This is a genomic window from Granulicella tundricola MP5ACTX9 (assembly GCF_000178975.2).
In the GTDB taxonomy this organism is placed as follows: Bacteria; Acidobacteriota; Terriglobia; order Terriglobales; family Acidobacteriaceae; genus Edaphobacter; species Edaphobacter tundricola.
The window spans coordinates 1-114099 of the sequence record NC_015060.1 but is presented as its reverse complement, the minus strand read 5'-3'; the positions used below and the strand labels follow the sequence as shown (position 1 = coordinate 114099).

The following is a 114099-nucleotide window of genomic DNA, read 5'->3' as shown; positions in this document are numbered from 1 at the left end:
ATCGTTTGCATAAGAATCTCGCGCCTCTCTTCCTGCATTCCATGCAAAATTTCATTTCAGGGGATGAGATGAAGGCCGATCTCGCGCGGCTGAATGCTCGCTACTCTGCTCTTCCCAAAGAGACCAAGCTGAAAGGCATGATGAATTTTGCCAGTGAGCCACCGGACGACGAGAGCTTTCTGACAACACGGATGTGGGACAAGTAGCATCCCAAATGGAGGACGCTCCGCCATCAAAAGAACCCTCATCTATCCGAAGAAGACAACAGAGCGCTTGTAGACGAGGTGAACTCGTGGGCGGACAAGGGCGAACCGATCGAGGGAGATGCCTATATAACCACTGACCAGTGTGAAGTCGTCACGGTTTCACGCAAGATCCTTCTTCGAAAGGGTAGCTGGAGACGAGTTTCTCCTGAAGTCGAGGCATCCGCGATCGCTGGCAAGTAGCAAAGTTGCTTGTTGTTGATTTTTGTATGTATAATAAAACAAAAGACTTAAGTCCGATAACCGCAATTATGTATAGTCAATCGCGGCTTAATGTCATTATCGGACGCAAGGCCCTCAGGAACTTAGAAAGTTGATCCTCCGCTGATGCGAAGGATCGACTAATCCAACCACTGTCGATCTCACTTTACGGGTGCGATCATGTCCTTGGCTGCCTTGGCAACGCGGAATTTGACGGCGGTCTTGGCCTTGATCTTGATCGATTCCCCCGTTTGGGGATTACGGCCGATGCGTGCGGCGCGCTGAGCTTTCACCAGCTTACCGAGTCCCGGAATGGTGAACTCGCCATTCTTCTTCGTCTCTTGAATCGCGGTTGACGCGAGGAGATCAAAGAATGCTGCGGATTGCTTCAAGGACAACTCCATCTTCTCTGCAACCAGCTTGACCAACTCTGACTTCGTCATCTTCTTCGTGGTGGAGGTTTTTTTCGCAGGAGCTGCGCTGGTCTTTGCTGCTACTGGTGCGACGATCTTCTTCGCCGGTGCTTTATTCGTTGCCATGGGGTCCTCGATGTTGAGCGGTTTATTTGATTACGAGCGCTTTGCCGGAGTTTTCTTGGCGGCGATCGTCTTTGCTGGCGTCTTCTTCGCCGCAGCAGGTGAAACTTCTTTCGGAGGTGATACATGAGCCATGACTGACGCGCCAAGCTCCCTGGTTTCTGCGGTAGACATCATGCTGGGCGACTTCATCGCCTTCTGCGCGAGCTTCTTGATCTTTGGAGACGTGATTGCTGCTGGTGCTTTAGGCATTTCACAATTCTACGTCCTAGAGCCATCGGAGTTCCAGAAGAGATGCGCAAACGAGATCAGAGCCAGCCTTTAGCACGTGCTAGTCGTGCAGCCTCTGTTCGATTATGTGCACCTAGCTTTGAGATGGCCTCGGATAGATAGTTTCTGATCGTTCCCTCTGTAAGGCGGAGTGTCCGAGCCAGTTCAGCCGTGCTCTCGCCTTCCCCCGCACGTCGCAAGACTTCGCGCTCTCTTTCTGTAAGTGGTCCAGCATCGGCGGACCATGACTCGGCGGCTAGACCAGGATCGATGACTCGTTCACCATGCGCCACACGTCTGACGGCCTCCGCCATCTCTGTAGACGGGCAGTCCTTCAACAGATACCCAACAGCGCCCGCATCCAGCGCACGTCGAAGGTAGCCAGGCCGAGCGAATGTCGTCAAGATCAGAACGCGGGTTGATGGGTAGAGCTCCTTCACCCTGATAGCTAGATCGAGCCCCGTTACTTGTGGCATTTCGATGTCTGTGACCAATACCGCAGGCAGATGAAGACCTACCGCTCTTAGTGCTTCTGCGCCGTTGCTGACAGAAGCCACTACTTTGATATCCGGTTCGATGCCCAACATGATCGTCAAGGAACTTCGCAGAATGCCCTGATCCTCTGCGAGTACAACCGTGATCGGCTTCTCAGAAGGGCTCACAAACGACCGCCAGTCTCAAAGTCTCTAGTGCGGCTCTCTAAGGATGCAGGCAGCTCCGCAAGCAAACGCATCCCGCCTAACGGAGAACCATCGATGACCAAGCTGCCACGCGCATGTCGAAGGCGTTCTCTCATCCCGTCAATACCGTTCCCATCGGCACCCTGCTTTCCCAAGCCGTCATCCTCAATTGTGAGCCTTATAAGAGAATCTTTGGAAACTTCTACTCTGCATTCTGTGGCATAGGCATGACGAAGGATGTTTGTCGTGGCCTCCCGGAGCACGAAACAAAGCAGGTCGCTCTCCAACGGCGAGAGATCCACGAAGTCCATTTTTGTATAGAGCTGGACTCCGGCACTTCCAAGCGCATTCCTGGTCTTGCTCACTTCAGCCTCTACGCCCTCCGCGCGGTACCCAGTCACCGCAGACCGTACCTCGTGGAGCGCCTCTCGCGCTGTAGCCTCCACTTCGGCAATCTCACGATGAGCAACATCAGGTTGGAGAGAAAAGAGACGGTTTGCTACATCGCTTTTGACTGCAATTACGGTGAGGGTGTGGCCGAGCAGGTCATGCAGGTCTCGTGCGATGCGTTCGCGTTCCGCTTGTTGCGTGAGATATTCGATCTCCTCATTGGCCTTTCGCAACTGTCCGCTGACGAAAACCTGGCGGGCAAAGGAGAAGTTGCTCAGACCAATGACCACCATAAAGAACACAACAGATTGAGCAACGGACCAAGGCAAATGCAACCACCAGGTCTCCAGAAACAATCCTGCTGCTTGAGCAGCAAGGATGACGGCGAACCTGCGAAAGGCAGAAGAAATAGTTCCTTGTCGGAGGAAGAAGCTGCTTACGACTACGGCAAAGACGAATTCGCCTCCAGCATTCGGATTGAAAGGATAGTAAAGATATCCCAGCAGGAAGAGGACGGTGAGCCAAAACCGCTGTTCTCTCCTACTGCCGCGCAAAACCCGGAGGTATCCGGTCAAAAAGATACCGTAGAACACCAAGAAGACTGTCCAGACCGCAAAGGAGCGGCGGTGGATCGGTTCTGCGAACCAAAATACGGAATACAGCAAAGAACCCCAGCGGAGCAGCCGCGTTTCATCGCGGAGCATACCAATCACGTTCACACCGCCATGTGTTCGGTTCCGATCCATGGGTTTCGAGTCTCCTGACCCTACTATCTTCGCGCAAGCTGGCCCTTCCCGAAATCGCTCACCGTCATGGCTGAGAGATGACATCTGTCACCTCTCAAGGTTGATACCTTCCAATGGTGCTCACCAACGTAAAGCGCGATGATCTCGTTATCAACCAAGGAGACCGCGCCATGCACACCGACCCACTCTGGATGAAAGTCTTTCTCACTGTTCACGTGTCCGCCGGTATGGTGTCGTTCATCCTTGCGCCCGTAGCTTTGGCGACTGCAAAGGGCGGCACGCAGCATCGGCGCTGGGGTATGGTTTACCTCTGGTCCATGGGAGTGGTGTCGTGTACAGCTCTGCCGATGGCCCTGTTTCGCCCCGTGCTCTTCCTCGCACTGGTCTCGGTGGTTAGCGCGTATCTCGCCTTCTCCGGATATCGTGTTCTGAAGTTGAAGGATCTAGCCAGCGGCGGTTCAGCACGACCGATCGATTGGGTGGCCGCCTGTGTTGCTCTTGCGGGATCGGTTTCACTGGTTGCCTTGGGATGGCTACGTCCAGCAGCGGTGCAGCATATGCAAGTGGTCGCGATACTGCTCGGTAGTCTAGGCACGCGTGGGATCATCGCCGACCTCTGGCGTTTTGTTCGAAGACCAACCGACAAGATGTTCTGGTGGTACTCGCATCTGACGAAGTTCATCGCCAGCTACATTGCGGCCTGGACCGCTTTCTCCACCGCCACCCTTAGCCACTTCTTCCGGCATGCCGGAATCATCCTATGGCTATGGCCCGCAGCAATAGGAGTTCCAGCTATCGTTCTCACTACGGCCTACTACAAACGAAAGTTTGCCGCTCGTAAGCCACCCACTCTTGCTACCGGCCTTGCTGCCGCTTAAATCATCTGAGCGATTCTTCGTGGATCGGCAAAGCTCTGCAGGGGAAACATATTGATTACAAGTCGTTTACGTCTGAAAAGCCTACTTATGTATAGTCAAACTATTAGCGCCCGATAGAAAGGTTATCTCGTCGTTCAAAATGGACCGTTGGGCGAAAATGCCAGTCAGACTCCGGGTCACATGACAGGGTGGGATGTGGGGATGCCGCTCAAATCCGGACGAGGATGGCTGCTATACGCGAGTGGATGGGTCCCTTATGCGGCCAGCTACTTCCTCATTTTTCGGCTCCAGCCATACTCCCCTCATTCCTCTTATGGCCAGGCGCTCCTGGATGCCGTGGTAAACGTCCTACCGGTAGCGTTACTCGGGGTCGCTGTGTTCTGGTTAGCCAGCCGGCTCCGCTGGCCCAGCCGACATCCAATCCGATTTGCAGTCGCACACCTTTTTGGAGCCGTCAGCTTTGCGCTGCTGTGGTGGGCGTCGGTTCAGACGCTCATGTCCCTTCAAACTCTGATCGTTACGCACCGCTGGCGCTACAATCCATGGGGAATCTATGCAGCGCAGTGGCAGGCCTTCAGCGGGTTAATGGTCTACGGAACCCTGATTGGCTTCTCCTACATGGTGCAAGCACAAGAGCGGGCACGCCTGGAGGAGAGACTTCGCATGGAGGCTGAAGCTCTGCGAATCCGCTCCGATCTTAGCGCGCTCCGGTCACAGCTAAACCCTCACTTCCTCTTCAATACGCTCAACTCAGTCATCGCTCTCGTAGGAACTGATTCACTGAAAGCCGAACAGGCCCTTCTGAGTCTGTCGTCAATGCTCCGGTATGCATTGTCCTCGCACAGTGAGATTGAAGAAGCGGAGGTGACCTTTGAAGAGGAATTACGTTTCACCGAAGCCTATCTCTCATTGGAGAAGCTGCGGCTTGGTGACCGGCTTCGAATCGAGCGTTCCATCGACCCCGCGACGCTGCTTCTGGAGTTGCCTTCACTCACCTTGCAGCCTCTCGTAGAGAATGCGATCAAGCACAGCATTTCCAAACGTCCGACAGGAGGAACGCTTGCCATCCGAGCCAGTGCTCGGCATGGGGATCTAAACATCGAAGTTTGGGACGATGGCGAGGGGGTATCTTCTGAGAACATTGCGAAAAGCAGCGGCCTTGGGCTAAAAACCGTGAGGCGGCGAGTCGAGCTTTATTACGAGAGTCTCGGAAGTATGACGGTCAGCTCAACCCCTGAAGCTGGCACGACGGTCTCGTTACGCCTGCCTCAGGATGAATCTCTACCTCTTACGTCATGACGATTCGAGCATTGATCGTTGAAGATGAACCGTTGGCTATTGACCGTCTCCGGAGCTGTCTGGCGTATGCAAGCGAACTCGACCTTGTAGGTGAAGCCAGAAACGGAGCGGCGGCGGTAGAAATGATCGACAGATTCAAGCCGGATCTCGTGTTTCTCGACATCCAACTGCCGATCCTATCTGGGTTCGAGGTGCTCCGCTCTGTCGAATACCGGCCTGCCGTTATTTTCACGACTGCGCACGATGAATACGCTGTGCCAGCATTCGAGTGGGGTGCATTCGATTACCTGCTTAAACCCTTCGACAAGGAACGTGTCGCTCTTGCTCTTAGCCGCTTCCAGGAGCGTAGTGGTCTTTCCGATGGAGGAGTAGCCCTTGTGGAAAGGCTTGACACGATGGAGAGCAAAGGGGCACTACAACGCTTCTTCGTGAAGCAGCGCGGCGTCACCATTCCCGTCGATTCAGAGCATATCGTGGCTATCCTTGCCGAAGGCGATTACTGCAGAGTGCATCTGGAAAATGAGAACCATCTCGTACACCTTCCTTTGCGTGAATTCGAAAACCGCTTAAGTTCCGTCCTATTTCGGCGAGTCCATCGCTCCGCTTTGATCAACATTGCAAAGGTCGTCCGTATCGAAGCTTCAGGCCGTGGAGCAAACGTCTCCATGCAGGGCGGAGTGACCGCCCCAGCGAGCAGGTCAGGTCTAGCGCAGCTAAAGAGCTTGCGTCTTTAGGCTTCGACGACCGGTTTGGCTCGCTCGCAGAAAAGTCCAGAGCGAAGGCATGAGGTCCCTTAGCTTCGGTGCAGGTCCGCTATGCGCTGCTTCCTCTCATATCTCTCTCTTGTGTGTCTCTCCGTTCCAGCCCTTCGAGCGCAGAGCTGTCCTGATACAGGAACTCTCTCGGGCGTCGTCTTCGATGCTACGAATGCTGTTGTTCGAGGTGCCAGCGTTGAGGCAGTGGGGTTAGATGGGAGCGTTCGAATCACATCATCGGGACCCGATGGTCGCTGGACCCTATTGTGCGTTGCGCCAAGTGTCTACCGGGTTGAGGTAGGCTCTCAAGGATTTCAGAGTAGAGAGACTGTCGCCTTACGTGTTCAGATCAACAGGGTCACCACGCTCTCGACACAACTTCAGATTGCCTCCGTAACAGAAAGCCTGAACGTCGATGGCGAAGATAACGCAGCCAAGTCGGGAGGGTCAAACGTCCTCACCGCGTCGCAGCTTGACGGGCTTGCTGAAGATCCCGATGATTTGCAGCGGCAACTTCAAGCTCTAGCGGCCGCGTCAGGCGGCTTGCCAGGTTCGGCGCTCATCACTGTAGATGGATTTCAGAGTCCGTCAACTCTGCCGCCGAAATCGGCCATTCAGGAAGTTCGCATCAGCCCCGACATGTTCTCAGCAGAATACGAATATCCGCCTTATGCCGGTGGACGAATCGAAGTCTTCACCAAACCGGGCCAGGACAGAATTCATGGCGCTATCTTCGGTGTTCTCGGATCGCATGTATGGAATGCAAGCGATCCATTCAGCACGACGGGAACCCCGGCTGACAAACAAAGAGAAGGTTTTGAGTTCAGTGGCCCCCTACTGAGTCGCAAACGAGCTGACTTTGCTTTGGACCTCGACCACCGCAGCATCGATGAGAATGCTGTAGTGAATGCCACTGTACTTTCAACGACCGGCACACCAACTCTTTTCAATCAGACGGTCGCTACCCCGCAGCGTTTGTGGCTGGCGAATGCTCGCACCGGCTGGCAGATAGGCTCCAAAGACACACTGGCGATCTCCTTCGGAGCGAACAACAACAGCACCGAAAATAAGGGCGTCGGCGGTCTCACTCTCCAAGAAAACGGGGCCTTCGGGCGCGTCTCAGAATACGATTTGCGAGCCGTAAACACGACCTTTATCGCAAAAGACCTCCTACATTCCACAAGGGTTGGTTTCAGTTGGAAGACCACGGAGCAAACGCCAAATTCAACCGGCCCACAGCTTTCGATCGCGGGAGCATTCACCGGAGGCGGATCGAGCATTGGATCACTCCATAATCAGGAACGCGATCTTGAGTTTGACGATGAGATCTACCTTTCTCTGAAACGGCATACGGTCAAATGGGGCGTGCAGCTCCTTGGTGCCTTCATCAACGATGCAAACCCCGATACGTTCAACGGTGCGTACCTGTTCGGTGGAGGCTCAGCCCCAGCTCTAGATGGGTCTGGGGCAACCCTGAATATCACAGGTTTAGAACAGTACCGGCGGGCTCTCGCAGGACTTCCCGGTGGCCGTCCAACAACCTACTCGCAGACCTCCGGCATAGCCGAAGTCCCTTTGGAACAATGGACGATTGCCGCCTACATTCAAGATGACTGGAAGCTCATCACACGATTATCTCTATCTGCTGGCTTGCGTTATTTCAGCCAAACGGCACCGAATGTGAGCGACGGCATAGCTCCCCGCGTAGGTGCCGCTTACGCTTTCGGCAAGAAGAAAACCTGGATTCTTCACGCTCGCACCGGGCTTTTCTATGCACCGGTTGGTTCACCCATAAGCCTTGAGACCGTGCGTTTAGACGGTCAGCGGCAACGAAGCCTCACAGTTTATTCGCCTCAGTACAACGACCCGTTTGGAACGCCGGCAAGCACGCCACCCATCGAACGCCAGCGTAGGTTTGAAGATGGAATCGGCATCACGCCTTCTTCGCAATCTCAGCTAAGCGTAGAGCAAACTTTCTTCAAAAGTTGGGCCGTGAATGCCAACGTCTACTACACCGCATCTTGGGGAGTGCTTCGATCATTCAATGCTAACGCCCCTCTAATCTTCAGTGCTTCGAATGATCCAGCAGCCGCACCGCGCCCCTTGGCCGCAAACCTCAACCTCTTCGAATACGGCAGGACCGGAAGGTTTGCGGGTCCGTTCGCCTTTCTGGGCGTGAGCCACTTCGCGCAACGCTTCAGTCTTATTTCAGGCTGTTTATACAACGGCTTTCGAACGAATGCGGACAATCCCAATCTTTTTCCTCAAAGCACCTATGAGAAGAGCCGTGATTGGGCACGTCCGACGGGATCTCCTACGCACAGCCTCTTTGCAGTCATCATTTACTCTCTTCCCTTCAAGATCGGCAGCACTACGAACCTATCCGTCTCAAGCGGTGCGCCGTATGACGTGACCACAGGTTTTGACAACAACGGGGACGGGGTATTCAACGACCGCCCTTCCTCAGTCACAGCCACCGGGACCGGCGTCTACGCGACCCCCTTTGGGCTGCTCTCCACAAACGGGGTGAACGGAGATCTGCAGAGGAATATTGGAACCATGCCGGCCACCATTCATCTTGATCTTTCCTTAAATCGCTCCTTCACGTTCAAGGAAAAGCATGGTTCGGTCCTCCACCAGCAAACGCTGCGCTTCGATGCTCGAGCTGCCAATCTCCTTAATCACGCCAACTACACAGCGGCTGACGGGATCGTCGGTACTCCGCAATTTGGGCGGGCCGTTGCTGCCGACTATGGTAGACGCCTTGAGTTCGGGGTTCGGCTCAGCTTCTAAACATATACAGGTGAATCTATGAACTTGCAGTTTGTTTGTGCCGTACTTATCTCTTGTTCCTTGCCCGCGCTCGCCCAAGGCACTACAGCCCCTTCCGTAAATCTCGCAGATGGAAAACCTACTGGTCTTTCGTTCGCGCTTGTCGTCCGCTCCAAAGTGCTCACGACCGAGGGCGACTGGAAACAAGGCGACCGTCTACGCGGCTTCGCAACCACTCACCCTGGAAGCTACATCGTCTTTGTTAAAGAGGATTCCCTTCAGTTGCTCCAAAACTCTGCTGCCGTGTCAGAAGCGGCACAGCTTTACGGTGTGCTGGAAACGCTGGGTCAGCAGCAAGCTGTTCTCGGGGCCAAGCAGACGCCTCTCATTCAGCGACAGAACGACCTGGACAAACAGATGAAGCTCGCGTCTTCCCCTGAGGAGATGCATCGCATCGGTGCTGAAGAAGGCCGGATTGGGGCTCAGCAGGGCGCAATCGGCCGTGAGCAAGGAGAAGTCGGCAGGAAACAATGCATAGCTGGAAGAGCCTTCTACGACAAAGTTCAAAACATACTCACCCTGTGCCTCAGCGAACAATCCTGTAAGCCTGCTACCCATGATTGAAGAGAGCTAGCTGCCCAGACGACGGCACCGTGACTAAGGATGCACCGAGAATGCGACATCGCGACACCTGTCTGCTGCCCAATGAGAGTACGAAAATCTAATGGTCGTATAAGGGCCTAAAACCGATAGCCTTTCAACATGCGAAATGCCGAGTACGTCCCAAAAAGCAGACCATCGTTGCAATCAGTCTGCTCTCGCTCGCCTTCGCGACGGCAGTTGGTGAGAACACCGGCAAGCCCGCCGATATTAAGCAGATTCAGCAATTGCAGAAGCGCTACGTCGCATCGATCGACGGGGCCGATCTCGCCTTGGTCGATCAGGTCTGGTCACACTCCCCTGACGTGATCTTTGTGGAACCGCTTGGAACGGAGCGCGGGCTGCTCCAGGTAGAGGGTTTTGTGCGGAACACTTTCGGCAAAATGTTTTCCAAGCGTAACCTGCAGCTGGAAAATCCGTCTATTCACGTCTACGGCGACACGGCATGGTCCGAAATGACTTGGACCTTTGACGCGACCCTCCGTGACGGTGAAAAGCCTTTGGTCACCAAGGGCCGCGAGACGCGGGTTTTACGAAAAGAAAACGGAGCATGGCACATCATTGCCATTCACTACTCCGGCCTACCTGTGAACGGCAAGCTGCAGGGATTCTAGGGTCAAAGGCACCGGAGCCTCATCTTCACGCCAGTTGAACAAGCCCGAGTCGCTTCCCAGGCGTCGTCTTGCCTCGTCAACTTTCGCTATTGCGACTTGTCATTACTTACGGGAGATCGTATTCGAAGCTGTAAAAATGGTTTCCTTGAGCGCCCTTCTGGATGACAAGGGTTCCAGTGATCCCCGTCAGCGCACCTGTCCCTGAGCCTGGAACGACAACGATGTGGAGAGAGTCAGCTTCAGGTTCTCCCTTCCGGGTAGTCGCATTGTGCATCAAAACAAATGTCCCACTGCTTCCATGGAGAGAGGCGGTCACGGTCTCCAAGGCGACGTAAGCCATGGCACCGCTGCTGCTGGTGGAACTGGTGAGCATCAGGCCCTTGCTCGTGCCCACCATGTTTCCCGAGAGCACCTTAGTGAAGCTCATCTCTCCAAACTCTTCGCTTCCGCTTGGCGTGTGCCCGGAAGGAACAACCTTCACCTCGAATGGGCCGGTCGCATGATTCATAAGGCGTTTCCCTTCTGTGGATTGACCATAAACAAAGCCCGCGCCTGCGAGGAGGACGACGGACGAGACGAACCACTTTTTCAATGTCTGCTTCATACTCATACCTTGATGAGACTAGTGTCACGCCACACAGAATGATTGAACAAATGCGACACTCGGGAGAGGGCTTTCATGCAGGAATCGGGCTACGCTGTTTCTCCGCCAAGAGGTGTCATGAAAAGAGCGCAAGCCGGCGTAAGCGGAGCCTTTACGCATCGTCGTGTGAAGCCGCCTCCACGCCTCTCACATTGCCTAGAGCACTTCTGGATGGTGCAGTGGGACATTCGCTCCGGAAGTCCGCAAGTGCAGGAGACGCTTCCCCATCCAAACGTCCATCTCGCGTTTACACGGAGCTTCGATGAACGAGTTTCATCAAGCACCGTTGCAGAAGTACACGGCGTGAAATCCTCAAAATTCTCGAGATACCTTGAAGGACAGGCATGGGTTTTCGGGGTCAAGTTCAGGCCAGGTGGATTCCGCTGCTTTTCCGATCAGTCCGCCTCGGTTCTGACGGAGCGTGTCGTTCCAGCCGCGCGGGTCTTCGGAGCCGGATTGCAGTGCATAGCTGAGAGGCTTAGCCCTTCTAACGCCGTAGATCAGATATCCAGTTTTCTAGAAGAGTTCGCAATCACTCGTGACCCACAAGCCGAGTTCGCCGGTCAACTCACAGACCTGATTGCGGCAGACTCTACCCTGACGAAAGTGTCCGCTTTTGCAAAGAGAGCCGGTACGAGCGTTCGGTCCCTCGAACGTCTATTCGACCGATAGCATTTGGATCTTCGGTGCCCTCCACCATGCCCTTCGAGACTGTGTCTACCTCCAAGAAAATGTGTCTGAGCGCGGGATTTACGCATTATATACGGGCGATTGAGGAGCGACAGCAGGAAGACCGCAGCGTTGGGAAGGCTATGGACATCAACCTTCGCCTTGTGGTGGGCAAACTGCTTATCCTGGCAGCGTTGCCGTTCTATCTACATCCTAGACATAACCACGATCTCCGACCATTGAGAGTGACGCATGATCTTCATGCTGAATAAAGCATTATCGCTTGGCTGGATCAGTTACCAAGAGCCACGGAGTGCGTAGTGCGCCCTGCAACCTCGAAAGATGTTCCTTACATCTCCGCGATCTACAGCCCCTATATCGAGACGAGCACTGCGACCTTTGAGATTCTGCTCCAAGTGAAGCAGAGATGCTAAAGCGGTTGCAAGCAGGAACTTGTAACTGCTTGGTGAAGAGAAATTCAAGAAGGGCTATAGGCCGAAGTGCTACTGGTGGCGGAAAGGATCTTCGGAACGTGCACAATCGTGAGCGTGACTCAAAGGTTCAGAACGGTAGTTCACACGGCGTTGGGCGGAAGTCTGGGAGGGATGCGGAGAAAATCTTAGTCCGCAGAGCCCCTTGTTGTGTTGCTTACGTGCTTGCTTCTCCGAGGATGGTGTAGTTCCGCAATTCCCTCTCTGTTTTAAACCCATCGTGCGGGCTCGATGCCCCGGTAATGAGACCGCGGACTATTATTGAGGCGGCGGAGGGTTGCCAGTTCCACTGGATGACCACCACATTCCTCATGCCTTCTTGATGCACCGTCGATGATAATTCACTGAGAGGCATATATGACTCGGGTGTGGTGGGAATCACTGTATAGGAGCCGAGCGGAGGGATTTGTTGACGTTCCTCCGTCAGCTAAAGAATTGAGATCAGGTGACGCAAAGACCGAACACGAGGGCCCTTCCCTGTGCCTGCTTGGAGCCATCATATGCTTCGCTGTGGCATTCGTCTGCGGAGTGGCACTCTACGAGATGCGCTAGCCCGTCGCTGTATCCCGACAGGAACTCGAAAGGCTTGTTTAATTGTCAGCGCACACCTGAGTTCTTCCGCTGACCATGATGAACGAACGCAATCGCGACACGCTTGATCCTGGCGGCAAGGACGTCTCTTACCAGATTGGCGGCCTCACGAGCTTGCGTCGCCAGCTGCTGCACTCCTAAACATGCGGCCGCATTTTGTCCAGGCAGTCGGGATTGCCAATCCCGAAGAGTGACAGGGAGGGATCAGTCTCACCCGACTACGTCAATAGGGTCTAGAGGCTGTTATGAAGTTGTAGCTGCTATGTAGACGAGCCTTGCGGTCATGAGGATGGCGAAGGCGACGAAGTGAAGTCCTTTGAGGGTGCTATCGAGCCTTTCGTAGTCTCGGGCAAGCCTGCGGAAGCGTGCCGCCCAGGCGAAGCTTCGTTCCACGACCCAGCGTTTGGGCAGCAGCACAAAGCCTCGTTTCGCCATGGGGTGCTTGACGACTTCCAACCGGATGCTATGCGCGCTGGCGGCCTGGGCGGCGTTTGGCACGGTATACCCCTGGTCAACATACGCCAGTTCCACCGTGTTCCCGGTCACCTCCTGCACCTGTTCGGCCAGTGCCGCGACCTGGCTCCGATCGCCTTCATCGGCGGCCGTCACGGTCAGCGCGAGCAGATGACCGAGGGCGTCGACCGCGATATGCACCTTCGAACCCTTGCGCCGTTTGGCCCCGTCGTAGCCCGCCCTCGCGCCGCTCTCTGGTGTCGACTGCAGGGTACGGCTGTCCAGGCAAACCGCCGGGGGCTGGCCTTGTCGGCCCTTCCACTCTCGCAGCACCGACTGCACATCGGCCACCAGAGCCTCAAAACAGCCCCGCCGCCATTCAGCGCCTGGTCTGCTGATACACCGCCGCCCAGGGCGGCAGATCGTGCGGCATCCAACGCCACTGACAACCTGTCTTCGCAATGTAGCGAAGTCCGTTGAACACCTCGCGAAGATCGTGTTCCCGATGCCTGCTGTCTTCTAGGCACAACAACAAGTACGGCAGCACAAACGCCCATTTCTCATCCGTCACATCGCACGGATACCCCACACGAACCTTGCCCATCCTCATGCTCAAGACAAAACAAGCAACAGCAAAGAATCTAGCTCGGTTCACACTTCATAAAGCCTCTCAGACGTCCACGATTGGTCCCCAAGCATCCCGGTCGAGTTTTGAACGCATCCAGCATAGATTCATTATTGAGGAGATCCAGTGGCGACGAAGAAAGCAGTAGCGAAGAAAACAGCGGTTCCCGCGAAGAAGGCCGTAGGAAAGAAGGCAGTGTCCACCAAGGTTGCGGTCGGTTCGAAGGGAGCCGTGCAGAAAATGAGCAAGATCCAGGTTATCCGGTACATGGCTGAAAAAACGGAGCTTCCAGTCGGTCAGTGTGCAGCATTCCTTGCGGGACTGGTTGAACTGGCTCTCATGCAGACCAAAAAGAATGGTGAGTTCACAATTCCAGGTCTAGGCAAGCTCGTAAAGTCTCAGCGTGCAGCCCGCATAGGCCGCAACCCGGCCACCGGCGAGTCGATCAGGATTGCGGCCAAGACGACCGTAAAGTTGCGGATCTCGAAAGCTGCTAAGGATGTTGTCGTCCCACCCAAGAAGTAGCGGATCAAAACACGAGAGCGCCGGGGGAACACCCCCGGCATTTTGCTCATTGTGTGCGGCTCGCTTGTGCTATCTTATGTGTAACAAAAAAAAGGCTTTACGTCTGATAATGCTCATTACGTCTCCTCGTTGTGTAGCGGCTCGTTAGAAATGTCATGGTCTACCCCGTTAGAACTGTCAGGTTCTAAGAATGGGATGGATATCGATGAGCGAGCGCGATCTGAGGCGGATCGAAGTGTTGAGTGACGTGCGGGCTGGGCGTCGGACAGTGGTGGCGGCGGCAGCCGTGCTCGCGATTAGCGAGCGGCAAGCGTTTCGGCTGCTGGCCCGGTACGAAGCCGACGGCGGCGGCGGGCTGATCCACAAGGCACGTGGAAGAACATCGAACCGGAGTCACAACGAAGGCATCCGGAAGTACGCGGTCGAGCTGGTCAAGACCAGGTACGCGGACTTCGGGCCGACGCTGGCGACCGAGGTCTTGCTGGACAAGCATCAGCTCAGGATCGGTAAGGAGACGCTGCGGCGATGGATGATGGCCGAAGGTCTCTGGCTGTCGCGAACGCAACGAAGAACCTTCCACCAACCGCGGCTCAGGCGTGAGAGCTATGGCGAACTGATCCAGATCGATGGCAGCGACCACCGCTGGTTCGAGCAGCGTGGTGAGCCTTGCACGTTGCTGGTCTTCATCGACGATGCCACGAGCAAGCTGATGCAGCTTCGGTTCGTGCCGAGCGAGAGTACGGACTCTTACTTCGAGGCGCTGAACGGATATCTCACAACGCATGGCTGCCCTACCGCCTTTTACTCCGACAAGCACACCGTCTTCCGGGTAAACCGGCCGGATGCCAAGGGCGGTTCGGGGATGACGCAGTTCGGGCGAGCACTCGCAGAACTCAACATCGAGATCCTCTGCGCGAACTCAAGCCAGGCAAAAGGCCGCGTGGAGCGGGCGAACCGCACGCTGCAGGATCGTCTGGTGAAGGAACTGCGCATGGCTGGCATCTGTGACATGACCGCCGGCAACTCGTTCCTGCCGCAGTTCGCCGAGGAGTTCAACAACAAGTTCTCAATACCCGCAGTAAGGACTGAGAACATGCATCGCCGGTTGAACGTACAGGCATCCCGGCTTGCGGACATCCTGTGCCATCGCGAACAGCGGCACGTGAGCCAACAGCTTAGTCTGGCCTACGACCGCAGGCAGATCATCCTGGAACGCAGTGAGATGGCAGACAAGCTGACAGGCCAGTACGTCGAGGTCTATGACTTTAGCGATCGACCGCTCGAGGTCCGATGGAAAGGCCACTCGCTTCCCTATCGCGTCTTCAGCAAGGACCAGCGTGTGAGTCACACGGCCATCGTTGAGAACAAGCGGCTCAGCCACGCACTCGCCGTCGTGAAGGCGCAGCAAGATATAAAGCATCAACCGAAGATCCAAACAAATAGCGACAAGGGCGGATATAAGAAGCGGCCACGCCAAGTGTACGGACCAGACTACAAGGAAATCGCGACGGCGCCCGCGGTGGAAATGACGGCCTGATGGAAAGCATGGAAGACCGACCATGAAGCTGTCGGTCTCCCACCCTTCCCCACAGTCCTTGGAAATCGACACAGTACGTCGATTCCCACATTACGCACCGCACGACGACTGGTATGGATTGTTAGACAAATACATCAACAAGTTGACTTATACTGACACTTCTAATGGGCTAGCCACCCTGTCATTTCTAATGAGCTACAACACGTTGTGTAGCGGCTCATTAGAAATGGTTCTGGCGCACATTTGGTGATGAGCTGATGTGTATTTGCGTGGTGTTCGAGTAACCAATTTCAGCCCTGCTGGAGCACGCGCAAGCGTAGCAACTCGAAGCCGGCTCTGCCGTACATCTGGCGTTTGATGAGCTTGAGCCGATGCACCTGGCCCTCGACATGACCCTGGCTCCATGGCAGTCTAAGAGCTTCGCGTACGGCGTCGAAGTCTCTTTCCAGACCAGCAGCGAAGGCTGCCAGGGCGGTACCGTGTGCGGCTTCAAGCCATGGCGTCAGCGCTGCCAGGTCGCGTTCGCGGAAGATGCGGAAGAAGCTCGTGGCAAGCTGAGCGAGCTGGCTGATCTCGGGTGACGTTTGATACACCTCTTCCAGCATATCCTTTGCGAAAGGCGCGGCCTTGAGGATGAGCCACACGACCTGTCGTGGCGAGGCACGCAGAGCCGGTCGTTGTGGTGGGCTTGCAGCTCGGGTCCGGTAACTACGGCGCTGCCGAAGCCAATAGCGCACGCTGTTCACCTGTCCTTGGAAGCCCAGCTTTCGTAGCTCACGCCAGAGTATTGTTGAACTGCGACAACCTTCTCTCAGCCGCCGATCGAGATAGCTTGCATGGTCGTCGACTATGGACTCACGAACCCGGGGCTTCGCTTCCGGATACACTTCAGCGATTCTGAACTTCTTCACTGTTCGATGATCGATGCCAAGCTGCCGTGCGAGTTCCTGATCCGGAGCGCCTGTCTTCAGGAAGAGTTCCCGCACCTGCTGCCACCGCTCATATCGTCTCTGCCGGTTGGCTTGTTGAACCAGCAGTTCGCGCTGGCTCCATGGAGCGACAGAAGGTGGAGCGGGTGCGAGATCCTCAAGGCGGCTGGCTCTTGCTGCTTGCGAGAAGAGGCGGTGATGCGGAGCAATCGCGCGGCACAGCGCTTCACTGAGGTTGCGCAACAGGTGCCAGCGGTCCGCTACCTGCATAGCTTGAGGGGCCGCCCTGCGAGCGGCCTCGGCGTAGATACCGCCGCGGTCGCGGCTGATGATCTCTGTCCCAGGATGCCGGCGAAGCCATGCGGCCACCGTGTTGGCGTCGCGGTCGGGAAGCAGGTCGACCACCTTGCGCGTCTCAAGATCGCATAGGATCGTGCCGTAGCGATGGCCCTTGCGCCATGCCCAGTCGTCGATGCCCAGCACGCGCGGAGCCTGGACCACGGCCGCAGGTCTGCGGTGATGAAGCTCACGCAGCAGCGTTGACCGGCTCGCCAGCAGACCCAAACGCTCCGCCAGTCTCGCTCCCGCTCGTCCGCCCAGCGAAAGCGTCATCCAGCGCAAAGCCTCGCTTGACCGGCAACTCCTTCGTCCATAGCGCGACACCGTACCCGGCAGAGGTTCCGTAAAGACCTTGCGCCGGCAACCCGGCTCAAGGCAGAAGAACCTTCGCGTCTGCAAATGAATCACGACCGGAACGCCGTGCCATGGCAGGTCCGCCAGGCGCCGGCCGTACCGGCTATGCACCTTCCGACAGGAAGTTCCACAAGCCGGACACGTGGCAGAGACACGGCACGTCTTCAACCGCATCTCGATCGCCCCGGCGACGCGGCCAAGACTGATCAACTCGACTTCTGCAATATCAGGGATCAGCGTTCCTTCACGCATAGGCGGGGAACGGAGATCACCAGAGCTGCTTCTGTCTTACGCCTCAGAACAGCCGCTGGGAAGAATCACCAAATGTGCGCCAGAACCATTCCTATCGGGCGCCAACACGAGGCCGGTCCAATCAAACCTGCGGAATTCCAAGGAGACTGCTTTGCCTGGGGAGTTGTCTGCGCCTCTGTGCCTTCACCCCATGGCCCCAGAATTAGGCCCAAACCCAACATTCGTGACGTGCTGCCGCGCCTGAAATGTCGCGTCTGCCGACTGGCTCCTCATGGTATTTACCTGGTTGCCGGATTTCATCGAAACTTCGGTGCGGGCGGTCCCGATCCTGATTGGTGTATTCCGATCCGCTGCCGGTGAAGCTATTACCAGCTAAAGCGGATTCGATGTGATTGCTTGCTGCGCTTGCGAGAGTCGGTCATTGCGAAATATATCCAGCGCAGATGATGCAGCAGCTGTGAAGTTCCATCGAATCGCAGGTGGTGAGGGGAAAGGTTCAAAAGAAACTGCAAACATGCAAAGGAAAATCTACCGGCCACGAGATTGCCGCCCTCAGTCAGTGGAGTGAAAGAAAGGCCTTGGCGTAAATCGCCCGTGTAGCCGACGTGTGCCGAAACGAGCAGACCTTCGTTCGGGCTAAAGCCACGCAGCCCAAATGCAATTTCGATCAATTCAATCGAAGGCTTACCGAGTTCGCGCTCCCCAGTTCCGATGATCCAGGTTTTATCTAAGGTGATATTGATAAGGGTCTTTAGAAACCATCGTTCTAGCAACTTGCCGTCAATATCGAAGGTGCGAAGCGTCCAGTTTATTTTCGGGCTGTACTGCTGGCGAAAATCGCGGAGCTTGATAGCGGAGTCGAAGCTGTCAAAGGTTTGCAGAGCAACGGCATCCAAGGGGCTTAGATCGGAGTTGTGGCCCTCGCACAGAATGTTACGAGTAAGGCCTTGGATGCCAATGGTCTTCGCCTCGCCCGCGCACCAATCAAGGCCCTTTACGGTGATGCTTCCACTGGAAAACAAACACTGCGAAACGACATGTTCGCGGCTAATCCCGCCACGACAGTTTCCGAGAGAGGCCGCCCAACACTCGCGCATAGCCCTAACCGATAAAGCCAATGTGGATGCTCTGACTATGCAATAAGCCCCATTGTTCTTGCGTGATCGTGTCTAGCTCCTCGGGAACGCCAGTCTTCCCGACCCTAAAAGGAAGGTCAATCACGGTGCCGTCATCCTCGAACTTGGGAAACGTCACCCGGCATATCTGCACGGAGCTTTCCCCGGTATGTTCGCCGCCGCGCACTCTGTAATAGGTCCAGTCATTGATAAGCACCTCCATAGGCTGGCCTTCGAGCATGACCGTCTCGACACTTTCGGGCCGGTCCTCGTGTTTGTTTAGGTAGATCGCATCCAAGTGTGTTGGCATGGCTGAATTGTACTGAAGGTTTGCTCCCGCCACCGGGCAAGTTCCGTAGATGATGTAGCCTCTAGTGCATGTTCACTATCGCCGCTGGTATCGTTCTCGGGTTTGTCGGGATAGTGGCGCTTGTCGTGGTCGTCCGCTTCTTTCAAACAGTGCCAGTATTCAAGGGCATCGCCGAAGGCTGGCGAGGCTTCAAGGAAGGAATGAAGGGGATTGCAGACCCCCCTTCGGACAAGCGTAAATGATAGATAGCGTTCCGCCGCTCTGCCCCATTGGGCTGAAGCTCATAGAAGATTTCGCTAATCGGTATCCTATGGCCGGTCCTTACATCGCCCACATGGTGCAAACGGGCGTCCCGATCCCGATGTATGCCGATAACCGGGTATGGGAGAAGCTTTCAGACCACCGCAAAACTTGTGCGATATGCAATCAGAGGGCTTAGATTATGGCGAAAACAAAGAAGGAAACAGACGAACACCGGCACAGAACGATGCTCATAAACAACAGCCTTGGTGAGGAATACACGGCTTGGTACGGGTGGCCTGAACATTCGCCCTATGGCCGTTACCTTGCCTTGGGAGAGTACATTGTGGAGCTATGCGAAGAGCCTAGGCATGATGAATGGTTCGATGCTGCAAAGGAAGCCTACCTGAAGTGGAAGAAGGAACGGGGATATGACAACACACCACCTGGCCGTCACTAACTACGCATGAGAACATGGCGACATGCTTCTACCTTTAGCGCTACTTGCTGGTCTTTACTCGCAAAATACCGACCCTACGCCCATGGCTCAAACGTCAGGTCTGGGCCTATATCAAAGCTGCCAGCTGACAACGAAACCTGAAAACTCACTCTCCGAAAACGACCATCTGCGATACGTCACCTGTGTGGTCTTCGTAACAGCCATCACTATGGGCTATGAGATGGGAACGAAAACCCGCTGTGTAGCAGCTGGAACGACCAACACTCAACTTGGGATAATCGTTTACAAATACCTGGACGATCATCCCGAGATGTTGAATCTAGACCCTGGCACTCTGACGATAAGAGCCGTGCGGCAAGCGTTTCCTTGCCCTGTCAAGCATTAGTCCCGCGCTGTTTTCGTGACCGTTGGCGGTCAAGGGGGCCGAGAGTAAACTTCCGCTATGAACCTTCTGGAAGAAGCCGCCGCGGAACTTAAGGCAAAATACCCTGCCGACTATCACACGCTCATCAACCGGAACCTGGCCTGGGTTTCTTCTGAAATGGACCCACCCGGCAGCGTGGCAATTCAGGAAGGGATTATTGCCCTACGTCGAGGTCTCCCCGCCCTTCCGCTGAAACCGAGAAAACCTTACAGGTCCGGTAAAAGTTCAGGAAAACGATAGCTTTCAGGCACACCCTATATGCCGGGTCTGGTGTTCGATGATTTCCCCTAAGATGGCCTGGCCGCGCTGCTCCAGCGCGGGATCGAGCGTGCCCGTCTTCATTGCAAGTTTGGTCTGCTCGTCCCGAACCTCGATCAGTCAGATGGGCTCAGATGCCCAAATGCTTCTTGGCCTCCGCCGTAGCCAGTGTCTTAGCAATTTCTAGGATGGCCGAACCCACTACGGGGCCAGCCTTCGCAACAGCTTTTTGCAATAGCCTTACTGCTAGAGGTACGGATGGGGAGTCTTTGGTCAAAACCTTGAAATTTTCGTTTAGCTTTTCCTTCTCGTCCGAGGTGAACTCGTCTAGGTCATCGGTGTAAGCGCGAGCGGCCGCCAAGGCGTTTTCAGTCCAGGGAAGCACTTTCCCGCAACTTCCACAATATTTTGCATTTAGCTCGATCCGAGCTTCACAGTGAGGGCATTGACTCACGGTCGCCTCTCCACATTCCTTGCAGAACGGAGAGAAAAATGGGATGCCTGTTGCGTGACGCTCAGCGAGCCTCCGCAAGTCGCTCCCTGTTCTAGGGCTTTGAACAATCCCTACCAGATGGCCGTTCTTACAATATGCCGCAAATCCCATGCCTGATCCTATAAGCCACAGTAGGAGATGATCGAGGATGTTTATCGTGCCTCAACGTCACCGTTAGCAGCAGGCAGCCCAGTTTGGCTTCTATTTGAGCCCAAGTTCAAGGCCGTAATTCTGTAGTGTTGAAAACTTATAATTCCGCAGCACATTTTCATCGTTCTTCTGAACGGCCGTGACGTACTTCTCTACATATTTGGCGAATTGGCCATTGATGTGATGGGTTCGGTCTTTTATTTTCACGTACTCATCAGGCGGGATCATGAATGGAGTCGTCGAAATGTACTCGTCCTTCGTAAGCAAAACAGCTTTCGAATAGTCAAGTCCCTTGGTGCCGTCGGTCAGGAAACGCGCCTGGTGTTTAATGTGGGAGCGCAGCGGAATACCGAACCGAAGGTTGTTATAGGAGATGACCAAGATTCCATAACCACGGGACTTTTCTGCGGTCCAAATCCCGTTGCTTTTGTCCAAAACTTCGACGAGATGTGTGTTTTCTTTGAAGAAGAGCGGTTCGAGCTTTTGAATGAGCATTTTACCTAGGCACTAAAAAAGGCCCTTTCGGGCCCTTTTTAGAGGGGGTACTTCTGTTTTTTACGTGGGGAATACCCTTCCACCACATCAGTCTTCTTGGGCACTTCTTTATTTTACGTGGGGATTACCCTTCCACCACATCATTCCAATACTTTATCGGCTCCAAGGCTAAATGTCAATAGTGCCCCATCACCCTTTGAACCTGGGCCGCAGACCATTCCCCGGGCCTCCGGGGTGTCGGGATCTCGCGAGCATTCAGTTCTGCAGCGATCGCACAGAGCGAGCTCGCGCCGGCGGCTTGAATGGCTGTGATCGTCGGAATGAGCTCCGCGCGGACCTGACTCGCTCTTTGGCTGCGCTTCTAGCGCGCTGCAGCTCCGATTCCTGCAAAGCGCTCAGCCGAGACGCGGCGGCCGCCAAGCTTCGTTCGCCGCGCTTTTGCGGCGGCGAGGGCTGCTTTGGTCCTCTTTTAGGTGGCCTCAGCCTCCTGTTCAGCAACTGCGGCCAGGATGTGCACCACGAACCGATTCGCCTGCGGCATATCGACAGCCACGAACTCGACGCCAGACTCCATTAGGTTCGAGATGAAGGCCACGTTGCGGGCGAGGCGATCCAGCTTAGCGATCACGAGGGTAGCGCGATGCTTGCGGCAGAGCTTGAGGGCGGTAGCGAGGGCGGGCCGATCATTGCTCTTTCCGCTCTCGACCTCTAGGACCTCCTGCACCAGGATCCAGTCTCCCCCGTTTAGGAATACGGCGACGGCGGCGCGTTGCGCTTCCAGGCCAAGGCCGCTAGTTCCCTGCCGTACCGTTGAGACCCTGAGATAGCTCACAAACTTGCAGTTTTCCACTGCTTCGAGCCTCTGTTACATTTCTTCAACGTCCTTGAAGCGGCGTTGTTACCAACTTTGAACCGCCAGCTGGGTCGAATTGTCGATCTTTGACCCGAGAGCCTGAACTTAGCGAAAACAACGACTTTGCGGAAGGCGTGATCTTCTCGGACTCGAACTACTCTGCCGTCGCTTCGGATTCGCTAAAGTAGTTGTCGACTGTGAACTCAACTCCAAAGTCGGAGAGCTGGCCCAGGACAGCCGCCGACAGAGTGTATCCACCATCGAAGCTGGACTGGAAGTGTCCACACCACCAAACAAGATGTGCGCTAGTCCGGTACGCGAGAATCCGCTCTTTTAGGGGATGTAGCAAGTCGAGAACGAACCTAAGAGCTTCCTCAAGTGAGCCGCTGAATGCCTCCGATGGATCGCCGTCGAAGGCCCAGAGACCCTCCAACAGCCTCCCGTCGGCCCTCCTGGTTCCGGGGTTCACTGTCCGGCAGGGCTCTAAGCCAAGATCGGCGGTGACAGCAGCCGGGTCGAGACTCTTGCCGTAGATTCTGAACTCCACCGTGTACTTGTGTGACATCCCGACCTCTTGGGATAAGTCTACTTCTCCATAAACGGTGTTGTCGGCAACTTCGGGGGCGAGACTTCCGAAAACACGACTTCTTGGGAACTATAATTCGCCAATGCGTAGCAAGGTAATCCTGCCGCTGTCTTGTCTGCTCTTTGCGGCGGCGACGTGTTTGGCACACGCTCAAACCTCCGTGCCGTACATCGGATGTTCCGGCGACGGCCAAACCGGCCCCTACCTCGCAAAAACAGGCTCACCGAAGCCGGTCAACCTTCCGCCTGCGGTAGCTGCCCAACTAGCTTGGTACGAGTACAGCGGTGATGCCGGCCATTTCGGTACCCTGGGCCCACGGGGCTGGAACTGCTTCGCTACCATCGGGTCCGACGGCTGGACTCTCTATGTCGCTCCTGAGGTACTAGACGGCCCCAAGCTCTTAGAACACAAAAAATGGAAAGGCTTTACGGGTCCGGCCATTCAATTCTCCGGCTCCGACGGTGAGACATCAGGCCGCTTTGAGGTGGCAAAGGTAGTAGCCCGCGTCTTCCCGGCACATCGCGGCTACGCTCGCAAGATCATCGCGGAAGGCTTCGGTTCCCCATCAGATTATCCCTTCGGCGCTTTCCTATCTGACCAACTCAACTACAAGAGCAAGGAACTCGTCGAGTTCACCACTCCTGCTCATCGACGTGGGCTCGGCACGATGTCCTGGCTCCTGCCGTCTGACCAACCCATCACCGGATTTGCCCTGCTCAGCATCGGATCTGACGTCGACACGGAACTTATGCAGCTGAGTTTCCGACTCCCACCATCGCTTTCCTTCCTCGCTTCAACCCTCATCAAGCAAGGAGAATCAGGTAGCTGACGCTAACGGAGGGAGCTTGCTTTGTACTCTGCCCCCCCCAAGGATTGGCGTTTTGAGCAACTTTGACCCAGAAGCCGGGCGTGATTACCGAAAACACCGACTTTGCAGGCGCAACCTCAAAAGATTCCGAAACGCTTATGCATGGCTGACGTCCACGTCCTCGATAGCCATTGTTCCCAGGTCCGCGAATGCCTCCAAAAGAGCAGCACTGAGGTCAGGCAGAGAACGCCGGTAGGGCGCGTCCCAATCGATCTCACCGTTGATCTGGAAAATCGCAGACAAGTCTGCGTTCGGAGGTAAGTGTTCCCAGATCACGATCTCGAGATGGCTGGCTGTCGCCCATGCATTTCGCCAACCAGCTATAACTTCACGGGCGAGTTGCCGCGAAACTATCAGTTTGGCCTCCTGCTGTCCAAGTGAGGGAGGGATTCCAAGTTCTCTAAACATGCGACTCACGAGAGGCTCTGCATCCGCTGAGTTGTTGACCTGCGTCTCACCTGCCAGTCGCCTCACGGCTGGAGTATCGAATCCTGCTTCGAGAAGGTCGGCGGCGATCCCCGGCATTTCCTCCCCATAGAGATCGTGGCTTACCCACCGTGCTGCTAGGAGACTTGGTGCTAGAGCAACGTCAGGCGCAGGCACACCGGGAAACTTGGTTGCAGAGGAAGTTGGAGGCTTCGTGTACAGTCCTGTGAAGTCCTCAGCCGCCGCAGGAGCGCGCACAGCCTTAGGCTTCGAGATCGATGCATCAGTGTCCACTGTGAACGACCGTCGAAGCTGCGTGAGGAGCGACGCAAGGCCCATTGTTGAATTTTATCGCGGCTGGGTTGCACGTTCGCGAAAATGTATGGTCCGCCGCACGACTGCAAGGGAAAAGCGAAGGGCGACATCGACAGGTCTGCGCAAATGTATTCGGCCTTTGGGTGGAGGGTCTAGTCTCCTGGCCATGATGAGTTGCGCTGCGTGCTCTACCTGATAAACGGCACGGTCATGGAAGACCATTTTCGGGAGCAGGTTTTGAGCACGCCGTTGGGAACTGTTCGGTCGTCTTAGCTGTCCAGTGCAGACCTTGGTGGGAACTCTAAATCGTCGTCGTGGTGCGGTAAAGTGGGAGCGCGATTCTGCGCTTCCAAGCCGAAGGCGTCTTTTCCGCGCCTGCTCAGGCCGGCATCGGAGCCGTTGCTGGGCGGTAGTCATTGCCGCTTGAGAGCACCGCCCAGGCCATACGAGCAAGCTTGTTGGCTGCGGCTGTAATGACGACCTTCACCGGTGCTCGTTGTTCCAGACCATCAAGCCAAGGCCCAAACGGGGAACGCGTCTCGCTTGACGATGAGAACTGCTGATCGGGCGCCATGGACGAGCAGCTTTCTCAGGTAGCGGTTACCTCGCTTGCTGATGCCGAAGAGTCTCGCCTTGCCGCCGGTCGAGTGCTGTCGGGGTACAAGTCCAAGCCATGCGGAGAACTCTCGGCCCTTATGGAAGGCTGCTCCGTTGCCGATCGCAGCGACGATTGCGGTTGCGACCAAGGGGCCGATGCCGGGGATTTGTCTCAGCCGTTGGCATGCGGGGTCGGAAGAAGCGATCTGCTCGACCTCTTCGTTCATCGCAACGATCTGCTGCTGAAGATCCTTCCACTCGCTCCAGAGCAGGCTGACAAGGTTGCGCATGCGTGGCGTCAGGTTCGACTCCGCGTTCTCGAGTATCTCTGGCATCGCTTGTCTCAACTTGATGGGAGTCTTGGCGAAAACCATGCCGCGCTCCAGCAGAAAGGCTCGCAGCTGGTTGATCACGGACGTCCGGCGAGCGACAAGCCTGTCACGCACACGATGCATGGCTTGCAGGTCGAGCTGATCGTCGGTCTTGATCGGAACGAAGCGCATGTTCTGTCGGTCGACGGCTTCAGCGATCGCCTCAGCATCCAGGAAGTCGTTCTTATTCGACTTCACGAACGGCTTTACAAACTGCGCTGGAATCAGCTTCACGTCGTGGCCTTGCGCTCGCAAAGCCCGGCCCAGGAAGTGCGCTCCTGAACATGCCTCCATCCCGATCAAGGAGGTCTGCATGTTCGCGGTGAAGGTGATCAGTTGCTTCTGAGTGAACTTCTTGCGCAACAGCACCTTGCCAGCTGCGCTCAGGGCTACGAGGTGAAAGGTCGTCTTACCCAGATCTATGCCAACCGAATGAATCTGCATGTCGATGATCCTCCTTGTACCTGCCAACACAATCGCCTACCTTCCGGGTGGAGATCAAGCGGCGGACCATCTCATTAACGGCGTTTTGGGAAGTGTGGAGGAGAACGGTCGTTTGCTTCCGCAAACGATGCCCACCCTAACCGACGATAGAACCGTCGGTGAGGATGGGGCACACGGAGGTTGTGGTTTGTTCCTATAAACGGAGTTGTCGGCAACTTCCACCTGTTTGGCCGTTGAAAACGTCGCCATTGCCGAAAACAACGACTTTTGGGGCAGTAGACTTGTCTTGGGCCTATTGTGCTGAGAAGATGGTCACATGAGCACCGTGGGAATGAAGTCGGAGAGCTTCGCCGCAATCATCATTTTCGTGTTTCTCATGCCGCCGCTTTGGAGTTCTCTGTGGCATGAGCACCCGTGGTTGACGGTTGCTTGGCTCCTCTGTTGGTTAGGTGTTTTCATCGGCTACATTGCCCATGTAAGACGAGGGCGCAGGACCTTGAGCTAAATGTACGACCTTGCCGATGACGCGACCGTGCCGGAGTTCAGGTCTTAAATCGTTGAGCCGTCTTCGCCACGATCTTGGGCGAACTTATGCTGCATATCAGACCAGTCGATTTCGGCGCCAACAAACGCAGGAATGACTGCTGAGAAAACATGTCGGCCCATGAGCTAATTCCTGGAGTAGTAAGCCATCCAGCCTTGAAGCATGTCACGTGAACCAAACGGACAAACGCATAGCAACCGAACCAGTGAGCAGATATAAGACAAGGTTCCAAAGGCGGCCTCGTTTTTGCATCTTTGCCCAACGTTCGGGAGTGCGCCGGTCCTGAAACCATCTCCATGTCATGACTGGAGAATACAAGATTCGCAATCTCGCGAAAACGGCGATTGTCGGCAGCTTCTACCCGCTTGGACGGGGTAGGAACCATCGACGTTTCCGAAAACCTCGACTTTCAGTAAATGGGGACTTCTCCGTTGGGTCGGTCGAAGGGGGATTACAACCTGAATCACTCGGAGGAGCTAACATTGTCGACATGGCAGGTCACCGTAAAACAGGCGCTCTCCTCGTTGCACTCCTGTCCCTATTCCTTACGAATTCACGGGCGCAAGTCCGATTTGGATACAGCGGAGGTCTCGCAGGTGAAGCTAGCGCCGACATCGATCAGGAACTAAAGCTCGGCTCACCTGATCAGCGCGAGGGTTTGCTAAAACTCCTAGGCGTAGACGGAGCGATAGCTCATGATGCCGCAGCCGCCGTTCCGAACAGCAACATCCACATAGAGCCGATTGTCGGTTCCGAGGGCCGGCTTTTGTTCTTTCCATGTACCGGCCCTGGCAGCCCCTCTTCTCACTTGTACCTACTACGAACGACAAAGGAACACCGTTGGCACGTCGTGGCCGGTGAGAGATTTGATTGTTGGTGGAAGCCTACGTCATATGAGTTGATTAAGACTGAAGGCAAGGTTGATCAAAGTGTCCTTATACATCATGTAAACCGTGGGCATGGCTCAGGCATTGTGGAGGATCACATGCTGCTTTTTGAGGTGAGAGGCAATCTCTTGGCGAACGTGTTGGAGACAAAGGAGTACACGTCTGAGGACCGCATGGCTGAAGGGCCGATCGTTCAGCATTCAAGTACACTACTCCCTCTTCCAGACGGAAGCATCGAGGAAACACGGATAACGACCACTGTTGGATCCTCGACTAAGGGCGGGAAGTCTGAAACCGCTCCGGTGATGCAGAGCCATATAGCTCTAGCGGAGCGGCGACGGTGGCGATGGTCTGCAGGCGATAAGCATTATGTAGATGGAAGCTTTGCACCTGTTCCTTAGATGGCTAGGAGCATCGGCCACTCGCTAAACGCCATCCGCACGGCAGCTTCGCTCTCTCGGGAGCTTCATAATTGCCGAAAACCCGACTTTGCGGAGATGACGTTGAAGCTCTTCAGAAGGCGAAGCTAGCTTTCTCTGGTGTCAGGCCGTAATGTCTCCGAGATCGGGAACGGAGGCAATCCATGATTCATAGAATTGATCCACCACGAAGTTGGAATGGATCACAATCTTCGGGAAGCGTCTTGCCTTCGGGATAAGGACAGTTTGCGGTCCCTGCTTTCCCCAGCGGATCCGTTTTCCTATCACTTCGTTTCGATCCAGCTCTCGGAAGCCGAAGGTAAATTCAGTCCCGATCTTGGTGTCTGACAGGATGAGGACTCGACGCCAATAGCTTCGAGCCTGACTCGCGCCTATGATTGCGAGCCCGAGACCTGCGAGGGGGCCAAGATAAGCATTGAGCCAAGCAGTCATGCTGGGTCGAACGGGAAGCAAGGCATGTTCCACCGTCAGCAGAAAGAGACACGTCCCGACAAGCACATAAAACGAGCCTGCAACGAGGAAGAATCGTCTCAGTCTCTGCGATGGTCGATAGATGTGCGCGTTCGTGTCTTGTCTGAGATCCATACGCCGTCCAGGCAGATAGGTTACCGTCGATTGCGTGAGATGACCATGACGCATACGTGGGAGTTCCAACTGCGTTCCTTACAAACGGTGTTTGCGGAAGTCTCCTGGCGATGTTGCCGCAAACAACGACTTTGCGGGAGGTTTGACTACCTAGAGGGGCAGCCTCTCTTGTTGAAAGGTCGAGCGCCTTTATCCCTTGCCTCTTTCTCGGTGAGGTACTCCCCTGTCTTTGACTTGCCATACTGGCGTTCATAAGAGCAACGATAGTGGTTTCTTGCAGTGTCAAGCCAAACCCGAGATGCTCCGCTAGGCACAATCGGAAGATCGACGATATCCGGCTGTTTAGCCTGCACTGATTTATCTGAGACTATGCTCTGTTCTGTGACGGCGTTACGTGAGGGCTTGTTGCCAAAGAAGGAGGCAGCTAAGAATAACGTCATTAAAGCAACCATGGTGATCTCCGATTCGATCGTTACGAAGAGCATTATCACCGTTTACCTGCAGGTTTGGCTCGGATTGTCGTAAAACGGCGTTGTCGGAAACGTGCGCGTATCGGCCCTGATAAACGCATTCACACCAGCAGCGACCAAAAGCCTAACCGCTCGACTCCTTTTCGTCTCTGAAGAGTGGAATCAGTTTCGCCGCCGGCTTTCTTGAACTGAAGTCGAGCTGCTTCTGTTCATGACCTTTGGGATGCTGCTCACGCCATAGTTCCAAGAGCAGCGGCGGCATGGCCGAAAGCACTGCTTTTGTGCGGTGAACCTTCGCATGGCAGCCAGGGCACAGCGAAAGCATCAGCTTCAGGACCGATCTACCGGGTATCCGGTGGTGGACGATGATGGACCACTTGTCACGACCGGAAGCATCACAAACGCGGCAACGGTAGCCATCACGCTCCAGAACCGCTTCGCGCAGGCCACCGAAGTACTCCTCATCCTGCCGCTTCAAGGTGTAGCAGGTCGAGCACAAGCCCAATGCCAGGACCTTTGCTTTTCCGCATGGGCAGTGCATCACCCTTTGAGCGAGACGTGTCACTTCCCCGCCCCTTCCGGTTGAGCCTTAGCTCGTCCGATGTAGCGATAGACCGTCGTCCGATCCAATTGGAACTCACGCGCTAAGGCAGCTTTGCTTTCGCCCAAACCAAGCCGACGGGTCAACTCAGCGGCCCGATCCGGCGTCAACAGGCGCTTGCGACCTTTATAGACACCATCCCGCTTCGCCAGCTCAATCCCCTCCCGCTGGCGTTCCCGGCTCCACGCCACTTCGAACTCCGCGAACGAGCCCATCATATTAAGAAGCAACGTCGCCATCGGCGAGTCGTCGCCGGTCAGAGTTAGATTTTCTTTGATGAAACGGACCCCAATCTTCCGCGAAGTCAGTTCCCCGACTGTCTTCCGCAGGTCTACCAAATTCCGGCCCAGGCGATCCATCGAGTGACATACAACCGTGTCGCCTTCCCGGACGAACTTCATCAGAGCTTCGAGTTGGGGGCGTTGGATGTTCTTGCCCGAAGCTTTATCGAGGAATACGCGATCCACCTCCATCCCTTCGAGCTGGCGGTTCTCGTTCTGTTCAAAGCTGCTCACCCGCGCGTACCCGACAGTCTGTCCCTTCGGCGGGTGGTGTGTAGCATTAGGCTTTACTACTTTCGGCATTGCCTGTAGCATAAACCAGAAATTGTGATCTTCGGAGCTGTTTGGCGGGCATCCTTTAGGACTAAATGGCGGGGTGCGGTCCAGATCTGGAGGTTCCAGCTCAGTTTCCTTGCTTCAAGAACCATCCGCTCTCAGGCTTGTACGGACCAACCGTTGTCCGGGAGCCAAGAGACGCCGGCATCTGAAGGGCTTGGGTTTGGTCCTTTCTTTGGTCGTCGATTTCAACTGCAAACATAGGCATTGCGGTTGCCGCTTCAGACGCCGATAGAAACGACTTGCCGGCGAGAGTTGCTGCGAGTTTCCGAAAGGGTTCTTTCCGGCGATCAACCAAACTGGAGAGAGAAGCGACGAAGCTCGCTTGGCCAGGGTAACGGAGAGTGTCGTACTGGAGGGTTCCAGTTCTTCTATCCTCGGGCAAGAAACCAGCTTCCTGTTCTGCCAGCAGGAGCTTTTGCACGCTTGTGAACCCTGGGAGAGTAGAGCAAGAACTGTTGCTAAGTGCTCGACGCGTGGTGATAGAAGGCTCGCCAGGAACGAGGACTCCGTCTGCTGATCCCTGGTTATTCCAGTGCTGCTCGACTACATAAGTATAGGGTTGAGGCCAGCCTTGGGCCGGTTTAAGGCCGAAAGAGTCGCCGCACACTCCCCCTGAAAATGTGTCCTCGCGCTTCTGTTCGTCGTCAGTCACGCTTACTTTCAAGACGACGGTAGTCTCGTTCAGGAGAGTCGCAGTGAAGCCTGGCGGAGGTTGCAGGGCGAGGATGGCAGCGGCCATATGGATCATTTGCTGCTGTGCAAGGTGGTGCCAGTCGTAAGGTTGATCCGCTTTGTCCCGAGTTGCATACAAGACATCAGCGCGTTGGGAGCGCTCGGGCTCGGGCATGCCCGCGAAGAGGGTAAGGGCCTGAGCCGGAAAGTCCTGTAAGGCCGAAGTGATTGCCTCGTAAGGAACCCTTCCATGGAGTTGAATAACGGAATCAAGAACAACTTCCATGGAATCCAGACGCTGTTTTTGTTCAGGAGTTCTCGGGATGTAGTTCCCCCGCGCGTCATACTCCTGGGGCGGAATAGATTGATAGTTCTCGGCAAGGCTTGCGAGAAGAGGCAACGCGTCCCTATCGCCACACTTTGCGGCGAAGGCCGCACCCCAGGCGACCATACGAGGCTCGCCACTGCGCAGCCAGTGGTCGATCTTATCGTTTGAGGCTTGGGTTAGAGCAGTTTGAGCATAAGCGGCAAAAGACAGGGACGACAAGATGGCCAGCGCGAAAAGATGGGTCTTCCGATTGACGCTCATAATCTCTATACCTCTGCAGAAGATCTGATCGTGGTTCTGAAAGATGGACGACTGACGAGTAGAACTGGTATCGCCCAACGCCCGCGTTGATTATTCGAAGTCGCCTTTGAACGGCTTCTGGTATCAGTTCCTCTTACCCGGTGCTACGCAGCAGCGTGCGGTAGACCGTCGGTCGAGAAATGGAGAACAGTTCTGCCAGATCGCTGATCGTGTACTGACCTGTTCCATGCATGCGGCCGAGTTCCTTCTGCTGCTTGTCTGACAACTTTGGCTGTTTGCCACGCAGCCTACCTTTAGCGCGGGCTATCTTCATGCCCTCGCGCGTGCGCAGGCGAATCAGGTCGGCTTCGAACTCCGCGAAAGTCGCCAGGATATTGAAGAACATCTTGCCCATCGGATCGGCTGGATCGTAGCGGCTTTGGCCGAGAGCCAGTGTCACGCCCCGTGCTGCTAACTCATCTGCGATCGAGCGCGCATCAGGGACCGAGCGGGCGAGACGATCCAATTTCGGCACAACTAGCGTGTCCCCCTTGCGGACAGCGGCAAGCGCTTGGTTGAGCCCTGGCCTGGCCCGGTTCGTTCCGGTCAATCCGTGATCAACGTAGATCCGGTCCGCAGCCACACCTAAATCAGTGAGTGCTTCCCGTTGAGCGGTGAGGTCTTGCTTGTCCGTGGAGCATCGTGCGTAACCGATGAGAGTTTTTGGCATAAATTCGTAACGTTTAGCGGGCCTCATGTGAGAGTATCACCGTACCAGGTATATGAGACACCGTTTGCTGTGTTTCGAGTGGTGAATTGATCTTAGCCGAACGTCCGTTGAGGGATCGTCTTACGGACACCAGCGCAGATTGTGTTGACGGGTATCTTTCACTCCAAGAGCCTTTCGAGTTCGATTAGCATTATCGAGAAAGTCTGACGACCGCTAACGCCGTGGCTTGAAATGATTCAAACCATTCAAAGCCCCACGTCCGCTAATTCGGTTTATGTCCGGTCGATACAATTAGGCCATGATTGATCAGGGACAACTGCAAAGACTCGTCACCAAGTGGACCGCCGATAGCGACGGATACAGAGCTGAGGCGCAACGCTTGGAGTTGAACGACCGAAGCCGTCATGCAACGTCCATCGCGATGCTTGAAGCTTCTGCCCAGGCGATCGACCGCTGCATCCTCGAAATCAGGACTCTAGGCCGGTTCTAAATACCAGACTGCGGTGGAGGTAGTTCCCTCTGTCGGCGTTCTTGCTCAAAACGCCGTTTCTGAGGAGAGCCCAGCCTTCCTTCGTCTGCTAACACTACTGAGCCATTTGACTCGGAGGTCGGCTAGCGTAGGCTGACTCACGGTGGAGGCAGCGTGATATTGATAGCGGAGGGCAGGTCAGTCAGATATCTCCAGGCTTTGATGATGGTATCCCTCCTGCAAATTGTTGGGTGCAAGCAGGCCGCAATTCACCCCACGTTTATGGTCAGTAGTGTTGATCGGCAAATTACGGGAACGAGTGTTTTCCCGGTAGCAGTCGATCCAAACCTAGTAGGAACCTATCCTGTTGAGCCTGCTTCTGGCGGAGGATATTTTTATGATGACGTCCTCGAATATAGAGTGTGGCTGAATCCGAATAATGGGGCCGAACCGCTGAATGGCAGGAACGACTATTTCGTTGCCTTCGCCCAGTATGAAGCGGCGGCGGCTTTCTCTCGAAAAGCTTCAGGCGCATCCCCGCCGTTCGCGCTGGTTCGTCAGCTCGAATGGATAGAGGAACCGAACCATGGCGAATTCGTGCCGCAGAAGACGGAAAGAATTACCGAGTGGCAACTCGACTGGTTGAAAACCCAGAAGCGGACAGCAAAAAGCATCGATCAGTTCATGAAACATCCGTTTGAAGCCGGTCCATAGCAGACGCTCGCAAGCAAACCTGCGGCTCAATTCCCCAGGAGTCGCATTGTCGACAATGACGCCGTTCTTGGCGGTCGGGGCGCGCCGAACCTGCCCATAACGCCGTTTTCCTTGAATCATGGTTCCAGATACCGAAGGGCACCATTGCTCTCCGCCCGTGTTTAGACTTGTGCGATGAGGCGAAGAGGTTATCTGTTCATCGAGGCGATCCTAAGACTGTCAGCGGCAGCCGGGGGGCTATGGCTATTGGTCCTTGCAGCCGCAACCGCAGCTTGGGCAACGTCCCATATGGTTTGGTGGTGGATCTGGACCGTGACGGATGCGTCGGCTACAGTCGCTCTGCTTGTGGGGGTAGCGGCGGTAGGTTCGTCTCGTCGGGGCATCACCGCTTCTACGTTCTGTGGCGCGTGCACCGTAGCGGTTTTGGGGCTGGTTTCAATGCTGTCCCAAGGGAACCACTCAAGTGCGTCATTGCTGTTCGCTTTGATTCTGTTCGCACTCACAGTTTCGATGCCACTTTTTGTAGCCGCTTTCTGTGTGTATGACTTCCGTCGAGCCTGATGTCAGCGGTCCCCGCTCCTCGAAAGTCGTTGTTTTCGGAAACGTCGATGGTTCCTACCCCGTCCAAGCGGGTAGAAGCTGCCGACAATCGCCGTTTTCGCGAGATTGCGAATCTTGTATTCTCCAGTCATGACATGGAGATGGTTTCAGGACCGGCGCACTCCCGAACGTTGGGCAAAGATGCAAAAACGAGGCCGCCTTTGGAACCTTGTCTTGAATCTGCTCATTTGGTTCGGTTGCTATGCGTTTGTCCGTTTGGTTCACGTGACATGCTTCAAGGCTGGATGGCTTGCTACTCCAGGAATTAGCTCATGGGCCGACATGTTTTTCTCAGCGGTCATTCCTGCGTTTGTTGGCGCCGAAATCGACTGGTCTGATATGCAGCATAAGTTCGCCCAAGATCGTGGCGAAGACGGCTCAACGATTTAAGACCTGAACTCCGGCACGGTCGCGTCATCGGCAAGGTCGAACATTTAGCTCAAGGTCCTGCGCCCTCGTCTTACATGGGCAATGTAGCCGATGAAAACACCTAACCAACAGAGGAGCCAAGCAACCGTCAACCACGGGTGCTCATGCCACAGAGAACTCCAAAGCGGCGGCATGAGAAACACGAAAATGATGATTGCGGCGAAGCTCTCCGACTTCATTCCCACGGTGCTCATGTGACCATCTTCTCAGCACAATAGGCCCAAGACAAGTCTACTGCCCCAAAAGTCGGTGTTTCGGCAGTCTCACACGCTTTGGCATCCAGGGATATACTGCCGCAATGCCGAAGACTAGTGGGCTCAAGCTCGAGCAAGTTCGATGGATTGGGTTCGTTCGGGGGTGCGGACGAAAAGTTGGACTTGTTTATGCTGCAAGTCCTAGTTTCTCCCGATATTCGAGAGGGCTGAGTGAGCCAAGTGAGATCTTGATCCGCTTTTCGTTATACCAGCGGATGTAAGCATCAACTTCCTTGATGAATTGCTCGATGCTCGTAGTCTTCCAGTTCCGAGAGTAGAAGAACTCCGTTTTTAGTCGCCCGAAGAAGCCTTCGCAGGCTGCGTTATCGGGGGTACAGCCTTTACGCGACATCGAGCGGACGAGACCTGCATCGCTTATCCGTGTCAGCCACCCAGGCCAGCGATAATGAGCACCGCGATCGGAGTGGATCACAGGTCGGCTGTCACGCTTGGCCATCGTCTCGATGGCAGCATCCAGCATGGTGTTCACGAACTCGGCGTCTGGACGCATGCCGATCGACCAGCTGATCACCAACCCATCAAAGCAGTCGATGATCGGCGATAGATATACCTTGCCGGCTGAGATCTGGAACTCGGTGATGTCGGTGAGCCACTTCTCATTCGGGGCTGCGGCCCGAAAGTCGCGGTTGATGAGGTTCTCTGGAGCAGGGCTGATTTCTCCCAGGTAAGATCCGTAGCGACGGCGTCTCGCAGTGGAAACTGCCAGACCTTCCTGTTTCATCAGACGCCGCAAGACTTTCTCTGAGAGAGAAATATTCCGTCTAACCAGGGCCGCTCGCATCCGGCGATAGCCGTAACAGGAGTGATTCCCTTTGAATATCTCGGTAATGACATCACGCAGGCCGGCATACTTCTCAGCGACTTGTAGTCGTGCCCGGTGATAAAAGTAGGAACTGCGGGCGAGTCCCAGGGCACCGAAGAGTTGCGACAGCGGGTAAGTTTGTCTCAGGGCATCAACCAACAACGTCTTTTCCCGGTTGGTCAGCAGATGCAGGTCGATGCCCAGATCTTTTTTTAGTAATTCATTGGCTTTCTTCAAGAGGTCGTATTCCAGCTGCAACTGCTGGATATCGCGCTGGAGAGATTCGACTTGCCCTTCCAGGGCTGTCCGCTCAGAAGCAAGCGGTGGGTCGTTGTGGCGTTTCATGGTTGTGGGAACCTCACGACCGAGCAGCTCATTCTTCCAGTTGTACAACGTGGGCCTGCTCACGCCTACCCTTTGAGCAATGACGCGTGCACTCTCCTGTCGCATGCACAGCTCGATGACTGCAGCCTCTTTCGTCTCTCGAGGCTGAGGGAGAGCTCCGACTTTTCCAACAATGCGTTTTCTGGCTTCGGGCCGCTGCTCATCGACCCACCTTGCCAGCGTCCCGCGCCCGGGATATGCGAGAGATTTCGAGGTCCAGGCCAGACACTGACCATGATTCAGATAGTGATCCACGGCCGCTTGCTTCTCCTCAGCCGAATACTTCGGCCTCAAACGCACATAGCCCGCGGGTAAATCATGACCTCGTTGGTATTGCTTATGCCATCTGTTCAAAGCCCTAATTGTCGGGTAACCCAGCTGACGGACGGTAGCTGCGCCGCGTTTGCCGAGCTCTACATAGAGACGAACCGCCCGAATGCGATCTTCGTAGGAATACATGGACTACCTCCAAAGAGTCCAACTTTTCGTCCGCACCCCCTTCTTGCCGGATCAATCAGTCTCTATGTCTCCATCTTCGGCACGATCTTTATGGATTCTGTCCCGGAATCGAGTGCTGGCCGCACACCTTTGCATGGACGCTTCTTACGCCGTGCTTACTCCTCGCCATCTGGTCGATGCGTGCTGCCGCAATCGCGGACGTACTTCTTCTTCTCGCGCACGTCTTAACTGAAGTCCATGTCTACCAGGCAGGACTCAGCGCAAATACCCTTTGGGGAACAGATGCGGCGCTGGATAAGTGCTTATGGATCGCAGTCTCTATTCTTGTCGTTTCGGCCTTCACGCCGAATCGTTCGCCACAGAAGGACCATGTATCGAGCTAAGCTCCCGGGAAGTCGTGTTGTCGGCAATCTCGGCCGACCAAGGTCGGCTCGGCGGGGCCGAAGTTTCCCAGAACGCCGTTTGGAAGGAACGCAGTTGGAACTCCCACGTATGCGTCATGGTCATCTCACGCAATCGACGGTAACCTATCTGCCTGGACGGCGTATGGATCTCAGACAAGACACGAACGCGCACATCTATCGACCATCGCAGAGACTGAGACGATTCTTCCTCGTTGCGGGCTCGTTTTATGTGCTTGTCGGGACGTGTCTCTTTCTGCTGACGGTGGAACATGCCTTGCTTCCCGTTCGACCCAGCATGACTGCTTGGCTCAATGCTTATCTTGGCCCCCTCGCAGGTCTCGGGCTCGCAATCATAGGCGCGAGTCAGGCTCGAAGCTATTGGCGTCGAGTCCTCATCCTGTCAGACACCAAGATCGGGACTGAATTTACCTTCGGCTTCCGAGAGCTGGATCGAAACGAAGTGATAGGAAAACGGATCCGCTGGGGAAAGCAGGGACCGCAAACTGTCCTTATCCCGAAGGCAAGACGCTTCCCGAAGATTGTGATCCATTCCAACTTCGTGGTGGATCAATTCTATGAATCATGGATTGCCTCCGTTCCCGATCTCGGAGACATTACGGCCTGACACCAGAGAAAGCTAGCTTCGCCTTCTGAAGAGCTTCAACGTCATCTCCGAAAAGTCGTGTTTTCGGCAACGTTACTGCTGGTGGCCGTGGGATGCGAAGTTTAGATCGCCCCGTGTGCGGGAGTTTGTCGAAGATTTCACAAGGGAGAGGACGAGAGGCGTTCTCTACGAGTTAGGCGACTGCCTCGGGGCCGCCGATCGCTGGGTTCTGTTTTTCGTTGTCGGTGGCGAACCAGTCCGTCGGGGTCTCTTTGCCGCATGCCTTGCGCTCGAGCCTGTCCGCCTTATCGAGGTCATAGATGGAAGCCTGCCATTGTTGGTAGTAGTCATCTAGTCGGAACATCGACTCATTCACATAGACCCGCGAATCGCCTCGACGGTAGAGGTATATTCCGCTTGTACCCCGACCCGCCGCAGATCGACGGCCAGAAATTTCCGTAAACGGAATGAAATGACTTCTGAATCCGTTGTCGACTTCAACCCACGCATTCGTGATCGTCAGGCGCCACTGGAATGTTCGAATCATCCCGAAAAGTCCTAGAACCAAGAAGGTCGCTGCTACGACTAGGTTGACTGTGATGCTCATGCCCTGATGTGCAAGCCTCACACGGAGATGCGGAACAATCATCCCCGTGCAGAGCCAAGCACCTATAGAGGACACTATCGCGGCCGATATCACGCTCACTGCCATGTTTCCCGATGACGCGCGGTACCGGTGAACATCAAGCGATTGATCATCTGGCAAGCTCGTTTTGGCAGGTATGCTTGTGGCCACGTCCCAAGTATGGCTCAGTTGCGGCTTGTCGTGCATCCCGCTAAAGTCCCAGCTACGGCATTCCGCAGGGTCGTTAGGGCGGAAACGAACGTCGCGAAAAGTCGGCGTTTTCGGCAATCATAGCGTCTTGACCGTTTGAGAGGGGCGAAGTTGGCGACAATGCCGTTTTCCGTGCACGAGCGCATCGTGTCACTCTTCCCGATATCATTCTATTTTCCGGAGAACTAACGGGTGATTGCCGAACAGCTTGGAGAGAGATATAAGAAGACGCTGACTGTGTAGCGGGCCTCGCGCATGATGATGAAATATAAGTCAAAACGAATGTTGCTGGCCTTCGGTGCGCTGGCGTGTCTCGCAGTGGCCGTGAGTTGTTATCTGGGTCTTAGGTATGCCCAAACAGCGGGGGCCATAGGAGATATAAGAATTCACCGGCTGCCCCTTAGAGGAGACCCCTACTCAGTCACAATTTCTCCAGACGGCAGCACGGTTGCCACGCTAGGTTTCGTAAGTGGCGCCCCAGCGGATGCAATTGAAATCTGGGATGTGACTTCTGGACATGAGGTGAATAAAGTCTATTTACCAAAGGTGTCCTGGGATAAAGGAGGTCAATTGAGGGTGTCGCCGCTGCTGCAATTCTGTGATCAAGGCAAGTACCTTGCGGCATTCGACAGGCTAAACAAGATCTACATCATCGATACAAAAGATTACACCGTCCATGCCGCAATTGCATTGGCTGAAATACCCGTGGGATTACATCAAGGCGGTACTCCTCGACCCTTGCGGGAAGTGAGCGGGTATAACGCGATTGAACTTAGTTGCTCCGCTGGTAGCGCCTTTGCGGCATTGCGAGTCTGGATGAACGGTAAGAACGTCGTTAAAGTATTCGATTTTGATGCCGGTGCTGAAACAGCGGACCTGACTGAGAGCTTCGATGGGATTCAAGGGGACGGAGTGGCGATCTCGCCAGACGGATCGAAGGTAGCGGCGGATGTTTGGAACATGCAGCCAGCAGGTCCATACGACGAGTACGATGAAGTGGCAGAAGTGGTAGATCGCGCTAGTGGAAAGTTGATACAGCGGCTGGATTTCGGGGATCGAAAAGGGTTAAACCGATATCAGCTCTCGTTTAGCGGAGAAAATGCGTTGGTCGTCGGCTTACCGCTATGCCAAAAGGTAATGTGCGACGACAGTGTGATGCCCTATGGGCGCACGATTCGAGTCTTGGAGCCACAGTCCAAGGAACAAATCAAGACGTTTGGTGCGGAAGGGGCGGAGGCATACCGATTTTCGGGCGCGTCGGCCGATGGCCGCGAGGTATTTGGTTATACCGGGGTGGAGAAGTTCTGCAGAGACTGCAATGGCGTTTCGGGTGAGTTGAAGATCACGAACGCGCGATTTACAGTTTGGGACCGCGAGAGCGGAAAGATTCTAGTGCGGTCCCCTAAGTTGCGGGTCCAGCAGCATAAATGTCATTGGCTCGTGCTGGGAGCCTGTGAAGACAGCGAATCAGTACCTGACCTGCAACTGAGCGACAACGGCAAGTCAGTCGTTGCACTCTGGCCGAACTTCGACCGCCCCGGCCAGGACAAGCTCGTGGGAGAGATTCAGGTCTTTTCATGGCGTTGAGCGGTAAACTTGGCTGATGTTCCGGACGAATTGCTAACCTTCCATTTAGGCGGCTCCCGCAAAGTCGTTGTTTTCGGAAGTCTCAGGTTTTGGGTGTTTGTGGGGAGCCTGATCATGGGTGCGCGGCAAGGGAGGCCGCCTCCATGACTCAGAAGCGCAAGCCGAAAACCCGTTCGACGAGGACGATCTTACGCCTGCCGGACCTCGACCACTCTAAAAGTTCTGTCCTGCAGAGCCTGGGCTCTGCAGCCTCCAAGCGAACCTATGGCGCTGCGATCGAGGACTTCATCACCTGGTACTGCTCCGAGCCACGGCTTGCCTTTGGACGAACGGTGGTTCTGAGGTATCGGTACGAGCTGGAAAGCCGCCGTCTTGCTCCGGCGACGATCAATCTCGGGCTTGCCGCCGTGCGTCGGCTAGCCTATGAGGCGTCAGACAATGGCCTTCTCAACCCGGATCTCGCCGCCGGCATTCGCCGTGTAAAGGGAGTAAAGCGGCTTGGCATGCGTCTCGGCAACTGGCTCACCGCCGATCAAGGAAAGAAGCTGCTCGCGGTGCCGGCGAGCAATTCCACCAGGGACAAGCGGGATTATGCCGTTCTGGCCCTTCTTCTGGGCTGTGGGCTTCGTAGAGCAGAGCTGACTTCCCTCACCCTGGGTCACCAGCAGCGTGATGGGCATTGGGCGATCGTCAATCTCTTTGGTAAGTGCGGACACATTCGAACGGTGCCTGTTCCGAGCTGGGTCAAGGTAGCACTGGACCGGTGGGTCATCGCCGCTTCCATCAGTGAAGGCGCGATCTTCAGGCGTGTGAGCCGCACCGGAACGGTCTGGGGGCCACGCATTAGCGAAAAGCTTGTCTGGTGGATCGTCAGACGACGAGCGGAGACTGCGGGAATCGAAAAATTGGCTCCTCACGACCTCCGTCGCACCTGTGCCCGGCTGTGCCATGCTGCCGGAGGCGAATTGGAGCAAATCCAGTTTCTGCTCGGTCATCGCTCGGCAGAGACGACGGAACGCTACCTCGGCTCACGCCAGCGCCTCGCCTCTGCGGTCAACGACAAGATCGGCCTGGAGCCAGATTCTGGGGGGCCATAGGCGCGCCACTGCCGAAAACCAGACTTTGCAAGAGGCTACAATCCTATGCAAGAGGCCGATCTTCGATGCGTCTTACGTGGCTTTTCATTTGTATCGGTGTCATCTTGGCATTTCCACCGGTCGTAGCTTTAGTTGCTCTGTTACGTTCCGGCCGGTCGGTTGTCTCAGGTGACAATCGAGTCGCGGAGCAGCAGCGCGTGGGACTGCAACTCTTGTTGACGCAAGCTCTTGTGCCGCCCCTGCAAGTGCTTCCTCTTCTGCGAAGTGTCACATCCGCTCCAAGTACAGTTGCCGCCACCAGCACTTTGCTTCTTCCGTTCGCCTCACTTCTCCTTGGTTGTTGCTCGATGTACTTCTTGATTCGTTACAGTCGAGGTCTGTCGCGCTTCCCATTACCGTCGCTGAACCTACTGGTTTTCACCTTTACAGTCGCGCTCTTGATTGCAGCAGGGGCGACAGCCTGATAGTCACTGCCTCAGAAACGGGGTTCTGAGCAACTTCGGCCAATCCCGGATGGCGGAATGGGCGAGATTGCTCAAAGCAACGACTTCGCGGGAACGTCAAGGTCTCAGACGTGGCCTAGAGACCAAGCAATTTTGCTTGCTTCTGAGGCAAGGAGGATAAGCTCGCCCCCAAACGGGGGATGGTCTCGCTGCCTGATGGACGTCATACTGCGATGGGCTGTCAATGGTTGAATTGCTGCCAAAACCTGAAGCGGTATGAGAGGCTGAGGTTCGATCAAGACCATGGGAGCTTCAAAAGCACTACTCTGCTTATGTCTCACGTCGTTCGGGTTGCTAGCGCAGGCGCAGGTAGATAACGTTCAGCTTCAGATTGTCAGGTTGCAGGATGCCGATCCGGTCGTTCGCACGATTGCCGTAATAGCGCTAGGTCAGTTCAAGGATGCTCGAGCAATCGATCCACTGCTGGCGTCCCTGAAGGATCCTGATTCGCTGGTGCGGATGATTGCGGCTTCTTCACTGAGTGGTTTTAAGGAGCCGAGGGAGGTGCCACCGCTGATAGCAGCCCTGAGCGATCCGAACGGAGATGTGTCCATGGCGGCGGGGTTCACCCTGGGCGACCTGCAAGATCCTCGTGCGATCCCGGCGATGATCAGCGCACTCGCTGATCATCGCGGCGGAGGAATGAGCCTTACACGGATGGGACACGCTGCGGTTCCGGCGTTGATCGAAGCGCTTCACGATAGCAATCCCAAAGTGAGAGGCGGGGTCGCAGAGGCGCTCGCCACGCTCAAGGACTCTGCTGCCGTGACGCCGCTCCTGGCGGCAATTCATGATCCGGATGCCGCGGTAAGGCGCTCTGTGGTGGTCGCTCTCAGCTCATTTCACGATTCGCGGACGGCAGATACTGTCATGGCGGAGACGAAGGATCCGGATGCCACCGTTCGTGAGGTTGTCGTGCGGTTGCTGGATCGCATGGATGATCCGCGGGCATTTGCTGCTCTGCTGGCAGCGACTCACGATCCGGTGCGGGCGGTGCAGCTCAGTGCCTGGGGCGCGCTTGGGCAGTCAGGAGATCCGCGAGCGGTGGCTCCGTTGATCGATGCACTGAAAAGCGATGACGCTGGGATTCGTGCCAATGCCATCGGTTGGCTAATGCGATTTCATCAGCCGGAGGTGGTCCCGGTGTTGATGGCGGAGTACAGGAGCATCCCGGATCGAAGCACGCGGCTGCGAGCGCTCGAGGGGTTGGGAATTCCAGGGGACAGAGCAGTCACAGACTTCTTGATTGCTGCACTTGCAGATGGAGACTCCGGCGTCCGGATGACGGCGGCGAAGTCCCTGGGCAAGACGCAGGATGTGCGTGCGGTAAAGGCGCTGAGTGCAGGCCTTGTGAGCCCGTCCAACAATGACAAGCAACCGTTTTACCAGGCACTGGCGCATATGGGGCCCGCGGCTTATGAATGGCTGCTGGAGCAGGTGCACGACTCGCGGAGCTGCCCCCAGGCAGTCGGCTACCTGGCTGCCACGCATGATCCTCGAGCGGTTACGGAGTTAGTTGCCTTGCTCCATACGCCTTACTCGGGTCCGGATGCGCCGGGACTCGTGGGGATGGCTACCCGTCTGGACATGGAGAGGGCGGCTGCTAGAGCTCATGAGGTGACCGGTACATGCTTCTTTGCGGCGGCAAAGGTTCTGGCAGCTCTTCACGACGAGCGGGTCATCGCGCCTCTGATGGAGTCGCTGAAAACTCCTCATTCCGGGCGGGGGCAAGTTCCAGATCTCCTGAGGGTGTTTGGGCCAGCGGTTGTCGAACCGATGATCGCACTGTTTCATGATGCCGATCAGGAGACCAGGCGACTGGCCGCGCTGACGCTTGCTTTTGTGCCTGAGGCTCGGCTGGATGCTGCGCTGAAGAAGAAACGAGATACTGCGCTGAGGACGGCGTTGAGAGAGCTGAACCTCGCGGTGCTTGCCGGGGACTACCGATATTATGTGGTCCTTGGCGAGCTGGGATCAGAGGATTCGCTGGCCAGGGCGCTGAAGAGATTTGACAATACGATGGAGGCCCAGGAGATGGCGGAGACCTTCCTGACCTGCGGGGATGTGCTGCTAGAAGATGCGGGGTTTGCCTGGGGACGCGAGCGCCACTTTCACATGACGCCGAGTTCGTACGGCGTTGTCTGGGGACGTGGTGTCGAGCAGGCTCGTGGGGACACTCAGAAGTAGGCACCGCTGCTTCGGGTGGGCGACATTGCCGAAGATGCGACTTTTCGGGAGTCGTTCATTTGTGGATGCTGACTCTAACAACCCAGGGTCTAATTCCCCAGACAACGATCCATATTGCAACCCACAAGAGAAGATTGACAACGAGGACGTAAAGCTGCCCTTCCGGTCCGGTCAATCGAGAGTTAAGCGGAGTGATCTCGTTCCCCCGTACCTCGTAGATCATGCCCGCAATGCCATCACCCAATAATTCCAGGTCAATCCATTGCCTGTTTTCTCCAAGTTGCTTCACGCGCACTGTCCACGATGAATCTCCGGGAGATTTCATCTGCGGAACAACTTCCTCTACCCATCTTTGCCGTTCCGGGGTTACTTGCAGGGTGCATCCTTCACCTAAGGCGGAAGCGGGTTCGCTCCCGCCGAGTTCATGCCAAAGGCGAAACTCGACGTGGTCCCGACAGACCAACAGGATGGGATCGTAAAACTTCTTATTGAAGGGACGGGTGAAGAACCTCTGTCCGATGCGCCATGACACAGGGAAAAGAAGGAAAAAGCTGATCGCCATCACGACTATGAGAACGAGCTTTTTCATGACGCGATTCTTACATGACTCCCGCAAATGTATGGTCCGCCGCACGACTGCAAGGGAAAAGCGAAGGGCGACATCGACAGGTCTGCGCAAATGTATTCGGCCTTTGGGTGGAGGGTCTAGTCTCCTGGCCATGATGAGTTGCGCTGCGTGCTCTACCTGATAAACGGCACGGTCATGGAAGACCATTTTCGGGAGCAGGTTTTGAGCACGCCGTTGGGAACTGTTCGGTCGTCTTAGCTGTCCAGTGCAGACCTTGGTGGGAACTCTAAATCGTCGTCGTGGTGCGGTAAAGTGGGAGCGCGATTCTGCGCTTCCAAGCCGAAGGCGTCTTTTCCGCGCCTGCTCAGGCCGGCATCGGAGCCGTTGCTGGGCGGTAGTCATTGCCGCTTGAGAGCACCGCCCAGGCCATACGAGCAAGCTTGTTGGCTGCGGCTGTAATGACGACCTTCACCGGTGCTCGTTGTTCCAGACCATCAAGCCAAGGCCCAAACGGGGAACGCTCTCGCTTGACGATGAGAACTGCTGATCGGGCGCCATGGACGAGCAGCTTTCTCAGGTAGCGGTTACCTCGCTTGCTGATGCCGAAGAGTCTCGCCTTGCCGCCGGTCGAGTGCTGTCGGGGTACAAGTCCAAGCCATGCGGAGAACTCTCGGCCCTTATGGAAGGCTGCTCCGTTGCCGATCGCAGCGACGATTGCGGTTGCGACCAAGGGGCCGATGCCGGGGATTTGTCTCAGCCGTTGGCATGCGGGGTCGGAAGAAGCGATCTGCTCGACCTCTTCGTTCATCGCAACGATCTGCTGCTGAAGATCCTTCCACTCGCTCCAGAGCAGGCTGACAAGGTTGCGCATGCGTGGCGTCAGGTTCGACTCCGCGTTCTCGAGTATCTCTGGCATCGCTTGTCTCAACTTGATGGGAGTCTTGGCGAAAACCATGCCGCGCTCCAGCAGAAAGGCTCGCAGCTGGTTGATCACGGACGTCCGGCGAGCGACAAGCCTGTCACGCACACGATGCATGGCTTGCAGGTCGAGCTGATCGTCGGTCTTGATCGGAACGAAGCGCATGTTCTGTCGGTCGACGGCTTCAGCGATCGCCTCAGCATCCAGGAAGTCGTTCTTATTCGACTTCACGAACGGCTTTACAAACTGCGCTGGAATCAGCTTCACGTCGTGGCCTTGCGCTCGCAAAGCCCGGCCCAGGAAGTGCGCTCCTGAACATGCCTCCATCCCGATCAAGGAGGTCTGCATGTTCGCGGTGAAGGTGATCAGTTGCTTCTGAGTGAACTTCTTGCGCAACAGCACCTTGCCAGCTGCGCTCAGGGCTACGAGGTGAAAGGTCGTCTTACCCAGATCTATGCCAACCGAATGAATCTGCATGTCGATGATCCTCCTTGTACCTGCCAACACAATCGCCTACCTTCCGGGTGGAGATCAAGCGGCGGACCATCTCATTAACGGCGTTGTCGGCAACCTGCACGTATTGGTCCTGATAACGCATTTACACCAGCAGCGACCAGAACCCTAACCGCTCGATTCCTTTTCGTCTCTGAAGAGTGGAATCAGTTTCGCCGCCGGCTTTCTTGAACTGAAGTCGAGTTGCTTCTGTTCATGACCTTTGGGATGCTGCTCACGCCATAGTTCCAAGAGCAGCGGCGGCATGGCCGAAAGCACTGCTTTTGTGCGGTGAACCTTGGCATGGCAGCCAGGGCACAGCGAAAGCATCAGCTTCAGGACCGACTTACCGGGTCTCCGGTGGTGAACGATGATGGACCACTTGTCACGACCGGAAGCATCACAAACGCGGCAACGGTAGCCGTCACGCTCCAGAACCGCTTCGCGCAGGCCACCGAAGTACTCCTCATCCTGCCGCTTCAATGTGTAGCAGGTCGAGCACAAGCCCAATGCCAGGACCTTTGCTTTTCCGCATGGGCAGTGCATCACCCTTTGAGCGAGACGCGTCACTTCCCCGCCCTTTCAGGTTGAGCCTTAGCTCGTCCGATGTAGCGATAGACCGTAGTCCGATCCAATTTGAACTCACGCGCTAAGGCAGCTTTGCTTTCGCCCAAACCAAGCCGACGGGTCAACTCAGAGGCCCGATCCGGCGTCAACAGGCGCTTGCGACCTTTATAGACACCATCCCGCTTTGCCAGCTCAATCCCCTCCCGCTGGCGTTCCCGGCTCCACGCCACTTCGAACTCCGCGAACGAGCCCATCATATTAAGAAGCAACGTAGCCATCGGCGAGTCGTCGCCGGTCAGAGTTAGATTTTCTTTGATGAAACGGACCCCAATCTTCCGCGAAGTCAGTTCCCCGACTGTCTTTCGCAGGTCTACCAAATTCCGGCCTAGGCGATCCATCGAGTGACATACAACCGTGTCGCCTTCCCGGACGAACTTCATCAGAGCTTCGAGTTGGGGGCGTTGGATGTTCTTGCCCGAAGCTTTATCGAGGAATACGCGGTCCACCTCCAGCCCTTCGAGCTGGCGGTTCTCGTTCTGTTCGAAGCTGCTCACCCTGACGTACCCGACCGTCTGTCCCTTCGGCGGGTGGTGTGTAGCATTAGGCTTTACTACTTTCGGCATTGCCTGTAGCATAAACCAGAAATCAACCCTATGCCACTAGGCTGAAGCCAATGATGCAACGTGGCGATACGGTATACCCTAAAGGACTCTATCCAACATTTGAGTGATTTCCTTGACTTCCTTGGTTACTTGCATTGCGCGTCTTCCAATGGCCAATCAAACTTCGAATTCAATTTTGCACGGAGACCCTAGATCTCTTTTAGATACACTAGAGGGCACTTTCGCTCATTACAAGGGATCAACTCATTTGCAATGAGATAGACGGAGAACACCAACACAGTCCGTGAAAGTCTCTAGTTCAGTCTATGGAGAAGCTCCCGTGGACTAAATCTGTCGCAGACGATGAACAAGTGCAGTTCCGCCGGCGACCTAAGCCGACACCTCGATGAACGAATGAGCTACAAGTTCTTTCTGGTGAAGAGTTGCGTCTGCAGTCAAGATACCAAGCCAAAAGAGATCGCGTGCCCGCGTAACTGCGACATAGCCGATGCGGCCAGTCTCTGATCCTGTTCCGTCGAGCAGCGCCTTCAGATGGGCGCGCTCCGCCATGTACAGGACTGCGTCGAGACTCTCCCCCTTGACGCCGTGTACCGTCTCAACTCGCAATCGAGCATCGACGATGATTTTCTGTTGATTTGTCTGAACCATCGGGAGGTCTGGAAGCTGCTTCTTCGCCAGCTTCATCCCTATGTTCGGCATTTCTGAAAAGCCGTACTCCTTGTTCAATTTCTGGAGTAGCGCCTTCACTCGTACAAGAAGAGCTGGATGCCACTCGGACGCGGTTTTTAGTGTCGCACTTGGCAAGCCGCTTTCGGGTTGACGGGTAAACCCCCACACAATCCTGCGCAAACTTCGATACTCCGGATATCGAGAGACATCAAGCATGCGCGAGCACAGATGATCGGGCGGAGACTTGAGCAGCATCACCACTGCTCTCGCAGTCAGCCGGAATGCTTGTTGGTAGTCCCCCGCAGAATCGCGAGCCATCGCCGCCGCTGCGAATTGCTTCGTCACTCCTTGCCCTACCTCGCTACCGAAGTTACGGAGCCGTTTCTTTCTTTCGTTCGCTCGGCAGACGATTGCTGAACGGGATAGGTCAAGGCCTGCGGCCAACACGGCCTTCTCGAAGGCTTCGATAACCTGCGACTCCTCGCCTTTATCGTACCGGACAAAGTATGCCCCATTGTGAGAGGCGGGAGTGCTCCGAAAGGCTGAGTCATCGCGCTTGGAGAGAGAATTCGCCACGGCAACGATACGAGGCACCGAACGTCGATTGATGGTGAGTTCTTTCTTGAGCACACCTTTGCGTAAGGCATAGCGCTTAAGGTAGTTTCCATCAGCCCCGCAAAACTCGTAGATCGCTTGGTTGGGATCGCCGATCAGCGTTACCTGCGAGCCAGCTTCTGCAAGGAGTTCAACAATCGCGATGTGACTCGACCCAACGTCCTGCGCTTCATCGATGACGATCTGTGAGAACTTTCTGGCCAATGCCTTCAGAATGCGTGGCTCTTCTCGCAGCACACGATAGGCCCAATAGCGCCCAAGATTATGCGTGTAAGCTCCGAGAGCTCCCAGGGCTTCAACAGTCTGTAATGCTCGCTCAAGTTCCACCTGCGCCTTTTGATACCGTCCGAAAAATACCGTACGTCCGTCATGGAGAAATGCCTCAACCGTATCAACTTTGATCGGAAACTGCTGACCTTTCGGCCTGAACTGGTATCTGGGGTTGGAAAGGAAGCTCTCTGTGCCAGACAAGAGAAATGGTAAGCTAGCGCACTTCATCACGCGGTTTGCATGCGGTCGCAGAATCTTTGACGTCAGGAATCCATCGAACGTCTCGATACAGACTTGTGACGAACGAGTGCGCTTCATCGTAACGATGTCATCCCGATAGGTTTTCCCAAACAGGTCCACAGCGACATTCGAAAAGGACAATAGAGCTACGTTGTCTCGTCGCTGCGGAAGAAAAGAACAGATCGTGTCCATTCGCCGCACTGCGGTGAACGTCTTACCGCTCCCTGCGCAGGCAATGACGCAGAGGGGACGAAGCTTCTCCAGAATGATCGCTTTCTGCTCAAGAGATGGCTCATTCATGCCTAGGCCTTCTTGCCGCAACAAACATGCTCGATAGCTTTTTTGATGTAGGGAGGGACAGCGCAATCGTTCTTAGCGTCGAGCAGCTCTTGCGCCAAAACTTGCCCGAATCTTCCCTTCTGCACATTATTGCTGCTCCTTTCGAACATCCCACTGAACAGCACCTTGGCTTTTGCGGCGTCCCCCTTTGCAGCCGCCACTTCCTTATCCAAAGTTGCGCCGATCCCCGGATGCAGCACCTTCAATGCCTTCAACATGAGCGTACGGTTGCTTTCAAAGAGTGCCAAGTCGTACTCCAACGTCTTCTGGCCATGGAACACCCCGATGAATTGGTCTGTACTCTGCAATAGAACTTTGGCGTTCGCTGAAATCTCAATGGCATCATTCGCTCCGGGATACACCGGAACAGACTCCTCACCGACCATAGTGAAAGGATCCGCATCTGTGATGACCGCTACCGGAACGCGAATGCTATCTTCCCCGAACAGAGGCAAGAAGCAATCGAAGTTGAGACCTTCAACGCTTATCAGGCTGACCGCATAATCACGGAGATTGTAGCCACACTTCTGTGCCATAACACTTACGAGCATGAGTTCAGCGGCACCCTCGACAAAAATGATCCGTTTGGCGAAGAACAGCTCGGCACGCGTCACATCTAGATATCGTTCAAGCTTCTCGCGTTTGCCCTTGTCGAAGACAACGGACCTAGGTAAAAAACTCTTCGTTCCAGTGTCCCCTTCTACCAGGCACACCAGAGAAGATAGTTTTGCGATGCTCGCAAAGTGTGGCGAATGGCTCGTGACGAACACTTGAACCGCCCCCTCGATCTCATCGCCGACTTCTTCTTCGGCTACGGACTCGGCCGGAGGCTCTTTCTCGCCTAAGTTCTCCGTCGCCGACTTCTGGCTTTTCTTCAGAGACTTAACCTTCTCGAGATACTGCAACAAAATGCTCTGCAAGTGCGGATGCAGGTGGGCTTCAGGTTCTTCCACAATAAGACCGCGATAGGTTATTTCAGGATTTCGCGCAAGCTCGCTCAGTACAACCGTCATAAAAATAAGATTGTTGAATCCAAGGCCGTTTTGCTCAACATCAAACGAATCGACCATCAATGAGAGCCGTGATGAAAACCTCTGGAAATCACTCGCGCTAAGCCCCACTTCCAACACTTGTGCGAGTTGCGCTCCGAGCATCTTCTCGTGATGCCCAGTAATCGCCAATTGGATGTCGATAATGGGCGGGTGAGATTTTAGATCTGTATCGAGCTTTTCAAGAGCTTTTTCGATGCCGGACTGACCGGCTTCATCGGCAAGGATGTGAATCAGCCGGGCCAACTGGCTGGATCGGCTTGGACGTAATCCAAGCGCTACGTCCCGAAGAGGCGGAAGATACACCCCACGCAGGTTTTCCGTCATTTCGCTGTTTAGACTGTTTTCTTCGAGAGCGCCACTCCAGCGCTTCACCCGGAGCCGTCCAGAGGACTTTTCCGGATCGCTGTAGCGGATGTGGAAGTGAGCCTCTAACGACTTCCCTGGTCCGGTCGCAATGAGCGATGGCAAGAAGTCGGCCTCATCGTCAAGATCGAGACCGGAGAAGACATACCCGAATTCAATAGCTGTTGCCACCTCTCCGGTCTTCGACCGAAACAGGTCGTCACTCGAAAGCCGCGGCAGTGGTTCGTCATGTCCGCCTAGGAGAGCGCGAAGCGCGTCGATAACGGCTGTCTTACCCACGTTGTTCGGGCCGACGAGAATATTCAGGCCGGATTGGAACGAAACGTCGACCCGTTCGAGTTTTCGGAAGTTCCGAATGGTCAATTGAGAGAGGTACACAACGTCTCCAAGGAAGACCTCCATTCTATCTGGAGGAAGTTGATGCCCAACAACTGGACAGACCTAGAAATTGATCTCAGTGTTACCTGTTGACAAAGGCTTCGCTGGAACTTCGACATGAAGCTCCACAGACCGATCCTGTGTAGATACCGACCGTCGTCAATCAGGGGCATCTGAGGCCCTCCTCCACGGATCGAACAGTGTGGAAGACATGGTCGTCAGATGTGGCTCTTGTAGATCTTGACGGGCACAATATCGCCTACCGACGTTCAGGTAAACCGGGCACGATACCCGTGTACGTTGTCGTAACCAGAGTTTGTGAGAACATCGGAGCGCGTCATCAGCGGTATTTCTCTAACAAAACGGGCACGCTACGTCACGTTAGCGTGTACCCAGAGATATACACAAGTGGATAGGCCGGAGTACTCAGGGCTGGGCAAATTTCACAAAGCGAGGTGAGCACTCCGTCGTCGTCCTGTTCGGGTCTCGGATTTTCATAGCGACAGATCGTATAGTGTCTTCATGGATGAACTGGAGTTCTACGATCAGTCTGCTCTACTAGCCAGGCTGACCAGCGCGCTGAAGAAACGTCCCCGCGAAGTGATTTTCCTCGTCGGCTCGCCACTTTCGGCACCAGCTTCTGCAGGACTCTTGGGCGTCCCCAACGTAAGTGGGATGATCGACATCATACGCGGTGAATTTGCTGACGACCACAACCTCCTCAATCAGCTAGATATTCTGATTTCGACTGCCAAGGACAAGCGTTACCAGGAAGCCTTCCGCTTTCTTCAGAGTCGCCGCGGGCCTGCTGTCGCAAACGAACTTGTCAGAAGTGCGGTGCTGGCCGCCTGTAAACCAGAAGCCAGATACCGAGGACAATCAGGGGACGAGCAATCCTGTCAGCTTTTAGAAGCCGACGACTCGCTTTGGGCCGTCCTCCCGGGCGGTTCTGCCATTGCTTCATTGATAACCCACAATCCAGACATTTTCGGGAAGTCGCTGCTGACGACCAACTTCGACCCGCTCTTAGAAGTCGCGATCGGAAAAGCAGGCGGCAGACATTACCGCACCATCATGCAAGGCGACGGCAACGTCTCGATTACCTCTGCGGTTGGTTGCCACGTGATCCATTTGCATGGTTACTGGTACGGGTCCAACACTCTGCATACGCTGCGTCAGCTCACGCAGCAACGACCGCAATTGAAAGCATCACTCAATAGGCTCATCCGGGATCGCATTGTCGTCGTGATTGCCTATGGCGGCTGGGATGATATTTTCACAACTACGCTGTTGGAGATGGTTGCCGATGATGCTGATAACACCGAGATCCTCTGGACCACTCGCTCCGCCTCGCCGTCGTTTCCTGCCAATATCGCGGCGCAGCTCAAACTAGCCGCCGACAAGGCCAAGGTACTTGTCTACGGTGATATCGATTGCAACGTTTTTCTTCCGGAGCTGGCATCCTGGTGGCTTGCCAATAGTGTCGGGCATCCCCTCACGCCTCCCGTTCCAGTGAGCCCTGTTAAGTTTGAGTCTTCTCTGATAACCCAAATGACTAGTGCGCCTCCCAAGAACATACTTCTTGAAGGCGACCTCGAGGACCGGCCTCCAGTGATCGAGTTCTGTCTCGGCCGCGAGGCGGAGCTTGTTCTCTTGGAAGCAGGTTCGGCTGTAGTGTTCATAACGGGTATTGGAGGCGAGGGGAAATCCACAATTGCCGCCAAGGCGTTCGGGGATCGTCAAAAGCAAGTGCCAGATAACACATACGTGTGGCGTGACTGCAAAGAGGAAGGCGAACGGTTTGAGAATCAATTGGCTGCGATCGTCGAGAGTCTTACCTCCGGGCGTGTGCAAGGGTTAGACCTGGCAAAGCAAGAAATACAGATCATAGTCGACATTCTCATACCATTGCTCACCGATAAGAGCTTTCTGTTCGTTTTCGACAACATAGATCATTATGTCGACCTCGAGACCTTACGGCTTACCTCAAGCGTCGAACACTTCGTGACCGCAGTATTGGAAAGAGCTCACACCACAAAGTTAATCTTTACCTCTCGTCCATCTATTCAGTTCACTCATCCCTCTGCAACAACGATCCGCTTGAAGGGGCTTACCCTGTCTGCGGCTAAAGCACTGTTTGTTGCTCGAGGCGCTGTATCTTCCGAGCTAGAGATTGAGGACGCTCACGAGGTTACAAATGGACACGCTTTCTGGCTTGACCTATTGGCCATTCAAGTCGCCAAGCAATTACCGGGATCTTCACTGCGAACACTGGTGGACGAAATACGCAGGGGCACGGGTGAACTACCTAACAACATGCTCAATTCAATTTGGAGCAAGTTGCGTGACCGTGAGCGAACAGTATTGCGAGCTATGGCTGAGACAGTTCGCCCAGAACGAGAGAAAGAGATAGCCGACTACGTCAGTTCGGAAATGAATTTTCAGAAGGTGTTCAAAGCCCTTCGAACGCTCCGGAGTGCGAATCTCGTCGTGGTCAAGCGTCTGCGGGGGGGGGAGGAAGTCCTCGAACTTCATCCCCTAGTCCGCACCTTTCTTCGCAAACGCTTTTCGCACAAAGAGCGGTTGAGCTTTATCGATGGCATTATGCGCGTCTACAATCACTTTATCGGATTGCACCGAAATCAACTTAGTGACAGACCCACATTTGTGGTACTGCAGAACTGGACACAAGCTGCAGAGCTAAGCGTCGCTGCAGGCAGGTTAGGTCAGGCTTATGCAATACTTGCCGAGTCCGTGGGAGCTTTTTCGTCTAGCGCATACCCGAGAGAATTCACCAGAGTCGCACGGCTGCTTTTGTCGAGTGGTGACTTCGTCGAGGAGCACAGAAGTTACAAGAAGCTCGATACGGTCTTCAAGACGCACATCGAACTACTGTCATACCTTGGCGAGTTTCAGGAAGTTGATTCTCTACTCAGCAGGTTTGCACTCACTGTTCCGGAAAAGGATGCGCGCTTCATCCTATATTGCCAACTGCGCGCTTATACGTTCTGGGTTCGCAAGTCCTTCGCGGAAGCAGTGGACTGGGCGAAACGAGGCCACACTCTTCAGGTAAACTCCAACGTGGACACTGATGACTCTATCGGCAATGTACTTGGCCTGGCCTTGCGTGATGGTGGAAATCCTGATGAGGCAATGGAGATTTTCCTAGAAGGCTCACGCTTGGAGGAGTTTACAGACCCAGATGAATTCAACCAAGATCATGGTGGACCTCACTATGGAAACATCGGTAGATGTCTGCACTTCATGGGCGAACTAAATGGTGCATTGATCTGCTATCAAAAGTCGGCTTTGATCATTGAAAAAGACAGTAAGCATGAACACATCCTAAATCAGGGGTACATTAGGCTGTGGGTTGGTGAGGTTCTCATTTCGCGCAAGCAAACGCTTTTAGGATTAATGTTCCTTGAGGCTGCACGCAGAAAATGGGAGCAGGTCAATCCCCTGGAAGCTGGACGCATAGCGGCTTTACAAGAACAACAGGACTTGTTTACACCGGAACTCCGAAGTAGACAGAACCGAGTGGAGAGAAGTTTTCAGGATTGGATAGTGGGTAAGGTCGATTAACAGGCAACACCTTATGCTAACCGAGCCAAACTCTCGTTGTCAGGATCTGGGTACCTATTTTCACCCAGAGGGCCTTTGACTCTAGGTTATGTGGACTAGCAGAGAGGCCGCTGTTGAGTGCTTGAGGCCATAGCGTCTTCGTGCGGTTCGAAAACTAGCTTTCCAATAGCAACGTCTCGCCAAGAGCTTCGATCTCGGCCAAGTCTCGTCCCACAATGCCTTGAAGGTCTCCATAGATCCCAGCCGTGGAGTCGAGCAGCGTATGCAACTGTGCCTCTCGCTTGGACCACCGCTTCATTGTGGCCTTCTTCTCATCCGCCAAGTCTTTTTGCATCTCAGACCAGCGCTCTGCTATGGCCTCGATGCGCCCCCGGAACTGTGAACCAGTTAGGTAGGCGTATACGAGTTCACTCTTAGTGTGCTGGCCTTCGGCACTGCGCCGCTGGCTCGCTAGCTGGAGCAGCGATGCCCGTAATGCCGTAGCCACTGGGAGCGTGCATCCTAACGATGACACCCATACTCCATCAACCTCATTGAAATGCCTAACGTCCGGCGGCATCGCCTGTGACACAATCACGGCGATGTCCGCACGGGCAGAACGCTGGTCCCCCTTGAGCTTCGAAAGCCAAGCGGATTGCCAGATTTTGGTGCGTTTGAACTCCCACAAGATGCGACCGCACTCCCGCCCCGAGCTGTCACGGACGACCTGCAGGGTGTCACCGCCGAATTCACCTTTGGGCACCGGCTGCAATTCATCGAAGGGAAATTGCCGCCGAAGCTGGTCTTCCAGCAAGAGTTCCAGAGTCTCGCCCTGTGACTGTTGCGACCCCTGCTGAGCCTTCCGGCTCGCCTCTTCCAGTTTTGTCGCGAGGTCCTTGATCTGCCTTTCCTTCTCGCTAAGCTGGAGTGTAAGCCGCTCACTGGCTTCGTTCGCCGCGGAGGCACGCGCCTGGTCGAGCCGGCCACTGACCTCCTGTTCTATGCGTAGGGGCAGCTCTCGTTCTTTATCGTCGAACTCCCGCTCGCGACGCTTCAGTTCCACTTCGGCGGTTTGGGCAGCTGTCAGCTTGGCCGTAAGTCGTTCGATGTACTCTCCCTGCTCCTTGCGATCCCGGTCCCGCTCCGCAAGCTCGTCGGCAAACCGCTGACGTGCCCGGCTCTCCTCTGCTTCGGCGATCGTCTTTCTTTCTACGATCAACCGCTCAGCAAGCTCTTTTGTAACTGCTACCTCGGTCTGACGCGTGACTTCCGCAGCCAACTGCTCCCTTTGAGTGCCGATCTCTGCACGGGCTTCCTCATATCGGCGCTTGATGTCCGCTTCGCGTTTGGCGAGCTGCTGCTCGACTTCCTGTGTTGCCTGTTCCTTGCGGGTAAGCTCTTGCTGCTGCTTAGCGACAGCATCACTGTGTGATCGAAGCTTTGCCTCGTACTCGGCACGAGTGGCTTCGATCAGCGGAGCCGCTAGGGCCTCGGTAAGAAGAACCGGCGTACCGCATTTTGGACAGGCAATTGCAGGCTGAGCCGCAGATGCAGAGCTGAGATTGGACATTGCACTTGTTCTCCAAACCCTGAGTATAGGCGAACAGAATACGAAGTGCTAGATCACTGGGCGTACATTGTTGAGCCGTCTAAAGAGATGATTCTTGAAAAGCTAACCCCAACGCCCGCGTTAGGCAGGAGAGGAACAATGAGTCACCATGCCTCCAATGCTTAAGCTTCGGATGTAGCTAGTTCTAAGCTGATGAATTGAAGAATCAACCTGTTGCATTGCTCAGTCGCGTCTTGTTGAACCCAGTGTGAGACACCAGGCAGAAAATGCATGCTGAGGAGGGTGACGAACTCTTCCGTTCCAATAGTTGATGCTTTGGTCAGGAACCGATCTTCCTCACCCCAAATTAGGAGGGTTGGGACTTCAATTCTGGGGAAGCCGTAACGAAGCTGACGCTGGAGACCGCCCCCGCACACAAAAGCCCTGTACCAGTCGACCATAGCCTTCAGCGCGTCGGGTTCAGCGGCGTTAGAACGAGTAGCCTCAAGCAGGTCTCGGGAGAACGATTCGGGTCGGGTGGAACTTCGCAGCATAGCCTCTTCGATTCCCTTTGCATTTTTCCGACGAAGAAACCACTCAGGTAAGAATGGCATTTGGAACGCCGCGGCGTACCAGGAACGTACAAACTGCTCAGGACGTCGCAGGCTCCTGGCGAAGCACACCGGATGCGGAACGTTGATGATCACGAGCTTGTCCAAAAGCCGTAAACGTCGACTGGCAAAACACCAAGCCACGATGCCGCCCCAGTCATGACCAAGCAGAACCACGTGCTGGGCACCCGAAGCATCGATTAGGGCAGCAACGTCAGCCATTAGATTTTCTATAGCGTAGTCCTGCATGCGGGGTGGTCGGCTGCTCTTGCCATAACCACGTTGATTCGGTGCCCATACTCGGTACCCACTCTCGGCAAGGGCTAACATCTGTTCACGCCAGCTGAGAGCTACCTCGGGGAAACCGTGCAAGCAAAGCGCAAGCGTTTTGCCCGTACCGCAGGTCAGAACCTCAAATACAAGGTCATTTGCGGCCACCATCTCGGTCTTCAGTTCATATCGCACGGCTTCACTCAAGGGGTTTCAACCTGGTGCCCCTCATGATGAAGGATTGCCGCGTTCCTTACAAGGGGTGCCACTTGCGGTTAGAAAAGACAGATACTCGTAGGATCAGCGAGGGACATTGTAGGCAGTCTGCTTTGGCCACAAACGTCCTCTATTCTCACACTTCCATGGAAAGGGTTTCGAAGCCAATATTCGGGAACATAATGCAACCTGGATAATCTAAGGACGGCCGGAAACGGTCAACCATGATTTCTTCCGCAGATCTTCAACGTCTGGCGCATTTGAAGACTCGGGATGACGCCAAGAAGAAGTCATTTAGGATAGCGAAGAACCATTGTCAGAATGTTGATGCTTCCGCACAGTTGCTTTCCGTCTGGACTCACGTTCTAACCGCAGCCTGAGCAGAAATTCGTCACATTCTCTCAATAAACTTGAAGCGTCTTCGATCTCGAATAAAGCTCGCTTGATCAAAGTCCCTGATTGCAGGAGCTGCAGATCCTGCTCGGAACATGCTTTTAGGACGGCAGCCCAAAGAATCCTGGGTGGGGGATACACGGATAACAGATCAGAACCTCTGGGTAGAAACGCTCCTCGACCCGTTCTGGATTTGATCAACTATTGTGTGCCGATCACTTAGGCCAACCAAGGCCGACATCCCTTCGCTGGTCGCGACGTATCGAGTACCCGGCACGATCAGATTAGATGGCTCGTCTCGCCATTCAGCTCTTGTATGGTCGCAACCGCGCCCACAATCTTGCCGTCTCTGTCCTTCAGGGGGGCTCCGCTAAGGCTTAGCCACTTTCCTACGTCGTCTCCGAATGTGTAATAGACGTGTTCGGCGTCCGTGATCTGACCACGCAGAATCGCTTTCGCTAAAGGAAAGTCATCGGACTCCAACCTGCGACCGTCACGATGGTAGGCGACTCGCCTGGAATAGTCCCCGATCTGTTCGAAATGCAATGGATCCTGCTGAAGAATCGCTTCCGCTTTCTGATTGCGGCCGATAATTCGGCCACTTGGGGCTTCCGCGATGACGACTCCTACCGGCAAGGTATCAATAATGGTTTGCAGTCGCAGTTGGCTCGCCCATAATTGTTCCTGCGCCTGCTTCTGATCATCGATGAGCTCTACACTGCCATACCATTTGATGATCGCTCCGTCACGATCCATGCGGGGTGCGGCTCGAGATCGCATCCAGTGCCAGAGCTTGTCGCGCCCTAAGACTCTGAACTCAACATCAATCTGAACTGCTGCCTTTATTGCAGCCAGGCACTTGCTAACCAACGTAGTCGCATCTTCGGGGTGCACCGTCCGTAGCCAACCACGTCCACAGGTTTCCTCAAACGTTAAACCCGTGAGTTCCGCCCAGCGGGGACTCATGTCAAGAATGAGGCCGTTAGGGTCCATCGTGTAGGGTATCTGAGGGTTAAGTTGAACCATATGGCGAAAGTGATCTTCACTTTCCGCAAGTGCTCTTTCAGCTGCCTTTCGATCAGAGATGTCGACCACTGTCACTGATACGCCGATTACCTCACCGTTTTCATCTTGAGCAGGCTGGTAGGTAGACAGGATCGTTGCGCACTTTACCCCTTTGATGTGATCCCTGCGCTCTAGCTCAACACCGTGAATTGCCTCCCCACCTAGAGCTCGAGTGAGATAGGGTACGACCTTTTCATAGAATGGCTCAGGAACCATCTCCCGGACGGTCCGTCCAAGGTGTGCCTCAGCGGGAGCACCGTTCATTTGCGCGTGACGCTGATTTACGCTCACATACCGCAGTTCGCGATCGACAAAACAGAGTCCTACAGGTGATCCATCATAAATAGCTTGAAGCTGCGCATGACGTGCGGCGGGCAGGGCTTCAAGAAAGGATGTAATCCTTTGCTTGGGCACCTGCTTTGTGTGACCCACCCTATGAGAAGAGGGGCGGCTCAAAGCGAGCATGGCCTGTAATTCCTCGATGGGAACTGGCCTTCCATAGAACCAGCCTTGACCTACCTCACATCCCAAACAGCGCAGCATGTCCGCCTGGGCCGATTCCTCGATTCCCTCAGCGACCGTCGTCAAACCAAGACTCCGACCTAGACCGATGACGGCTGCAACGATTTTCATACTTTCGCGCCGACAACACATCGAGCTCACAAAGCTACGGTCTATCTTGATCTCATCGAATGGTAATGCCTGCAGGTGAGCAAGACTGGAATATCCAGTTCCAAAATCATCCAACGAAAGTTTAACCCCAAGCAGCTTCAGCTGCGTCGATATAGACTGCGCGTCCGCTAGGTTCGTGAGGAGCGTACTCTCTGTGATTTCGACCTTCACTCTATCGAGCGGGAATCGGTGACGCGTGGACAACTCGGAAAGCCGCTTCGAAAGTATAGGATCGCGAAACTGAATCGGTGAGATGTTCACCGAGAGCACAAACGTCTGATTCAATGTGGCGCAAGCTTCGAAAGCCTTTGACAGAACACATTCTGACAAAGCCGCGATAATTCCGCTCTCCTCAGCATATGGAATGAAGTCGTCGGGAAGGACAATCCCCCGTGTGGGATGGACCCACCGGGCGAGCACCTCGCAGCCACGCAGTTCTCCGGTTCGCAAATCAACCAACGGTTGAAAGTACGGAACAAATTCACCTCGAGCTAACGCGGAACTCAGATCTAGTCGTTTTCTTCGAGTCAAGCAAAACCTCCACTCCACTTTCGTGTGGACAGTCTTTAAACATAATTTTATAGAGCTTGACACAACGTAGTCGTAGTCGTCAGTAACCCGTCAGGGGGATAAAGTCACTACGGCAGTAGTCGTGGGCTGATTCAGCGTATTGCTCTCTAAGGGCAGAGCGTTTCTCGCCTCTACGATCTGTAGAAGCTGTAGGGTGCCTGGGTTACGTGTTTTAGCAGCGAATGTCTACATTCCCGGCGTTTTTATCTTCTGCATCGGAGCGCGGACGGCAAACGCTCACCACTCAGAAGGTCTTTCAACAGCCTTCCCCCGCTGACCGAACGGAATAATATCGGGAAACTGTGAAGCAGCAAGATCGGCGTGCGTTATGTGTCTGACGAAGCTCCCGAAAGTGGAGAGCTTGCCAGGCGCCTTCCCGTCAAGAATGATCACCCCGATCGATTTCTTGATCTCATCGCGCACGATACGAACAGGTTCATTCAGGTCTGTATCTTGAGAGAGCACTACGGCGACATCAAAGAGGTCTCTCCATGCATCATGGATCAGATACGTGGCTAAATTGACGTCGGAGCCTTTCTCTTCGGTGTTCCAGATCTCAACGTGGGTGGGACCATCCGGAGCTGGGTGCACCAGTGGCCTAATTTTCGCTCTGGTCAGGAAGTTCCCTTCGTGGATTGACACCGTAGGAAGAGTTCGTAGAGCCTGAAGATAGCGCTGCTGGCGAACGGGGACACCGGGATCAAACTTCCCACTCACGGGAGCGGTAAAGTAGCGGATGCATACGATCTCATTTTCATCGTCAAGAAGACTCCGTACCAAAGCTTCGAGGTTCAGCCACTTGAACTTCGTCTTTCGGAGGGTTCGATAGTAGAGGTTAAAGCCATCAACGTAGACGTAGGTTCGCTTCACTGACCTCACCTGATCCTCAAAACAGAAGCCGCCGGAGCTTACGCTCCAAGCGGCTTCTGGACTGACAACACCTTGCGGCCCTGTCAGCGGGTATCTCTAATATATACGACTGCGTGGGCTTCCGCGTACCAGAAACATCGTTCCAGGCTCGCCTGAACTCCCCGCATGAAGCAAGAGGCGCTCGACACTCAGCTATCTGCCTGTGAAGTCCCGGCGGCCGGCTTGACTAGCCGTCGCCCATGCGGCTGGACTTGCCGATCATCCACCGTGAACCGCACCTCGCCAAGCTTTCCACTCGTATCCGTCTTCACGTCAGGGATCAACGGGCGTCCTACGATTAACGTAATTCCGTTCTTGACCACACGTCCGTCGAGAGCGATCCGCTTCAAGTCTTCAAAGCTGAGATTCAGTGTCATTCTTACTCCTAAGCGCCTGAAATCGGCGCATCACACTGCTGAAGATCAAGCGAGCAAGGCTCACGCTTTGATCCAGACGCTAATAACCGCAGGGTTGGCTGAGCGATGCCTCTCTCGCCCTTGAACTGTAACGATGATTCCGCCACGATGACCATGATTGAATCAAACTTCATATCGATGCGACTTTACCGCCCCCCTCTTGTCAGCTGCGGCATCGTCCCGATGATTGACCCCTCCCATGAGATATAACAGGAGTGACGAATAAAAAGCGAATCTGCGGCGGCGCAAGCACTGTGAATTTAGACTTCTAGACACTAAGTTGCTAGCGTGTTAGGACGCTCAGAGGGAAGGTCCCGTGTTAGGCGGCTTTCACTAGCATGCGCATCATGTCGAGACCGTTGTCTGCGAATGCTTGCCGGTGCATTCCGAAAATCTGTGCGTCGCGCAATAAGCACGAGACGTTGGTGATCGAGCGGTGTTCGGTCTGGCGCATTATGTCGAAGGCGCTGGCACGATGGCGTGCCGCTGAGTGGCGAACCCCGCCCAGAACGAGCGCCCGTCGAACTCTGCGGGGATCAGAGCCGGTCCGGAGCCAAGGCGTTATTAGTCTGTTCTTGGATCGCCACTATTCGCCAAATCGCTGATCTCGCAGGTACTCATTCAGCTCGCGCCAGAGATACTTGCCGATCCGCACGCAAAGCCACATGAAACATAGGCCGGCGAGAAGCAATAGGACTAAGCGTTGGGTCGGCATGGCTTTCAGGATATCTGCCAGCGCGCTGTTTAGGCCCCGGATCCGAAAATCCGTCGGAATGTCCGTTGCGGCCACTCGCATAGCCTATGGACGGTTTCCGATTCCCGCTCCCGGATAAGCCTGGATCAATCCGTCAGTTCAGATCTAATTCGATGGCATCGTTCACGGCATGAGCCAGCGCCTGCTCGGTGCCAAGATAGCGCTCCGTGGTCTGGATCGAGGCATGCCCAAGTAGCAGCTGGATCTGTTCGAGGTCTCCTCCAGCCTTGCGGCAGAGCTTCGCGCAGGTCCGCCTCAGATCGTGCGGTGCCAGCTTCCCCAGGTCCGTAGCCTTGGCGTAACGCATTACCAGCCGCCAGACTGCTTTCTCATCCCGAATCTCCGTGCCGGCAAGCTCGCCGGCCTTGCTGACCGGCCGGAAGAGCCGGGCGTCTGTGATGCCGGAAGCTTTGAGCCAGGCATCAATGCGGGTCTTGACGCCAGCTGGCACGGTGACCGTGCGTACCCTGCTTCCCTTCCCTTCCATGTCCGGGAGTACCCAGCGCCCTTCCCTCTGCTGCAGGTCTTCGACGTTGATGCGTAACAGCTCGGCCCGGCATAAACCACACCCGAGCAGCAGGGCCAAAATCGCACGGTCACGCAGCCCGGTGAGAGTCTTCGAGTTTGGTGCGTTGAGCAGATCGTTAGCCTGTTCTTTCATGAGCCAGTTCCCTACCCGGTTGCCGCGTTTCTCGACCCCGGGCACGCGTTCGATCGCCGCGGCCGTAGCCGGGTCGAGCATCCCGTTGTCGGCCATCTCGCGGGCGAGCTTGCGCAGCGGCGACAGCCGGAGGTTCACGGTCGACGAGGAAAGGCCCTGAACCAGCAGCGAGGACCGGTACAGCTGGACGAGCGCCTTCGTGAAGGCCGGCTCCGTTCCTGAGACGTCTACGCCGACTCGTATCCAGCCGAAGAAGGCTGTGAGGCCGGTCCGGTAGGAGCGGCGGGAGTGCTCGGAGGTGACTCCGTCGAGCACGAGCGCTATCAGGCGGGCTTGAGAGCTGTTGGACGCCTGTTCTGCCGTGTTTAGCACCGAGATGGCTGTTTCTTGGCTCACAGGGTGACGGTAGCACGATAAGTTGGATTATCGGGTGCGTTCTAAGGCTTGAGGAGAACGCATAAATGCGCGATCGCGCAGCCATACCCGCGCTCCTGAAATGATCTAAAGTTGGCCTTTGTTGCTGGCGTTCAGGAGGTTCCACCCCGATGCCCCGCCCTATCTCCTGGCTGCCGCGTCTGCATGAGATCACCAAAACCATCACGCACTCCGTCCGGTCGCACCACGACCGACGCGACATCGAGAAGCTCTTCGAGCTTCAGCCGCGGGCCGCCCAGGAACTGCTCAAGCTGCTGCCTTCGGTTCAGGTTGGTACATCACGGCTGCTCGACCGGCAGGTGTTGGCGGATTTTCTAAGCGTGTGCGGGATACCGAGGACACGGCAAAGCTCTTCTATACGCTACGAGGGGAGAAGTCGGCAGTTTCCAAGCGGCGCCTCCGGTCGATGGTCCGGCGCGACCTCGACCCGGTATCACTCGCTTCCCTTCCCGATTCAATCACACTCAGCCGCGGGAGGCTGCAGGTTGACTTCGGCTCGGTGGAGCAACTCGCCGAGAGCCTGCTCGTGTTGGCGCGCGTACTCGAGAGCGAGGGCGAGCAATTCGCCGTGGAGTTCGAGTGCGAGAAGAACCGGAGAGTCCGGTAGATTCACGGAACGTAAGAGCTGTGTTGGGTTAAGTAGACCATGCACAGTAAAGTCACGATCCACGTATTTGGGTTGCTGGACTTTTGCGTACGCGTCTATTCAGCCGCCTGAGTGTTCGCGGTAGTTTCGTTTCGATTTGCCCCTGACCCTGAAACCAGAGTGCTACTTTCAATCGCGTACCTGAGGCGTAAATGATTGCGTACGCAAAATGCTGGCATTCTGACGGCCCAGCAGGCTAGACTTTCAGCATGATTATTACGATTGCCAGCTTTAAAGGGGGCGTAGGGAAGACCACCACCGCCGTTCACCTTGCGACCTATCTGGCGGGGAAGGCCCCTACTCTTCTTCTGGATGGGGATGAGAACCGTAGCGCAACGGCGTGGGCTCAAAGGGGCTCACTTCCCTTCCGCGTAGCAGACGAGCGCCAGGCCGCAAAACTGGGACGTGAGTTCGAGCACCTCGTCATCGACACGCAGGCGCGCCCAAACCAGGAAGACTTGAAAGCCTTGGCCGAAGGATGCGACCTGCTCATCATCCCTTCTACCCCGGACGTGCTGGCGCTGGACGCGCTGATTCTGACCGTTGAGGCCTTGAAGGGGCTGCGCAACGTTTCCTATCGGGTGCTGCTGACCATCGTTCATCCTAGGCCGAACAAAGATGGAGACGAAGCTCGGGCCACTCTGGAGGAATTGAAGATTCCGACGTTCAAAGGATGCGTTCACCGGCTGATTGCTTTCCAGAAAGCCGCGCTGAAAGGCGTGCCAGTGAATCAGGCGGACGATGCCCGTGCCTGGTCGGCCTGGAACGATTACGAGCAGATAGGAGAGCAGATACTCCCATGAGCAAATTCACTTCAGCGATGAATGCAGCCAAGGACCGCAGCAGTGTGGTCGCTGACTCCATTGCACCGCAGATCCAAGCAACGGCTCCGAGCGCGGTGAGGGTGGAACCTCTTCCAGTGCGGCGGGGACGACCAGCCGGGAAGCGAAGCAATCACGAGAGCGTGCAAGTGACTGCCTACATCCAGGCGGAGACACACTACGCGACCAAGATTGCTCTTCTGACAAATTCTAGGCGCGGCGGACCGAAGAAGGATTTCAGCGATCTCGTTCAGGAACTTCTGTCTAAATGGCTGGAAGTTCAACATTAGTGGTACGCGGACTTCTGCGTACGCAAAATTTTCTGGAAGACCGCTGGCATGGGACGGGCACACAAAAATAGTCAAGGAGCGCCTGCGTTACAGCTTGTCAACTTTTGAGTATGCAACCGTCCGTCATGCTGCGTGTTTGCGTACGCAAAAAGTCGGATAGCTGAAGTGCTGCACACGCGCGAGGACAGCTGGTCAGACTTTTAGCAAGCCACTTGCGTGTTCTAGAGGTACTTTGTAAAGGAAGGGAACCTGATGACGAGAAAGGCCAAAAGCCTGGTTGTACGGGAGTACCACTTTGTCGATCCTGAAACGGGCGGCAAAAGCCTGATCACGCCTGACGAAAAGGGTCACCTCGTGTACACGGATACCGCAGGCAAGGCGCATCGGCTTCCCGAAGCGCTGATTCCTGATGAGCTCAAGCCGGTCCGGTCTCTCCAGGCCAGTGCCGCCTCGGCCGAGATCGTGCCGGCTCCGCGGGCGAAGCGGGATAACAAGGCGGAAAGGGCAAGCGCAACAGGGAATCGAGCGTTGCGTGCAGCAGAAGTCCGGATTGCGCTCGAAGCCGACAACACGGACGTTATGCAACTCGCGCAGGCGCTCATCCTGTGCGGTTTGCCGTACCGGATGACCTCGGAGCGGCAAATCTCACGCAAGGCCCGCCTGGGCGACGGCAGCACCGTTACCGTGACGTTTACGGCGCTGTCCGCTGATGCCGATATGCCCTTTGGCTCCGATCGAACGCTGCTCCACTACCTGCTCGACAAAGCCGTGAAGTCAGGGAACCGTTACGTCAGCTGGGACACTGCGAAAGAGTTTATGGAACAGATGGGCATGAAGGGAACTGGCGGAAAGGCCTACGCCGACCTGCGGGAACGCTTCGACCGCCTGCGAGGCTTGGGCATTTTCGTCAGCCGTAAGGGCGCAGGGCGGAACGAGACCTCGAACATGTCAGCGATCAGCCGCTCCCGTCTTCCATCGAGTCTGGACCTGAATGCCGAAAACGTAGGACAAAGTGCTCTCCCTTTGTCAGAAAGCGTGCGTTACGGCGTGGAGATCGGGACGGAGCTGTACAACGACCTTATCAAGCACCACGTTCCCGTTCCAACGGAACTGTTGATCCAGACCCGCGGCAACGCGCAGCTTCAGGACATCTGCATTTTCCTCTTCTGGCGGTGCTTCGCCGCTAACTCTCCGTCCGTGATCCCGTGGGCCTCGGTGCGGGAACAGCTCGGCAGTGCGGATTCCAATCCCCGGCGAATCAAAGTTCGCTTTGCCGAAGCCATTAAGTTCTTTAGGACCTTCTGGCCCGAGATGCAAGCGGAGTCACGGCCGGAGGGCGTGTGGGTGGCGCCTCCCCGGGATGGCAAGTACTTGCTGCCGCAAGGGAAGGGAACTCGCCGTCTCAACTGATTTCGACAGATGGCGTTATTTCAACACTGAGCTACCGTCTCTCCGGGTACGCATCCTCGTCCCTTCCAGTACGGAAGTTCGTCCTTCCGAGTACGTTCCTCGTTCCTCCGAGTCTGAAACGTCGTCCTTCCGGGTACAAATTTTCGCTGCTTAAAGGAAGCAAGATGTTTCAAGATGTTGTTTCAAAATGAACAGATTCTTTTACAAGTTTGTCCGGCGACGAAACCGCGGGTATGTTGAAAACGAAAGACACGAATCCTCGGATCATCGCGGATAAATTGACCCTGATGAGGCAGAAGCTCGACAACGCTCGATGGATAGCAGTAATTGAGCACTCGACGCTGCAGTTTTGCAGGCTTCCAGAAGGACTCGTGCCAGAGAACGAGCCAGGCATGCTGGATGGAAGTGTGATTGGATGAGTAGCAGCTCAGAATCGTCCTTCCACGTACGCTAACTTCGTACTTCCGAGTACAGGCCTTTCGTCCTTCCACGTACGCTAACTTCGTACTTCCGAGTACAGGCCTTTCGTCCTTCCACGTACGCGTGTTTCGTTCTTCCGGGTACATCAGACTTCAACTGTCTCAGATATATGTGTCGTCCTTCCGGGTACACCCACTCGTTGTTCCGGGTACAGACCGCATTGAGGGTGCAAATTCACATTGTCGTCCTTCCGGGTACAAAAATTCGTCCCTTCGGGTACACCGAGGAGCCCTTCAATCTAGCGTTCGCTCGACAGTTCCTATACTAAGGACGCTTCTATCCGCGGCTGAATCGTCCTTCCATGTACGGCATTCGTTCTTCCGCGTACCGCTTCAGGCGCATACCAATGTGTCGTCAAATCAGCTGCTCAGGCGAAGTGCGCGCCACACAAGTGTCTACTTCACCTACGCTTCAGAGCACCGGCCGGGCTTAACCATGCAAATCAAATACTGTATATTCGATTTGCAATGGACATCCAACGGATAGACCGGAATCTAGTTGAAGCAGCCCTGAAGCACCAGGCAGCTGTTGCAATTATCGGTCCGCGCCAGGTAGGAAAGACCACCCTGGCGCGGGACATTGCTGACCATCACCAGGGTTCACTTTACCTTGATCTTGAAGCACGCGAGGATCGCGACAAGCTCACCGAGCCAGTGCTGTTCCTTCGCGAGTACGAGAACGCTTTAGTCGTGCTGGACGAGATTCACCGTGTGCCCGAGATCTTCAGCTCCTTGCGCGGCCTTATCGACCAGGGCCGGCGTACGGGACGCGGAACCGGCAGATTCCTCATTCTCGGCTCTGCCTCTATCGACCTCCTTCGGCAATCGGGAGAAAGCCTCGCCGGACGCATCACGTATGTCGACATGGGCCCGTTCAACACCCAGGAGCTGCCGGTCGACGAGCCGACGCTGCTGAAACTCTGGTTGCGCGGCGGCTTTCCAGGGAGCTATCTCGCCCCCGACGATGGCACCAGCCTGCGCTGGCGAACGGACTTCATCCGCACCTATCTCGAGCGCGACGTGTCCGAGTTCGGTCCCAGGATTCCGGCCGGCGTGCTGGAGCGGTTGTGGACGATGCTCGCGCACGGGCAGGGAACTCTGTTGAACACGGCCCGGCTCGCCTCTGGACTGCAGGTCTCAGCGCCGACCGTGGGCCGCTACATCGACCTGCTTTCCAACCTGCTTCTGGTTCGCAGGCTTGCCCCGTTTCACCGCAACGACGGCAAGCGTCTGGTGAAGTCGCCCAAGGTGTACGTGCGGGACAGCGGACTGGTGCATGCGCTGCTCGGCTTGAAGACGTACAACGATCTCGCCGGCCACCCTGTAACCGGCTCATCATGGGAAGGTTGTGTGATTGAGAACCTGCTGGCGGCAGCCCCGGAGAGAACGGTCGCCAGCTTCTACCGCACCGCCGCCGGTGCCGAGATCGATCTTGTGCTGGAGATCCCAGGTCACGGCATGTGGGCGATCGAGGTGAAACGGAGCCTTTCCGCGCGCCCCGAGAAAGGGTTCTACATTGCTTGCGAAGACTTGAAGCCTGACCGCCGCTTCGTCGTCAATGCGGGCATCACCGAGTATCCCATCGGTCAGGCAACAACAGCCATCGGACTCGCTGGACTGACCCAGGTACTCGCCGCGCTGAAGTAGAGCTCCAGAACCCTTCTCCTTACGGAGCACGATGGCATGGGTGGGCAGCACAGGAACCGGAGCAGAGAGACACGGCCAGCAAACCTTGACCTTCCTGGCAACACATTGACGCAGGATACCCCGGGGGCACGGGGTGAGCCGACTTGGCCTAGGGCCAATCAGATGAAACTTGAGAATGGGGGCAAGTTGCAGGATGGAAGCCGGTTGATCGACCTCACCAACGTGCATTATGTCGCTCCACAGCCTTTTTGGTAATGACCCACTCGGCTTGGAGAGGGATACCAATGGGTCATGCCGGGAACCGAAGTGTTACAGCCAGCACCAAATTATCAGCTTACAAGGGGAGAACACGTTGAGCGGCTGAGCCGTGGTGAGCAAACATGTACGACTGCAATACCGGCAAATCTCCAGAGCGCTTGTCAAAGGCCAGATGTCTTACTGTCGTATCACGTCGTGCTTTACTGTGGCCGAGCCGCGCGCGGCAGCGATCATCGAAGCGATGCACCAGTTCCTGGACCATCTGGTTCTCGACGGCGTTCCGGTATTCGATGCGGAGGTCACAAGCGCGCAGATCTGCGATGCAGAACAGCTGGAGCTGCTCAGGAATCAGATCGAACAGTCTTAGCTTTGGCGTTCTTCTTTGTGGCTTGCTTTCTTATGGGCAAGGTCTCTGGCGCAGCTGGATCGCTCTGGTCGCTCGAAGAACTCCTGCCTAGACCCGCAATCAAGTCTTCCAGTGAAACGTTGAAAACATCACAAAGACGCAGCAGGGAGCGGACAGAAATGCCTTTGCCCTTTTCAAACCCTTGCCAGTGAGCGAGATGAAAACCATGCTGCGCGATCATGTCGCGCAGAGACCATCCACGGTCGATGCGCATCTGCCGGAGCTTCTTCCCGAGTTCTACCAGAAATAGTTCATGCGAGTAGGACAAGCTGCACCGTGAGTGGCAGGTCGGCTCCTGTGACGGAGATCTGATCCTGCAATGCCAAGCTGAATCCTCTGTAAGCCTGTCCGGCCATTCTACCGATTCCAGAAGCGAGGTTGACAGCGGCCTACAACTTAAGTCATGCTGCACCTACATACATGAGTACCCAAAAACATAGGTACTCATGTATGTAATCAAGCTGCACGTATCTAAGCCATCTACGGGTTCAGATGGCTGGATAGACCCAACTTTTGAATCCAAAAACACCACCATGAAGATGAAGTGCTTTTCACCTAAGCACTTCCTTCCACAACCGATTAGAAGCTGACTCGCGAAATGGTGCTTGGCACCCATGCTTAGACCCGTATGGCCAGAGCCAAAAATATCAACAACGACGCGGCTTCTAACCAGGAGATTCCCTTGAAGACACAGCTTGATTCGCGCAGTCCCAACCGTTGGGCCCGGCAACTCACGCAGCAGAAAATGAGGAACTTTGTTCGCACTATCGCACCCTCGCTCATAGCTCTGTCCTTTGCGACGGCTGCCCATGCTCAGGGCACGATGGACTTTAGCCAGGCAAAAACCCTGATGCAGAGCTTCCAAACGTTCGCGGTGTACGCTGGCGCTGTCATCTGCTTCGGCAGTTTGATCTTCGCCGGTATACGCCTCATGGGTGGCCGTTTCCAGGATGCAATCCCCGGCCTGTTCGGTGCTCTGTTCGGCGCTGGCGTACTCGGCTGGGGTGCGGGCTGGATTTCGTCTCTGACCGGCCAGTCGGTCAACCAGTAAGGAATCCAGACCATGACCAAACGAGGCGAAGCGTTACCCATCAACCAGGCGATGAACCGTTCCAGAACCAAGCTCGGATTGGAGTTGTCGGCATGGATGGCCATCGTGTTCGTATCGGTCTCGGTTTTCCTCGTTGGCTTCCGCATGCTTGCCGTCATCAGCTTTCCCTTGCTGGTGGCGGCGGCATGGTTCACCGTCCGCAATCACCCCAAGATGTTCCAGCTCTGGGGTCACAGCCTGTACCAGAAGAGCTACTATGATCCTCGCAAAAGCGACTAACGACCCCAAGCTCACGCCCTGGTACACGAAGGCCGGTGCCGCGTGTTCCATCGTTCCGATTTCACGCTTTCTAACCCCGACCATATTTGCCCTGAAGGGTGGTGGATACGGCTGCGTCTTTTCGCTTCGCGGAGCGGACGAGGAGAGCCTGACCGATCAGGAGTTAGAGTCCCGCGTCCGCATGATTCAGGGTGCGTTGCGCGGCATGCCTGAGCACTCCTGCCTTTATGAATATTGCCGGGTGCTGAACGGCTACGACCTGCCACGACAGAGTCAGTACGCTAGTGCCGTCACTGCGAAGTTCGTCAGCGACCGCCTGAACTTTCTAGACCAGCGGGCGGGTTTCCGACGTATCGACCTGTATTGGTGTTTGACTGTTGAACCTCCGAAGACCGCGGCGCTCAAGAAGAAGCCACATGAGAACGCCGGGGAGAACGCTCGGATGCTTCGCAACCTGGAAAAGGCTGCAACCATCCTTGAGGAGCATCTGCGCACGGTGCTGGGCATTCGGCTTTTACTCAAAGCCGAGGCGTTCGCGTTCTTTTCCTACCTTTACAACCTGGAGCCATGGGCAGACTTTGACCGGCTGGGCAGCGACACCGGCGTGGACCGGCAGATCGTCAAGAGCCCGGTGAGCTGGCATAACGACCACTTGCAGGTAGGGAAGCGCTACGTGCAGATGTTTTCCCTCATGAACACGCCGGACACGTCCCGGCCCTGCCAGTTCTCCGGCCTCATGACACTCGACTGCGACAGCGTGCTTTGCACGAGCTGGCGGCCAAAGTCTGGAGCGGCGGCGCGGAAGGAGATTGAGAACCAGGAGAAGTTCATCAGCTTCTTCAAGGTCGGCATTCTGACCCGCGTGATGAGCGGCAAGGACACCGCTTCACTTGAAACGGGAGCCGGGGCCAAGGCTGCGCAAACAAATGTGGATGAGCTGAGCGAGGTTATCCATTCGCTCGACAGAACGGCGCAGGGTGAATACACCATGCGGCTGCTGCTGGCAGCGAGGAGCAAGGCCGAGCTGCACGATGCGATTCCCGCCGTCCATCGCGTCTTCGTCGAAGCCCGGTGCCAGGTCATGGAGGAGACTTTGGGGAATCTGTCGTCGTTCTACACCATGTTCCCGGGCAATCAGCGCTTCAACGTCTTTCCGCTCTGGCTAGGGGAAGATCATCACGCCAGGATGTCTCTCGCGTTCGCGCCTCACATCGGCCACCCGGTCTCCGAAGACCTCGATTCCGAGTATCTGAATGTCTTCGAAACCCGCACCCGGACGCCCTTCTTCCAGGACGTGTATGTGAACGGTGTGCGCGTCATGCTGATTCTGGGACCAACCGGATCGGGCAAGTCGATACACGGCAATAACCTGATTGCTTTCGAGCAGAAGTACGGCGGGTTTACCTACATCTTCGATATCGGCAACAGCTATGAGTCCGTGGTCGAGCTGTACGGAGGCCGAATCGACAAGGTTGGAAAAGATGGTCCGCGCGTTAACCCATTCGCGCTGGAACCGAATGAGGACAACCTGCAATTCCTGCATTCGTTTGTGAAGCTTCTCCTCACCAACGGTGGTGCTGTGCTAACACCGGAAGACGAGGATACGGTGTTCGGTGCGGTCAAAGGCGTGTACCACCTGGACCGGCACCTGCGCAGGCTGTCCGCGATCCTGTTGCCGAAGCACTTGCAGCGCTACCTCTCCAAGTGGATTGGTAGCGGGCTTTACAACGCGGTGTTCGACAACGTGGAAGACAGCCTATCGCTGGGACGCCTGCAATGCTTCGACTTCCAGGGCATCACCGGCCAACACGCGGACCTTGTAGAGCCGTTGATGGTCTGGCTGCTGCGCCGGATCAATGAGGTCCTGTACGACCCCAAAAACCTCGGCGTTCCCAAGCACATCATGATCGAGGAATTGTTCTCGGCCATGAAGAACTCGCAGCTTCTCGACGCTGCTCTCGCTTCCATCAAGACCGTCCGCAAGAACCTGGGCGGTGTCACACTCATCGGTCAGAGTGCGAACGACCTGGGCGCGAATGCGGACAGCATCGTGAACTCATGCACGTCGTTCCTGTTTCTGCCCGATGCCACCTTCAACCGGAAGTTCTACGGCGAGCTATTCAAACTCACGACCCAGCAGCTTGATCTATTCGAGTCGCTGCGGGAGAGGGAAGCGCTGTACGTGCGCCGCGACGGGCTCACCAAGGTGGTGACCCTGAATCTTGACAACCGCAGCTACGCCAAGTTTTCGACCCGCCCGAAGGACCGCGTTCGCCGGTCGAAGCTGGTCGAGAAGTATGGCCTCACCGAAGGCATCGAGCGCTTCGCGAATGGAGAACAGGCGTAATGAAGACTTCCAAGAACATCCTGACCGCGCTCCTGCTCACCGGTTCCGCTGCGATTCCGGCCCTGAGTCAGACCGTCACAACCAAGCCTCGCATCCAGGCCAATGCGCCCCGGAGCATCGTCATCGCGGAGACCGAAGCGCCCCCCGTCATCCGCACCGGTTTACTTCAATCCACCCTGATTTTGTTGCCAGCCGAAGAGAAGGTTGCGACGGTGTTCGGAGGCGATACGTCGAGCTGGGTATTCGACGGCGGGCACGTCGCTAGCCGGTTCATCTCCATCAAGCCCAAGGTGGCGAACAGCACAACCGACGTGCATATCGTATCGGACCACGGCAATGAGTACACGCTGCAGCTCCGCGAGGTCTCTGCCGACGCAGATCCACACTACGACTCCAAGGTGTTCATCTCGCCGGGCGACCAGGCCGGGAAGGAAAAGCTGGTGACCCTACCCGTGTTCGTGCCTGCCGCCGAGCTGGACAAGGCGAAGCGCGAGGCAGCCGAGGCAGAGGCAAAGGAGGCGACGGAGCGGAAGCAGGCAGAGGCGAAGGCCGAGAGCTATCGCAGCCAGTATCCCGGCCAGCTCCACTTCGATTACGCATGGGACCGCAAGAAGGCCGATGGGTTGGGACTTCAGGAAGTCTGGCGGGACGACAAGTTCACCTATCTGCGCGGCAAGTTCCAGGAAACGCCGGTCCTCTACGAGTTGAAAGATGGGAAGGGAAGCCTCATCAACTGGAGCTACAACGACGGCCTCTACACCGTGGACAAGACCATGCTCCAGGGCTACCTCACCATCGGCAAGCAGCGGGTTGATTTCAAGCGGCAGGGGGTGAACTAGCCATGGTTGATGAGCATAACGATCTTTCCACGCCCGACCACAACCCGACCGTTCCGGGCCAGCCGCAGGCCACCGCACCGCTCAAGACTTCGAAGCCCCTCGTCATTGGAGCGTGTGTTGTCGTCGGCATCATCGGGATTGCCAACGTCGGCAATCTCGCAAGCGGTCACGCCAAAAACCAACCCGCGAAAAGCGCCCTGCCGAGCAAGCCCGTCGTCAGCGATTCCGGTCAGGTGAATTCTTTCCAGGCTGCCCAGGCACGTCAGGCCCAGCACGACCAGGCCGAGCTGCTACGCCAGCAGGAAATCGCCGCACAAGCAGCGATCCTACAGCAGCAGCAGGAGACCCCCGGCCCCGAATCTGCCACCGCCCCGGCCATGACCCCGGCCCAGCGCCAGGCCATGTACGGCAGCAACAATCCCAACGCCCCGCAGAAGACCTCCGGGGTGTCGGAGGCCCAAGCCCAGGCAAAGCAAAAAGCATTGCTCCGGGAACAACAGCACCAGCAGGCTCTTGCCAGCGACACGGTAGCGATCGACTTCTCCAGCTCGGCAGGGCAGGGAACCAGCTCCGGCAAAGCAAGCGGGGTGCTCGCGGACCGTGCAGAGGGCCAGGATGTAGCCAGAGGAGAAGCAGAAGGGTCTCCAGTGGCGTCAGACGAGCCGGGCGGAGTCCTGAATGCATTGTCGGCCCGGAACGGAGCTCCAGGAGGCTCGGAAGGGCTTCAGAGCGTCTCAGACCGGCGTTCCACAACCCAGCGCGACCCCACTGCGGCGTATGACTTCGATGGCTTTCAGGGGAGGCTCTACCGCGTGTTCGAAGGCACTGTGTTCGAGGGAGTGGTGACGAACCACATCGACGGGGCACTTGCCGGTCCCATGATCGTGATGCTGACGACCGATTACTACTCGCATGACCACCAGCAGCTTCTCTTCCCGCAGGGCACCCGGCTTATCGGCAACGTCCAGAGCGTCGGCGCATCTGGCCAGCGCAAGCTCATGGTGACGTTCAACCGAGCCATCTGCCCGGACGGGTTCTCACTCGACCTCAATCGCTTTACCGGACTTGACCCGCTGGGTACGACCGGCCTGGCGACCAGCGTCAACAATCACTACCTCTCCAGCTTCGTTGCCGCCGCCGCAGTGGGCGGGATCGGCGGGCTGGCCCAGGTTGGAAATTCAGGCAGCGTCCTCGACTCGGGAACCCAGATTCGCAACGGTATTTCGTCCCAGACCGCCGCGGAGTCTGAACAGGTCCTCAACAAGTTTCTGAGCCGCCTGCCTGTCATCACCGTTAAGGAAGGGTCCCGCGCGAGGGTCTACATCAACCAGGACTTTCTCGTTCCTTCCTACGCGGAACATCGCGTCGATCCCACCCTCTAACCCCGGAAAGGAGGCATAACACCCTTCGCAGTCTCGCGTTGAGGCTGCTCAACTTTCCTGCATTCGATGTACCGAGAGGAGGCTATGCAATGAATCCCAGCTACACCGCGTTCAAGGCGTCTCTCAGGAAACGCCGTACCCGTTGGATCGTTGGCATGGCTCTGGTGCTGGGAACCGCCACACCGAGCTTTGCCCTCTTTGGACTAGGCGATATCGTGTTCGATCCCACGTCGTACGCCAGCCTGATTTCGCAGCTCTCAACCCTCACGAACATGTACACCACGGCGAAGAGCCAGTACAACACGACCGTCGCCAGCCTCAAGAACTTCTCCATCAAGACGGTCTGGAAGACGGAACTCAACCAGCTCAAGAACGTCAACGTCGCCAACACTTTCGGTGAGACAAACGGCCTCACCGTCGCCCTCAACTCCGACTCGGCCACGACCGCAAACTCGGCGTGGAAGAACGGCAACGTCTCCCTGTCCACGGACACCATCACCCTGCTCAGCGGGCAGTCGGTTGGATCGTCCACCCAGCTCTCCCAGCTCGCGATGATCGAGGCGTCCGATGCAGCCTCACCCGACTGTCTCAACGCAGTCGGTTCCTATCGCGCAGCGAGGGCGGCAGGCAGCACCGCCGAGCAGAATTTGCAGCAACAGCAGCTCGACGGCAGCGACGACACGAACAGTGAGGTGCAGCAACTCAACCTACTCAACGCCGGGCAGGTTCAGCAGATGAACGATCAGCAGGCCCAGGGATCGCTCCATACCTGCATCGCTACCCAGCTCGCCATCCAAAACATGCAGCAACGCAACGCCGCTGCACGCGACCTCAACACCGCCGCGTACATTCGGCAGCAGAATCTCACTGCTCCGAAGCACCCCGAGAACCAGGGCGATACGTGGAATAACTACCTTCCATAACCATCTCTGCGGGGCATGTCGAAGCCTTAACCGTCGAGGAGGAAACACCGGATGCTCAAAGCTATCAACACCAAACTTCTAATCGCGATCCTTGCAGCACTTGCCGTTATCGGTGGATTGTTGGTCAGGCAGAACGGCATCCGCAAGGACCAGGCAGCGGCGGCAGCTCGCACCGCTGCCGTCCTTGAACAACAGCAGCGCCAGGCTGCAGCGGATCAGAAGTATCGCGAGGACGAAGCGAAGAAGGTGGACACAATCCGCCGTTCCAAGAGCAAGATGCCTGCGAATGAGCAGAAGACCTGGAACAACTACCTTCCGTAGCTGTCTACAACCACCACGACGCCAAGATTCTGAGGACTTCCGATGGCACTACTAGCGATGTTTCAAGCCCCAGCTCAGGGTGTGAATTGGCTCTCCGTCTTTGCGCAGAACCTTACGAACCTAACGACTCAGAACGGCGGCGTGCTGACGAGTGTCGGCATGTCTCTGCTCAGCTTCGTCGCCATCATGATGCTGGTCCAGATGGTCATCTCAATCAATACGGCCAACTGGACCATCAGCTTTCGTCCACAAAGTGTGGATGCCGGAACCGTCATGCGTTTCATGCTTAGGCTCGGCTTTTGCGCCCTGCTGGAGCACTTCTGGGTAAATCCATTCCCAGGTGCCAGCTTCGGGTTTAACCATCTGTTCAGTTACCTTGCTGAGGCGCTGGCACAGGTTTTAGACCAAACCTCTCTCAACACCCTTACCAGCCTTCTCCGTGAGGCCTCAACAAAGATGGACACGCCGTCGCTTACAGCTCCGCTTGAGCTTCTTTGCTACATGGTGGTGCAAGCAATCTTGGGTGTGTCGTCGGCCATTCTCTTCCTTATAAACATCAGCTCGTTCATTCTGTACGGCGTGTCGGCTCTGTTCGGACCAGTGTTCATTCCGCTCTATCTAACGAACTCTTTCCGCTCGAAGTTCTTCCAGTACATCGATGTGCTGATTGGTTTCGCGATGATTCGAGCCGTCGCTGCAGCCTTCCTTTTCGTCTGGGCCGGTTTCCTCACCACGTTCCTTCAGCAGACATTCAACGGGGACTACTCCATTGCAATGTGGCTCGCCAATCTTGTGCCCGTGATCACGATGTTTGTCGCCTTTATCTTCAACATGCTTTTCATTCCGAGCCTGACCCAGGCGATCTTCGGCGGGGCTGCCGGGATGGCTGGCCGTGCTGAATCCGTTGGCTCTCAACTGATAGCCCTTGTAGGGGTGTAGCTATGTTTCGACCTCCGTTTTATGACGAACACCCGGTACTCATCCACCCAGCCGCTCCCAGAAAGCTGCTGCGCATCTTCCGGTGGATTCTTTTGGTGGCTGTCATCGTCGCAATCGTCCGCGTTCTTTTCCACCACAGCGCTCAACCCGAAAGGAACTCACATGGCAACCCAAACCGCCCCGCTCACCGACGCAGCATGGACGCCCCAGCAAGCGATGCTCACTGACCAGATTGCGAATGAGGTCTATGCCTCTCACTACGCGGAGCGGAAGACGAGCCGGTTCGTGATTGGGGCGCTATCCATCGCCCTGCTTGGATCGTTGGTAACCATCGCTTCTCTGTCTAAGAAACCGCTGGTGAACCGTTACGTTCGCATCGATGAGATGGGCCGGGCGCAGGCTATCCAGTACAGCGATCTCCAGTACAGCCCGCGCGAAGGCGAGGTGCGCACCTACCTTACGGACTGGGCCAATTACCGGTTCACGCTCAACAAGGAAACGGTCGCGAAGAAGTACCCGCTCAACTACTACTTTCTCTCCCAGCCGCTTGCAGCTCAGGGCATGGCCGACGACAACACGAATCACAAAATCTCGGAGGTAATGTCCGGCCAGACGGAGCAGAGCGAGGTGGAAGTAAAGAACGTGACCATCACAGCCATGAGCGAGGAGACGGTCCAGAACGTGACTCTGGCGAGGGGAACGGCGCTAGTGAACCTCGACAAGCTCTATTCATCGCGAACCTCCCAGGCACCGCGTACCGAGCACTGGATGCTGTCTGTCACGTACTACATCAACCCGGCCCAGGTGAACCAGCAGTCGCAGCGGTTTCCCCAGTTCGAGACGATCAATCCGCTCGGTCTCACCATCACCGAGTTCCACGAGAGCCGCATCGGGTTTGACAGCAACAACGAGAAGCCGGCGGGATCGGCTTTCGTCCCGGCCTCACCAGGAAGACCGATCATTCCAGGAACCGGTTCAGGTGTCCAAGCCGCGCCGTCCATGGCTGCCCAGAGTGGAGGCCAGCAGTGAGCTACGACCTCATTCTGCCGTACTTTCCAAAGGAGATTTAGGCACTCCTTTTAGACCCGACGATCTCTGACCTGATGGTGAACGGCACCAGAGGCGTGTTCGCCGACCGTGCAGGAAAGGTCGAGAAGATCGAGCTTTCCGACCCGTACACCAATGAGCGTCTCACCGCTGCCATCGAGAGGGTTGCGCGTGTTCTCGGACAGGATCTGACGAGTCAGAACCCGATCCTCAACACCCGGCTGCCCGATGGTTCGCGCGTCGCGGTGGTAGGCCCGCCAGCTTCAAAGGACGGACCTTCGCTGACCATCCGCAAGTTCAACCAGTGGTTCACCAGCGATCAGCTTGTGGCGTCCGGTAGTCTCCCGGAGAAGGTTCGGGACTTCGTTGTAGGACTGGTGATGCAGAGAAAGAACGGCATCATCGCGGGTGGAACCGGCAGCGGCAAGACGACCTTGATGAAAGCGCTGCTAGACCACATTCCTATGACCGAGCGGCTATGCGTGATTGAGCAGCCATCCGAGCTGCGGATTGCCCACCCAAACGCCGTGCAGTGGGAGGCAGTCGATGCGATTCCCGGCCAGGTTGCAGTGACCCCAAGCGAACTGCTGGCTGCTGCTCTACGGCACCGGCCCGACCGCATCATCATGGGCGAGATTCGCAATGAGTGCGGCTACGACCTGTTGCAAGCCATGAACACCGGCCATGGTGGAACGCTCTCCACCATCCACGCGAGCAGTGCCCTTGACGCACTCGGACGGCTTGCCAACCTTGCTCTGAGTGCAAGGCCAAACCTCAATCATTCCTTCATGCGTTCTGAGACGGCTTCAGCTATCGACTTCGCCCTGTACTGCGAGCGAGCACCCGATGGAAAGCGCCGGGTCCGCGAACTGATTCATGTTCGCGGCTACGACCAGAACACCCAAACGTATGACCACGACGTGATCTATTCCGCGTCTGACTCCAGCCACGCAGCCTAACCAGTTTTGAAGAGGAGAACTCACCATGCCATTGCTCAGCATCCAGGCTTCGAAGAAGGTAGAGACCACCGTAAGACTTGAAGAGTCAACCGCGAAGCGGGTTGACCAGTACGCACATTTCGCGAAGGCATCCGCTGACGATGTGGTGAACCAGGCCCTTGAGTATGTGTTTACCAAGGACAAGGACTTTCAGCAATACCTCACGCAGCATCAGGGCGGCGAGACTCCTGCCGCCCTTCGCATCAAGAAGCCCGCCGCAACCATCGCTAGCAAGAACAATGGCGCTGGCAATGGTGCGACGAACGGTGCGATTCCTCATGCTGTGGGCTCCAAGTAGCCCGCAGCAATCGCCCTCGCAGGAACAGCAACCGCAGCCTCTACCCACCCTGAAAACCGAAATGTGCTGCGCACATGGGGAAGGATGACACTCCATCCCTTCCAGGGTGGTGTAGAGCACCGGAGAAGTTACCGTCCGGCAACATGTCTGGAATGTACAGCTTAGGACATTCCGGGTTCTAACAAGAACCCTGCGGGTTGCAGTTAGAACCCTTTGTAAAAGGAGGCTTTGAATGTCCGAACTACATGCAATGCAGGTCTCCGACCTCGACTCTCGCTTGCGCCGCTCCAAGGGACGACTCGCGAGAAGATGCGGCGCAAATGTGAAGCTCACGCCCGACGAATTAGCCGAGTTGGAGGCAGTAGCGAAGCATCACGGCAAGGCACTTGGTGAGTGGGGTCGTGAGGAGCTTTTAGCCGCCGCACGTCGCCCGAAGGACGACATTCTGCTTACGGAACTCATCGGCCTTCGCATGTTTCTGGTGAATCTTCTGAGACCAATTGCGCTTGGAGAGGACTATACCGACGAGCAGTTCCGCGCCCTGCTTGACCACGTTCGCGCAGAGAAACGAAGCGTCACCAGTCAGGTGACGGAACAGTACCGCCACGATCAGAAGGAGCAGTAAATGCCGGATAACGCATGGGGCCGTAAAGAGACACTGGTTTTCCCGCCGCACGTTCCGATCTATTCGTATTTCGCGCTTGGTCTCGCTTTGCTTCTAACGTTGTTGTTCGGCTGGGAGCACCTGCGATTCGGCACGACGCCGCTCGAAAAAGCCTACAGCGGGGCCTACCTGCGCAGCTCCGCAGGAGCACTTTTCAAGGCGCACGGGAACTACCAGCTCGTCTATCTTGGAGGCCCGAAGGTGCAGCCGCGACGAGCGTTGCCGGTCGATTTCGAAGACGGCGAAACAGTATTCCCGGACGGTCACCGCCTGCCGGTCCAGCTCTCCGCTCTCCCACTTTCTCAGGGATACCGGGGCTTCTACACCGGTAAGCCAGAGACGTTTACCGACGTGGCAATGAGCCGCTGGCTTCGCGGCGCGATCTTCGAAGGGGACACTTTCATAGGCTCTTACGCGGTGAGTTTGGGATGGGCGGCACTCTCGCTCGTGGCCCTGCTCGCCCTGAGCATTCCAGCGGAAATGAAGCGATTCCGGCAGATGAAATACGGTCGCCTCTTACGCGGACCCGTCCTCATGAAGCCCGAGGAGTTCGTGCGCAAGCAGAAGGGCGACGGCATCGGATTCAACTCGGTTGACATGGAGGAAAAGATTCGGATTCCGGCCCGGAAAGAAGCGCAGCACTTCCTCATGATGGGCGATACCGGCGTGGGTAAAACTCAGCTGATTACCCAGCTCCTCATGCAGGTAGCGGAGCGCGGAGACTCTGCGGTGGTCTACGATCCCGCGACCGAATACGTCCAGAAATTCTTCGACGCGGAGCGCGGCGACATCATTCTGAACCCCTTGGACGCTCGCTGCCCTTACTGGGGTCCAGCCCAGGAAATTGAGTCCAACGCCGAGGCAGACGCCGTTGCTTCCTCTCTGTATCAGCCGACGGGCGAGGGTAAAGACGAGTTCTTTCATCAGACGCCAGCGCAGATTTTCGCCCACCTTCTGAAGTACGGACCAACCCCTCATCAGCTCGCAGACTGGCTCGCCAGCGATGACGAACTACTCGCAAAGGTGGAAGGAACGGAGATGGCGTTCTACATCGACCGGAACGCCGGGCCACAGCGGGCTGGTGTACTTTCTTCACTCGGAATCGTGGCAAAATCATTCCGGCTTCTACCAACAAAGAAGGAGGCGAACGGTGAGTGGAATGCCCGCTCCTGGTCGAAAACTCGCAAGGGTTGGGTGTTCATTACGTCACGTCCGACCGAGCGCAACACACTCCGTCCGCTGCACTCCCTTTGGATTGACTTGCTGGTGATGCGGCTGATGAATGAACCCGCCCCGAACCAAAGGAAAGTCTGGTTTGTGATCGACGAGCTGGCAAGCCTGCAGCGACTCCCGCAGCTCCATACTGCCCTCACTGAGGCTCGCAAATCGAAGAACCCGATGGTGCTTGGCTTCCAGGGAAGGGCACAGCTCCAGGCCATCTACGGCGACAAGCTGGCCGAGGTAATGGTGTCCCAACCGGCCACCAAACTCTTCATGAAGACGGCGGAACCCAACGCAGCGCAGTGGATCTCCAAAGCCATTGGCTACGTCGAGATCGAACGCGTCAAGGAGACGAAACACGACGGGGCAAAGCAGGGCCGGAACTACTCCCTTGACCGGCAGATCGAGCCGCTCGTCATGGAGTCCCAGATTGCCGGACTGGACGATCTACACGCCTACCTGAAGCACGGAAACAACGTCGCGCAGTTCAACTTCAACTACATCAGCCTGCCGAAAGTGAGCCCCGGTTTTGTCAGTCGCACCGGCGCGGAAGGGGAGCTGAGCTTCGACCCCGACACGCTGAAACCGCGCCCTCCAAAGCCCGGAGCCGCCTCCAAACATGCGGCTGCGGCGGAGGCACCAGCAACCCCGACCGCTGGCTTTGAAGAGCCTCCCGAGGAGGCAGAAACCGTGGTGACGGAAGCCGCCGAGACGGTAGCACCGGCCCCAGGAGGAGAGGTGGGCACGGAGGCTACCGAGCACAGGAAGAGCCGGAAATCACGCAAGAAGACTGAGCAGAAGGAGGCCCAGCCGGAGCCGGAACTGGAAGCAGAAATCCTTCAGGAAGAGTGTCTTTCAAGGGAGCTGGACCCTCCGAAAGCCGGACCGGAAAAGCCGTCAAATCAGCACCACTTCATCCAGATGTAGAGGGACGACCCCGCTCAAATGCTCACACTTTCATCTGCGCTCAACGCCGGACAAGCCGCCACGTACCACAAGCTCGACTACGCTTCCTCGACCCAGAGCTACTACCAGCAAGGCGAGGAAGTGAGGGGCGAATGGAGAGGTGAGCTGGCGGCTTCGCTTGGACTTTCGGGCGAGGTCAGCTCGCTCGCCTTCAACCGGCTTGCAGAAGGGCAGCACCCGGAAACCGGTGAGCAGTTGGTAAGACACAGGGAGGCCCAGGAGTACAAAAACCTGGACGGTTCGACTACGAAAGCGGTCGAGCACCGAGCCGGATGGGATGCTCAGTTCGCCCCTTCCAAGTCGGTTTCCCTGACCGCTCTGGTGGGCGGGGATGAGCGAGTTCGAGAGGCTCACCGCGAGGCCGTTGGCGTTGCGCTTGCCGAGCTGGAGCGGTTTACCCAAGCCCGGATCGGCGGCAACAATCCTGCCGAGACGACCGGGAAGTTCGTCGCCGCTACCTTCGAACATGACACAGCCCGACCGGTAGACGGGTACGCCGCCCCACAGCTCCACACCCACGCCGTCATCTTCAACGTGACCGAACGTGCGGACGGATCGACGCGAGCTTTGCAGGAGAAGGCTTTCTTTGAGAGCCAGAACTATGTGACGGCCGTCTACCAGGCCGAACTCTTCCAAAGGCTCAAGAACCTTGGCTACGAAATGGAGGCAGGGAAGAGCGGCGCACCGGAGATCAAGGGCTACTCTGCCGAGTACCTGGAGGCGTCCAGCCCCCGGTCCGCACAGATCAGGGAGCACATGGAAAAGGCCGGCTTCACCGGGCCGGGAGCCGCCCAGATTGCCGCTCATGCCACCCGTGAAGCCAAGCAGGAGTTGACCTCTGCCCAGGTACTCGCCGCGCACCGCGATCTTGCCGCCACGTTCGGCAACCAGCACGAAACTGTCATCAACGCGGCCCGGAGCCGCACCAGGGAGAATGCTGTCACCCCGGAGCAGTCCAACCAGGCGAGGGAGGCCGTCACATACGCGAAAGCCCACGCCTTTGAGCGCGAGGCCGTTGCCGACGAGCGGGTCATTCTGCGGGATGCGCTTCGTCGGGGAATGGGCGACGTGACCGCCGCCGAGGTTCGAGCAGAGTTCCAGACCAGGCAGAGAGCCGGTGAGTTCCGCTCTGTCGAGGCACCCAAGTACGCGTCCGCTGGCCGCTTCACCACACCCGAAACCATCGCTCAGGAACGGGCGAACATCAACCACGTACTCCAGGGAAAGAACACTGTTTCTTCCATCACAACCGCAGCGATGGCCGAAGAGCAGGCGAACGCTCGCGGCTTTCTAAACGACTCCCAACGGCGCGTCGTAGAGGACATTCTGACGACGCGGGACCGGGTTCATGGCTTGCAGGGTTTGGCTGGAACAGGGAAGACGACCGCCCTCGAAACCATCCGCGAGGGCGCGGAAAAGAGCGGGTACAGGGTAGAAGGTTTCGCGCCCACGTCGAAGGCCAGCGGCCAGCTCCGCGACGCGGGAATCGAGGCCAACACGCTGCAAAGTTTCCTCCAGCGTAAAACGGCAATGGACCCCGACGCGCGGCATCTTTACCTACTCGACGAGTCGAGTCTGGCCAGTTCGAAACAGATGCGGCAGTTCCTCGACAAGGTAGGACCGAACGATCACATCGTCGTCATTGGAGACATACGCCAGCACCAGGGCGTAGAGGCAGGCCGCCCTTTCCAGCAGATGCAGGACGCTGGAATGCGAACCTCGCAGCTTGACCAGATCGTGCGGCAGAAGGACCCCGAGCTGTTGCGGGCGGTCGAACATCTCGCACGGAATGAGACCGAACGCGGCATCGCATTGCTTCGCGAGCAAGGCCGGGTCACAGAAATTCCAAACGGACCGGAACGCATTCAGGCCATAGCCCGCGACTACGCTAGCAAGCCGGAAAGCACCATCATCGTCTCCCCGGATAACAAAAGCCGTCAGCTGTTGAACGAGGCGGTGCGGGTGGAACTGAAGGAGAAAGGCGTCCTTTCCGGCAACGCCGAGACGTTCCGCACTCTCACGAACCGTAACGATATGACCGGCGCGGAGCGCACCTGGGCCGCTCGCTACGAACTCGGAAACATTCTCCAGTACACCACCGGCAGCAAGGCCGAAGGCATCGTCAAAGACAGCTTCGCTATTGTCCGCAGCATTGATACCGCTGCGAATCGGCTCACGGTGGAGCTGGAGAACGGGAAGATCGTCAGCTACGATCCGAAGCGTCTGCGAGGCGTCAACGCCTACCGGGAAAGCACCCGCGAGTTCGCCGCAGGCGATCGAATTCAGTTCACCACGAATGCCAAAACGCTCGACATTCGAAACCGCGACCTCGCGACCGTCGTCTCCGCTGCGCCGGGCCAGATGACCGTCCGGATGGACGGCAAAGGCGAGCGCACCGTCACCTTCGATCCTGCCAAGCTGCGGCAGTTCGACCACGGCTACGCCGTAACGTCGCACAGCTCGCAGGGATTGACCCAGGACCGCGTTCTGGCAAACTTCGACACCGGAACAGCCCGCTCGCTGGTGAATACCAGGCTCGCTTATGTCGCTGTATCGCGTGCTTCCCAGGACGCACGCATCTACACGAACGACGCCGATTCTCTGGGCAAGCGGCTTTCCGTCGATATTTCGAAGACCGCCGCCATCGAGATTCCACGTGCCGAGGTAAAGAGTGAGTTGCGCAAGGCCGTGGAAGGATTCCGAGCTGGGAAAACGGACGTATCTATAGATAAGCTCAAAAGCCAAGGGAAGGTCCACCAGCACGCCCAGCCCTCGGAACGGATCTCCGCAGTCGCAAAAGAGTATGCCGCTACGCGAGACAGAACAGTTGTTCTCTCAGAAAAACAATCGGATCGAGCGGCCATCACTGCCCAGGTCCGAGCCGAGCTGCAGCAGGCGGGCCGACTCGCGCCGAACAAGGAAGTTCGGACTGTATTACAGGAGCAGCATTTCAGGCAGGAAGGCAGAGCGGCGGATTACAAACCCGGAGACGTGATCCAGTACGGCAAGGGAAGTCCAAAGCACGGTCTTCTCCCGAAAACTGAAGCTACCGTTGAAGCGGTAGATTCCCGCCGCAACCTCATCATCGTCAGGACGGGCCAGGATGATCTTGTTACCTACAGCCCATCCCGCTTGAAGACCGCGACCAACGATTCCAAGGTCTACCGCCCCGAGCAGCAGCCCATCTCTCAAGGCGAGCGAATCCGCATCACTCGGAATGACAAAGAGCTGAACGTCCGGGCAGGAGATTTTGCAACCGTCACCCGGATCGACGACAGGGGCAGCCTGAAAGTTCGGCTGGACAGCGGCAAGGAGATCGAACTAATGCCCAGGCAGGCTCGGCACATCGAACACGGCTACGCCGTCGAAAGCGGACGCCGCATTTCAGCAGAACGGTTCATCGTGACCGGGGACACCCCAGAAGCCAGGAGCCTGAAGAGCATTCCTGCGAACGCCCGGGACGTGTCCATTCACACGACAGCCCCGGCAGTTCAGCAACAGAAGGCACCCGAACGTGAGAAAACGCCCCAGCAGGAACAAGGTCAAAAGCCCCCGCAACGAGAGATTCAGCGTGGCTACGGTATTGGTCTCAGCCTATAAGCGTATTGCTGTAATTACATACATACACCCGTCGCCGCAGCGGTGCGAAATGTGGGAGACGCCGGCAGCACCGGCGTCTTCCAACGGACTGTGTAAAGGGTGGGACAGTTTCTCCGTTCCACGCTTTGCAGAGGCCGGTCATTTCCACGGCCCCCTTCTGTTAAGGAAAAGAAGCTACCGGCAATGAACAACTTACGCGTCATGAGCTTGTCTTTGTATAGTTATTGCAGCGGCCAATGAGATGACAGATGCGCAGCAACTCAAGGAAATTGCCAACCAGAAGTTTGAAGACCCCTATTTGCTTGGACGGATTGTTTCCCGGCTTCGCGAGAACGACACCTTCGTTCAAAAACATCGCGACAGGAGGAAATGCGATCTCTTCTGGCGAAATGCCGGAGCTTACTGGCGGTGCACGATCTTCGTGAGTCTAGAGAGCGAAGATATTCTCGCTCAAGTTGATCTACACGTTGACGGCATTACTCGTGTCGAGTCATACGAACCGTGCAGCATCACAATCGACCCCACGGAAAACTTGCTCGTATTGTCCAGGATTGCGCCCGCTAGCTGAAAGCATGCGGTCTGTCCGAAGGCTTAGCCAGTGGCTAATTGAAGGAGGAGCTATGGCATTAGGAAAGCGTTGGCTCGGCTGTATGCTCATCGGAGTGGGGCTCATGTTGTTTGGGATTTCTCGGCAACACTGGCAGGAGTGGGCAGGCATCGCTATCCTTTCGGGTGGAATTGTCCTGGTGTTGCCAAACCGGATCATAGGAAGACCTGTACGCTGACGCATCCTCGCCCCCGAACCAAGATCATCGTTTCTGCAGATTATTCCCCAGCGACCAGAGTCGGTTCAATCCAGACCTGCCGATGCTGCATTCGTTGAACGCCGTAGCCCTGATTGCGCCAATGGCCGCGTCGCCAGTGCATCCGGTGAGTGAGGCCGGTCACTCCTTTGCCGTCGCTGCCGGAAACACGATAGTTCTTTCCGATGATATTGGGCTGCCAGAACTCGGACCCGCGCTTCGACCGTTTTCCGCTGAACGTGCCTTGGGTCAGCAACTCGGGACGTGCTGCCATCGCTAGTACAAGATTGAAGACAAGACCAGCAATCATGCCACCAAGCCTACGTTCAGCAACACTGAAGGGAACACTACCGGGCATGACGTCGTTATCTTCAAGTGCTTTGCTTAGATCTATAAGAGTGTTTGCTTCGCCATCGATGATGTGATGCACGACGGCCGGACTGCCGGGTTTCTCCGCTAAAACCGTCCGTATGTACAGCTGACTTTTGGGGAGGGTGAAATCGTGCTCAACCCCGCTGGGGACGCGGACTCTATTGCCCTCGAAGGCACGGGAATACCACAGAAAGCCAATGCTGCCGGACCCCGGTATCGTGATTGCCCCTGGAGGCAGAATAAAGACGGCAGCATCGAACGGCAGGTGCAAAGCCTTCCAGTCGATCGCTTCGGGAGGCGTGGTCTTAGACAAAGCCATCAGAAGATCGTGCTCTACAAAGAAGGTCGGAACCCGCAAATCGGTCAATCTGGCTGCATGAAACGAGGCGGCGGCGATCATGCCGGCATTGTGAGTGTCCCTGTCGAGCTGGTGGGGGGACCTCCGAAAGAACAGAGCGTAACTCCTAAAGATCGATGCAAGATCGAAGGCGACTGCTTTCGGGCTGGTATAGGCGGACACATTGTCATAAATGCGCGGGTAACAGAGAGGCCAATAGCTCTGCGTTTCGTAGTCCTCTTCTGTTCCCATCTCTGGCATGTCCGGATAGATGTATTTAGGCATCCTGTGGCTCCTGAAGTGGACGAGCGTCGTTGTCTAACCTTGCGTACTCACCGACTCAACTTCGTCATGAGCGATCTTGTGGTTTCTGCGGCTTCTTCATCTTTGCGCGTCTGCAGAGTGGACAGCGGAACTTACGCTTTCCGTGGAAGATGTGGCCTTTGAGCTCCACCATCGTGACTCGACACCTTTTACACGTCACTCGTGCTCCCTCGTTGAGAAGCCAAACCTGTCTTCAGCGGTTAGACTGGAAGGATGACCGTCTCCGCTGGTCGAAGTTGCCGACCATGCCGTTTTGAAGGAATGCCGCATTCCAGCAGGTTCATGTGTGCTCCGATATGCCGACTGGAGAAGTACCTCGCCCGTCCTGCGGGCTACACTCAATGATCTATGAAAACAATCGCAGCCATCGCGGCGTTCCTGCTGATCTTTAGTCCTGCCAACACGCAGACAGTTGACTGGAGCAGCGCCTGGGGGAAATACAACGCTGACACACACCGCCTCTGCCCTTCCCAAAAGTTAGAAGATCTCTCCGACGGGCAGTATGACGACGTGTTGGATGGATTTCTTCCAGCCTATCCCGCTGCCGTTAGATCTAGGATCTCAACGATTGTTAACTATCCAAAGACCTGTGCTGCGGAGACGGCCGGCTTCAGTTGCGAGTTCGGCGCACACCTGCGGTCTTTTCAGCGGATTGGCTTGCGACACGCATTTGTCGCATACTCCTGCCGCCATTGGCGTTGTGAAGAGGCAACCCTATGTAAGCAGCTTGCCCCGCAGAGATGAAGGATCGAATCTCCCGGAAAGTCGGTGTTTTCGCTAAGTTCAGGCTCTCGGGTCAGAGATCAACAATTCGACCCAACTGGCCGGCCAAGGTTGGCAGTAACGCCGCTTCAAGGGACGTAGAAGAAACGTAACAGGTGCTCGAAGCGATGGAAAACGGCAAGTTTGTAAGCTACCTGAGAGTCTCAACGGCACGGCAGGGCATAAGCGGGCTGGGCCTCGAAGCACAGCGCGCTGCCGTCGCCGCCTTTCTCGATGGTGGAGACTGGACGCTTGTAGAGGAAGTTCTTGAGGTCGAAAGCGGCAAGCGCAATGATCGTCCTGCCCTCGCTACCGCCCTCAAGCTCTGCCGCAAGCATCGCGCTACCCTGGTAATCGCCAAGCTGGACCGTCTGGCCCGCAACGTCGCCTTCATCTCGAACCTCATGGAGTCTGGCGTCGAGTTCGTGGCTGTCGATATGCCCCAGGCGAATCGGTTCGTAGTCCACATCTTGGCCGCTGTTGCAGAGCAGGAAGCCGAGGCCATCTCGAAGAGGACCAAGGCAGCCCTCGCCGCCGCAAAGGCACGGGGAACTAAGCTTGGCGGCCGGCGCGTCTCGGCTGAGCGGTTTGCAGAGATCGGAGCTGCTGCGCGGCAAGTGCGTAGCCAGAAAGCGAGCCAGGTCCGCTCGGAGCTCGTTCCAACCATCACAGCCATACGAGCCACCGGCGCGAGCTCGCTCCGCGCGATCGCCGCAGAACTCAATGCCCGTGGGATCCCAACGCCCCGAAGAGTTGGGCATTGGTCTGCGGTCCAAGTTCAAAGGGCGATGGAACGGTAGAGAGTACCCAAGGGGTCCAGGGTTTCCTATAATCTCGCTTTCAAGGCGCATCGTCGAACAAACCAACCTCGAACAAATGTCGCCTTTGAGGGATACTGAGATGGTCTGGCAATCTGCTAGCGTGAGTTGAACTCTGGGGTGAGGTCGTACGTTAGGTATGCAAGGATTGCGTGGCGATAAACATAGGATGGGGCTAGATTCATGCTGGCTCTGCGTGCTCAACTTCTCAATTCTCGCGGCCATTCCTGCGCTCGCCCAGGGTTCACCGGTCGCGCCGCCTCCGGCTCAGGTGACCTTCTACTCCCATGGAGTGACAATGCTGGGAGGTCTGCCCGGCCATGATCCCGCAGCGTTCAAAGGTCGTATTTTCGATGCAGACCACCAACTGGCTTTCATGGAACCAAGCCACTTCATCACGTTCAATATGGCACCGGGTCTCCACACGTTGTCGGCAACGTGGTGGACAGCGAAGCACTCGAACAGTGGAGCGCACATCACACTGAACCTCGTCGGAGGTGAGCAATACTTCATCGAGACGATGGTTCTAAATTCGGGGTTCATGTTCGGCTCGGTAAGTCTCAAAATCAGAGAAGTCACCTGCGAAGGCGCGCGGCGAGACAACACTCACAGTAAGCCTCTCGAGGCAACGCATTTAAGACCTGACGGTGTGCCGATCGCCCTACTCAGCACAACCTTCCCGCAGTGCCCTTAGCCACAGTTCCTCGGAAACGTCGAAGTTTTCGGATCGTCGGGACGCTGACGTACCCGGCTGAAACCTCCGTTTCAGGAGTAACAAGATTGTCCGCCGTCAGCGAATGCCTATTTACTCCGACAGGTTGGTTTCGAAAGCGGTGACGAAGGAGCGGGCCTTGATTCGAACGGCCTCCCAGCGAGGATCGGTAAGCACCTGCAGGGGATCGAGAATGTCCGGCGTTGCATGGCAGTACTTATTCAATTCATCGCGCAATGCGATGGCTGCATTGGCTTGCGCCCGCGATAGACCAGCACCGTACTCTTCGAGGAAGAGTTCCACCAGCGAATCGTCCCACGTGTTGATCAGCTCTTCGGGTCGCTCCCATGCAAAGGCGTCTGCAGCTAGCCATCTGCTGCGCTGACGCTCGGTGTCGCCGATAGCTCTAGCTGCATCTACGAGGTTGGAAGTCCATAGCTCTCGGGTGGGTGCCATATGCGTTCTGTCACGTTACAGCGAACTATTACCCACGACAACTTCGGTTGGCAGGGGTAATTGCCGACAACACCGTTTTGGGGAGCGGCGGAACTGCTGAGTAGAAGCCAGCTCCTTTCTCGATTGGTTGGAGGCGACATGAAAGCTGGGAGAGAATATCGCATAATGCTGTGTATGCGCTCGATTCGATTCGCTTTGCTGGTTTGGTTACCGGTGCTTGTTGCGTCGGCTCACGGACAGAAGTCGCAGATCATGATCCTCGGAACAACGCACTTCGACAATCCGAATCACGACATCAGCAATATGGCAGTGGACGACGTCCTTACGCCAGCACGGCAGCAGCAGATTGAAAAACTGGTTGAAGCTGTTGCGCGATTCAAACCCACTCGCATTGCCATCGAGTTGCCGCCATCAGAACAGGCACACCTTGACCAGCGCTACGCGGCATATCGCAGCGGAAATTATGCATTGACTTCCAACGAACGCGACCAGCTCGGTCTGCGCCTCGCCGCCAAGATGGGCATCTCCCAACTGGATGCGGTGGACTACAAGTCGGGTCCCCCAGGACCCGATGACGCCTACGACTTCGCCGCCTATGCTGCTACTCATGGTCTGCAATCGCGGTTCGAGGCGTTTCTCGCGGAAGGCAAGCAATTTGCCGCCGGAGAGTCCACCTATCTGCACACTCATACCATGTTCGAATGGTTTCAGCGTGCGAACGCGCAGGAGTACCGGTTGTCGAATAACAGAATTTACTTCGAGATGCTGCGGTTCGGCGATAACAAGACCAACCCTGGGGCGAACTGGGTTGGCGGTTGGCATGCGCGCAACATGATCATCTTGGAAAACGTGCGACGGCTCGCCAAGCCAGAAGATCGCGTGCTCGTCATCTTCGGCGCGGGCCACACTTTCCTGCTGGATCAGTTTGCCAAAGAATCAGGGTACTTCGATGTCGTGAATACGGAGAAATTTCTAGGCTATCGCATAGAGGACACTTGATGCCGGTTCCGTGGTTCTAGACGGGGACCCTGACAAACTTCGGCAGGCTGAAGTGGCAGATCGCGAACATATGACTCTGATCGCAGACAGCTTCAAGAATGGAATTCCCACTGCCACCGTGGTCCGCGTAACCAACGCAGATCACTACATTTTTCTCTCCAACGAGGCAGAAGTTCTACACGCACTGAACAGCTTCCTTTCAAATAATCCATAGACAAGTGCAGGGCGCAACTCTGTAGCAGCGAGTGCTCCCACAAGTTCTCGTGTCGGCAGGTCGGCCACCCCGGCACCCCGGAAGGTCGAAATTGGTCAAAACACCGTTTTCATTGAAGGTGCTTACGAATATGCAGGACAGATGCTAGGGGAGTCGAGGAAAGAGGCAATTGGTCGGCTTGTGAGGGAGAACCAGGGTCGTTTACAGAGGTCAGACTTCCTCGACGGTCTCTCGCTCGCCGTTGGATCGGCCATTCGCCCAAGCCAGTTGTTGAGCTTGAAGGCTACCGACAATGTACGGACCGCCCTCAGCACCGGTTACGCTGCTGCGGTAAATGGGCAGCCCGATACGGGCCACGGCTTCTTCAGCCGGGATGAAAGCCTCAGTGCTTTGGGCATACCCCTGCTGCTGTCTAGGTCTTTGCCGGAGGAGAATGCCTTTTTGTGGGTGAAGCAAAGCGCCTGGTGTGGAGCAGTGGCTATTACAACCGGGAAAGTCCTAGGGGCATGTGAGGGAATCCGTGCCTTCGACGGCGATGCTGTATCGCTGCTCTCTGAGGACCATACCCAAGGAATCATCTTCGACAGACACGACGACTTCGTGCAGAACTTCGAGGCGTCAGTGTGGGGGTCGAGGTGGCTGGCGGCAGCGTCCAGCTTGGGAATCGGGTAACGCTAACGTACCCGTCTAGAATCTCCGTGTCAGGAGTAACAAGATGACATGCGCGCGCGTCCGAGTTGTTTGTGATAGGCAGCTGCACTACTTGGGAAGATCAAGGATGTTCAGGTTCACTTGCTCACGGGGCTTGAGCCATATATGTTTTGCTGGTCCTAGCCGCTTGTCCAGTTCGACAGGGGAAAAGTTACTGACTGCACTCTCGTCGAATGCCTCGAAAAGCTTGTAGTGGCCGGGAGGTAAATTGCCCACGGTGATGGAAGCGGGGCGTCCAAGCTCCATCATGGATCTTTCCTGGGAGAACTGACCGTGCGGGGTAGCTCCAAAGAATTGTGGAACCAGTAGCTCGAAGAAAGGGTTTACGATTCCAACCGCATCGGCCAACACGGCACCGGGAGCCGGCTTAGTCCAAGGCTTTTCGAAGTGAATCCTACCGCAGTCGTCTCGCACCGTAATGTCAAGAGCCACGCTGGTTCTGTCCATGCCGATCACTAGCGGATGTTGGAGCAGGTCTAGGCCGGCGGCACTTATCTTTGACACATACCCCAGATCCAGAACCTGTGTAATAAGCCAGAAACGGCCAGGCTGTGAGCCAACTGCCTCGTAGAGATCGGTGTTTTTCTCTGTTACATGAACAGTGACTCCTTGGCCGCCGAAATTGTCTGCAGAGAGCATTTCAATCTGAAAAGGGGGAGGAAGCTTCGTGCCCGGCGAAACAAAAAGTACGCCACCCGGTCTTTTCGGAGAGCACACATCGTGCGTTGATCCATCTGCCGAGGAGGTTGTCTTCTCATGGTGAACCCGGATCTCGACCGGTGCCGCATCATCTTCCGGGACTGCTGGAAGCATTACGGACACCGGCTTACCCGCAACCGCCACTGAGATATAACCTCCGAGGAAGACAGGCTGTTTTGCTCCTCCTGTCTTAAATGGGTCTTTCAGGGAGTAGGCTGCATGTTGATGAAACGTATAGTTGCCGTCGGGAAGATGGATTGTGCTCTGTTGACGGTCGCCAGATGGATGCAGGCGGCGCACACAATTGACAGAAGGGCTCACTGGTAGCTCTAAGTTCCGGCCGTTCCTATCGACAATCTCGAGGAAGCCCGGGCTCAAGTCTGGATCATGCAGGATGGTCACCGGATGAAAGACCTGGTGCTGCAGCCTGAGGTCTGCCACCGCGTGCCCGCCTTCCGTGAGAATGATCGGCACCGCTTTGTGGAAGTCCAGCACGCCCGGTTCCGACTCTGGCGCGAAACCCCCGTCCGGCATATAGGGACTGTCGTTACAGGTGTTCGTATCAGGGGGAAGTGGATCGTTGTCGAAGAGCCATTGGCTGACCACGAAGTAGGTACCTGCCGGCAACTCTCCGAAGTGATAGCTCCCGCTGGTATCGGTTCGCTGCTGGCCGATGTGAATCCAGTGGGGCCTTCCCGCTGTATATTGGACCCGGTACAAACTGACCATCAGGCTCTTCATAACGAGTCCGTCGCTGGATATGACCTTCCCGTTGAGCTCAGCCTCAGGATTCAGCTTGAAGCGCAGCTCTCCCATACCAGGCATCACACTCACTTCAAAAATGGGGATTGAAGATCCGCTGGAGTCAGGCGCAAGATAGGCGGCCTTGGTCACATAGAAGTACTGTCTCTCCTTGAAGTCCATGGATTCGAACCGAAAGCGTCCCTCTGCATCCGTCATCTGCTGTTGTTTAGGCCCAGGAATCTTATGCGGAGGGGACGGCCTTGGCGAAATCAAGTTGCGCGGCGGAGTTGTCAAATAGCGCCTGTCTTCGGGACGCAAAGTGCCTACAACGGCTCCTTCAATTGGCTTGCCTGTAATCGCGTTTAGTACAACGCCAGTCACAGGCATGCTGGTAGGGTAGGAGCTGAATGGCGGGTCTTGTTGACAACGCAGGGCGGGCGTCAGACCCCAAAAGACGAGCACGGCAAGCAGCCACGGACGTTCCAAACCTGACAGCGCAAATGCGCACCGCGCGCCAGTTCCTGATGCTCTGGAGCAATCGAGTCTGACCATCTTGCTAGTTTCTCAGAGGGTAGCAACCCCAGACTATCCCTCCGAAGAGGAACAATAATGACCGGGCTGATCCTTGGGTCTGAAATGAATTGAATCTTCCTACATTCACCCACGTTGACTCCGGTCATCGAGGTGAAACTCCCGAAAAGTCGGTGTTTGCGGCAATCTCGGCTCCTGGAGGCCAGCGACGACGGCCGGAACGGGCTAAATAGCCCGTGGTTGCCGACACCGTCGTTTTGCATGAACTGATCCCTGCGATGGGCGGCTTCTTGATCTAGCTTTCTCGGATTTGGCGGAAGAACATGTTTATCGAAGGATATGGACTCAGGACGGCGACTAAGACTGCCAACACCGTGAGCGCGAGGAATGCTGCGTCTATACCCGAGGCCCACAAGTCGGTAAGGATGAAATGAGGCCAGTTTTCCGTACTGACCTCCAATATCATAAGAAGCAAACTTAGAGCCGCACTCAGCCGGAAAGATTTGAACCCGAGCAGGATGGCTGGAAGCGCGAGAAGGAAAGGAGCCCATCCCAACACAGGAGCGAAGCCGCTACTTACGTATCCTCCTAGGAAGGAAACAGCGGAAGCCAGGAGGAACGCTGGGATCCAGAGCAGCAAATAGAGAACGCTGCCGATGATTATCGTTGGCTTGCCCATTTGTGTGTCGCTCATCAAAGCTAAGCATAAGGAGCGATCTCGTGCAGATCTTCAATGGTCCCTGAAAGTCGGTGTTGTCGGCAACTTCGTTTATCTGGGCCGCAGCCTTGCGGCATGGAGAGGGCTGGCCGGGTCAAAGTTGCAAGTAATGCCTTTTCCGCGGGCAGACGTTGATGAATGCATCGGCCTGTTCTCAACAGTCGAGCTCGTCGAGGGGAGCAACGAAAGGCGACCCGATTTAATCACGAGGTACCCTCATCAATCAGGGGAAGTGCGACTTGTCCACCTACAACCTGTCAGCGCGTTCTAGCTTCGCCATGCCCGGTTAGCGCGCCACCGTCAGCATCGCCGCCGTCCCGTCGTTCACGGTGATGGTGTAAACCCCATTCACGGGCGTGACCTGTGTAGACACCACGGGTCCTGTAAGTTGCCCATCGCTGGTCCCGTCAAACGTCTGGCCGCCGATCGTGATCCCGCTGGTTGCGCTCAGGCTCGGCGCCGTCAAGGCGGTCAGCGTTCCAGGCTCGCCATAGGTTCCCAGATCCAGCATCACCGTTTTCGACTGAGCAGGCCCGTCCAGATCCTTTTCGAGCACGGCCACGCGCAGGGTTCCCGCGGCATCGATCGTCGCCCAGACCTTCACGTTGCCCGCGGTCTGGGTGATCGCCACAGGAAGTGGGCTTGCGTCGTTCTGAATCGCCTGCGCCAGAAACAACACACCGTAGAACGGCGCGTGCACGGTCAGACTGCCATTGTTGCTGTAGGCGATGTCGTACGGCAGGGGGCCTCCCGTGATTGTGCCGTTCGAGTGAAGGTTGAACCCGGCCGCTCCTCCGGCCTTGGCCTCAAACGCCATGTCCACCACCCATAACGCGGCCGCCATGGTATCGCTCACGCCAGCAAAGCCCCCACAGGCGACGGTATTCACCTCACCCACGCGTACCGGCACTGGATTGAGGGTCTTGACCAGCGCGCCATACCGCGAGAAGTACCGGGCTATGGACAGATCCTCCATCAGCTGCGGGATGGTCGGCGTGGTATCGCAGGCCTCGAGCGCATACAGATGCGCCGTAAAGATCGAAATCTGCCCCGACAGTTGCGTCATCAACGCGGGAATGCCAGGGTCCCAGGTGCGTCCCGATTCCGCGGACACCACCAGTTGCGGCTGCGTGAGGTACGGCGCCATCGTCGCTTGGTAGCCGGCCGTCTCGGTAAGAAAGTCGGTATATGTCCAGTTCGTTGGCCGATAGCCGTTCCTTACGTACAGGTCCGGCTCATTATCCAACTCCACCCCTTTTATCTGGGCGCTGCCCACAGCCGCGATTGCCTGGGCGAGCTCCGAAGCAGCCTGGCCGGGGTTGTACGTCGCGGAGGTCCCCAGGATGTAGCTCGGCTTGGTGGTCACACCGTTTGCCGTAAAAGTCGCCGCGTTCGTCAGCGGACCCAGTACGGCCGCGGTTCCAGTCGGCAATCCGGTCCGTATGCTGGGCGAGCCCACATACTGCTGCAGGTTTGCCAGCAGGTTGATGAAACTGGGGTAGGTAGTCGCCCCCGTGCCGGCAAGTTCCTCAAGCGTCACCTGCGGCAAAGAGAACCCGATGAAGTACGGCGGAAACGCCGTGCCGGGGGCCGCAGGGTTGACTGTTGCCGCCACCACGTTGGCCGGTGCCGTGGTCAGGACGACGTCATTCTGCTGTGTCTGCGTCCCTACGGTCGCCGTGACGGTGAACGGGGCCGTGCCGTTCGTCAGCGACGATGCTCCCGTCAACTTCACCTCTCCTGAGCCGATCCCCACCGGCGACAGATTGACCGTGAAGCTGGACGGAGTGGCGGTCACGCCCGCAGGCTGTCCGCTGACCTGGATGTTCACCGGCCCCTGGTAGCCGCCGACGCCGTAGGTGATGGCATCGAAGATCGCCGAGCCGCCGGGCGGCACGCTCAGGCTGGCCGGCGTGGACAGCACAATACTCTGGAGTTGCGAGCCCACGTTCACCGTGACCGGCAGGTTGTGCGTCGCCGTGCTCGATGAGGTCAGCACGGTAAGCACACTGTTCCCCGCAGTCAACCCGGCAGATGCCGCCGTGACCGTCACGGGAACCGCGGTGCCCAGCGGCAGCGCGAAGCTGGCGGGCGACGCCGAGACGCCGGCAGGCAAGCCGCTCAAGGAGCCCATTACGGCTCCGTTGAAGCCGTTCACCGCCGTCGCCGTGACGGTCATTATCTGCGTGGAGCCCGGCACAATGCTCAGCGCGGGCGTGGAGCTAATGATGGAATAATCGGCCGACGTTCCCGTCGTCAGGGTCACCTGCTCCGTGTGGGTCAAGCTGCCGGAGGTGGCCGTGACCGTAAAAGGCATAATGGCCGAGGCCACCGCCGTGTTCGCGCGCAGTTGGACCATCAACGGAACGCCCGGGGTCAAGATATAGCTGGTACTTGTCTGCGTTACCCCGGCGGGCAGCCCGCTGACCGTCACCGTGACCGGGCCACTGAAGCCATTCAGTGCTTCCGCCGTGACGTTCAAGGTCGTGCTCGTTCCTCCCGCCAAGGAGAGGCTTTGAGGACTCGCATTCAGGCTGAAGTCCGCTACCGGTGTAATGGACGCCGTCGTCATTGCAGCCAGCGAGGCAAGACCGGATGTGTCCGTGACCACCAGGGATATCGTGTACGTGCCGGCCATTGCATAGGCGTGGGTCGGGCTAGCGCCTGTCCCGATGGTGCCATCACCAAAGCTCCATGAGAAGCTCAGAGCCTGCCCCTGCGGATCGCTCGAGGCACTCCCATTGAAGCTGACCGCCGTACCCGCCAGCCCCGTATACGGACCGGCAACGTTCGACGTGGGTGCCTTTAGAGATGGAGCGGCTGGGCTACCTGTGCCTCCTCCTGAGCAGCCGAATAAGAACACGAGCGACACGGCCAGACAGACAAGTGTGGCCGGAAAGCCACCACTGAGGTGAAACTTGGTTCGACGCACGTGGGTCCCTTTGTATGTTCGGAGCAGTCTTAGACCCTCTAAGAACCCAGCTCGCGCGCGATAGTTGCTTCATTCCCGTTGAGGGTCCGCTCGGCATTGCCGGCCCACCGGCCAGTACACGAGCAAAACCCGGCGACAGGGCGTCTTAGGGGTTAAACCACTTTCAGCTTCCGTCAGTCCTTGACCGCATGCTGGAGGGCGGCTTGCTTGGCACAAATGCTCGCGAAGATGCGGAGTATGGGCCTGGCTACCGTTCACGGGTATAGCATAGCGGGTGCTGGAAAGGACCATTTCATTAGCTGGTGCGAGAAATGGTGCTGGCGCTAGGTGAGCGGCTCGTGGTTACGCGATCTTCGATCTCTGCGGGCCGTTCGCTGATAGAGATCGCATCGACGATCCGGCCTCGAGACTGCCCGGCAGCCTTGGCGTGCACGGAGCGGCGGATCTGCCGCCGGGACCGCAGGTGCTGCATCAACTCCTTCTTCAGCACTCCTCGCGCCTGAATAAATAAGCTGCGATAGATGGTCTCGTGGGACACGCGCATGCTCTCGTTGCTGGGATACCGTCTCTTCAACCAGCCGGCGATCTGCTCCGGCGACCAGTTCAGAATCAGTTTACTGGCCACGATCAAGCGCAGCTTCCTGTGCCTGGCAAGCAGGCAGACCTTGGGTCGCAGAGCAGACTTCCAAGCTCGATCATCGGCTTCACTGGCTCGATACATCGGTCGCCCACCATGCCGCGCCACCTCTCGGCTTACCGTCGACGCAGCCCGCTCGAGTCCTCTGGCGATCTCACGAATCGAAGAACCGGATGCAATGCCTCGTGAGATCTCTTCCCGCTCGGCCAGCGTGAGCGTGCGCTGCGATCGGCGTTGGACTGCTGGTGCGATTCCGCCGTGCTTGGCTAACAAAAATTGAATCGAGCCATGATCCTTGTCGAAGGCGCGTCCAATCTCATGCAATGACTCGCCCGCCTTCCAACGTCGCCAAATGCCGACCTTCTCCTCAGCGGAAAGACCGTGCCGTCTCCCTTGTCTCATACAACACCTCCAAATCAGATAGTGTTGCATCGACCAGTTGAGACCGCCCCGACTTTCGGGGAGCTTATGCTATGTTCATTCTGCTGGCATGCGTTTTTATGCAAAAGACCGTTTGGCCAGAATCTCACTGCCTCTTCACATCATGTTAGCGTCCGCACACTCCCTGGAAGCGGCGTTTGAGGAATCCGCCGGGCCGGTGGACGCTAGCGGCAAAGGCGTCCGTTTATTGATCAGGATGTTGCCCAGCAAGAGGAGACCGTCAAGGTAGGCACCATTGCCGCGCGTTGACGGGTTAGCGATGGACAGGATGAGGACGGCTGGGTGGGCGGCCAGTAAGAACGTGGATACGCTGGTGTGTGATGTTGATGCGGCAGGCGAGAGGGTCGAGAACTCCACCACAGGTCCGTTCGCGAAGACTAAGCCAGGCGACTTGGGAGGGGCTCAGCATCCAGGCGGTCGCGTTGGTCGCGTGGTGGACCTGGTCGAGGTAGTCGGCCGCCGTGACGTCGAGGTCGGCCGCCTGAGCGTTGAGTTGCTCGCAGACACCGTTCCGCGGCGCGACGGTGCCATCGGCGGAGACGCAAAAGTCCTCATCGTGCTCGACAAGGATCTTCTTATTGTTGCCGGTGATGAAGTAGCGGGTCACGACGGGTCCGACGCGGGCGCTCGTGGACCACTGGATGAAGTCGCCGACGAAGGCCGGAGGAAACTGGCTGAGACCCAGGGTGTCCTCCTTGATTTGCTTCGAGAATAGATTGAGGGCAGGGGTTGGTTCGCCATTTGTGGGGGCGAAGTAAAAGCCGCCCAGCGCAATACCAGTCTGCAGATCGATCCAGAGAAAGCCGCGACCCTGGAGGTAAGGTCCCTGTTGACCAACGACAAGGAGGTACCGGTTGTCCCGTAGCTCAACCGGGATGCGGGAGCCGTCGAAAGCCATCGAGAGGGCGTCAGGGAGGCTCATGTCCCGCCCATAGTGGAAGATGCAGCCTGGGACGAAGAGCTTCATTAGCCTTTTGAATTGCTTATCGCGGAGGAGATCTTTGGCTGGAGCTCCGGAGAACTGTTGAAGGTAGGCAAGATCGGCGGGTGGCAGGAGTGCCTGGAAGATGCCGGGATCGTAGTTCGATCCGGGTGGCAAAGGTGGTTCAGCTGGCTGTATTGCAGTGGAGGTCGTGGCTTGCTGGAGTGGAGTGGCGGCTGACAGGGGAAGGGCGAGCAATTGGATGGCGAGGATGCGAAAAAGAGCGTGCATGATCCTGGAGTCCTTCCTGTGGGCTACGACTTGGCTTAGAGTGTACTCGACAGAGCTGGTTTCGAGGCCCCTCGTTGCTCAAGCACACACAGACGCGCGCTTTCGTCCTGTGTTCAGCTGCGCACGATACGGCAGATGCTGTGCAGCTTTTCCTGGGCCAATAAGAGCCACGCTCGCGCCGCCAGGCGGCGCCGTGCCATCAGTTTTGTCTGAAAACGGTTTATGGGCAACGTCGATTCGCTCGGCGGTCCGAGCGGAGAGTTTTCCGAGAGCCCGGCTTCAAGGGAGGTTAGTATGGTTGATTCCTATAGGCATGTCCCTGTTCGGCCTGGATGAAAATGCCCGTATCTGTTCTCCGTGCAACTTGTAGTGGTCGTGCATTTGCGTGGTGTAAGAATCGGAGTCTCTGGTCGTACAGTATCGTCAGGCCAGTTGCTCTACAGTAACGGCGTACAGGGAGACCGTTTGGGTACGGGAAACGAACTTATCTTCATCTCGATCGCCTCATACCGCGATAGTCAGCTTATCCCCACCGTCGAAGATCTGGTCGAGAAGGCAGATGAACCCGAACTGCTACGCATAGACATCTGCTGGCAGCATGGCGAGGAGCAGCCTTCGCTGCCTTTCGCTGAGGCTCCCGGTATTTGCATCCTCGATGTCCCATGGCAGCAGAGCTATGGTGCCTGCTGGGCGCGTGCCGAAGCTATGAAGCTTTGGAGGGGCGAGCAGTGGTTTCTCCAGATCGACTCGCACTGTCGCTTCATTAAAGGTTGGGATACCAAGCTCATCCGCATGATGCAGCAGACGGGAAGCGTACGGCCCATCCTGAGCACCTATGCGAACACGTTCATTCCCGCTGCCGATGGCACCCGGGCACGCGAAGCGCTGCAGGGCACGCCACAACTGATCGCGCTTAGCGGCTTCTCGGAGGACGGACTACCTAAGCTCAAGCCCCTCGAAATTCCTGGCTATTCGGCTCGCGAACGCCCGATGGGTGCTCGTTTCCTCGCCGGTGGCTTTATCTTCGCGCCAGGCAGCTTCGTCGAGGACGTGCCCTACGATCCCGATCTCTACTTCTTCGGCGAAGAGATCGCCATGACGCTGCGCGCCTTTACCTCCGGCTACGATCTCTTCCATCCGGTAGAGTCGGTTGCCTGGCACGATTATGCCCGCGCCTACGCCACGCGCCACTGGGACGACCGAAAGCCTGTTGTTTCTGAAGGTGCAAGCGGAGCAACCGCATGGCGCGACCTCGACAGGCTAAGCCGCGAGCGAGTCGCATCCCTGCTCAGGGGAGAAACTGCGGGCGAGCCTTTCGGTCTTGGCACGGTACGCACAATCGAGGAATATGAGACTCATGCTGGTCTCTCCTTCCGTCTGCGCAGAATGCAGGACTACACCCGACGTGCGCTGGAACCGCCTAACCCGCCATTGCCCAGCGACTGGACAGCAGAAATCTTTACCTGGATGGTCCGCATCACCGTACACCGGACGGCGCTATCGGCGTGCGCCTTCGAAGAAGCCGGCTTCTGGGTCGTAGCCATTCAGGATGAAGACCGCCATGAGATCGACAGGCACGACGTTACGAAAGCTGAATTGAGCACAATCGGCGACGCGCCGCAGATCGTGCTCATTCGTGAGATCCATTCCGGCATCATCCCGGAGTCGTGGAGCGTGCAGCCGTTCGGCCGCAGTGCGGGATGGGGCCCGAAGATCTCCGGAAAATTGGATGAGTTGGATTACTCAATCATTATGGAAGAACTGTAAACGTCTGTTCTGGCATCACCGGACGCTTGCGCTAAACCGCCGATTGCCGTTCTTGCGGTGTACTGATTCCAACTGCAAATGGCGAAGCGCAGTCTTAAGGTTGACGGGTTCCATCAAACCGCGAACGCTCCTGTCTCTACATGAGCATCCAGCAAGTAGTGGGCACGGTCTGGGGAACTCAAAATTTGCTTCGGACTTTGTCCTTTGCTCTTTGGAAGGTCATTGCCACTCACACTAAGCAGTAGGCAGCCGGACACTATCAACACGTCGCAACGACTCTGGAGGCAACCTGCACGGAAACGGTGTTATGGAAACCAAATGCTCCAGGAGCCGGGATCAGTCACACTCAATGCGTTATCTGGGTCCCGACGACTCCAGAGCTCTGCAACTCACGCGCTGGAAGAAGAATGTTCTTGCTCAAAGCTAGTTCTTCGATTTCGCCTGATGCCAGGTTCCATCGAACGTGACGTTGAAACCGCCGCATAGCTGATTATCGACGGCACGGAAGGTCTTGCTGGCAAGGTCGTACTTCAGATCAAGGACGCAATCTGGCAACTCGCCATGATCGAGGATGTGAAGAAATGGCCCCATGGCGACGGCGTCCCCGCTCACCTGGCCGGTATGCACATTGTGCGCGATGTTGGTGTAATTCGCCCTGCCCTCCACATGGATCTTGCCGTGGCCTTCGGCACTGCGCGTAACGACCAGTCGGTCATTGTGCACGCCTGCATGGCCGGTGACCCAGGTGCCGAGCCACTGTTCTGTCGTGATGGCGGGAGTCGATGGGACGGGCGCCAGCCGATCAGTCGGGATCCAACCCGACCATCCGCCCACCATTGCGCACGTCCAACGGCCCTGGGTCGCACCGGGAGCGATGAGATCGCCTTGATACTCGTCAGGCTTGGCTGGGTCGAGATACTCGGCGTGGCAGGCGGCGGCTTCACTGCCCTTGTCCCCGCAGTGAAAAGTCATGAGGACCGGCGCTGTGCCGCTGAAGACGCGTAGGCCGTCGAAGTTAACCACGGCAGGGGGCTTGCATTCCACCGCAGGCACGTCCGGGGGGAGCGGAGCTTCCTTGCTCTGAGCTTCCCCAACGGTAACCGCAAGAAGGAAGAAGGCTGACAATCGAATGGATCTCTGAAGCAAGCTGAAGAACATTGGGAAACCCTCGAAGAAGTTCGCTGGCTCGAAATCGTCTGGCAAGAGCAGCGCACACGTCCTCTGACCCGTCAGAGGCTCACAAGTCGCGTTCTCGCTGGCATCTGCCCTGAAAACGTGGCGGTCTCAATGGGTCGATGCAACACTGGCTTGGAGTTTACTAGCCGGAGTATCGAAGTCCAAAGTTTTCCTTGGGCGTTGATTGAGGCGCAGAGCTACCTTGTTGAGGTCTGCCTGAGAGTAGCCGGATAGGTCAGTCTTCCTCGGAAAGTACTGTCGAAGAAGGCCATCGGTGTTCTCGTTGGTACCGCGCTGCCATGGGCTCTGCGGATCACAGAAGTAGACGTCCACCTTCGTGGCCACCGTGAAGCTTTTGTGTTTTGCCATCTCAAGGCCGCGGTCCCAGGTCAGCGAACGCCTCAAAGATGCGGGCAGTTTACGAACCTGCCGACTTAGCGCGGCGACGACAGTCGCCGTGTCTTTGCTAGGCACTTTCACCAGGATGGTGAAGCGGGAGTGCCGTTCGACGAGAGTTGCGATGTGACTGTTGCCTGACCCGCTGAGCAGGTCTCCCTCCCAATGACCTGGGATGGCGCGGTCGTTAATCTCTGCAGGTCGTTCGCTGATGGAGATCGCATCGACGATCTGACCTCGGGACTGTCCAGCAGCCTTAGCATGCACCGATCGGCGGATCTGCCGCTTGGACCGCAGGTGCTGCACCAGCTCCTTTTTCAGCACTCCGCGAGCCTGGATGAATAAGCTGCGATAGATCGTCTCGTGGGACACGCGCATGCTCCCGTTGTTGGGATATCGTCTCTTCAACCAGCCGGAGATTTGCTCCGGCGACCAGTCTCGGATCAGTTTACTGGCCACGATCAAGCGCAGCTTCCTGTGCCTGGCAAGTCGACAGGTCTTAGGCCGCAGTGCCGATCTCCAAGCCCGCTGATCAGCGTCACTCGCTCTATAGACTGAGCGGCCACCGTTCCGGACTACCTCCCGGCTCACCGTAGATGCTGGACGTTCCAGACCCTTGGCTATCTCGCGGATCGACGAACCAGAGGCAATGCCTCGTGAGATCTCTTCTCGTTCGACCAACGTCAGCGTTCGCTGCGACCGCTCACGAACTGCGGGAGCAATCCCACCGTGCTTGGAGAGCATGAACTGAATCGAACCATGATCCTTGTCGAAGGCACGACCAATCTCTTTGAGAGACTCGCCCAACTTCCAACGCCTCCAGATGTCAGCCTTATGCTCAGCAGAAAGCCCAAACCGTCTTCCTTCTCTCATTCACACCACCTCGAAGAGAAATCATTTCTATCAGATGGTGTTGCATCGACCGGTTGAGACCGCCCGACTTTCGGGGAATTGCGCACGGAGACGAGATTTAGCTGCTCAAGTGGGTGATATGCGTTTCTCGGTATCAACCCTGAATGTATGCTGGTGTGCATGCCGAAGAGCACGAGATTTGATTCGCTACGCGCCCGAGGGCAAACGTTTGCCTGGATACTTATCGTATCTCTTCTGGCCGTTTTCAGTCTGCAGCTGGTTCACGTCGCGCGTCTCTACTCTGCAAACTGGGATGAAGCCCACCATTTGTATGATGGCTACCTCATTCTGACGCAGCACGACTACAGGGCGAATGCAGAGGTCCCGCCGCTCGTGAAGATAACAGCGGCACTTCCTCTGCTCCGAATGCATCTCGCCCTGCCAGGTTCGACCGGCACTCCGCAGACAGAGAACGCCTTCCTTGGCGGTCGCACCTTTGTCTTTGCCAACGGTGGCGATCGTCTTCTGTTTCCCGCGCGTATGGCCTGCATGCTTTTCAGCCTGGTGACAGCTCTGCTGGTCTATGCAACAGGCCGGCGCTTCTTTGGGATGCTCGCCGGCGTGTGCTCTCTCTTCCTGTTCGTCTTCGACCCCAATCTTCTAGCTCACGGCACACTGATCTCGACCGATGTTGGAAGTGCCTGCTTCTTTTTAGCGACTGTGTACGCTTTCTACCTTTATTCCGTTCAGCCTTCATGGAAAGTACTGCTTGTCACGGGGCTGTTGGCTGGACTGGCGCTCGTGACCAAATTTACCGGCATTCTGATCGCACCCATATTGTTGCTCATCGCGGTAGTCGAGGGAGTTCGCGAGCGAAGGCCGGCAACCGCTGCACGATTGCTGGGTGCCTCCTTTGCCGTCCTCGCCTGTGCCTGGCTAGTGCTCTGGGCGTTCTATGGCTTCCGCTACGCTGCGGCACCGCACGGACTTCAACTCTCTCCCACGCTCGGTGAGTATCTGGCCTCCTTGCCGAACCCCGCCCAAGGCGCGAAATTGGCGCTGTTTGCACGTTTTCACCTGCTTCCGCAAGCATATATCTGGGGACTCGCCAATACGAAACATATCGAACAGGAGTACACCAGCTACTTCTTCGGACATGTCTACCGTCACGGGCCGTGGGAGTATTTTCCCGCTGCCTTTTTCATCAAGTCCACCTTGCCGCTCCTGTTGCTGCTCCTCCTCGCGCCCCTGCTCTGGTTGAAAGAAGGCCGCGCTTACGGGCGGCAGATGGTATTTCTTCTAGTACCCGTGTGCGTGTATTTTGCTGTCGTCACCACGTCTCACTTCGATATCGGCGCGCGGCACCTGATGCCGGTCTATCCGTTTCTTTACGTCCTTGCAGGCGCCATTGCTGCTATGTTCCTGCGGCGCGGATCGGGATGGGCGGCACTCGCTGCTGCCCTGCTTCTTTGGCAGGTGGTGACAACAGTTCGTATCGCTCCGAACTATATGGCCTATGGCAACGAGGCCTGGGGAGGTCCGCTGCAGGTCCGACACTATCTCAGCGATGCCAACGTGGACTGGGGTCAACAACTTAAGACGGTGAAGCAGTATCTCGATCAGCAGCACGACCCCGATTGCTGGTTTGCCTACTTCCCGGACGGTGCTGTGCAGCCGCAGGATTATGGCATCCATTGTCATCGCCTGCCAACTCCGAGCGGACTATGGTGGTTTACGCTGCCGATGGAGGTGCCTCCGCAAATCAACGGCACCGTGCTCATCAGCGAGAGTGATCTGGAAGGAGTGGAATCCGGCGACGGTGCGCTGAACCCTTATGAGGGATTCCAGAAGCTGAAGCCGACAGCGATCTTGCAGGACGGAGTCTATGTCTATCAAGGGAGCTTCGCGGTTCCGCTCGCTTCGGCGTGGGTTGATGTCCGTCAGTCTGCGGCACTTGTCCAAAAAGACGAGCTGCAGCAAGCACTTCTGCTGGCGCAGCGGGCGGTCACGCTCGCACCTCAGTCTGCTCGCACCCAGCTCCAATTGGCCGACGTTCTCGCGGCGGAGACGCAATGGAATTCGGCCAAGAAACACTACCAGCTCGCCCAGGAGAATCTGCTAAACCATCGACCTGATCTGGAGCAGGAAGAGCTTGGCATTCGGATTCAGAATGGGTTGGATGCTGCAGTTACGCGGTAGCGACGGCTTTGCCGGATAAGAGTTTGTCACTAACAGTCTTGCCAAAGTCGCAATGTCGCCAGTAACGGGTGAGTGCAGACGCTTCGGTTCGTGGAAAACGGCGTTTTGAGCAAGAACGCCGAAAGAGGGAAGCACCTCCACCGCAGTCCGGTTATTTAGAACCGGCCTAGAGTCTTGATTTGGAGGACGCAGCGGTCGATCGCCTGAGCAGAAGCTTCAAGCATCGCGATGGACGTTGCGTGACGGCTTCGGTCGTTCAGCTCCAAGCGTTGCGCCTCAGCTCTATATCCGTCGCTGTCGGCGGTCCACTTGGCGACTAGTCTTTGTAGTTGTTCCTGATCGACCATGGCCTAATCGTATCGACCGGACGTAACTTCATTATCGGACGTAAACCTTGTGGAATGAATAAGTTGCACCATACGTGAGTTCCTGCTTCGGGTCGAATAGGATGGGCCACACCGTAGCGCCGTGGCCCATCTACTCGAGTCTGTCTCAGGGTATTACAAAGCAGTGCTGTCCCGAAACGCCTTCACAGTATCGTGTGAGGCTTGTATGTGGGTTTGCTGGGTTAGGAGCAATTCTCGAATCTTGGCAGACGGCAAGTCCTGAGCTTCCAGAGCTTCCTTATAAGCTTTCTTCGCGGCATCCTCGCCCTGTTCTGCAGTCTCCAGCAAAGTGTGATCCGAGCCGCCCAAACTGGCCTTTAGGTCTGCCCATGAGCGGTGAATTGCTCCGCTCGCTGTGCCGCCAATATCTTTCGTATCGCCGGCCGTGAGCGCAAGTTCCGCTTCAAGTTCTTTAGCGAATTCGCCTCGGTGTGCGGACTCCTTTATGAAAAACATCTTTGTTTCGGGGTTCTTCAACTTCTCCCCGAGATCTGCAAAGCCCTTTTCACCGTCATTGAGAACCTGTACGACTGTCTTTACGAGTGAGTAGCCTTCTGCCATGTGTTTCACCTCACGACTTTTGAAGCTTAAGAGATGGTTTAGGTTGGACCTACTCGCTCCGTCAGCACCGGTCCCTAGGTGGAACGCCTCCCCCTCAGAACGGCATCGAAAATGGTGGCTATGGACTCAACTGTTGGCATACCAATCAATCTGCGAGACGGTCTTCGCGAGATGCTACGCAATCCGATTCGCACCCTGGTTCCACCATGGAGCTGGAAGGCGGCCACCTTCGCCGCCGCGGTGCGAGGACTGGCATTTTTTGCGACGAATCTGCAAGCTGGGCAGAGGGAAGCAACAAAGGCGCTCGTGGTCGAAGCAGTGTTTGCTTTCGTGACGGGAGGACTGATCGGGGCAATATCTCAGCACCTGCGTAAGGCTGAACCTCGTTGGGCGACCGCCGGAGTGGTTTGCATATGCTTGCCGGGCTTCATGCTGTTCGCCCAATCGGGAGTCCACCGACTCGCACACACCCCTCACCTCAGCGGCGGTCTTGTTCTTTCCTTCTGTCTGTCTGTAGTCTCAGCAGCGTTCAGTTGGTATGCCATGCGTCACGGTGCCATGTTGGGCGGTACGGATGAAACGACTGTCTTTCACGACCTGGAGGCGCTTCCGAAGATCCTTCTCAACTTTGTGCTCGTCGGCCCGGACCTGGTAGCTTCGATCTTTCGAGCAAAACGGCACTGAAATGCTGCGTGCACTGGCTACTCGAGCGGCTCTTCGCTGTCGCCTGAACGGGAGCAGAGCAGCAGATTGCTCAGGTGCAAGAGCGCGAGGCCCGCGAGTTAAGCCGTCTGGACAAGCTCATCGCCGCCGCCAGGGAGTTCGCCCACGAGGTCAAAGACCGTACCGTCGCCTTTGCGAAAAACATCAAGGAGCGGGCCGGTTCCCTGTTGGCGATGCGTCCCAGGAAGAGCAGGCCAAGGCCGCTCCAGAGAAAGACCAGGCGCAGGAGCAGGCACGATCGCCTTCCCCGGAGATGCAGGCGAGGCTGGACGAGCTATTGGGCGGGTTTCATCGCAGGATGGATGCGCAGCAGTCCGTCGAGGCGAAGCTGGCCGACTTCGGCAACCGCATGGATACCAGGCTGCAGCAGGAACAGGCGCAGGCGCTTGCCCGTCAGCAGCAGGAGCAGGCATTGAAGCAGCAGCAGGAACAGGCCAAGACCAAAGAGCCGGAGATTGAGCGCGAGCACTCTCGTGGGTTTGGCATAGGAAGGTAGAGCACCATGAGGGATGATGAGCTGTTAGCGATCTACGGAGCCACCCGCCAGCTGGCCGAGGGCATGACGGCGCGGGACGCGGAGCTGAAGCAGACCACGGCGGCGCTTGAGGCCACGATCGCTCAGGTGCGGCAGTTGCCGGCCATGCTGGGCCAGCAGACCAGCAAGTACATCGCCGCCGGCATCCGGGAGGTCGTGCAGGGGGGACTTCAAGCAGCCTATCGAGAAGGCCGTTGAGGGGCCGATCCGGTCGATCGAGGTGGCGGCCTACCATGTGCGGGAGGCGGTCGGGCACCTCAAGGAGGAGGCCCGCTTCCAGACCTGGACCGTGTTCGCCCTCATCCTGGCTCTGGGCTTTGCTCTGGGAGCCTTCGGGACGTACTTCTTCTTTACCCGCCAGGTGTCGGCATTGAATAGCCGTTTCGACCACTTTGAGCAACTCCTGGCCGCGCCGCACCTGCTCCAGCGGACACCCACGTCCCAACGCCGCAGGCCGGGAAGAAGCATGGGCAGCACTAAAGGCAGGCTACGAGGGATTATGTCTAACTGGCGTGTGATGTGTTTCTCGATACCTTTTCATGCCAGACGCATTACGTAGGTTTTGATAAGGCGCTTACGCTAGATCCTCGCGTCCTTTCCAAGCGCTCAATGGCGCTGATCTGAGTAACCAAGGTATCCAAGAAAGTTACGCGTGACCTCTATCACGAACTCCTCATCATCGAAGCGAGTTAACTCGTTCCACATCGATACCTGTTCCAAGGCACGGACCTCGATCACCGTGCCCATGGTGAGAAGTGCGAAGATTACGGCTTTGTGTGGATTAGAGCTCTTAATCTGTTCGCGGTAGGCGAGAAGCCGGTCCGCGAAACGCTCGAAATTGATTGAGATACTCCGCAATGCCCGAGCCCGAAACTCCTCGTCCGAGTCTGAACCAATGAATCTGATCAGAGCTCGCATGAGTCCCGGCCGCAATCTGTACTGCTGCAATGTAAATGAAACCATTCGATGAACATGAGCCTCGAGAGTCTGATCGCCAAAGACCTCATTGATGTGTTCCAGACTTGCTGCGCCTTCCAACATGCTGAGGAGAGCTACGCGATAGAGCGCATTCCTGTCGCGAAATCTCCGATAGACACTTGCCGGCGCTATCTTCGCTTCACTAGCGATTCGGGATATCGTAGCCCCTTCAAGGCCGTGCTTTTCCAGTGTTACGAGCGTGGCAGTAATCAGCCGAGCTAGTGTTTCGCGACTTCGCTGCTGCTGCGGAACAAGGAAACCGTCTGTCATGCAAAAAGCATAGGGCATCATCTCTGAATAAGCGAATGTGATGATACATTCACATATTATGACTAGCGATGCTCTATCACCACTCATTCCTCGCTCTGCCATCTTCGCCGATCCTGAGATGGCCTACGCCCAGCTCTCTCCCAACGGAAACATGCTTGCTTACCTGGCCCCGGTCGAGGGCAAGGTTGGAGTTTGGGTGCGGACCATCGGACAAGAGAACGATCGCGTGGTGGCACGGGACGCGCTACGTCCGATTCCCTGGGCCCAGTGGCAGGGGGATGGACAACATGTTCTTTATCTTCAGGATTCTAGGGGAGACGAAAACTACCATCTGTTTCGAGTTGGTTTGCTAGGACACGAGCCGATGGATCTCACACCCGTGCCTGGTGCTCGGGCCCTGCCCCTCGCTATAGATTTCCGCTATCCGGATGAGGGTCTGATCACGATGAACGCTCGGACTCCGAGTCTTATGGACGTTCACCGTGTCAATTTTGCGACCGGCTCAAATTTACTCGATATCGAGAATCCTGGCGACGTTCAACTTTGGCTTGCGGATAATATGCTTCAAGTTCGCGCTGCGGTGGCACAGATAGCTGGGGGAAACTTTGCGATCCGCGTGCGCGATGTAGCGGGCTCAGAATGGAGAGTTCTAGACGAGATCGCGTTTGCTGACGGCAGGCCTCGCCTGGTTGCATTCTCCCCGGACAACCGGTTCTTGTATGCGATCACAGCCAAGAACGCCAATGCGGATCGACTTGTGCAATATGAGCTGAGCAGCGGTGCGGTCGCAACACGTTTCGAAGATCCAGCATACGACGTGGTGAAGGTCTACATCGAGCCTGACACACGGGAGATCGGAGCCGCTGCGGTCTTGCGTGACAGACTCGTTTGGACGCCGCTATCCGATTCATGGGCGTTGTCTTTAAAGAGCTTTGAGGCGCTTGATGCAGGAGAGTTCTCGATCGCTTCCGGCACGAAGAACGGGGACCCGCTGATCCTGCAGTGTCAAAGCGATACCTCTCCGGAGAAGTACTTTCTTTACTCGCGCGAAACGTGTCACGCCACGCTGCTTTTTCATTGTCGTCCAAATTTGCTGATTTATACGCTTGCCGCGATGAAGCCGATCACGTTCTCAGCTGGCGATGGATTACGTCTCAGCGGGTATCTAACCTTACCTGTTGGGCTTGAACCGCAAGGCCTTCCGACCGTGCTTTATGTGCACGGCGGACCCTGGCACCGCGATCGATGGGGCTTCGACCCAGTCGTGCAATGGCTTGCCAATAGAGGCTATGCAGTTCTGCAGGTGAACTTTCGCGGCTCGACCGGTTACGGGAAAGCATTTTTGAATGCGGGCAATCGCGAGTGGGCCGGAGCCATGCGAACCGATCTGCTGGATGCCCGTGACTGGGCCATTAAGGCGGGTTATGCGGACCCAGCACGATGTGCCATCTTCGGGATGAGCTATGGCGGCTATGCCACTCTCACGGCACTCGCCTGGACGCCGGATGCATTCCGGTGTGGCATCGACGTCGTCGGTCCTTCTGACTTGACGACATTTTTGGCTTCGATCCCACCTTACTGGGAGCCTATGCGCAAGCTCCTGGAAGAACGCGTAGGCGATGAGGACGCCTTCCTCAAATCGCAATCTCCGCTTTACCGGGTATCAAGCATTAGCGCTCCCCTCCTAATCGCTCAAGGGGCGAACGATCCCCGGGTTAAGAAGCGGGAAAGCGATCAAATTGTCCAGGCATTGCGCGAGAACGGCAGGGAGGTCGAATACCTCATTTACGAGAATGAGGGGCATGGTCTAGCGCATCAAGAGAATCTTCAGCACTTCGCGGAAGTGGCTGAATCGTTCTTAGCCCGTCATCTAGGCGGACGGGCGGAACCTTAGAAACCATGCAGTATTCATCAGCTCAGGCTTTGGTTATGCCAGCTTGTCAGCTCTGAAACGTCCGTTTCAGAGGAGGACGCTGGTCCCCGACCTTTGGTTATGAACCCAAAGAGCGTAGTCCTGAAGTCTGTGTTTTCGGCAATCTCATTCTGCTTGGTTCCGACCCAATCACGAGCGGGTCCACATTGATATGCTCTTCCCATGCTCCAACCTCTTCGGACAAACGTGGTCAGACATAATGTGGAGGTCGATTCGAGTATGCCAACGCAAGGGACAAAGTCGCGGGTTGCTGGAACCATCGCACGAAGAGCAGGTGCGTTCGTCATTGCTTTCACCGCGGCGAGCGCCTGCGCCCTGGCTCAATCCCCCGACCCCAATCAACTGCCGACGGCACCAGCCCTGGGTCGCTACACGGACACACTGTCAAAGATCTGCGGAAGCAACCGTGTGGATGTGAATCCATCAAAGATTCCATTTATTGGCTGCTTCGCGCTCAAAGCCGGAACGTCGCTCAGTGGCGATGTTGATGGCAGGGCTGTCACGATCCGTGTGCCACTGCAGGGAGAAGAAATCATCGAGGTAGATGACAACGCTGTTCGGCGAACAAGCTCTTCGACCACCAACGTCGAAGGAGTCAAGCCGGGCGCATCCGGATTTTCAATATGCACCAAAGACAAGCCGAAGGACTGCCCCGTTCTGAGCGCCTTAATGCGAAAACCGGGAAGTTTCGTCAGCTTCGATATTTCGCGGGCCTTCAAACCCCGCTCGTATGTCACCAATCAGGAAAATTGGGATTACGAGTCGAAACGCTAATAGCCTCGTGAACTTCGGTAGCCCACCCTCAAGCGGCGCCAGGGTCCATACTGAAGCGCGAAACTGATCACGAAAACAACGCACAAACTTGATACGAGCCTCGTTATAGGAAAGTTCGATGCCGTTTCCTTTTCGCCCCGCTGTCGCGCTTGATAATGTCCTTTATCATGCGGGAGAGGACGCTCAAAATAAGGTCTGCTCTTAAGATCGCCAGGACTGTCTTTGCAATCGGACTTGCGGCCTGTTGTGTCGGCCAGACTGCCGTACCCGCCACACCGGGCAAGCTGGAACTGCGTCTCCTGCCGCAATCGGTCTGGATGAAGATTCCCCAGACGTTCACCATCCTGATGGTGAATGGAACCGATCACGACGTGCGTGTGCCGACGCCTTCGCTGGAATGTGGTGATGTTCCCCACGGGACGGTGCGGCTGCGTTTAAACTTCAAACCCTACACCCCGGGAGTCGCTGGTGTTGGAGGAGGGTGCGTGAATGATTTCTCGTACTCACCCATGCCTGACGTAATCAAGGGATGGAAGGTGCTGCGCCCTGGAGAGAGCCTAACGCTAGCAACGATCAACGATCGTGTGCTCGCGCAAGAGGCGGGTTCGTACGATTACTGGGCACACTACGATCCTCCGGGGATGCCGGAAGCCGACCGGGAGTGGCTGCGAAAGGCCGGCACCGATTACCCAAAAGAAGAGCTTGATTCGGCTCATGTGAAGTTCGTGAAGCGGCGATGAGAACACCGACTTCGACACTGCAAAAACCTTCTGGAGCCCAGAGCGGTGTCCTTATTCCTTTGCTCTCCATCTTCACGGCGCGGCCGGAAGCCCGGACACGGATGCGCGATTTCTTCAGCTCGCATATCCGAAATCCGAGCAGCCGCCGTGCCCACCGTGAGGCGGTGCGGCAGGTTTCTGACTTCTGTGCCGAGCACGGCATCGGCGATCTCGCCCAGGTCGAGCCGGTCCATGTGGCCGCTTTTGTTGAAACCCAGCTCAAGACTCAATCGAAACCTACGGCGAAGTTGCGGCTGGCAGCGTTGCGGATGCTCTTTGACTGGATGGTCGTCGGTCAGGTCATCCCCACGAACCCAGCCCACTCAGTTCGCGGGCCGAAGCACTCGCAGCGGCGTGGCAAGACACCAGTGCTGCAGGCAGACGAAGCCCGCACTCTGATCGACGCGATCGATACCACTTCCCTGCCCGGTCTGCGAGACCGTGCCCTCATCGGGCTGATGGTCTATACCTTCTCTTGCGTCGGCGCGGCCATTTCGATGCGCGTTGAGGACTTCTTTGTTCAGGGCCGCCGAGGTTGGGTTCGCCTGCATGAGAAGGGCGGCAAAGAACACGAGATGCCGACCCACCACAATCTCGACCGCTATCTGGAGGAGTACATCGACGCCGCTGGCATCGCCGAAGATCGGAAAGGGCCTATGTTTCGCACGACGAGTGGGCGATCAGGAGAGTTGACCGGCAATTCTCTGCTCCAATCCGATGTGTGGCGAATGATCCGCCGGCGAGCGCTGGCGGCTGGAATCAAGACTGAAATCGGCTGCCACACCTTTCGGGCGACCGGCATAACCGCCTACCTAAAGAACGGCGGCCGACTAGAGATCGCCCAGCAAATGGCCGCGCATGAATCCGCCCGGACGACGGGGCTTTACGACCGGAGGAGCGATGAGGTTTCCCTAGATGAGGTCGAGAGGATTGGAATTTAGCTTAAGCGATGAGGCCGGACTCGCTCTTCTACGTCCGTAGAAAGAATGTAA

Annotated in this window: 103 protein-coding genes and 5 pseudogenes (1 of these 108 only partly in view); 59 read left to right on the top strand and 49 right to left on the bottom strand. The window is 56.4% G+C overall.

The genetic code is table 11. From position 1 onward, the window contains the following. Positions 1-206, top strand: the 3' portion of a protein-coding gene (locus tag ACIX9_RS23305; RefSeq protein WP_041598299.1) for a hypothetical protein. The gene continues 124 nt to the left of window position 1, outside the view; the window shows 206 of its 330 coding nt (coding positions 125-330); the start codon falls outside the window, past its left edge; its stop codon occupies positions 204-206. 419 nt (positions 207-625) lie between these two features. Here ACIX9_RS23305 and ACIX9_RS23300 read toward each other — a convergent pair whose 3' ends face one another. Genes ACIX9_RS23300 through ACIX9_RS23285 form a run of 4 tightly spaced genes read right to left on the bottom strand, consistent with a single transcriptional unit; the run spans position 626 to position 3086 of the window. After that, entirely contained in the window at positions 626-1003 is a 378-nt protein-coding gene (locus ACIX9_RS23300) for an HU family DNA-binding protein (protein WP_013573349.1), read from the bottom strand. Between the two features lie 30 nt (positions 1004-1033). Further along, positions 1034-1252, bottom strand: coding sequence for an RNA polymerase subunit sigma (locus ACIX9_RS26215; RefSeq protein WP_157478424.1), 219 nt, complete (start codon positions 1250-1252; stop codon positions 1034-1036). Positions 1253-1308: 56 nt separating this feature from the next. Next, a complete protein-coding gene (locus ACIX9_RS23290; RefSeq protein WP_013573347.1) occupies positions 1309-1932 on the bottom strand; it encodes a response regulator transcription factor in 624 nt (207 codons plus the stop codon). Beyond that, positions 1929-3086 (bottom strand): sensor histidine kinase, encoded by a 1158-nt coding sequence (locus tag ACIX9_RS23285; protein ID WP_013573346.1) that lies wholly within the window; start codon positions 3084-3086, stop codon positions 1929-1931. The genes ACIX9_RS23290 and ACIX9_RS23285 overlap by 4 nt, the downstream gene beginning before the upstream one ends. Before the next feature lie 113 nt (positions 3087-3199). On the opposite strand from ACIX9_RS23285, the gene ACIX9_RS23280 reads away from it, so the two are divergent. The 6 genes from ACIX9_RS23280 to ACIX9_RS23255 all read left to right on the top strand — a co-directional run bounded on the left by ACIX9_RS23280 (position 3200) and on the right by ACIX9_RS23255 (position 10064). Continuing rightward, positions 3200-3964 carry a DUF2306 domain-containing protein gene (locus ACIX9_RS23280; protein WP_232298997.1) on the top strand — a complete coding sequence of 255 codons (765 nt, stop codon included), beginning with the start codon at positions 3200-3202 and terminating at the stop codon, positions 3962-3964. A 495-nt stretch (positions 3965-4459) separates the two neighbouring features. Further along, on the top strand, positions 4460-5263 hold the full coding sequence (locus ACIX9_RS24355; RefSeq protein ID WP_198152267.1) for a sensor histidine kinase: 804 nt from the start codon (positions 4460-4462) through the stop codon (positions 5261-5263). Further along, positions 5260-5997 (top strand): LytR/AlgR family response regulator transcription factor, encoded by a 738-nt coding sequence (locus tag ACIX9_RS23270; protein WP_013573343.1) that lies wholly within the window; start codon positions 5260-5262, stop codon positions 5995-5997. Before ACIX9_RS24355 ends, ACIX9_RS23270 begins: the two co-directional genes overlap by 4 nt. Positions 5998-6078: 81 nt before the next feature. Next, a complete protein-coding gene (locus ACIX9_RS23265) occupies positions 6079-8811 on the top strand; it encodes a TonB-dependent receptor (RefSeq protein WP_013573342.1) in 2733 nt (910 codons plus the stop codon). An 18-nt stretch (positions 8812-8829) separates the two neighbouring features. After that, positions 8830-9414: a hypothetical protein gene (locus ACIX9_RS26210; RefSeq protein ID WP_041598298.1), complete on the top strand. Its 585-nt coding sequence runs from the start codon at positions 8830-8832 to the stop codon at positions 9412-9414. A 125-nt stretch (positions 9415-9539) separates the two neighbouring features. Then, positions 9540-10064, top strand: a complete 525-nt coding sequence (locus ACIX9_RS23255; protein WP_013573340.1) for a YybH family protein — start codon at positions 9540-9542, stop codon at positions 10062-10064. Positions 10065-10170: 106 nt separating this feature from the next. Here ACIX9_RS23255 and ACIX9_RS23250 read toward each other — a convergent pair whose 3' ends face one another. Continuing rightward, positions 10171-10674, bottom strand: coding sequence for a DUF3224 domain-containing protein (locus tag ACIX9_RS23250; RefSeq protein ID WP_232298996.1), 504 nt, complete (start codon positions 10672-10674; stop codon positions 10171-10173). Between the two features lie 69 nt (positions 10675-10743). On the opposite strand from ACIX9_RS23250, the gene ACIX9_RS27880 reads away from it, so the two are divergent. Next, the gene (locus ACIX9_RS27880) at positions 10744-11379 is read left to right on the top strand and encodes a DUF6597 domain-containing transcriptional factor (RefSeq protein ID WP_013573338.1); all 636 of its coding nucleotides are present in this window, start codon (positions 10744-10746) and stop codon (positions 11377-11379) included. A gap of 1322 nt (positions 11380-12701) precedes the next feature. Here the strand turns inward: ACIX9_RS27880 and ACIX9_RS23240 are convergent. Then, a pseudogene (locus tag ACIX9_RS23240) lies at positions 12702-13515 on the bottom strand (IS5 family transposase). A gap of 147 nt (positions 13516-13662) precedes the next feature. Between ACIX9_RS23240 and ACIX9_RS23235 the strand changes: the two are divergent. Together ACIX9_RS23235 and ACIX9_RS23230 are read left to right on the top strand one after the other, a co-directional pair. Continuing rightward, complete coding sequence (locus tag ACIX9_RS23235; RefSeq protein WP_013573336.1) at positions 13663-14061, top strand: HU family DNA-binding protein; 399 nt, start codon at positions 13663-13665, stop codon at positions 14059-14061. 190 nt (positions 14062-14251) lie between these two features. Next, positions 14252-15598 (top strand): ISNCY family transposase, encoded by a 1347-nt coding sequence (locus ACIX9_RS23230; RefSeq protein ID WP_041598320.1) that lies wholly within the window; start codon positions 14252-14254, stop codon positions 15596-15598. 290 nt (positions 15599-15888) lie between these two features. Here the strand turns inward: ACIX9_RS23230 and ACIX9_RS23225 are convergent, their stop codons facing one another. From ACIX9_RS23225 to ACIX9_RS23215, 3 genes are all read right to left on the bottom strand, one after another. After that, positions 15889-17472: an ISL3 family transposase gene (locus ACIX9_RS23225; RefSeq protein ID WP_083808548.1), complete on the bottom strand. Its 1584-nt coding sequence runs from the start codon at positions 17470-17472 to the stop codon at positions 15889-15891. Positions 17473-17837: 365 nt separating this feature from the next. Continuing rightward, complete coding sequence (locus tag ACIX9_RS23220) at positions 17838-18569, bottom strand: hypothetical protein (RefSeq protein WP_013573331.1); 732 nt, start codon at positions 18567-18569, stop codon at positions 17838-17840. 4 nt (positions 18570-18573) lie between these two features. Then, entirely contained in the window at positions 18574-18897 is a 324-nt protein-coding gene (locus tag ACIX9_RS23215; RefSeq protein WP_041598296.1) for a hypothetical protein, read from the bottom strand. Positions 18898-18965: 68 nt separating this feature from the next. On the opposite strand from ACIX9_RS23215, the gene ACIX9_RS26205 reads away from it, so the two are divergent. From ACIX9_RS26205 to ACIX9_RS26200, 4 genes are all read left to right on the top strand, one after another. Further along, the gene (locus ACIX9_RS26205) at positions 18966-19139 is read left to right on the top strand and encodes a hypothetical protein (RefSeq protein ID WP_013573329.1); all 174 of its coding nucleotides are present in this window, start codon (positions 18966-18968) and stop codon (positions 19137-19139) included. Between the two features lie 200 nt (positions 19140-19339). Beyond that, positions 19340-19597: a hypothetical protein gene (locus ACIX9_RS23205; RefSeq protein WP_013573327.1), complete on the top strand. Its 258-nt coding sequence runs from the start codon at positions 19340-19342 to the stop codon at positions 19595-19597. 22 nt (positions 19598-19619) lie between these two features. Further along, positions 19620-19982 (top strand): Rap1a/Tai family immunity protein, encoded by a 363-nt coding sequence (locus tag ACIX9_RS27875; protein WP_408609743.1) that lies wholly within the window; start codon positions 19620-19622, stop codon positions 19980-19982. A 57-nt stretch (positions 19983-20039) separates the two neighbouring features. Next, the gene (locus tag ACIX9_RS26200) at positions 20040-20261 is read left to right on the top strand and encodes a hypothetical protein (protein WP_157478420.1); all 222 of its coding nucleotides are present in this window, start codon (positions 20040-20042) and stop codon (positions 20259-20261) included. 148 nt (positions 20262-20409) lie between these two features. Here ACIX9_RS26200 and ACIX9_RS25315 read toward each other — a convergent pair whose 3' ends face one another. The 4 genes and pseudogenes from ACIX9_RS25315 to ACIX9_RS23185 all read right to left on the bottom strand — a co-directional run bounded on the left by ACIX9_RS25315 (position 20410) and on the right by ACIX9_RS23185 (position 22835). Continuing rightward, the gene (locus ACIX9_RS25315; protein WP_013573325.1) at positions 20410-20883 is read right to left on the bottom strand and encodes a DUF2321 domain-containing protein; all 474 of its coding nucleotides are present in this window, start codon (positions 20881-20883) and stop codon (positions 20410-20412) included. 90 nt (positions 20884-20973) lie between these two features. Beyond that, entirely contained in the window at positions 20974-21417 is a 444-nt protein-coding gene (gene tenpIN, locus ACIX9_RS23195) for a type III toxin-antitoxin system TenpIN family toxin (protein ID WP_013573324.1), read from the bottom strand. A gap of 175 nt (positions 21418-21592) precedes the next feature. Continuing rightward, positions 21593-22267, bottom strand: a pseudogene (locus tag ACIX9_RS23190) (recombinase family protein). Between the two features lie 157 nt (positions 22268-22424). Then, positions 22425-22835: a DUF4279 domain-containing protein gene (locus ACIX9_RS23185; protein ID WP_013573322.1), complete on the bottom strand. Its 411-nt coding sequence runs from the start codon at positions 22833-22835 to the stop codon at positions 22425-22427. Positions 22836-22938: 103 nt separating this feature from the next. Between ACIX9_RS23185 and ACIX9_RS23180 the strand changes: the two genes are divergently transcribed. Then, on the top strand, positions 22939-23685 hold the full coding sequence (locus ACIX9_RS23180) for a hypothetical protein (protein WP_013573321.1): 747 nt from the start codon (positions 22939-22941) through the stop codon (positions 23683-23685). 135 nt (positions 23686-23820) lie between these two features. Here the strand turns inward: ACIX9_RS23180 and ACIX9_RS23175 are convergent, their stop codons facing one another. Both ACIX9_RS23175 and ACIX9_RS23170 read right to left on the bottom strand, forming a co-directional pair. Continuing rightward, entirely contained in the window at positions 23821-24489 is a 669-nt protein-coding gene (locus ACIX9_RS23175; protein ID WP_013573320.1) for a hypothetical protein, read from the bottom strand. A 355-nt stretch (positions 24490-24844) separates the two neighbouring features. Then, positions 24845-25877, bottom strand: a pseudogene (locus ACIX9_RS23170) (IS110 family RNA-guided transposase). A gap of 1034 nt (positions 25878-26911) precedes the next feature. Between ACIX9_RS23170 and ACIX9_RS23155 the strand changes: the two are divergent. Further along, complete coding sequence (locus ACIX9_RS23155; protein WP_041598292.1) at positions 26912-27709, top strand: hypothetical protein; 798 nt, start codon at positions 26912-26914, stop codon at positions 27707-27709. A gap of 141 nt (positions 27710-27850) precedes the next feature. On the opposite strand, the gene ACIX9_RS23150 is transcribed toward ACIX9_RS23155, so the two are convergent. From ACIX9_RS23150 to ACIX9_RS23130, 6 genes are all read right to left on the bottom strand, one after another. Beyond that, a complete protein-coding gene (locus ACIX9_RS23150) occupies positions 27851-28402 on the bottom strand; it encodes a hypothetical protein (protein WP_157478416.1) in 552 nt (183 codons plus the stop codon). 77 nt (positions 28403-28479) lie between these two features. Continuing rightward, the gene (locus tag ACIX9_RS25305) at positions 28480-28818 is read right to left on the bottom strand and encodes a hypothetical protein (RefSeq protein WP_013573318.1); all 339 of its coding nucleotides are present in this window, start codon (positions 28816-28818) and stop codon (positions 28480-28482) included. A gap of 109 nt (positions 28819-28927) precedes the next feature. Then, positions 28928-29281 (bottom strand): HNH endonuclease, encoded by a 354-nt coding sequence (locus tag ACIX9_RS23145; protein WP_232298995.1) that lies wholly within the window; start codon positions 29279-29281, stop codon positions 28928-28930. An 83-nt stretch (positions 29282-29364) separates the two neighbouring features. Then, positions 29365-30000 carry a recombinase family protein gene (locus ACIX9_RS23140; RefSeq protein WP_013573316.1) on the bottom strand — a complete coding sequence of 212 codons (636 nt, stop codon included), beginning with the start codon at positions 29998-30000 and terminating at the stop codon, positions 29365-29367. 88 nt (positions 30001-30088) lie between these two features. Beyond that, the gene (locus ACIX9_RS23135; protein ID WP_013573315.1) at positions 30089-31285 is read right to left on the bottom strand and encodes a hypothetical protein; all 1197 of its coding nucleotides are present in this window, start codon (positions 31283-31285) and stop codon (positions 30089-30091) included. 133 nt (positions 31286-31418) lie between these two features. Beyond that, positions 31419-31994: a recombinase family protein gene (locus ACIX9_RS23130; RefSeq protein WP_041598289.1), complete on the bottom strand. Its 576-nt coding sequence runs from the start codon at positions 31992-31994 to the stop codon at positions 31419-31421. 298 nt (positions 31995-32292) lie between these two features. On the opposite strand from ACIX9_RS23130, the gene ACIX9_RS26630 reads away from it, so the two are divergent. From ACIX9_RS26630 to ACIX9_RS26195, 3 genes are all read left to right on the top strand, one after another. After that, a complete protein-coding gene (locus tag ACIX9_RS26630; protein ID WP_041598288.1) occupies positions 32293-32484 on the top strand; it encodes a hypothetical protein in 192 nt (63 codons plus the stop codon). A gap of 201 nt (positions 32485-32685) precedes the next feature. After that, positions 32686-33177, top strand: a complete 492-nt coding sequence (locus ACIX9_RS23120; protein ID WP_013573313.1) for a hypothetical protein — start codon at positions 32686-32688, stop codon at positions 33175-33177. A 690-nt stretch (positions 33178-33867) separates the two neighbouring features. Further along, positions 33868-34167, top strand: a complete 300-nt coding sequence (locus ACIX9_RS26195) for a hypothetical protein (protein ID WP_198152266.1) — start codon at positions 33868-33870, stop codon at positions 34165-34167. 420 nt (positions 34168-34587) lie between these two features. On the opposite strand, the gene ACIX9_RS23110 is transcribed toward ACIX9_RS26195, so the two are convergent. Then, positions 34588-36126 (bottom strand): IS3 family transposase, encoded by a 1539-nt coding sequence (locus ACIX9_RS23110; protein WP_013573312.1) that lies wholly within the window; start codon positions 36124-36126, stop codon positions 34588-34590. Between the two features lie 477 nt (positions 36127-36603). Here ACIX9_RS23110 and ACIX9_RS23105 point away from each other — a divergent pair, with 477 nt between their 5' ends. Next, complete coding sequence (locus ACIX9_RS23105; RefSeq protein ID WP_157478416.1) at positions 36604-37155, top strand: hypothetical protein; 552 nt, start codon at positions 36604-36606, stop codon at positions 37153-37155. Positions 37156-37327: 172 nt separating this feature from the next. Here ACIX9_RS23105 and ACIX9_RS26625 read toward each other — a convergent pair whose 3' ends face one another. Next, positions 37328-37741, bottom strand: coding sequence for a hypothetical protein (locus tag ACIX9_RS26625; RefSeq protein ID WP_198152265.1), 414 nt, complete (start codon positions 37739-37741; stop codon positions 37328-37330). Between the two features lie 483 nt (positions 37742-38224). On the opposite strand from ACIX9_RS26625, the gene ACIX9_RS23095 reads away from it, so the two are divergent. The 3 genes from ACIX9_RS23095 to ACIX9_RS23085 all read left to right on the top strand — a co-directional run bounded on the left by ACIX9_RS23095 (position 38225) and on the right by ACIX9_RS23085 (position 43343). Further along, the gene (locus tag ACIX9_RS23095; RefSeq protein WP_013573309.1) at positions 38225-39556 is read left to right on the top strand and encodes a WD40 repeat domain-containing protein; all 1332 of its coding nucleotides are present in this window, start codon (positions 38225-38227) and stop codon (positions 39554-39556) included. A 143-nt stretch (positions 39557-39699) separates the two neighbouring features. Next, positions 39700-40653, top strand: coding sequence for a tyrosine-type recombinase/integrase (locus ACIX9_RS23090; protein ID WP_013573308.1), 954 nt, complete (start codon positions 39700-39702; stop codon positions 40651-40653). A 746-nt stretch (positions 40654-41399) separates the two neighbouring features. Next, positions 41400-43343 carry a HEAT repeat domain-containing protein gene (locus ACIX9_RS23085; protein WP_013573307.1) on the top strand — a complete coding sequence of 648 codons (1944 nt, stop codon included), beginning with the start codon at positions 41400-41402 and terminating at the stop codon, positions 43341-43343. A gap of 55 nt (positions 43344-43398) precedes the next feature. On the opposite strand, the gene ACIX9_RS26185 is transcribed toward ACIX9_RS23085, so the two are convergent. From ACIX9_RS26185 to ACIX9_RS23055, 6 genes are all read right to left on the bottom strand, one after another. Further along, on the bottom strand, positions 43399-43932 hold the full coding sequence (locus tag ACIX9_RS26185) for a hypothetical protein (protein ID WP_157478412.1): 534 nt from the start codon (positions 43930-43932) through the stop codon (positions 43399-43401). Between the two features lie 343 nt (positions 43933-44275). After that, positions 44276-45307: an IS110 family RNA-guided transposase gene (locus ACIX9_RS23075; protein ID WP_013573305.1), complete on the bottom strand. Its 1032-nt coding sequence runs from the start codon at positions 45305-45307 to the stop codon at positions 44276-44278. Positions 45308-45451: 144 nt separating this feature from the next. Continuing rightward, positions 45452-45805, bottom strand: coding sequence for an HNH endonuclease (locus tag ACIX9_RS23070; RefSeq protein WP_232298992.1), 354 nt, complete (start codon positions 45803-45805; stop codon positions 45452-45454). Between the two features lie 83 nt (positions 45806-45888). Then, positions 45889-46524, bottom strand: coding sequence for a recombinase family protein (locus ACIX9_RS23065; RefSeq protein ID WP_013573303.1), 636 nt, complete (start codon positions 46522-46524; stop codon positions 45889-45891). A 357-nt stretch (positions 46525-46881) separates the two neighbouring features. Next, the gene (locus tag ACIX9_RS23060; RefSeq protein WP_013573302.1) at positions 46882-48606 is read right to left on the bottom strand and encodes a DEAD/DEAH box helicase; all 1725 of its coding nucleotides are present in this window, start codon (positions 48604-48606) and stop codon (positions 46882-46884) included. A gap of 2 nt (positions 48607-48608) precedes the next feature. Continuing rightward, on the bottom strand, positions 48609-50462 hold the full coding sequence (locus ACIX9_RS23055; protein ID WP_013573301.1) for an ATP-dependent nuclease: 1854 nt from the start codon (positions 50460-50462) through the stop codon (positions 48609-48611). 498 nt (positions 50463-50960) lie between these two features. Between ACIX9_RS23055 and ACIX9_RS23050 the strand changes: the two genes are divergently transcribed. Further along, a complete protein-coding gene (locus tag ACIX9_RS23050) occupies positions 50961-54023 on the top strand; it encodes an NB-ARC domain-containing protein (protein ID WP_013573300.1) in 3063 nt (1020 codons plus the stop codon). A gap of 154 nt (positions 54024-54177) precedes the next feature. Here the strand turns inward: ACIX9_RS23050 and ACIX9_RS23045 are convergent, their stop codons facing one another. The 7 genes from ACIX9_RS23045 to ACIX9_RS23015 all read right to left on the bottom strand — a co-directional run bounded on the left by ACIX9_RS23045 (position 54178) and on the right by ACIX9_RS23015 (position 62484). Then, entirely contained in the window at positions 54178-55572 is a 1395-nt protein-coding gene (locus ACIX9_RS23045) for a DUF2130 domain-containing protein (protein WP_013573299.1), read from the bottom strand. Between the two features lie 161 nt (positions 55573-55733). Continuing rightward, positions 55734-56639 (bottom strand): alpha/beta fold hydrolase, encoded by a 906-nt coding sequence (locus tag ACIX9_RS23040; RefSeq protein WP_232299000.1) that lies wholly within the window; start codon positions 56637-56639, stop codon positions 55734-55736. A gap of 681 nt (positions 56640-57320) precedes the next feature. After that, a complete protein-coding gene (locus tag ACIX9_RS23035) occupies positions 57321-59309 on the bottom strand; it encodes an EAL domain-containing protein (RefSeq protein ID WP_198152272.1) in 1989 nt (662 codons plus the stop codon). A 276-nt stretch (positions 59310-59585) separates the two neighbouring features. Further along, a complete protein-coding gene (locus ACIX9_RS23030) occupies positions 59586-60218 on the bottom strand; it encodes an NYN domain-containing protein (RefSeq protein ID WP_049789507.1) in 633 nt (210 codons plus the stop codon). A gap of 188 nt (positions 60219-60406) precedes the next feature. After that, positions 60407-60634, bottom strand: coding sequence for a hypothetical protein (locus ACIX9_RS23025; protein WP_013573295.1), 228 nt, complete (start codon positions 60632-60634; stop codon positions 60407-60409). Positions 60635-61259: 625 nt separating this feature from the next. Beyond that, a complete protein-coding gene (locus ACIX9_RS27525; protein ID WP_269744717.1) occupies positions 61260-61388 on the bottom strand; it encodes a hypothetical protein in 129 nt (42 codons plus the stop codon). A 133-nt stretch (positions 61389-61521) separates the two neighbouring features. After that, complete coding sequence (locus tag ACIX9_RS23015) at positions 61522-62484, bottom strand: tyrosine-type recombinase/integrase (protein ID WP_013573293.1); 963 nt, start codon at positions 62482-62484, stop codon at positions 61522-61524. Between the two features lie 361 nt (positions 62485-62845). Here ACIX9_RS23015 and ACIX9_RS26180 point away from each other — a divergent pair, with 361 nt between their 5' ends. From ACIX9_RS26180 to ACIX9_RS26620, 6 genes are all read left to right on the top strand, one after another. Beyond that, a complete protein-coding gene (locus tag ACIX9_RS26180; protein ID WP_041598283.1) occupies positions 62846-63130 on the top strand; it encodes a hypothetical protein in 285 nt (94 codons plus the stop codon). A gap of 248 nt (positions 63131-63378) precedes the next feature. Further along, a complete protein-coding gene (locus ACIX9_RS23005; RefSeq protein WP_013573291.1) occupies positions 63379-63972 on the top strand; it encodes a ParA family protein in 594 nt (197 codons plus the stop codon). Further along, the gene (locus ACIX9_RS23000) at positions 63969-64280 is read left to right on the top strand and encodes a hypothetical protein (RefSeq protein WP_013573290.1); all 312 of its coding nucleotides are present in this window, start codon (positions 63969-63971) and stop codon (positions 64278-64280) included. The genes ACIX9_RS23005 and ACIX9_RS23000 overlap by 4 nt, the downstream gene beginning before the upstream one ends. A gap of 252 nt (positions 64281-64532) precedes the next feature. After that, positions 64533-65690, top strand: coding sequence for a replication initiation protein (locus ACIX9_RS22995; RefSeq protein ID WP_013573289.1), 1158 nt, complete (start codon positions 64533-64535; stop codon positions 65688-65690). A gap of 947 nt (positions 65691-66637) precedes the next feature. Next, positions 66638-67816 (top strand): ATP-binding protein, encoded by a 1179-nt coding sequence (locus tag ACIX9_RS22985; RefSeq protein WP_013573288.1) that lies wholly within the window; start codon positions 66638-66640, stop codon positions 67814-67816. Positions 67817-68279: 463 nt separating this feature from the next. Next, complete coding sequence (locus ACIX9_RS26620) at positions 68280-68441, top strand: hypothetical protein (protein ID WP_198152271.1); 162 nt, start codon at positions 68280-68282, stop codon at positions 68439-68441. On the opposite strand, the gene ACIX9_RS25290 is transcribed toward ACIX9_RS26620, so the two are convergent. Beyond that, on the bottom strand, positions 68416-68694 hold the full coding sequence (locus ACIX9_RS25290; protein WP_157478406.1) for a helix-turn-helix domain-containing protein: 279 nt from the start codon (positions 68692-68694) through the stop codon (positions 68416-68418). The two genes, ACIX9_RS26620 and ACIX9_RS25290, sit on opposite strands and share 26 nt — an antisense overlap. Positions 68695-69225: 531 nt before the next feature. Between ACIX9_RS25290 and ACIX9_RS22980 the strand changes: the two genes are divergently transcribed. From ACIX9_RS22980 to ACIX9_RS22910, 15 genes and pseudogenes are all read left to right on the top strand, one after another. After that, entirely contained in the window at positions 69226-69531 is a 306-nt protein-coding gene (locus ACIX9_RS22980) for a hypothetical protein (RefSeq protein WP_157478430.1), read from the top strand. A gap of 12 nt (positions 69532-69543) precedes the next feature. Next, a complete protein-coding gene (locus ACIX9_RS22975) occupies positions 69544-69810 on the top strand; it encodes a VirB3 family type IV secretion system protein (RefSeq protein ID WP_013573284.1) in 267 nt (88 codons plus the stop codon). Next, positions 69788-72157, top strand: coding sequence for a VirB4 family type IV secretion system protein (locus ACIX9_RS22970; protein ID WP_013573283.1), 2370 nt, complete (start codon positions 69788-69790; stop codon positions 72155-72157). Before ACIX9_RS22975 ends, ACIX9_RS22970 begins: the two co-directional genes overlap by 23 nt. Continuing rightward, positions 72157-72996, top strand: a complete 840-nt coding sequence (locus tag ACIX9_RS22965; RefSeq protein WP_013573282.1) for a TrbG/VirB9 family P-type conjugative transfer protein — start codon at positions 72157-72159, stop codon at positions 72994-72996. The genes ACIX9_RS22970 and ACIX9_RS22965 overlap by 1 nt, the downstream gene beginning before the upstream one ends. 2 nt (positions 72997-72998) lie before the next feature. Beyond that, positions 72999-74378 (top strand): TrbI/VirB10 family protein, encoded by a 1380-nt coding sequence (locus ACIX9_RS22960; protein WP_013573281.1) that lies wholly within the window; start codon positions 72999-73001, stop codon positions 74376-74378. A gap of 89 nt (positions 74379-74467) precedes the next feature. Further along, positions 74468-75301 (top strand): hypothetical protein, encoded by an 834-nt coding sequence (locus ACIX9_RS22955; RefSeq protein ID WP_013573280.1) that lies wholly within the window; start codon positions 74468-74470, stop codon positions 75299-75301. Between the two features lie 51 nt (positions 75302-75352). Further along, on the top strand, positions 75353-75622 hold the full coding sequence (locus ACIX9_RS22950; RefSeq protein WP_013573279.1) for a hypothetical protein: 270 nt from the start codon (positions 75353-75355) through the stop codon (positions 75620-75622). Between the two features lie 42 nt (positions 75623-75664). Then, a complete protein-coding gene (locus ACIX9_RS22945; protein ID WP_013573278.1) occupies positions 75665-76561 on the top strand; it encodes a type IV secretion system protein in 897 nt (298 codons plus the stop codon). Between the two features lie 162 nt (positions 76562-76723). Beyond that, positions 76724-77590, top strand: a complete 867-nt coding sequence (locus tag ACIX9_RS22940; protein WP_013573277.1) for a VirB8/TrbF family protein — start codon at positions 76724-76726, stop codon at positions 77588-77590. Between the two features lie 59 nt (positions 77591-77649). After that, positions 77650-78567 (top strand): annotated as a pseudogene (locus ACIX9_RS22935) (CpaF family protein); the annotation flags it as partial. A 25-nt stretch (positions 78568-78592) separates the two neighbouring features. Then, positions 78593-78904, top strand: coding sequence for a hypothetical protein (locus tag ACIX9_RS22930; protein WP_013573275.1), 312 nt, complete (start codon positions 78593-78595; stop codon positions 78902-78904). Between the two features lie 232 nt (positions 78905-79136). After that, positions 79137-79529 (top strand): hypothetical protein, encoded by a 393-nt coding sequence (locus tag ACIX9_RS22925; RefSeq protein WP_013573274.1) that lies wholly within the window; start codon positions 79137-79139, stop codon positions 79527-79529. Beyond that, complete coding sequence (locus ACIX9_RS22920) at positions 79530-81716, top strand: type IV secretion system DNA-binding domain-containing protein (protein ID WP_013573273.1); 2187 nt, start codon at positions 79530-79532, stop codon at positions 81714-81716. A gap of 18 nt (positions 81717-81734) precedes the next feature. Further along, positions 81735-85355 carry a MobF family relaxase gene (mobF, locus tag ACIX9_RS22915; RefSeq protein ID WP_013573272.1) on the top strand — a complete coding sequence of 1207 codons (3621 nt, stop codon included), beginning with the start codon at positions 81735-81737 and terminating at the stop codon, positions 85353-85355. A gap of 241 nt (positions 85356-85596) precedes the next feature. Next, on the top strand, positions 85597-85923 hold the full coding sequence (locus ACIX9_RS22910) for a hypothetical protein (protein WP_013573271.1): 327 nt from the start codon (positions 85597-85599) through the stop codon (positions 85921-85923). Positions 85924-86180: 257 nt separating this feature from the next. Here ACIX9_RS22910 and ACIX9_RS22905 read toward each other — a convergent pair whose 3' ends face one another. Beyond that, positions 86181-87152, bottom strand: a complete 972-nt coding sequence (locus tag ACIX9_RS22905) for a hypothetical protein (RefSeq protein ID WP_013573269.1) — start codon at positions 87150-87152, stop codon at positions 86181-86183. Between the two features lie 387 nt (positions 87153-87539). Between ACIX9_RS22905 and ACIX9_RS26615 the strand changes: the two genes are divergently transcribed. The 3 genes from ACIX9_RS26615 to ACIX9_RS22890 all read left to right on the top strand — a co-directional run bounded on the left by ACIX9_RS26615 (position 87540) and on the right by ACIX9_RS22890 (position 89465). Next, entirely contained in the window at positions 87540-87935 is a 396-nt protein-coding gene (locus tag ACIX9_RS26615; protein WP_013573268.1) for a hypothetical protein, read from the top strand. A 146-nt stretch (positions 87936-88081) separates the two neighbouring features. Continuing rightward, positions 88082-88753 (top strand): recombinase family protein, encoded by a 672-nt coding sequence (locus tag ACIX9_RS22895; protein WP_013573267.1) that lies wholly within the window; start codon positions 88082-88084, stop codon positions 88751-88753. Between the two features lie 214 nt (positions 88754-88967). Beyond that, positions 88968-89465, top strand: a complete 498-nt coding sequence (locus ACIX9_RS22890) for a hypothetical protein (protein ID WP_198152270.1) — start codon at positions 88968-88970, stop codon at positions 89463-89465. Positions 89466-89576: 111 nt separating this feature from the next. Here ACIX9_RS22890 and ACIX9_RS22885 read toward each other — a convergent pair whose 3' ends face one another. Beyond that, the gene (locus ACIX9_RS22885; protein WP_013573265.1) at positions 89577-89939 is read right to left on the bottom strand and encodes a hypothetical protein; all 363 of its coding nucleotides are present in this window, start codon (positions 89937-89939) and stop codon (positions 89577-89579) included. 174 nt (positions 89940-90113) lie between these two features. Here ACIX9_RS22885 and ACIX9_RS22880 point away from each other — a divergent pair, with 174 nt between their 5' ends. Together ACIX9_RS22880 and ACIX9_RS22875 are read left to right on the top strand one after the other, a co-directional pair. Next, positions 90114-90938 (top strand): DUF5694 domain-containing protein, encoded by an 825-nt coding sequence (locus ACIX9_RS22880; protein ID WP_041598280.1) that lies wholly within the window; start codon positions 90114-90116, stop codon positions 90936-90938. A gap of 355 nt (positions 90939-91293) precedes the next feature. Then, positions 91294-91824, top strand: coding sequence for a hypothetical protein (locus ACIX9_RS22875; RefSeq protein WP_013573262.1), 531 nt, complete (start codon positions 91294-91296; stop codon positions 91822-91824). A gap of 87 nt (positions 91825-91911) precedes the next feature. On the opposite strand, the gene ACIX9_RS22870 is transcribed toward ACIX9_RS22875, so the two are convergent. The 5 genes and pseudogenes from ACIX9_RS22870 to ACIX9_RS22850 all read right to left on the bottom strand — a co-directional run bounded on the left by ACIX9_RS22870 (position 91912) and on the right by ACIX9_RS22850 (position 99778). After that, a complete protein-coding gene (locus ACIX9_RS22870; protein WP_013573261.1) occupies positions 91912-93693 on the bottom strand; it encodes a hypothetical protein in 1782 nt (593 codons plus the stop codon). 439 nt (positions 93694-94132) lie between these two features. Continuing rightward, the gene (locus tag ACIX9_RS26170) at positions 94133-94531 is read right to left on the bottom strand and encodes a hypothetical protein (protein WP_041598278.1); all 399 of its coding nucleotides are present in this window, start codon (positions 94529-94531) and stop codon (positions 94133-94135) included. 310 nt (positions 94532-94841) lie between these two features. Continuing rightward, on the bottom strand, positions 94842-97418 hold the full coding sequence (locus tag ACIX9_RS22860; RefSeq protein WP_157478398.1) for a glycosyl hydrolase family protein: 2577 nt from the start codon (positions 97416-97418) through the stop codon (positions 94842-94844). Positions 97419-97833: 415 nt separating this feature from the next. Continuing rightward, positions 97834-98526, bottom strand: a pseudogene (locus tag ACIX9_RS22855) (transposase); the annotation flags it as partial. Positions 98527-98818: 292 nt separating this feature from the next. Further along, entirely contained in the window at positions 98819-99778 is a 960-nt protein-coding gene (locus tag ACIX9_RS22850) for a lysozyme inhibitor LprI family protein (protein WP_013573257.1), read from the bottom strand. Between the two features lie 465 nt (positions 99779-100243). Between ACIX9_RS22850 and ACIX9_RS22845 the strand changes: the two genes are divergently transcribed. Further along, a complete protein-coding gene (locus ACIX9_RS22845) occupies positions 100244-101545 on the top strand; it encodes a GlcNAc-transferase family protein (protein WP_013573256.1) in 1302 nt (433 codons plus the stop codon). Positions 101546-101968: 423 nt separating this feature from the next. Here ACIX9_RS22845 and ACIX9_RS22840 read toward each other — a convergent pair whose 3' ends face one another. Next, a complete protein-coding gene (locus tag ACIX9_RS22840) occupies positions 101969-102691 on the bottom strand; it encodes a hypothetical protein (protein WP_198152269.1) in 723 nt (240 codons plus the stop codon). A 138-nt stretch (positions 102692-102829) separates the two neighbouring features. Then, positions 102830-103990 carry an IS30 family transposase gene (locus ACIX9_RS22835; protein WP_013573254.1) on the bottom strand — a complete coding sequence of 387 codons (1161 nt, stop codon included), beginning with the start codon at positions 103988-103990 and terminating at the stop codon, positions 102830-102832. 159 nt (positions 103991-104149) lie between these two features. Between ACIX9_RS22835 and ACIX9_RS22830 the strand changes: the two genes are divergently transcribed. Further along, positions 104150-106168 (top strand): glycosyltransferase family 39 protein, encoded by a 2019-nt coding sequence (locus ACIX9_RS22830; RefSeq protein WP_157478396.1) that lies wholly within the window; start codon positions 104150-104152, stop codon positions 106166-106168. A 155-nt stretch (positions 106169-106323) separates the two neighbouring features. Here the strand turns inward: ACIX9_RS22830 and ACIX9_RS26610 are convergent, their stop codons facing one another. After that, positions 106324-106515 (bottom strand): hypothetical protein, encoded by a 192-nt coding sequence (locus ACIX9_RS26610; protein WP_041598275.1) that lies wholly within the window; start codon positions 106513-106515, stop codon positions 106324-106326. A 153-nt stretch (positions 106516-106668) separates the two neighbouring features. Then, positions 106669-107115 carry a PA2169 family four-helix-bundle protein gene (locus ACIX9_RS22820; protein WP_013573252.1) on the bottom strand — a complete coding sequence of 149 codons (447 nt, stop codon included), beginning with the start codon at positions 107113-107115 and terminating at the stop codon, positions 106669-106671. A gap of 120 nt (positions 107116-107235) precedes the next feature. Between ACIX9_RS22820 and ACIX9_RS22815 the strand changes: the two genes are divergently transcribed. The 3 genes from ACIX9_RS22815 (at position 107236) to ACIX9_RS22805 (ending at position 108571) form a co-directional block, all read left to right on the top strand. After that, entirely contained in the window at positions 107236-107799 is a 564-nt protein-coding gene (locus tag ACIX9_RS22815) for a hypothetical protein (RefSeq protein ID WP_232298998.1), read from the top strand. Positions 107800-108091: 292 nt separating this feature from the next. Beyond that, the gene (locus tag ACIX9_RS22810) at positions 108092-108334 is read left to right on the top strand and encodes a hypothetical protein (RefSeq protein WP_013573250.1); all 243 of its coding nucleotides are present in this window, start codon (positions 108092-108094) and stop codon (positions 108332-108334) included. Positions 108335-108340: 6 nt separating this feature from the next. Beyond that, on the top strand, positions 108341-108571 hold the full coding sequence (locus tag ACIX9_RS22805; RefSeq protein WP_013573249.1) for a hypothetical protein: 231 nt from the start codon (positions 108341-108343) through the stop codon (positions 108569-108571). A 408-nt stretch (positions 108572-108979) separates the two neighbouring features. On the opposite strand, the gene ACIX9_RS22795 is transcribed toward ACIX9_RS22805, so the two are convergent. Further along, positions 108980-109621, bottom strand: coding sequence for a TetR/AcrR family transcriptional regulator (locus tag ACIX9_RS22795; protein ID WP_157478385.1), 642 nt, complete (start codon positions 109619-109621; stop codon positions 108980-108982). Positions 109622-109679: 58 nt separating this feature from the next. Between ACIX9_RS22795 and ACIX9_RS22790 the strand changes: the two genes are divergently transcribed. From ACIX9_RS22790 to ACIX9_RS22775, 4 genes are all read left to right on the top strand, one after another. Further along, positions 109680-111515 carry a S9 family peptidase gene (locus tag ACIX9_RS22790; RefSeq protein ID WP_013573246.1) on the top strand — a complete coding sequence of 612 codons (1836 nt, stop codon included), beginning with the start codon at positions 109680-109682 and terminating at the stop codon, positions 111513-111515. Positions 111516-111716: 201 nt separating this feature from the next. Beyond that, entirely contained in the window at positions 111717-112328 is a 612-nt protein-coding gene (locus ACIX9_RS22785; RefSeq protein WP_198152268.1) for a hypothetical protein, read from the top strand. Between the two features lie 155 nt (positions 112329-112483). Beyond that, positions 112484-113068, top strand: a complete 585-nt coding sequence (locus tag ACIX9_RS22780; RefSeq protein ID WP_013573244.1) for a hypothetical protein — start codon at positions 112484-112486, stop codon at positions 113066-113068. After that, complete coding sequence (locus tag ACIX9_RS22775; protein ID WP_013573243.1) at positions 113065-114048, top strand: tyrosine-type recombinase/integrase; 984 nt, start codon at positions 113065-113067, stop codon at positions 114046-114048. Before ACIX9_RS22780 ends, ACIX9_RS22775 begins: the two co-directional genes overlap by 4 nt. Positions 114049-114099: the final 51 nt, after the last annotated feature.

Excerpts from the sequence above, each read along its gene's own strand:
- ACIX9_RS23300 (WP_013573349.1), bottom strand. The coding sequence starts at position 1,003 with ATGGCAACGAATAAAGCACCGGCGAAGAAGATCGTCGCACCAGTAGCA.
- ACIX9_RS26215 (WP_157478424.1), bottom strand. The coding sequence starts at position 1,252 with ATGCCTAAAGCACCAGCAGCAATCACGTCTCCAAAGATCAAGAAGCTC.
- ACIX9_RS23285 (WP_013573346.1), bottom strand. The coding sequence starts at position 3,086 with ATGGATCGGAACCGAACACATGGCGGTGTGAACGTGATTGGTATGCTC.
- ACIX9_RS23280 (WP_232298997.1), top strand. The coding sequence starts at position 3,200 with ATGGTGCTCACCAACGTAAAGCGCGATGATCTCGTTATCAACCAAGGA.
- ACIX9_RS24355 (WP_198152267.1), top strand. The coding sequence starts at position 4,460 with ATGTCCCTTCAAACTCTGATCGTTACGCACCGCTGGCGCTACAATCCA.
- ACIX9_RS23270 (WP_013573343.1), top strand. The coding sequence starts at position 5,260 with ATGACGATTCGAGCATTGATCGTTGAAGATGAACCGTTGGCTATTGAC.
- ACIX9_RS23265 (WP_013573342.1), top strand. The coding sequence starts at position 6,079 with ATGCGCTGCTTCCTCTCATATCTCTCTCTTGTGTGTCTCTCCGTTCCA.
- ACIX9_RS26210 (WP_041598298.1), top strand. The coding sequence starts at position 8,830 with ATGAACTTGCAGTTTGTTTGTGCCGTACTTATCTCTTGTTCCTTGCCC.
- ACIX9_RS23250 (WP_232298996.1), bottom strand. The coding sequence starts at position 10,674 with ATGAGTATGAAGCAGACATTGAAAAAGTGGTTCGTCTCGTCCGTCGTC.
- ACIX9_RS27880 (WP_013573338.1), top strand. The coding sequence starts at position 10,744 with ATGCAGGAATCGGGCTACGCTGTTTCTCCGCCAAGAGGTGTCATGAAA.
- ACIX9_RS23230 (WP_041598320.1), top strand. The coding sequence starts at position 14,252 with ATGGGATGGATATCGATGAGCGAGCGCGATCTGAGGCGGATCGAAGTG.
- ACIX9_RS23225 (WP_083808548.1), bottom strand. The coding sequence starts at position 17,472 with ATGCGTGAAGGAACGCTGATCCCTGATATTGCAGAAGTCGAGTTGATC.
- ACIX9_RS23220 (WP_013573331.1), bottom strand. The coding sequence starts at position 18,569 with ATGCGCGAGTGTTGGGCGGCCTCTCTCGGAAACTGTCGTGGCGGGATT.
- ACIX9_RS23215 (WP_041598296.1), bottom strand. The coding sequence starts at position 18,897 with ATGCCAACACACTTGGATGCGATCTACCTAAACAAACACGAGGACCGG.
- ACIX9_RS26205 (WP_013573329.1), top strand. The coding sequence starts at position 18,966 with ATGTTCACTATCGCCGCTGGTATCGTTCTCGGGTTTGTCGGGATAGTG.
- ACIX9_RS23205 (WP_013573327.1), top strand. The coding sequence starts at position 19,340 with ATGGCGAAAACAAAGAAGGAAACAGACGAACACCGGCACAGAACGATG.
- ACIX9_RS27875 (WP_408609743.1), top strand. The coding sequence starts at position 19,620 with ATGCTTCTACCTTTAGCGCTACTTGCTGGTCTTTACTCGCAAAATACC.
- ACIX9_RS26200 (WP_157478420.1), top strand. The coding sequence starts at position 20,040 with ATGAACCTTCTGGAAGAAGCCGCCGCGGAACTTAAGGCAAAATACCCT.
- ACIX9_RS25315 (WP_013573325.1), bottom strand. The coding sequence starts at position 20,883 with ATGGGATTTGCGGCATATTGTAAGAACGGCCATCTGGTAGGGATTGTT.
- tenpIN (WP_013573324.1), bottom strand. The coding sequence starts at position 21,417 with ATGCTCATTCAAAAGCTCGAACCGCTCTTCTTCAAAGAAAACACACAT.
- ACIX9_RS23185 (WP_013573322.1), bottom strand. The coding sequence starts at position 22,835 with ATGTCACACAAGTACACGGTGGAGTTCAGAATCTACGGCAAGAGTCTC.
- ACIX9_RS23180 (WP_013573321.1), top strand. The coding sequence starts at position 22,939 with ATGCGTAGCAAGGTAATCCTGCCGCTGTCTTGTCTGCTCTTTGCGGCG.
- ACIX9_RS23175 (WP_013573320.1), bottom strand. The coding sequence starts at position 24,489 with ATGGGCCTTGCGTCGCTCCTCACGCAGCTTCGACGGTCGTTCACAGTG.
- ACIX9_RS23155 (WP_041598292.1), top strand. The coding sequence starts at position 26,912 with ATGGCAGGTCACCGTAAAACAGGCGCTCTCCTCGTTGCACTCCTGTCC.
- ACIX9_RS25305 (WP_013573318.1), bottom strand. The coding sequence starts at position 28,818 with ATGCTCTTCGTAACGATCGAATCGGAGATCACCATGGTTGCTTTAATG.
- ACIX9_RS23140 (WP_013573316.1), bottom strand. The coding sequence starts at position 30,000 with ATGCTACAGGCAATGCCGAAAGTAGTAAAGCCTAATGCTACACACCAC.
- ACIX9_RS23135 (WP_013573315.1), bottom strand. The coding sequence starts at position 31,285 with ATGAGCGTCAATCGGAAGACCCATCTTTTCGCGCTGGCCATCTTGTCG.
- ACIX9_RS23130 (WP_041598289.1), bottom strand. The coding sequence starts at position 31,994 with ATGCCAAAAACTCTCATCGGTTACGCACGATGCTCCACGGACAAGCAA.
- ACIX9_RS26630 (WP_041598288.1), top strand. The coding sequence starts at position 32,293 with ATGATTGATCAGGGACAACTGCAAAGACTCGTCACCAAGTGGACCGCC.
- ACIX9_RS23120 (WP_013573313.1), top strand. The coding sequence starts at position 32,686 with ATGATGGTATCCCTCCTGCAAATTGTTGGGTGCAAGCAGGCCGCAATT.
- ACIX9_RS26195 (WP_198152266.1), top strand. The coding sequence starts at position 33,868 with ATGACATGGAGATGGTTTCAGGACCGGCGCACTCCCGAACGTTGGGCA.
- ACIX9_RS23110 (WP_013573312.1), bottom strand. The coding sequence starts at position 36,126 with ATGTATTCCTACGAAGATCGCATTCGGGCGGTTCGTCTCTATGTAGAG.
- ACIX9_RS26625 (WP_198152265.1), bottom strand. The coding sequence starts at position 37,741 with ATGAGCATCACAGTCAACCTAGTCGTAGCAGCGACCTTCTTGGTTCTA.
- ACIX9_RS23095 (WP_013573309.1), top strand. The coding sequence starts at position 38,225 with ATGATGATGAAATATAAGTCAAAACGAATGTTGCTGGCCTTCGGTGCG.
- ACIX9_RS23090 (WP_013573308.1), top strand. The coding sequence starts at position 39,700 with ATGACTCAGAAGCGCAAGCCGAAAACCCGTTCGACGAGGACGATCTTA.
- ACIX9_RS23085 (WP_013573307.1), top strand. The coding sequence starts at position 41,400 with ATGGGAGCTTCAAAAGCACTACTCTGCTTATGTCTCACGTCGTTCGGG.
- ACIX9_RS26185 (WP_157478412.1), bottom strand. The coding sequence starts at position 43,932 with ATGAAAAAGCTCGTTCTCATAGTCGTGATGGCGATCAGCTTTTTCCTT.
- ACIX9_RS23075 (WP_013573305.1), bottom strand. The coding sequence starts at position 45,307 with ATGCAGATTCATTCGGTTGGCATAGATCTGGGTAAGACGACCTTTCAC.
- ACIX9_RS23065 (WP_013573303.1), bottom strand. The coding sequence starts at position 46,524 with ATGCTACAGGCAATGCCGAAAGTAGTAAAGCCTAATGCTACACACCAC.
- ACIX9_RS23060 (WP_013573302.1), bottom strand. The coding sequence starts at position 48,606 with ATGAATGAGCCATCTCTTGAGCAGAAAGCGATCATTCTGGAGAAGCTT.
- ACIX9_RS23055 (WP_013573301.1), bottom strand. The coding sequence starts at position 50,462 with ATGGAGGTCTTCCTTGGAGACGTTGTGTACCTCTCTCAATTGACCATT.
- ACIX9_RS23050 (WP_013573300.1), top strand. The coding sequence starts at position 50,961 with ATGGATGAACTGGAGTTCTACGATCAGTCTGCTCTACTAGCCAGGCTG.
- ACIX9_RS23045 (WP_013573299.1), bottom strand. The coding sequence starts at position 55,572 with ATGTCCAATCTCAGCTCTGCATCTGCGGCTCAGCCTGCAATTGCCTGT.
- ACIX9_RS23025 (WP_013573295.1), bottom strand. The coding sequence starts at position 60,634 with ATGACACTGAATCTCAGCTTTGAAGACTTGAAGCGGATCGCTCTCGAC.
- ACIX9_RS27525 (WP_269744717.1), bottom strand. The coding sequence starts at position 61,388 with ATGCCGACCCAACGCTTAGTCCTATTGCTTCTCGCCGGCCTATGTTTC.
- ACIX9_RS23005 (WP_013573291.1), top strand. The coding sequence starts at position 63,379 with ATGATTATTACGATTGCCAGCTTTAAAGGGGGCGTAGGGAAGACCACC.
- ACIX9_RS23000 (WP_013573290.1), top strand. The coding sequence starts at position 63,969 with ATGAGCAAATTCACTTCAGCGATGAATGCAGCCAAGGACCGCAGCAGT.
- ACIX9_RS22995 (WP_013573289.1), top strand. The coding sequence starts at position 64,533 with ATGACGAGAAAGGCCAAAAGCCTGGTTGTACGGGAGTACCACTTTGTC.
- ACIX9_RS22985 (WP_013573288.1), top strand. The coding sequence starts at position 66,638 with ATGGACATCCAACGGATAGACCGGAATCTAGTTGAAGCAGCCCTGAAG.
- ACIX9_RS25290 (WP_157478406.1), bottom strand. The coding sequence starts at position 68,694 with ATGCGCATCGACCGTGGATGGTCTCTGCGCGACATGATCGCGCAGCAT.
- ACIX9_RS22980 (WP_157478430.1), top strand. The coding sequence starts at position 69,226 with ATGAGGAACTTTGTTCGCACTATCGCACCCTCGCTCATAGCTCTGTCC.
- ACIX9_RS22975 (WP_013573284.1), top strand. The coding sequence starts at position 69,544 with ATGACCAAACGAGGCGAAGCGTTACCCATCAACCAGGCGATGAACCGT.
- ACIX9_RS22970 (WP_013573283.1), top strand. The coding sequence starts at position 69,788 with ATGATCCTCGCAAAAGCGACTAACGACCCCAAGCTCACGCCCTGGTAC.
- ACIX9_RS22965 (WP_013573282.1), top strand. The coding sequence starts at position 72,157 with ATGAAGACTTCCAAGAACATCCTGACCGCGCTCCTGCTCACCGGTTCC.
- ACIX9_RS22960 (WP_013573281.1), top strand. The coding sequence starts at position 72,999 with ATGGTTGATGAGCATAACGATCTTTCCACGCCCGACCACAACCCGACC.
- ACIX9_RS22955 (WP_013573280.1), top strand. The coding sequence starts at position 74,468 with ATGAATCCCAGCTACACCGCGTTCAAGGCGTCTCTCAGGAAACGCCGT.
- ACIX9_RS22950 (WP_013573279.1), top strand. The coding sequence starts at position 75,353 with ATGCTCAAAGCTATCAACACCAAACTTCTAATCGCGATCCTTGCAGCA.
- ACIX9_RS22945 (WP_013573278.1), top strand. The coding sequence starts at position 75,665 with ATGGCACTACTAGCGATGTTTCAAGCCCCAGCTCAGGGTGTGAATTGG.
- ACIX9_RS22940 (WP_013573277.1), top strand. The coding sequence starts at position 76,724 with ATGGCAACCCAAACCGCCCCGCTCACCGACGCAGCATGGACGCCCCAG.
- ACIX9_RS22930 (WP_013573275.1), top strand. The coding sequence starts at position 78,593 with ATGCCATTGCTCAGCATCCAGGCTTCGAAGAAGGTAGAGACCACCGTA.
- ACIX9_RS22925 (WP_013573274.1), top strand. The coding sequence starts at position 79,137 with ATGTCCGAACTACATGCAATGCAGGTCTCCGACCTCGACTCTCGCTTG.
- ACIX9_RS22920 (WP_013573273.1), top strand. The coding sequence starts at position 79,530 with ATGCCGGATAACGCATGGGGCCGTAAAGAGACACTGGTTTTCCCGCCG.
- mobF (WP_013573272.1), top strand. The coding sequence starts at position 81,735 with ATGCTCACACTTTCATCTGCGCTCAACGCCGGACAAGCCGCCACGTAC.
- ACIX9_RS22910 (WP_013573271.1), top strand. The coding sequence starts at position 85,597 with ATGACAGATGCGCAGCAACTCAAGGAAATTGCCAACCAGAAGTTTGAA.
- ACIX9_RS22905 (WP_013573269.1), bottom strand. The coding sequence starts at position 87,152 with ATGCCTAAATACATCTATCCGGACATGCCAGAGATGGGAACAGAAGAG.
- ACIX9_RS26615 (WP_013573268.1), top strand. The coding sequence starts at position 87,540 with ATGAAAACAATCGCAGCCATCGCGGCGTTCCTGCTGATCTTTAGTCCT.
- ACIX9_RS22895 (WP_013573267.1), top strand. The coding sequence starts at position 88,082 with ATGGAAAACGGCAAGTTTGTAAGCTACCTGAGAGTCTCAACGGCACGG.
- ACIX9_RS22885 (WP_013573265.1), bottom strand. The coding sequence starts at position 89,939 with ATGGCACCCACCCGAGAGCTATGGACTTCCAACCTCGTAGATGCAGCT.
- ACIX9_RS22880 (WP_041598280.1), top strand. The coding sequence starts at position 90,114 with ATGCGCTCGATTCGATTCGCTTTGCTGGTTTGGTTACCGGTGCTTGTT.
- ACIX9_RS22875 (WP_013573262.1), top strand. The coding sequence starts at position 91,294 with ATGCTAGGGGAGTCGAGGAAAGAGGCAATTGGTCGGCTTGTGAGGGAG.
- ACIX9_RS22870 (WP_013573261.1), bottom strand. The coding sequence starts at position 93,693 with ATGCCTGTGACTGGCGTTGTACTAAACGCGATTACAGGCAAGCCAATT.
- ACIX9_RS26170 (WP_041598278.1), bottom strand. The coding sequence starts at position 94,531 with ATGAGCGACACACAAATGGGCAAGCCAACGATAATCATCGGCAGCGTT.
- ACIX9_RS22850 (WP_013573257.1), bottom strand. The coding sequence starts at position 99,778 with ATGCACGCTCTTTTTCGCATCCTCGCCATCCAATTGCTCGCCCTTCCC.
- ACIX9_RS22835 (WP_013573254.1), bottom strand. The coding sequence starts at position 103,990 with ATGAGAGAAGGAAGACGGTTTGGGCTTTCTGCTGAGCATAAGGCTGAC.
- ACIX9_RS22830 (WP_157478396.1), top strand. The coding sequence starts at position 104,150 with ATGCCGAAGAGCACGAGATTTGATTCGCTACGCGCCCGAGGGCAAACG.
- ACIX9_RS26610 (WP_041598275.1), bottom strand. The coding sequence starts at position 106,515 with ATGGTCGATCAGGAACAACTACAAAGACTAGTCGCCAAGTGGACCGCC.
- ACIX9_RS22820 (WP_013573252.1), bottom strand. The coding sequence starts at position 107,115 with ATGGCAGAAGGCTACTCACTCGTAAAGACAGTCGTACAGGTTCTCAAT.
- ACIX9_RS22815 (WP_232298998.1), top strand. The coding sequence starts at position 107,236 with ATGGACTCAACTGTTGGCATACCAATCAATCTGCGAGACGGTCTTCGC.
- ACIX9_RS22810 (WP_013573250.1), top strand. The coding sequence starts at position 108,092 with ATGCAGGCGAGGCTGGACGAGCTATTGGGCGGGTTTCATCGCAGGATG.
- ACIX9_RS22805 (WP_013573249.1), top strand. The coding sequence starts at position 108,341 with ATGAGGGATGATGAGCTGTTAGCGATCTACGGAGCCACCCGCCAGCTG.
- ACIX9_RS22795 (WP_157478385.1), bottom strand. The coding sequence starts at position 109,621 with ATGACAGACGGTTTCCTTGTTCCGCAGCAGCAGCGAAGTCGCGAAACA.
- ACIX9_RS22790 (WP_013573246.1), top strand. The coding sequence starts at position 109,680 with ATGACTAGCGATGCTCTATCACCACTCATTCCTCGCTCTGCCATCTTC.
- ACIX9_RS22785 (WP_198152268.1), top strand. The coding sequence starts at position 111,717 with ATGCTCCAACCTCTTCGGACAAACGTGGTCAGACATAATGTGGAGGTC.
- ACIX9_RS22780 (WP_013573244.1), top strand. The coding sequence starts at position 112,484 with ATGTCCTTTATCATGCGGGAGAGGACGCTCAAAATAAGGTCTGCTCTT.
- ACIX9_RS22775 (WP_013573243.1), top strand. The coding sequence starts at position 113,065 with ATGAGAACACCGACTTCGACACTGCAAAAACCTTCTGGAGCCCAGAGC.